The organism is Leisingera sp. ABM4_060, assembly GCF_056158765.1.
Genome location: NZ_JBSWTX010000001.1, coordinates 3,631,268 through 3,744,642, shown reverse-complemented (window position 1 = coordinate 3,744,642; position 113,375 = coordinate 3,631,268). Strand labels below are relative to the sequence as shown.

Genomic DNA, 113,375 nt, shown 5'->3' with positions numbered 1-113,375 from the left:
GGCCAAGGCGGGCCTGCACGCGCTGACCCAGCATCTGGCGATGGAGCTGGCAGACCACGGCATCCGGATAAACGCGGTGGCACCCGCGGTGGTGGTCACCCCGATCTACGGCGCCTTCATCGACCCGGAGCAGATCGAGGACACGCTGACCAGCGGTTTTGACGCCTTCCACCCGCTGGGCCGCGTCGGCCGTCCGGCGGATGTTGCCGCCACCGTGCTGCATCTGCTGTCGGATCAAGCCGCTTGGGTCACCGGCGCCATCTGGGATGTGGACGGCGGCGTCATGGCCGGGCGCAACTAACACTTTGCCTAGGGCCGGGGCTGGGCTAGTCATCGGTGCATGAACTTTGCCCAGCCCCTGATCCCCGCCACCCTGATCCGCCGCTACAAACGATTCCTCGCCGATTGCCGGCTGCAGGACGGGCAGGAGATCACCGCCCATTGCGCCAACCCCGGCAGCATGATGGGGCTGGCCGAACCGGGCATGAAGATCTGGCTGGAGCCCAACGACGACCCCAAGAAAAAGCTGAAATACGGCTGGCGGCTGGTGGAGCATGACGATGGCCATTTCACCGGCGTCGACACCTCGGTCCCGAACCGCGCCCTGCGCGCCGCCTTGGAAGCCGGAGAGATTGCGGAACTTGCCGCCTACAAAACCGTTCGTCCCGAAGTGAAATACGGCGAGAAAAGCCGCATCGACTTCCTCCTGCAGCAAGACGGCTTGCCCGACTGCTATGTCGAAGTCAAAAGCGTGACCCTGTCGCGCCAGCCCGGCCTCGCGGAGTTTCCCGACAGTGTCACTGCGCGGGGCACCAAGCACCTGGGAGAGCTTGCAAGCATGGTGGCCGAGGGCCACCGGGCCGTGATGCTCTACCTGGTCCAGCGCACCGACTGCAGCCGTTTCCAGCTGGCGGCTGACATCGACCCTGCCTATGCGGATGCCTTTGCCAGCGCCCAAGCTGCCGGCGTCGAGCGGCTGGTCTACACCACACACATCTCACCCGAAGAGATCACCCTGGGCCGGGCAATCGCGGCAGTTTGATAACTCGAAGCTGCCGGATCCGCTCCAACTGGGGCAACAGGCCCGGCTGCCGCTGCCCGCCCCCTCTGGCCCTTTCGGCCAAGACCCCTTAAATAGCTACGGGACAACTCGCGATGGAGCTTCGCCTGATGAGATCGAAAGACGGCCGCACAACCAAGGACGGCATCCGCATTCATGAAGCCGGCGATTATGCCGGCATGCACAAGGCGGGTGCGCTTGCCGCGCGCATTCTGGACGACATCGCCGCGCATGTGTTTCCGGGCCAGAGCACCGGCGAAATCGACCGCATCATCACGCAAATGGTCGAGGACTCGGGCGCAAAATCCGCCACCATCGGCTACAAGGGCTATCAGCACGCCAGCTGCATCTCTGTGAACCACGTGGTCTGCCACGGCATCCCCGGCGACAAGAAGCTGAAGGACGGCGACATCCTGAATATCGATGTGACGGTGATTGTCGACGGCTGGTTCGGCGATACTTCGCGCATGTTCGCGGCCGGCAAGCTGCCGCGCAAGGCGGAACGCCTGATCCAGGTTACCCATGATTCGCTGATGAAGGGGATCGAGGCGGTGAAGCCCGGCAATACCTTCGGCGACATCGGCCACGCGATCCAGGCTTATGCCGAAAGCCAGCGGATGAGCGTGGTGCGCGACTTCTGCGGCCATGGGCTGGGCACCGTGTTCCACGCGCCGCCCAACGTGCTGCACTACGGCCGCCCCGGCACCGGGCCGGTGCTGGAGGAAGGCATGTTCTTCACTATCGAGCCGATGATCAACCTGGGCCGCCCGGAAACCAAGATCCTGGCCGATGAATGGACCGCCGTCACCCGCGACAAGTCGCTGTCGGCGCAGTTTGAGCATTCGATCGGGGTAACTGCCGACGGCGCCGAGATTTTCACCCTGTCGCCTGCGGGGAAATTCCATCCGACCTACGGGTAAGACAGTCGGGCAGAAGCGGGGGCCGGCCCCGCACCCCCGGAGTATTTCTGACCAGAAAGAAGCAGCAGAGCGTTTCGGCGGCTAGCTGTCCCGCTCCTCTGTCTCCTGCAGCCGCCACAGGGCCAGCAGCATGGTGCCATCTGCCCATGGTGTCACCGCATCCTGAATGAACAGCGGCGCCCGCGCCGGTTTCGGCTTGGGCCGGGCCCGGGTTTCAGCGTTCTTTGCGGGCTGCAGGAACGGGGTGCGCAATGTCTGTTCCATGCCCGGATACTAGCACAGCCGCCTCAGATCGACAAAAGCGCGGGCACCTCGGCCATATCGCTGAACACTTCGGCCCCAAGCGCAGCCAGATTTTGACCGCCACCCCGCGGCGCAAAGCCTAGGCAGCGCATGCCGGCCCGCACCGCCGCGGTGACGCCGCTGCCGCTGTCCTCGATGACCAAACAGTCACGCGCCTGCACCCCGAAGTGGCTGGCGGCCGCGAGAAACAACCCCGGCTCCGGTTTGGCCACGCCCAGCGAATGAGCCGAGAACATGGCGTGCGGATGGAACCGCTCCCACAGCCCGTTCTGGCCCAGGGTGATGCGCATCTTGTCCTCGCTGCCGTTGGAGGCGACGCAGACCGGAATGCCATGCGCATCAAGCTTCACCAGCAATTCCGGTATCCCGGATGTCAGCGGCACGCCGTGCCGCAGCCGGGCATAGGTCTCGGTGTAGACCTCTGCGATCCAGTCTTCCGGCAGATCCGCCCCCAGGCTGCGGGCCTTCTCCATGACCCCCGCCATGGTGCCGCCGACGAAAAAGGCCATCGACTGTTCCAGGGTCAGTTCCAGCCCGTGGCGGGCGAGGTTATCAATCAGCGCCTGGTTCGAGGCGGGCTCGCTGTCCACCAGCACACCATCGCAATCGAAGATCACCAGTTTCGGGGTGGGGAATGTCTTGGGCATGCAAACACCTCATCGCACTATAGGCATTGCCCGCGCGTTGCGCAGGCTCAAATCCTGTTCCGTAGCAGTGCAGCCTGCCTGCCGCGGCAAACCAGCGCTGAGCAATCCCCTGCCTGGCCCGTTTCAGCCTGAAACATCCCGCCACATCAAGGAGATATGGGTATCACCGTATTTGCGGCTGTCCTGCAGCTCAAAGCCTTCGGGTGCGGCCATCGCAGTGCTTTCCTCCCAGACCACCAGTGCGTCATCCGCCACCCAGCCGCCATTGACGGCTGCGGCAAGCGCCTTTTCCCCAAGCCCCTTGCCATAGGGCGGATCCAGAAAGATCAGGTCAAACGGCGCATCCGGATTCTGCCCCGGTTTCAGCGCATCCCGGCGCGCCAGCGTGCAGCGGTCCTCGGCCCGGCAAATGCCAATGTTCTTCTTGATCAGCCCGCCGGAGACACGCCCGTCGTCGACAAACAGAACTTCGGCGGCACCGCGCGACAGCGCCTCCAGCCCCAATGCGCCGGTGCCGGCAAACAGGTCCAGCACCCGGGCGCCAGGGATGGCACCGGTGTGCATCAGCACATTGAACAGGCTTTCGCGCACCCGGTCGGTGGTGGGGCGCAGATGGGCGCCCGCATCCCCCTTGCCCACCGCGGCCAAGCTGCGGCCGCGGAAGTCTCCTGCGATGATCCTCACGCTTTCAGAAGCGGCTTCAGATCGGCGGCGGGGTCGGCAACCACACCCTTGTCGGCGCTCTTGCCCATGTCGATCAGCCGCTTGCCCACCATATAAGCCCGCGGATCGTTCATCGCATCGACCGCAACCAGCTGATCGCCGGCATAGTACCAGAACGACACCTGCAGGCCTTCGCCCTGGCGGGTGACGACGTTGTTATAGCCGGTGTTCAGGCCCGCGATCTGCAGCTTGACGTCATACTGGTCCGACCAGAACCAGGGCTGCGCCACATAATCCTTGTCCGCGCCCAGCATGTTCTGTGCCACCACCTCAGCCTGATCGATGGCGTTCGGCACGCTTTCCAAGCGGATGCGGCTGCCCTTGAACGGGAAGGAGGCGCAATCGCCCGCCGACCAGATCGAGGCATCCGAGGTGCGGCCCTTGGCGTCCACCTTGATGCCGTTCTCCAGCTCAAGGCCGGCCATTTCAGCCAGCTGCGACGAGGGCGTGATGCCGACGCCGACAACAACGAAATCCACATCCAGCGTTTCGCCGCCGCTCAGCACCGCGCGGGTGACCTTGCCATCCTCGCCTTCCAGCCGCTCCAGGCCAACGCCTTCACGGATGCCGACGCCGTGCGAGGCATGCAGGCTGCGGAAATAATCCGAGGTTTCAGGCGCTGCGACACGCTGCAGGATGCGGTCTGCCATCTCGACCAGGGTCACCTTGACGCCGCGCTTGGCGCAGACCGCTGCGGCCTCCAGCCCGATATAGCCGCCGCCGACGATCAGCGCGCGCTTTCCTTCGGTGACATTGGGGGCCATCGCATCCACGTCGGTCAGGCCGCGCACCACATAGACGCCGTCCAGATCACCGCCGATCGCCGCCGGCAGGCGGCGCGGGTCGGAGCCGGTGGTCAGTGCCAGCTGGTCGTAGGAGATCACCTCATCCCCCAGCGAAACGGTCTTGGCCGCCGGATCAATTGCAGTCACCCGCGCGCCCAGCTTCACGGTGATGTTGTTCTCTTCATAGAAACTCGCAGGCCGCAGGAACAAGCGCTCCAGTTCCATCTCGCCCAGCAGGTAGGCCTTGGACAAGGGCGGGCGCTGATACGGCAGCGCCTCCTCTGCGCCGATCAGGGTAATCTCCCCCTCAAACCCGTCCTTGCGCAGTTTCGCCACCAGCGAGGAGCCCGCCTGGCCCGCTCCAATAACGACGATGTGGGACATCTTCACTTGCCTCCCGCAATAGTTCCGTACACGCTTCCAGCGGACCCTATAGACACAGGGCCCCAAAACGCAATCATGAGAAAGAGGAACGTGCGATGATTTCTGTTGGAGACCAACTGCCAGACGCGACGCTGACACTCATTGGAGACAGCGGGCCCGAGCAGGTGCAGCTGTCAGACAAGCTGAAGGGGCGGAAAGTGGTGCTGTTTGCGGTTCCCGGCGCCTTTACCAGCACCTGCCATTCGGCCCATGTGCCCAGTTTCATCCGCACCAAGGACCAGTTTGCCGTCAAGGGCGTGGACGAGATCATCTGCCTCGCGGGCAACGACCCCTTTGTCATGTCGATCTGGGGCGACAACACCGGCGCGGCCGAGGCCGGGATCACCATGCTGTCGGATGCCGAATGCACCTTTACCGAAGCCATCGGCATGCGGCTGGACGCCCCTGCCGCCGGCCTGATCGGCCGGTCGCTGCGCTATGCGATGCTGGTGGAAGACGGCGAAGTGAAAGTCCTCAACAAGGAAGAAAACCCGGGACAGTGCGAACTTTCGGCGGGTGAAGGCCTGCTGGAGTCGATGGGCTAAGGTGATCAAGCCTACGGCCGCCACTGCGGCGGCCACTCCAACCCTTTAATATTTCGTAAAAAATAAGGTCAGCCGTTCTGCCGCAATGTTTCGCACGCGAAACATTTGGACAGAATTGCTGACCTTTTCTGGAAGGCCCCGGTACAGGGCCTCAGCCCTGCCCGAACAGCCCGTCCATCTTGCGCGCCAGCTTGGCATCCTGGGCGCTGATCCCGTCCACGTCATGGGTGGTCAGCACCACCGTCACCCGGTTGTAGACGTTGCTCCACTCGGGGTGGTGGTTCCATTTCTCGGCCCAGATCGCAGCCCGGGTCATCCAGCCGAAGGCATCGGCGAAATTGCCGAACTTGAAGGTCTTGGTGATGGCATCGCGGCCCTCGACCATTTCCCAGCCGGTGGCAAACAGCGGTTCCAGCAAGGGACCGCGGGTGGCGTCGGACAGTTTCTCCGTCATTCTTGCTCCTCCACGTGCGCTTTGCGGAACGGGCCGTAATCGGTGAGGATCTCGATCTCTTCCTCTACCGCCGCCCGTTCTGCCTCCAGGTAGCGGCCGACAGCCTTGGCGAACCCGGGATCGCCGATCCAGTGCAAACTATGGGTCTGGCTCGGCAGGTAGCCGCGCGCCAGCTTGTGCTCACCCTGCGCGCCTGCCTCGATCCGGTCAAGCTTCATGGCAATGGCCAGTTCGATGGCCTGATAGTAGCACAGCTCGAAATGCAGGCAGGGGTGGTGTTCGACGCAGCCCCAGTAGCGGCCGTAAAGCGTGTCCCGGCCAATGAAATTCAGCGCCCCGGCCACATACCGCCCGTTCCGCCAGGCGAGAATCAGCGCCATGTCGCCGGCCATGGTGTCCTGTGCGATGTCGAAGAACCGCCGCGTCAGGTAGGGCGAGCCCCATTTGCGCGCGCCGGTGTCCTGGTAGAACTCCCAGAAGGCGTCCCAATGCTCCAGCCGCAGGCTGCTGCCCTGGTAGACTTTGATTTCGCCGCCAAAACATTGCGCCTGCATCCGCTCCTTGCGGATGTTCTTGCGCTTGCGCGAAGACAGCGCCCGCATAAAGCCTTCGAAGTCCTCATAGTCCTGGTTCAGCCAGTGAAACTGCTGGGTGGCGCGGGGCATCAGCCCCATTTCCCCGCCCATCCGCGCTTCATCCCGGGTGCAGAAGGTCACATGCAGCGAAGAGAGATTGTTGTCCGCCGCCAGCTGCACCGCACCCTGCACCAGCGCCGAATGACCGATGCCATCGTAGCCGGGTTTCACCAGAAAACGCCGCCCGGTCACCGGGGTGAAGGGCACGGCCATCTGCAGTTTCGGGTAGTAATGCCCCCCTGCCCGTTCATAGGCATGCGCCCAATTATGGTCGAAGATATATTCGCCCTGGCTGTGGCCCTTGGCATAAAGCGGCGCGCAGGCGATCAGCCTGCTGTCCAGATAGGCAGTCAGATACTGCGGCTGCCAGCCTGTGCCGGGGCCGACCGAGCCGCTTTCTTCCAGTGCGCTCAGGAACCGGTGGGTGGTGAAGGGATCCAGCGGGCGGCCCCCGCCGGCAGCCTCGGGGCAGGCGCAGGCGTCCCAGTCCTCTGCCGCGATTTGCGACAGCGAGGCCAGCACCCGGATTTCGATTTGCGCCTGATCCATGCCTTTCCTCCGCACCGCTTCAAAGATGTGGGGTTTGCGCCTTCAGGATCAAGGCGCAAACGCGGCAAGGTACTGTTCAAAAGTCACATTATCGGCAAAGGCGCGGGCCGCGGCTTCCTGTTCTGCCGAGGTGACCGTCCAGCACAAAACCGGCACGCCGTCCTCGCGCATCTGCTGCACCAGGGGGCGGCTGAGGTCACAGGCCTCGTGGCTGATGAAACTGCATTGCGCGCGGTCATAATCCGGAATGGCGCGCAGATGATCGCAGACAGCTTCAGGCAGTTCCGGCCATTCCGCCGGGTCATAAGCGCTGGTGACGATGCCGCGCGGGATATCCGGCGCCAGATGTGCCAGAACGGCCACGGAATTTGGATTGAAGGACATGACGGCCACCGGCCCCTGGTAGCCTTGCAGGGCCTCCGCCGCGGCCTGCTCCAGCCGCCCGTCGGTCACTCCCATTTCGCCCTGCTGGTCCTTCAGCTCAATCAGCAGCGGCACCTGGCCCGCGACCATCTCCAGAACTTCCGGCAAGTCCGGAATGCCATCGCCGCCGCCGCCTTTCAGCGCAGTGGCGCGCAATTCGGCGCGGCTCTGCGCCTTGACCGGACCGGAGGCCTCCGCCAGCCGGTCCAGGCCATCGTCATGAAAGACCATCGCGCAGCCGTCGCTGGACAGCTGCAAGTCGATCTCGATCCCATATCCCGCCGCCAGCGCCGCACGGATGGCCGCGCGGCTGTTCTCGGGGCGTCGGTCCTTCACATCGTGCAACGCGCGATGGGCCAGAGGCACGCTCAGGAAGACGGCAGGCAGGGCGGGTCTCATTTGATCTGGAAGACCCCGTCGATTTCCACTGCAACACCCAGCGGCAGCGAGACAGACCCCACTGCAGAACGGGCATGGCGGCCGATGTCGCCAAGCGCCTCGACCAGGAAGTCGGAGGCGCCGTTCACCACCATCGGCTGACCAGTGAAATCCGGGGCGGAGTTCACGAAGGCACCCAGCTTGACGACGCGCACCAGACGGTCCAGATCGCCGCCGCAGGCCGCCTTGAGCTGCGCCAGCAGCGCGATGGCACAGCGCTTGGCTGCCGCCTGGCCTGCTTCGACATCCAGGTCCGCGCCCAGCTTGCCGGAGATCAGCCCGTTCTCATCGGCCGAAATCTGGCCCGAGATATAGACCATGTCGCCTGCGACGACATAAGGGACATAGTTCGCTGCCGGTGCCGGCGCGTCGGGCAGGGTCACGCCCAGTTCTTTCAGTTTTGCTTCGATGCTCATGGCCGAATTCCTCCGAGTTTTTGCTGGCCGGGACGCTACCCGCCGCGGCGGAAATCGGAAAGAGCAAATGCGAAGCGCCTCCGCGCCTTTCCGCCCCTTGAGGCGGGAAACCGTTTTCATACGATGAAAACGGCCATGAAAAATTGATTTTTCATGGCCGGAATCCGTGCCGGATTCCGGCTGCCGTCAGCTTTCGCGGAAGGCTTTGACAAAGTAATCGGACAGCGGCTTGACCAGATAGGCCAGCGGCGAGCGGTCGGCGGTGCGGATGTAGCTTTCCACCGGCATCCCCGGGATCAGAACGGTGCCCGCCGGCAGGCGGCCGCGCTCGCCGGGGTTCAGCTCGATCTCGGCCCGGTAGTAGGACAGCCCGCTGCCCTGGTCCTCGAACGCATCCGCCGAGACCTGGGTGACATGGCCGAACAGCTCCGGCGTTGAGCGCTGGTCCAGCGCCGAGAACCGCAAGGTCACCTCCTGGCCTGTGTAAAGCTGGTCAATGTCCGTGGGCGCCACCTGCGCCGCAATCACCAGCGGCCGGTCCTGCGGCACCAGATAAAGCACCGGATCGGCAGGCCGGATCACCGAGCGCGGGGTCTGCACCTGCAGCCCGTACACAATGCCCGACACCGGCGCAGTGATGTCCAGCCGTTCCAGCCGCCCCTGCAGCGAGCGGCGGGTCTCGGCCAGTTCCAGCTCCTGGTAGCGCAGGTCGCGCAGGCGGCTGATTGCCTCCTCGCGCTGGCCGGTGCCCAGTTTCAGGATCTCGATGTCGATCTCGGTGATGCGGCCTTCGGCCTGCGCTTCCGAGGCCACCAGTTCGCCCAGCTGCCCGTCCAGGCTGGCCTGGGTGCGGCGCAGGTTCAAAACCGTTGCCGCTTGCGCCAGGCCGCGGTCCAGCAGCGACTGCTGGTTGCCCAGTTCCTCGCCGATCAGCTCCAGCTGCACCTTCAGCGACTGCTGCTGCGCCTGGATGCCGCGGATCTGCTCCTCGATCTGCACCCGGCGCTTCTCCAGCTGGTCGATTTCGCGCGCGGTGCTGTCCTTGCGGGCCATGAACAGGCGGTTCTGTCCCTGCACCAGATCCATCACCTGCGGCTGCGCCTCTGCCACCTGCAACAGTTCCGGATCAAAGGTGATCGCCTCGCCGCCATCCCGCTCAGCCTCCAGCCGGCCGCGCCGCGCCATCAGCTCGAACAGCTGGCCTTCGGTGATCACCAGCTGCGAGGTGATCTCATTGGCGTCGAGCCGCAACAGCGTGGCGCCTTCGGCGACGGTGTCGCCCTCATCGACCAGAATCTCGGCAACGATGCCGCCATCCAGGTGCTGCACCACCTGACGGTTGCGGTCGACCTCGATCTTGCCAGTTGCCACCACGGCACCGGAAATCGTCGACAGCACCGACCAGGAGCCGAAGCCGCCGACCAGGATCACCAGGGCCAGCAGGCCAATAATCAGCGGCCGCCGCGCGGGCCAGTTGCTTTCGACGCTCATTGCACACCTCCTGTGCCGGTGGCCTGACGGATATTCTGGTGGTTGGCGACCATTTCCTGCAGCACCTTGTCCTTGGGACCAAACGCAGTCTGGGTGCCCTTGTCGATCACCAGAAGCATATCACATTCCTGGATCGCCGCCGGCCGGTGCGCCATGATCAGCACCGAGCGCCCCTCGGCCTTGATCTGCTTGATCGCCTGGTTGAGAGCAATCGAACCCTCATTGTCGAGGTTCGAGTTCGGCTCATCCAGGATCACGATCACCGGATCATCATAAAGCGCGCGCGCCAGACCGACCCGCTGCATCTGCCCGCCCGACAGGCGGCCGCCGGTGGCATTGACCCGCGTGTCATAGCCATCGGGCAGCTTCAGGATCATCTCATGCGCGGCGGCCTTCCTGGCGGCTTCCACCACCTTTTCGGCATCCGGCTGCTGCTGCAGGCGGGCGATGTTTTGGGCAATGGTGCCGTCGAACACCTGCACCCGCTGCGGCAGGTAGCCGATGTGGCCGCCCAGCACGTCCGGCGCGTATTGATCCATCGCCGCCCCGTCCAGCCGTACGGATCCGGCTGCAGGGCGCCACACGCCCGTCAGCGCCCGCGCCAGCGTCGATTTGCCGGAACCCGACGGCCCGATCACCCCGATTGCCTGGCCCGGCTGCACCCGGAAATTCACATTGCGCAACAGCGGCGTGTTGCTGCCAGGCGGCACGATGGCCAGGCCCTGCACTTCCAGCAGCGCCTTGGGCTTCGGCAGCGCTGTGCGCTCAGCCTCTTCCGGCACCTTGTCCAGAAGCTCGGCCAGGCTGTGCCAGCCCTTCATCGCCCGCTGCACCATCGCCCATTGGCCCAGCCCCAGCTCGATCGGCGCCAGCGCCCGGCCCATCAGGATGGAGCCTGCAATCATCGCGCCCGGCGTCACCTCGTTCTGCAGCACCAGATAGGCGCCAAGGCCCAGCATCGCCGATTGCAGGAACAGCCGCAGGGTCTTGGTCAGCGTGGTGAAGCCGCCACCGGTGTCATTGGCTGTCACACTGTCGGTCAGCGCCGCATCCCGGGCCAGCTTCCAGCGCTCGAAGGAGGCGCCGCGCATGCCCATCGACTGGATCATCTCCGCCTCGTTGCGGATCTCTTCGGACATCAGGCTGGCCTTGTGGCCGGTCATATTGGCCTTCTGCATCGGGGCCCGGGTGAAAACCTGGTTGAAGATGGCAATCACCACCAGCACCGCGCCGCCTGCCAGCGCCAGAAGGCCCAGCCAGGGGTGGAACAGGGCAATGCCCGCCAGGAACACCGGCGTCCACGGCAGGTCGAAGGCCGCCGTCAGCACCGGCGAGGCAATCAGCCGCTGCACCGACTCCAGATCGCTGAGGCCGGTTTGCGCAGTCTGGTCCTGCGCCACCGCCGAACGGCGGATCATCGCATCGAACACCCGCTTGTCGAGCGCCGCCTGGAACCGCGCCCCGACCCGCGCCATGATGCGGCCGCGGGCATAGTCCAGAAGCCCCATCATGCCGTAGAGAAAGACAACCAGCAGCGACAGCGCCAGCAGCGTCGCCTCCGACCGGCTGCCCAGCACCCGGTCATAGACCTGCATCATGTACAAAGGCCCGGTCAGCATCAGCAGGTTCACGAAAAAACTGAAGATCCCGGTGAACCAGTATAGCCCCCGGCTCTGCTGCCGAACCCGGCGCAGTTCCTCATAGCCGTTCTTATAAATGCTTTTATTCATGGTCAGACTGCAATAGTGGTTCCTTGGCTCCTGGTCAGGACTGATTTTGTAACAGTTCCGACACAAGCAGGTAAAAAAATGTAATCGCACTGGAAATCCGCGGCAAAACTCTTATTTGCGCTCCGATCCGCCGGCCCCAGTATCAATTGGACACTTACCCGAATGCCCTTCATGTTGCGACCGCTTAAATTTGTATCTGCGCTGATTTTGGCCGCTTTTGCCGCGGGCTGCGCCACCCAGGACCCGGTTGCGCGCGCCTCGGGCGAAGTGTTCGACCCCTACGAGCGGACCAACCGTTCGGTGCATGCCTTCAACCGCGGCGTCGACCGGCTGGCGTTCCGTCCCGCCTCCAAAGGGTATGTGGCGGTTGTGCCCGCGCCGATGGTCACCAGCTTCTCGCATTTTGCCGAGAACCTGTCGATGCCAGGGCAGATGGTGAACGCGCTCCTGCAGGGCGATCTGAAGCTGGCCGGCAATGCGCTGTCGCGGTTCCTGATCAACTCGACCGTGGGCTTTGCGGGCCTGGCTGATCCCGCCACCGAACTGCATGTGCCCGAGGTCGACACCGATTTCGGCGAGACCCTGCACGCCTGGGGCGTTGGCGAAGGCGCCTATGTTGAATTGCCGTTCTTCGGCCCCTCCACCACCCGGGACGCGGTTGGCATCGGCGTCGATTTCTTTACCAACCCGCTGGGCTACGTCGAGCAGAATACTGCCGACAACATCAGCATCTACGCCGAGATCGTGCGCCGCATGGGCGATCGTGGCAACTATTCCGACACGATCGATTCGATTCTCTACGAGAGCGCCGACAGCTATGCGCAATCGCGCCTGATTTATCTGCAGAACCGCCGGTTCCAGCTGGGCGACGGCGAAGAGATCCAGGAAGTCGACCCGTTCGACCTGAACACTGAAGGATTTTGAATGATGCAACGCCGCAATTTCCTGATTGGCCTGGGCACCGCACTGGCCGCAGCCCCGCAGGCGCTTTGGGCGCTGACTGAAAATGGCGCCAGCCAGCTGATCAATGCCCTGGTTACCGACATCAACAAGGTAATCGCCTCCGGCAAGGGCGAAACCGCGATGTTCCGCGAATTCGAGCGGATCTTCCAGCGCTACGGCGACACCTCTGCAATCGCGGCCTATGCGCTGGGTGTTGACGGGCGGCGCGCCACCACCGCGCAGAAGAAAGCCTTCTCGACGGCTTTCCAGGGCTATATTTCGCGCAAATACGGCAAACGGTTCCGAGAGTTCATCGGCGGCAAGCTGGAAGTGACCGGCGTGCGCAAGGTGAAGAAGTGGTACGAGGTGAGCACCATTGCCCACCTGCGCGGCCAGTCGCCGTTCGAGGTGACCTTCCTGGTGTCGGACCGCTCGGGCAAGGAGCTGTTCTTCAACATGTTCATCGAAGGCGTGAACCTGCTCTTGACCGAGCGCACCGAAATCGGGGCGATTCTGGACAGCAAGAAGGGCGACATTGACGCGCTGATTGCCGAGCTGAAGCGGCTGAGCTGAACAGCCCCATCCCGATGAATTTGCGAGAAGGCTCCGGTAAACGGGGCCTTTTTCTTTGCCTGCGGAAGCTGCGCCCTGATCAGGCCGGGCTCTCCCGCCCGTCGCCGCTGCATCAAAGATGCCGCGCTCCCGTTGGGCCTGGCGCCCTGCCCCCGGGGGCAGGGCGCGCGCCGCACCGCCAGGTGCGGCGCCGGACCCAACTGGCTTAAGGCGCCCCGCCGGGGGCCTCAAGCCAGGCGGGAGCCCCCTGGTCTGCGGAACAGGTCAGTTGCCGAGAATGTCGCGCAGGATGTTGTCCACCGCGCGGCCCAGTTCCTGGCCCAGCTTGGGGCCTTGACGGCGGCGGCGCTCGCGCCGGGTTTCCTGCGGCGGCGGGGCAATCGGGGCGGGCTCCAGCATCGGCAGCGGCTTGGGCGTCAGACCGTCATGCACGCGGACCATGGTTTCCTTCCAGATCTCGGCAGGCAAGCCGCCGCCGGTCACGCCTTTCAGCGGCGTGTTGTCATCATAGCCCATCCAGACGCCTGCCACGTAATCCGCGGTAAAGCCGATGAACCAGGCGTCCTTGGCGGCCGAGGTGGTGCCCGACTTGCCCGCCGCCTGCCAGCCGGGGATCTGCGCCCGCTGGCCGGTGCCGCCGGCGATCACCTTCTCCATCATCCAGACCAGCTGCTGTGCCGCCTCCGGCCGGATCACCCGTTCGCCAATACCGCCGCTGGCGCCCATCAGCGCCGCGTTGTCCTCGACCAGCTTCAGCTCCGTCACCCCGTAGGGCGTCACTGACGAGCCGCCGTTCAGGATGCCCGCATAGGCGCCGCTCATCTCCAAGAGCGTGCTTTCCGAGGCTCCCAGGGCCAAAGCGGGCCCCGCCGCCAGGTCGCTGTCGATGCCGAAATCCTTGGCCACGATGCTCACCTTGTCGCGGCCCACTGCCTCCGAAACTTTCACCGCCGGCACGTTCAGCGAGTCCCGCAAGGCCCGGGTCAGGCTCACCTCGCCGTAAAACTTGCGGGTGTAGTTCTCCGGGCACCATTGGCCGGAGCCGCTGATGTTCAGGCAGTATTTCGCATCCAGCACCCGGTCATAGGGCGAATAGCCCAGCTCCAGCGCCGTGGCATAGACAAAGGGCTTGAACGCCGACCCGGTCTGCCGCTTGGCTTGCGTTGCGCGGTTGAACACGCCGGAGACCCGGGTCTTGCGCCCGCCCACCATGGCGCGCACCGCGCCGTCGGCGCTCATCACCACAATCGCGGCCTGCGCCTTGGAGCTTTTGCTGACCTTGGTGTCAAAGATGTGCTTCAGCGCTTCCTCGGCCGCCGCTTGCAGCCGCTGGTCCAGGGTGGTGCGGATCACCACGTCCTCGGTGGTCTGATCACCCAGGAAATCCGGGATGGTGTCCATCACCCAATCGGCGAAGTACCCCCCAGCCCGCGCCGCAGCCGCCTCGCTCAGCACCGCCGGGTTGTCCTGGTTCTGCTTCATTTCGGCGGTGGTCAGATAGCCCTGCTCCTGCATCAGCCGCAGCACGGTGGCAGCCCGGTCCTGCGAGCGCTGCAGGTTGTTGGTCGGCGCCAGGGTCGAAGGCGCCGTCAGCAGCCCTGCCAGCATCGCGCCTTGCGCCGGGTTCAGCTGGTTCGCCGATTTGCCAAAGTAGCGCTGCGCCGCCGCTTCGGCACCATAGGCACCGCCGCCCATATAGGCGCGGTTCATGTAGATCGAGAGGATCTCGTCCTTGCTGTATTTGGCTTCCATCGCCAGGGCAAAGATCGCCTCGGTGCCCTTGCGCCACAAGGAGCCCTTGCGGCAGTCGGCCTCATAAGCGCTTTCGCTCTTCCACTCGGCAGGGTCATAGACCCGCCCCAGGCACAAGAGTTTCGCCGCCTGCTGGGTGATGGTCGAGCCGCCATGGCCCGACAGCGGCCCGCGTCCTTCGCGCAGGTTGATGCGCACCGCGCTGGCGATGCCGCGCGGCGACAGACCGAAATGGCGGTAGAAGCGTTTGTCTTCGGTGGCGACGATGGCGTTCTTCAAATGCGGTGAAACGGTATCCGCCGTCACCACCCCGCCGAACTGGTCGCCGCGCCAGGCAAAGACTTCGCCGCTGCGGTCCAGAAGGGTGACCGAACCGCGGGCGCGGCCGTCCAGATAGGCTGAAACCTCCGGCAGCTTGGCATATTGAAACGCCACCGCCATCCCGACCAGCAGGCAGACCACCATTCCGACGCGCCAGGTAAAGCCCCAGGCCAGCCGGAAGGCAAAGGTGAAGGGCGCCAGCAGCAGGCCGATCAGCCCGCGTTTCTTGCGTAGGGGCTTGGCGCGGGTCTTCTTGCGGGAAAACAGCCGCGCCAGCAGCCCGGGCTTCTTCGTCTTGCGTGCGGGTTTCTTGCGCGCAGGCTTCTTGGCAGCCGGCTTGCCCTTGCCGCCCGAAGAATAGCGTTTCTCTGCCACCAAAGGCTTGCGCCCGGATCCTTGTGCCATCGTCTGTTCCTGCCCGGTTTGCCCGTTTGCCGCGACAATACTCTGCCTGCCGCGGTTTGTAGAGGGGGCAGAATCCGGACCTTTCCCCTTTGCCAGATGGCCGGTTTTTAAGCGAAGCCGCCTTAGGGCGCAAAATTATTGTGCGCGCGCAGAAAGACGCGCGGATTCCTGCTGCCTTGGCGTTTGCACGACTCAAGGGAGCGGTTTTGCTGCAGGTGCACAATGCGTCGGCGCGGGGCCGGAGCAGCGCGAAACCAGAAGGTGCACATATGAAAATGATCATAGCTGCCATCAAACCCTTCAAGCTGGACGAGGTCCGCCAGGCGCTGACCTCTCTGGGCGTGAGCGGGCTGATGGTCACCGAAATCAAGGGCTTTGGCGCCCAGGCAGGCCACACCGAGATCTACCGCGGCGCCGAATACGAAGTGAATTTCGTCCCCAAGCTGAAGCTGGAGCTGGTGGTGCCTGCCGACCTCGCCGAACAGGCCGTCAGCGTCATCTCTGAAACCGCCCGCACCGGCAAGATCGGCGACGGCAAGATTTTTGTTCTGGATGTGGACCAGGCGGTGCGGGTGCGCACCGGCGAAACCAATCTCGAGGCGCTGTGACGGCGCCCGGCATGGAGGAAAGACCTATGAAGACCCTGAAACTCCCCCTCTTGGCGCTGGCCCTGGCCGCGCTGCCGGGCCTGGCGCTGGCCCAGGACGGCCCGGCCCCCGGTGTAAACCCCTCAACCGACACCGTGTTCATCCTGAACTCCTTGCTGTTCCTGGTGGGCGGCTTCCTGGTGTTCTGGATGGCGGCCGGATTCGCTATGCTGGAGGCGGGCCTGGTGCGCTCCAAGAACGTGACCATGCAGCTCACCAAAAACATGGCGCTGTTCTCGCTGGCGGCCGTGTTTTACTGGCTGATCGGCTATAACCTGATGTATCCGCTGGGCAATTGGTCGATGGACGGTATCCTGTCCGGCGTATTTGGCCCCGGCGTGCTGGAGGCTGTTGGGATCAGTGCGGAAGGCGCGGATGACTATTCCTACGCTTCCACCGGCTCGGATTTCTTCTTTCAGCTGATGTTCTGCGCCGCCACTGCCTCGATTGTTTCGGGCACTTTGGCCGAGCGCATCAAGCTGTGGCCCTTCCTGATTTTCACCATCGTCCTGACCTCGGTGATCTACCCGATCCAAGCCAGCTGGAAATGGGGCGGCGGCTTCCTGGAGGAGATGGGTTTCCTGGATTTCGCAGGCTCCACCGTGGTGCATTCGGTGGGCGGCTGGGCGGCCTTGACCGGCGCACTGATCCTGGGCCCCCGCATCGGCAAGTACAAGGACGGCAAAACCATTCCGATGCCCGGCTCCAACCTGGCCCTGGCAACGCTGGGCACCTTCATCCTGTGGATGGGCTGGTTCGGCTTCAACGGCGGCTCGCAGCTGGCGATGGGCTCGGTGGGGGATGTGGCCGATATCTCGCGCATCTTTGCCAATACCAATGCAGCCGCGGCCGGCGGCGCGGTCGCGGCTCTGATCCTGACCCAGCTTCTGTTCAAGAAACCGGATCTCACCATGATCCTGAACGGTGCGTTGGCCGGCCTGGTCGCGATCACTGCCGAACCGCTGACCCCTGGTCTGGGCCTGGCCACCTTGATCGGTGCCATCGGCGGCGTGATCGTGGTTTTTGCCGTGCCGTTCCTCGACAAGCTGCAGATCGACGATGTGGTCGGCGCCATTCCGGTGCATCTCCTTTGCGGCATCTGGGGCACTGTTGCTGTGGTGCTGTCGAACCCGGACGCCACCCTGCTGAAGCAGCTGACCGGCATCGCCGTGGTGGGCGTCTTCGCCGTCACCGCCTCCGCCGTGGTCTGGATTGCGCTGCGCGCCGCCACCGGCATCCGGGTGGAAGAAGAGGATGAGGTCAACGGCCTCGACATGGCGGAGCTGGGCATGGAGGCTTACCCGGAGTTCTCGCCGAGCTAAGTCTGTCCCGGCAAAAACAAGCGCGGCGCCTGCTTCAGGCGCCGCGATTTTGTTTCGGCGGGGCTCCCGCCAGCTCCGGGATCATTTCAAATGATCCCTCCCTGTTGGGCCGGGCGCCGCTGGCGCGGCGCGGGCTGCGGCCTTAGCCCTGGGGGACGACAATCACCTTGGGCGCTTTCTGGTCGCGGTAATCGCGGCGGTCCTCGGCGCGGTCCAGATGGTCCTCCACCACATCCCAGACGCCGGTATCGACGGCTTCGTCCCGGCGGTTCTCGCGGCGGTCGGCGCGGTTTTCCACCCGGTCAATCACCTCGCCGTTTGCAGCAAAGGCGGGGGCGGCCAGCGGCAGGGCAACGGCGGCGGACAGGATCAGGGCAAGAGCGGATTTTGCGAGGGTCATTTCAGGTCTCCTAGGCTGTGTTACTCGTGACTTCCGCAAGCACAAACGCGGGTTCCCGGCTCTTCCGTCGCCGGATTCCAGGTGACCAAACGTCAAGCAGGAGATTTTCTTTCCCGCGGTTCAGGGGCAACTCAACTGCCATCTGCACCGCGGCAGCGGTGCCACGCCCAAGCCTGCAAGGGTCTTGGCGCAGCCAAGGCACGCAGCCAGGCGCGGGAGCCCTGCCCCCGCAGAATCGCAGATCACTGGATCTTGCGCGCAAAAGTTTTCTGAAAACTTTTGCCTAAGACTTTTCAGAAAAGTCTTAGGCGCCACGTCAAGAAAAACGCGCCCGCAATGGTGCGCGTTCCTCACTTTCAAACTGCCTGAAAGGCTCAGACGCCGGCGTCGACAATCGCCTTGGCCAGCACCGGCACGGTCTGCGCATTCAGGCCCGCAATGTTCAGGCGGCTGTCGCCGACCATGTAGATGCCGTTGTCCGCGCGCATCTTCTCGACCAGCTCCGGCGTGGTGCCCAGAAGCGAGAACATGCCGCGGTGCTGGGCGATGAAACCGAAGCGGTCGGAGCCGGTCAGCCGCTGCAGTTCGTCCGCCAGCTGCTGACGCAGGCCCAGCATGCCCAGGCGGGTGTCTTCCAGCTCAGCGGCCCAATCGGCGCGCAGGGCCTCGTCGTTCAGGATCATGGTCACCAGACGCGCGCCGTGATCGGGCGGGAAGGAGTAGTTCTGGCGGTTCAGGAATGCCAGGGTGCCCTGGTTCAAACCTTGCGCACCTGCGTCGTTGGACACCGCCATCAAGAGGCCGGTGCGCTCGCGGTAGATGCCGAAGTTCTTGGAGCAGCTGGCGGCAATCAGCGTCTCGGGGCAGCTGGAGGCGACCAGACGCACGCCAAGCGCATCTTCTTCCAGACCATCGCCAAAGCCCTGATAGGCAATGTCGATCATCGGGATCAGGCCGCGCTCGTTCAACAGCGCAATGACTTCCTTCCACTGCACTTCGCTCAGATTGGCGCCGGTCGGGTTGTGGCAGCAGCCGTGCAGGAGAACCACGTCGCCTTTGTTCGCACCCTTCAGGTCTTCCATCATCGCGTCGAAGTTCACACCGCGGGTCTCGCGGTCGAAGTAGCGGTAGACCACGGTCTCGATGCCGACGTATTTCAGGATCGACACGTGGTTCGGCCAGGTCGGGTCCGATACGAAGACACGTGCGGAAGGGTTGGCCATCTTGATCAGCTCAAACGCCTGGCGCACGGCGCCGGTGCCGCCGGGAGTGGCCGCAGCGGCGATATTGCCACGGGCAACCGCATCGCCCAGGATCAGCTTGATCATTGCATCGCCATAGGCCGGATCGCCTGCCAGGCCGACATAGGCCTTGCTGGTCTGCTCTTCCCACAGCTTGTGCTCAGCCGCCTTGATGGCGCGCATCACCGGAGTGACGCCCTCGGCGTTCTTGTAGACGCCGACACCAAGGTCGATCTTGTCCGCGCGCGGGTCGTCGCGGAACATCTGCATCAGCGCCAGAATCTTGTCGGCGGGCTGGGGTTTCAGGGTCTCGAACATCAGTTCTCTCCGGTAGCAACGGGAAGGGTCGGGAAGGCACCCCATTCCACCCAGGACCCGTCATAAAGCGCATGGTCGGTCTTGCCGGCCCGCTCCATGGCGAGGCTGAGGATGGCGGCGGTGACGCCCGAACCGCAGGAAGTAATCGCAGGTTTGTTCAGATCAACGCCGGCGGCCTCAAAGGCGGCGCGGATGCCGGCAGCGTCCTTCATGGTGCCGTCCGCGTTCAGCACCTGGCCAAAGGGCACGTTCTTGGAGCCGGGGATGTGGCCTGCGCGCAGGCCCTCGCGCGGTTCCGGCGCATCGCCGCGGAAACGCTCTGCAGAACGGGCATCAATGATTTCGTGATCGCCCAGCTTGGCCGCGGAAGAGACCTGGGTCACGTCGCGCACCATGTGGTTCTGCACCCGCACAGTCATGTGGCGGTCGCGGATCACCGGCGGCAGGTCCTCGACCGGTTGGCCTTCGGCCTGCCATTTCGGGAAGCCGCCGTCCAGCACCGCGATGTTGGTCTGCCCCATCAGCCGGAACAGCCACCACACACGGGCCGCCGAGAACAGGCCAGCGCCGTCATAGACCACCACCTGGTGGCCGTCGCCCACGCCCATCGCCCGCAGGCGGGACATGAACTTCTCAACCGGCGGCACCATATGCGGCAGGTCCGAGCGGTGGTCGGAAATCTCGTCGATGTCAAAGAAGCGCGCGCCGGGGATATGGGCGGCCTCATATTCTGCCTTGGCGTCCCGGCCTTGCTGCGGCAGATACCATGACGCGTCCAGCACCCGAAGATCCGGGTCCTTCAGATGGGCGGCCAGCCAGTCTGTGGAAACGAGTGTCTTCGGATCGTCCTGCATCAAAGCTTCTCCCTCTCTGTGCATGCGCCATGGGTACATCCGGCAGCACAGCGGTGCAAGGCATCGCGGCCTTCTACCTGCGGTTACAAAAATCTTGCGGGCCTTTTGCGGAGCGGTAATAACAAGGGTCACCATTTCAGCACGTTCCCGCAAAGGTATATTGCATGCCCGGTCTCCGTCTCTTCCTTGCAGCCCTTCTGACCGCCAGCGGGCTGATGGCACCGCAAGCGGCACTGGCAGATTGCGTGAAAATCGGAGAAACATGCATTGATAACAATGATTTAAAGGCAAAGGTCCGGATTGGGGAACATACCCCGGACTTGCAGGAGTTAACGCAGTTCCGCCAACTCACCGACCTCACGCTGCTGGCTGATTTGCGCTATGGGGAACCGCTGGACCTCACTCCGCTTGCCGCCCTGCCCAATCTGGAAAGACTGGCACTGGTGAGCATTAACGCCCCGGATCTGGCACCGCTCACCCGGTTGCCGGAGCTGAAGCGGCTGAGCCTTGATTCTGTCAGCGCCCCGGATTTTTCGCCGCTGGCCAGCCTGACCGGGCTTGAGCACCTGTCGGTTTGGGGCATCGAAGAAATCACCGATCTCGGCTTTCTGCGCGGCTTCACCCGGCTGCAGAGCCTCAATATCGCCAACTCGGGGGTCACCGACCTCAGCCCGCTGGACGGCCTGGAGGATCTGGAAATCTTCCTGGCCTTCAACACGCAGGTGTCCGACCTGAGCCCGCTGGCGGCTGCCAACCTGCGCGTGGCCTGGATTTCCAACTGCCCGGTCGAAAGCGTCGCCGCGCTGGCGGCCTCGGACCGGCTGGAGATGCTGCGCGCCGACGGAACCCGGCTGCAAAGCCTGGAAGGGCTGCAGGACAAGCCGGTGCTGCAAACCCTGATCCTCTCAGACACCGGCGTCACCGATCTGAGCCCGATTGCCGGCGCCATCAGCCTGACAGAGCTGGAGCTGGACGGCACCAGCGTGAGCGACATCGCCCCGCTGTCCGGTCTCGGCGCGCTGCGCAAGCTGAGCTTGAAAGGCACCGCCATCACCAGCCTCTCCCCGCTGGCAGGTAAGAACCTGCGGGAACTGTCGGTCAGCAATACCGCTGTTTCCAGCCTGGACCCCGTCAAGGACATGCAGGAGCTGTGGGATTTCAGCATTTCAGGAACGGCCATCACCGATCTGTCCCCGCTGAAAGACCTGCAGAAGCTCTCAATTCTGCGGGTGATCGGCCTGCCGGCAGAACTGCTCAACCCGCTGCTGGATGTCAAAAACCTGCGGATCGTCTTTGCCGGCCCGGATATGGACAACCACAAGCGCCTTCTGGGCAAGGAAAAAATCGCCGCCTACATCGCCGGAACCCGGTAGTGCCACAGGCGGGAAACAGCCGCCGCTGCCCAAGCTGGGCAGCAATGGCAATTGACCTCATCCTCCCCCAGGGGATATGCCGCCATTGGAACAACCGAACCGGGCAGGTAAAATGCGGGCAGGCATAAGCAGATGGCTGATGGCGCTGAACATCGCGCTGTGCCTTGCCATGGCCGTCTGGAGCCTGAAGGCGCCGCTGCGCCATGACCCGGGCCAGGCTCTGATCCAGCAAAGCATCGTCGAGCGGGCAGCCGAACACGGCCACGCCCATGGCGAGGCTGCGGATCTGATGTGGAGCCAGCACGGCCACAGCCACGACGCCGCCGACCACGATCACAACTCAGCCCTGACACCTGCCCCCGGCGGCCTTGCCCTGCACATCCCCGCGGCGGACCGTCATCAGGCGGCAGGCCCAGGCTTTGCTCCGCCGCCCATCTTCACAATCGAACACCCTCCGCGCGTCTGGATGTCCTGACCACACCTCAGAACACATCCAAACCAACGGAGCAATTTCATGAACTCTGCCCCTTTCGGCAGGCCCAAACGGCGCGCGCGCCGGGGTCCTGTCCTGCTGCCAGCCCTGGCGCTGATCTTCAGCGCCACGATGGCGGCCGCCCATAACGTCACCCCCGGCGATGCCGGCTATATCCAGGAGATATGGGGGGTGAAGCTGATCCCCTTCATGTATCTTGGCGCCAAACATATGGTCACCGGCTACGACCATATCCTGTTCCTCTTCGGCGTGGTCTTCTTCCTCTACAAGATGCACCACGTGGCCATCTATGTGAGCCTGTTTGCCCTTGGCCACTCCACCACGATGCTGCTGGGGGTCTGGTTCGGCTGGAACGTCAACGCCTATCTGATCGATGCCATTATCGGGCTGTCGGTGGTCTACAAGGCGCTCGACAACCTCGGCGCCTTCCAGCGCTGGTTCGGGGTGCAGCCCAATACCAAGGCCGCCACGCTGATCTTCGGCTTCTGCCACGGGCTGGGGCTGACGACCAAGATCCTCGACTACGACATCGCCCCCGACGGGCTCTTGGCCAACCTGCTGGCCTTCAACGTGGGCGTCGAGATCGGCCAGGTGCTGGCGCTCTCGGCCATCCTGATCGCGATGGGCTGGTGGCGCCGCTCGGACAGCTTCTGGCGCCATGCCTATACCGCAAACGTCGTGATGATGACGGCAGGATTTGTGCTGACGGGATATCAGCTGACCGGCCTCGCCCTCTCCCTCTCCCTCTGATCTTAGGAGATTCAAACATGTACAACGCAGACAAACCCAAGGCAGAGGATCTGCCGGCCCCGCAGCAACTGGTGAAATCTACTCTGATCGCCGCTGCCTCCGCCGCCGCGATCCTGGTCACCGTGGTGCTGCCTTCGGAATACGCCATCGACCCCACCGGCATCGGCCGCCTGCTGGGCCTCACCGAGATGGGAGAGATCAAGACCCAGCTGGCTGAGGAAGCCGAGGCCGACCAGCAGGCCGCCGTTTCCCCCGCCGGCGGTTTCCTGCACCTCTTCCTCTCCAGCGCCCAGGCGCAGGAGGCCCCGGCCTGGAAAGATGAGTTTTCCTTCACCCTCAGCCCCGGCCAGGGGGTTGAATGGAAACTGGTAATGGACAAGGACGCCGAGGCGGTCTTTGACTGGTCGGTCTCCGAAGGCGTGGTGAATTTCGACCTGCACGGCGACGGCGGCGGCAACTCCATTTCCTATGAAAAGGGCCGCGGCGTGCCGGGGGCAGCCGGCGTCCTGAAAGCAGCGTTCACCGGCAACCACGGCTGGTTCTGGCGCAACCGCACCAGCAATGACGTCACGGTCTCCGTCCGCCTGCGCGGCACCTACAGCAGCATCACGCAGACCTACTGAACCTGAAACACCGTGCCCGCGGCCCAAGCTGCGGGCACTTGCCCCAAAGCTATGCCACCACCCGCAACCGCGGCGCTTCTGCCCGCGCCGCCTGCCCGGCTGAAAACCGGCAGGCAAAGGCCAGCCCGGCCCGGATCACATGCGGATCCATCTGCCCGGCGGTCACATCCGCCACCGCCTCGCGCGCCTGCGGCGTCTGATCCCGGCGCATATGGTGCAGCATCCGCAACAGTGCCGCCTCATCCGCCGTGACCGAAGCCCGGCGCTCCAGATCAAAGGGATCGGCAAAGCAAAAGCGGCTTTCCCGGCTTTCCAGCACCGCGCGCACCAGCTTCATCAGCGCCTGCGCCGCCGGCAGGCCGACCGCCTCCCCCCAGCGCTCCGCAGCCACCGCGTAAGCCTGCTGCCAGGCTTGGCTGTGCGGCTGCTCATAACTCAGCAGAAACTGACGCAGCACCGGCAGAAGCCCGGTCTCGAAATCATCAAACCCATGCGCCGCCAGCGCGGTCCCGGACACTCGGGCACACATCCGCTTCCCCCTATCGCTTCCGGACAGCCGGCGGGCTGTCCTCTCCGGCCGGGCCTGATCCAGTGGCGAATCTGCTGGGCAGCGCTTATCTGACTCATTCAGTCAGATAATACAACAAGCCAAATCGAAACCATGGCCCGTCCCGGCAAGGCCCCGCGGCATACGCAGCCCCACAGCTTCTTTCTGGTCCAAAATACTCCGGGTGAATTGGCCGCAGGCCAAGAGGGCAGCGCCCTCCTCTGCTCAGCGCGCGTCTTTCAGCAGCCGCTGCTTCTGGCGGCCCCAGTCACGCTTGGCCTGGGTTTCACGCTTGTCATGCAGCTTCTTGCCCTTGGCGATGCCCAGCTTGATCTTGGCCCGGCCGCGGTGGTTGAAATAGATCACCAAGGGCACCAGGGTCATCCCCTTGCGCTGGGTGAGGTTCCACAGATCCGCCAGTTCCTTCCTGGACACCATCAGCTTGCGGCGGCGGCGCTCCTCATGCTTGAATACCTTGGCCTGCGCATAAGGCGGGATGTAGGAGTTCACCAGCCACAGCTCGCCCTCCTCCACCGCCGCATAGCTGTCGGCGATATTGGTGCCATTGCCGCGCAGCGCCTTGACCTCGGATCCCTCCAGCACGATGCCGCATTCGATATCGTCTTCGATCGCGTAGTCGAAACGCGCCCGCCGGTTCTCGGCGATCACCTTGTAATTGGGATCTGATGTCTGCTTCTTCTTGGCCATGGGCGGCAGATGTAAGGCGGCGCGGCGGCAGGCGCAAGACGGGGTTCACGCTTTCCGGCTGCGCAGCAGCGTGAAAACACCGCTGCCGACAATGACCGCGCTGCCGATCAGGGTCAGCGTATCGGGGCGCTCGCCAAAGACCAGAACCCCCAGCACCATGGCAAAAACCAGCCGCGTATACCGGAACGGCGCAATCACCGAAATCTCGCCCGCCCGCATCGCGCCCGACAGGGCGTTATAAGCAATGACTCCAATGACCGTGGCGGCGGTGATGTCCAGCCAGTTGCGCGGCGCAGGCCAAACCGCCCCGCCGCTCCAGCCCAGCGCAATCGCCCCGGCCGCCACCAGCATGGCAAAGCCGAGGAATCCCAGCTGATGGTTGCTCATGTCCTTGGGCGCGGCACGGGTGGCCAGATCGCGGCCGGCAAAGCCCAAGGTGCCCGCCACCGCAAACAGCGAGGCGGGTTCAAAACCGCTGAGGCCCGGGCGCAGGATCAAGAGCACCCCGGCAAAGCCCAGCCCGATAGCCAGCCAGCGCCGCCAGCCGACGATCTCGCCAAAAAACACCACCGCACCCGCGGCCACCACCAAAGGCGTCGCCTGCAGGATAGCCGAGGCCGAAGACAGCGGCGTCAGCGCAATCGCCAGGGTGAAACACAGCCGCCCAACCACCTCCGCCAGAGAACGCCACAGCATCGGGCGCGTGCCAAAGCCCGGGTGCCAAGGGGCGTGACCTTGCGCACGCGCCAGGCCTGCGAAAATGACCATTCCGCCGAGGCCGAACAGGATCAGGATCTGCCCGACCGGCAGCGCAAGGGCCGCGGATTTGATGAACATGTCTTCCAGCGCAAAGGCCGCCATGGCCAGCACCATCAGAAGGCTTCCGCGCAACGTGTCCATTCCGGTGCCCCTCAAATCCCCAAAACTCAATGACTTGCGCAAGTGGTAGGGGTGCGGGCTGAAATACACAAGTGAAGCACTTCAATCCCGCTGCGTCAGAAGGGCCTGCCGGTAGTGATGCATATTGAGGAAAGACGCACCGGTCTCCGCGCTGCGGTAGCCATGCGGCTGGTCGGCGGCAAACCGCAGCCCTTGGCCGGGCTCCAGCGCCACCCACTCACCATTCCGCAGCACCTCCATGGAGCCGTGCAGCACATAGACCTCCTCTGTAACCCCGGTGTCATGCGGCTGAGACTGATGGCTTTGGCCGGGCTGCAGCGTCACCTGAAAGGTCTCCGCCCCCAAAAGCGGATCGAAGGGAAAGACAATCTTCACCGCAATGCTGCCCGGGAACTGCACCGTCTCGTAAACACCGGTAGCGGCGCTCACCGGCCGCGCTGCCTCACCCAGCAAAGCTGTCAGCGGCAGGTGGAACCCCTTGGCGATCTTCCACAGCGTCGCAATCGTCGGACTTGATTCGCCGCGCTCGATCTGCCCCAGCATCGCCTTGCTGACCCCGGTGATCTCCGCCGCCTTGCTGAGGCTAAGCCCAGCCGCCGCACGGATTTCCCGCAGGTTCAGGGTGATGCCGTCATCGCTCATTCTATCCGCCCGTCAAAAAAGCCTTGTGCGTTATAACGCACAAACTGTAGTGTGCGCTATAACGCACGAAACCCCTAGCCGATCCGGCGCCAAAGGAAAACCCGCATGCTCAAGGATCTGAAGCTGTCGCATTTCGTCTCCGGTGCTGTTGCCGTGCTGGTCGGCTACACCGGCTCGGTCGCCATCATTTTCCAAGCCATCGAGGCCGTCGGCGCCACCCAGGCCCAGGCCAACAGCTGGATGCTGGTTCTGGGGCTTGGCATGGGGATCACCTGCCTGGTCCTGTCGCTGATCTACCGGATGCCGATCCTGACAGCCTGGTCGACCCCTGGTGCAGCCCTGCTGGCCGTCAGCCTCAATGGTGTGCCGCTGGCTGAGGCGGTGGGCGCCTTCCTGTTCTGTGCCCTTCTCTTAACCCTCACCGGTGTTACCGGCTGGTTTGCCACCCTGTCGCGCCTGATCCCTGACAGTCTCGCCAGCGCCATGCTGGCGGGCATCCTGTTCCAGTTCGGGCTGTCCGCATTCACCTCACTGCAAAGCGACACCGCGCTGGTCACCGTGATGGGCCTCACCTTCCTCGCAGGGCGCAAGCTGTTCCCCCGCTACACCATTCCCACGGTGCTGGCCGCAGGCGTGCCATGGTGCGCGAGCACCGGTGCCTTCGGCAGCCTGGAGGCGCTGGACCTGACCCTGGCAGCCCCCGAGTTCGTCACGCCCGCCTTCTCGCTGCCGGTGCTGATCGGCATCGGACTGCCGCTTTATATCGTCACCATGTCCTCGCAGAACATGCCCGGCGTGGTGGCTCTGAAAGCCTGCGGATATGAACCCCCGGTTTCCGCCAGCCTGACCGTCACCGGCCTGGCCTCGCTGATCCTTGCGCCCTTTGGCGGCTTTGCCTTCAACCTCGCTGCCATCACCGCAGCGATCTGTGCCGGGCCAGAGGCGGACGAGAACCCCGACACCCGCTATCTGGCAGGCGTGATGACCGGGCTGGTCTACATCCTGGTGGGGCTGGGCGGCGCCACTGTCATCAGCCTGTTCCTGATCGCCCCCAAGGCGCTGATCGCCACCGTCGCAGGCCTGGCGCTGCTCTCCACCATCGGCAACAGCCTGTCGGCCGCATTGTCAGATACCAAGGGACGGGAGGCCGCGCTGATCACCTTCATGACCACCGTCTCCGGCATCAGCTTCTATGGAATCGGCGCCCCCTTTTGGGCGCTGGTGCTGGGGATTGCGGTAAATCACTGGCTGAAAAGCCCGGAACCCGCCCCGGCCCGTGCCTGAGAGACCCTGCCAGAGACATTTCACCCCGCAAAAACCGGCGTATACTGCGCCAAAATTACCGAACCCCGCCCCGCCCGGTTGCCTTTATTGCGCAAATCGTGTCCCTGAGGGCAAAGATTAAGGGAACCAGCCTGATGCCAAAGTACCGATCCAGAACCTCCACCCATGGCCGCAACATGGCGGGCGCGCGCGGATTGTGGCGCGCCACCGGCATGAAGGACGATGATTTCGGCAAACCGATCATCGCCATCGTCAACTCCTTCACCCAGTTCGTGCCCGGCCACGTCCACCTCAAGGACCTGGGCCAGATGGTCGCCCGCGAAGTCGAGGCGGCCGGCGGCGTGGCGAAAGAGTTCAACACCATCGCGGTGGATGACGGCATCGCCATGGGCCACGACGGCATGCTCTACTCGCTGCCCTCGCGCGAAGTGATCGCTGACTCTGTCGAATATATGGTCAACGCGCACTGTGCGGACGCCATGGTCTGCATCTCCAACTGCGACAAGATCACTCCGGGGATGCTGATGGCCGCGATGCGCCTGAATATCCCGGCGATCTTTGTCTCCGGCGGCCCGATGGAAGCGGGCAAGATCGACATCGCCGATCTGGACATGAAAAAGATCGACCTGGTCGACGCCATGGTCGCCGCGGCGAATGACAAATTCACCGACGAGCAGGTCCAGCACATCGAGGAAAACGCCTGCCCCACCTGCGGCTCCTGCTCGGGCATGTTCACCGCCAACTCGATGAACTGCCTGGCCGAGGCCCTGGGCCTGGCGCTGCCCGGCAACGGCTCGACCCTGGCCACCCACGCCGACCGCAAGGGGCTGTTCCTGGAAGCCGGCCGCAAGATCGTCGAGATCACCAAGCGCCATTATGCGGACGAGGAAAAAGGCCTGCTGCCGCGCGAGATTGCGACCTTTGATGCGTTCGAGAACGCAATGAGCCTGGACATCGCCATGGGCGGCTCCACCAACACCGTTCTGCACCTGCTGGCCATCGCCAACGAAGGCGAGGTGGACTTCAACATGTCCCACATGGACGCGCTGAGCCGCAAGGTGCCTTGCCTCTGCAAGGTGGCGCCGAACACTGCGAACGTGCATATGGAAGACGTTCACCGGGCCGGCGGCATCTTCTCGATCCTGGGCGAGCTCAGCCGCGCAGGCCTCTTGCACAACCACTGCAGCACCGTGCATTCCTCGACCATGGGCGAAGCCATCGCAAAGTGGGACATCAAGGTCGCCAACAACCCCGAGGCCGAAGAGCTGTTCAAGGCGGCCCCCGGCGGCGTGCGCACCACCCAGGCATTCAGCCAATCCAACCGTTACAAAGAGCTGGACAACGACCGTGAAAACGGCGTGATCCGCTCGAAAGAGCACGCCTTCAGCCAGGACGGCGGCCTTGCGGTTCTGTCCGGCAATATCGCCCTGGACGGCTGCATCGTGAAAACCGCAGGTGTGGACGCCAGCAACCTGACCTTCACCGGCTCGGCTTATGTCTGCGAAAGCCAGGATCAAGCCGTGAACGACATCCTGACCGGCAAGGTCAAGGAAGGCGACGTGGTGGTGATCCGCTATGAGGGCCCGCGCGGCGGCCCGGGAATGCAGGAAATGCTCTACCCGACCTCTTATCTGAAGTCCAAAGGCCTGGGCAAAAAATGCGCCCTGCTGACTGATGGCCGCTTCTCCGGCGGCACTTCGGGCCTGTCGATCGGCCATGTTTCGCCCGAGGCAGCCGAGGGCGGCACCATCGGCCTGGTGCGCCAGGGAGACACCATCGAGATCGACATCCCCAACCGCTCAATCCATCTGGCGGTCTCCGACGAGGAACTGGCAGCACGCCGCGAAGAGCAGGACGCCAAGGGCTGGAAACCCGCCGAGCCGCGCAAGCGCAAGGTATCGAAGGCGTTGAAGGCCTATGCGATGCTGGCCACGTCGGCTGCCAAGGGTGCGGTACGCGCGCTGCCTGACGAGGATTGAGGCACAAAAGCCTGACTTCCATTTCAAACCCGCCGCCCCAACCGCGGCGGGTTTTCTTTTGGCACCCTCGCCTGAGGCCGGGTCAAGGGCCGCGCACGCGCGGCGGCGCAGCCGCTTGCCCTTGAGGCGGTCTCAGGCGCTTTACCATGGACAAGGCGCGTTCAGGGCAAACCTGCCCCTGAACCGCTTCTCAGCAAAAATTCCTGCAGCCGCCAAGCTCTCCCGCCCCCGCTGCTGCGCGCTGGCTGATGCCATCGCGCCTGGCGGCGTTGGGCGTGGCGCCGCGCAAACGCGCGGCGCGCCTCCGGCGGGGAGTATTTGCGACCAGAAAGAAGCCGAAAGACTGCCTATTGAATGCAACCGCGCCGCGCCAGCGGCGCCCGGCCCAAGGCTTGTGCTGCGGCATCTTCGATGCGGCGGCAAGGCGCGGGAGTGTCCCGCCCGCTCTGTCACTCACCCAGCTTGGCGTGCACCTCGTCCAGATCGATCGCGCCCACCGGCATCTTGCTGCCCGGGTTCTCGAAATCGTATTTGAACAGCTCGAAATCGCGCTTGTAGATCTCGTAGACCAGATGCATCGACAGATCGTCGAAGTAATCCTCCACCGGATGGGCGCGCTTGGGGCCGTGGCCTTCGCTTTCGTTGAAGCGCGGGATGGCGGCCAGGTCTACCGGGTGCGGGGTTTCGATGGCGTCCAGCACCCCCTGCATCCCGTCATTGAAGGCCTCGGTCCAGAAGATCTGGTTGTAGCGGCCGCCGTTCAGGATGAAGGTCGACACATGCCCCGACATTGCCGACCAGTGGATGTCCGGATCCATCGGGCGGCGCCAGCGGATGGTGTCGCGTGCGAACAGCAGAAACCGGCGGAAACTGGCAATCTGGTCGAATTCCTGCTTGCCGTCCTCGCCGCCCACCTCGATGCCGTATTCATAGGCCAGCTTGGGCACCAAGTTGCCGCGGTAGCGCTTGCCGTTGCGCTGGATGCCGCAGATCTTGTCGAAGAAAGACGACAGGATGCGGGTATAAGGGTTTCTTACACAGGTAAAGGCATAGGACCGGTGCCCCTGCACGTTGCGGGTGATCGGACCCTGGCTGTGGTCCAGCGCCCATTTGTGCAGCCCCTGCTTGGCGTCGTGGATGTCACCGTCAAAGAATTCGCCGTGGTCGGAGTAATACAGGATCTGCCCGATCGTCGAGCAGGCGCATTTCGGCACCACCCGGTAAACCACGCTTTCACTTTCCGTCATCCAGGTGCCGGGGAACCCCATCCGCTGCCCTCTTCTTTTTGATGCGCCGTTACCCGCAGTCATCGCATAAGTTTAGCGAAACGGGAACTATCTGGTTTATTCGCGCCCTCAGCCCGCTTATCAAGGGAAACAATCAGGCAAAACAAGGCAGTCCGTCCGCACTATGGCAAAAATTGCATATATTCTGCTCTGCCATAAAGACCCCGAGGCGATCATCCAGCAGGCCGAGCGGCTGACAGCTGCCGGCGACTACATGTCGATTCACTTCGATGCGCGCGCTGCCGCCGAAGACTTCCAGCTGATCCGCAGCGAACTGGCGGACAACCCCAATGTCGCCTTTGCCCGCAAACGGATCAAATGCGGCTGGGGCGAGTGGTCGCTGGTCGAGGCGACGCTCTATGCGCTGGAGACCGCGGCCGAGGAATTTCCCCGCGCCACCCATTTCTACATGCTGTCGGGCGATTGCATGGCGGTGAAGACGGCGGAATACGCGCACCGGTTTCTGGACGCGCATGACTGCGACTTCATCGAAAGTTTCGACTATTTCGAAAGCGACTGGATCAAGACCGGCTGGAAAGAGGAACGGCTGATCTACCGCCACTGGTTCAACGAGCGCACCCAGAAGAAGCGCTTCTATACCATGTTCGAAGCACAGAAACGCCTTGGCCTCACGCGTGAGATCCCGGCCGATATCCAGGTGCAGATCGGCAGCCAATGGTGGTGCCTGCGGCGGCGCACGGTGGAATGGATCCTGAGCTTCATCGCCAAGCGCAAAGATGTGGTGCGTTTCTTCCGCACCACCTGGATCCCGGATGAGACCTTCTTTCAGACCCTGGTGCGCCACCTGATCCCGGAGCAGGAGATCGAAACCCGCACCCTCACTTTCCTGATGTTCACCGACTACGGCATGCCTGTGAACTTCCACAACGACCACTTCGACCTGCTGCTGAGCCAGGACTTCCTGTTTGCCCGCAAGATCAGCCCGGAGGCGAAGGAGCTGAAATCGCGGCTGGGTCGCCTGTACGCGGCGCAGGGCGTGGATTTCCAGATCTCCAACGAGGGCCGCAGCCTCTACAAGTTCCTGATCCAGCGCGGCCGCATCGGGCGCCGATTTGCGCCGCGGTTCTGGGAAACCGAAAGCACGCTGGGCCGCGAGCGCGAATTGCTGATCGTGATCTGCAAAAAATGGCACGTGGCCAAACGGCTGCTGGAGCAGATCCGCCAGGTGACCAACATCCCGGCCATCGAATACCTGTTCAACGAGGAGGACACCCCGCTGCCCGACCTCGGCGGCATTCAGGCGGCATTGATGAAACGCACCCGCCACCGCCGGGCGCTGATGCGGATGCTATTCGAATACTACGAGTCGGACCAGCTGATCATCTGCCTGGATCCGGGCGCCATCGAGCTGATGAACGACTTCCATTCGGACCGCTCCTCGACCCGCTTCCTGCAGATCGAGTGCGACTTCACCGACGACTACCTGATCGGCCACGCCCACCGCGTCGGGCTGGCGGGTGAACGCACGCCGCAGCAGACGCTGGAGCGGCTGCTGCCGACGATCCGCAATGATATCGTGCATGAGGCCGACCGGATCCGCGATGCGGGCTTCAGCCAGCTGTTCCAGATGCGCGAGAGCGGCTCTCCCGAGGAAAACGCCGCCCAGCTCAGCGGCTTCCTGGGCCTGGCTGAGGACAAGGCGATGCAGATCGCCGAAACGCACTACCTGTTTGCCGACTGATCCTCTGGCCGGGGGCGCCGCTGTGTGAAAGGGTTCACTGACACAACCGGAAATCTGGTTATGTCTTACACCGGCGCCCGGAGCCTCCTCCCGGAGCTAAGAACCCGGAAGGAAGAAACAATGGCAAGTCAGCCGGAGAACAAAGCGGTCTTCCTGACCGGCAGCCTGATGGGCCATGTCACCCGCATGTCGCTGACCGCCAGCATCGGGCTGATGGCGATGTTTGCGGTCGACTTCGTTGACATGGCGTTCATTGCCATGCTGGGCAATGACGCGCTGGCCGCGGCTGTGGGCTATGCCGGCACGCTGCTGTTCTTCACCAATTCCATCAATATCGGACTGTCAATTGCCGCGGGTTCGCTGGTTGCCCGTTCGCTTGGCGCCGGACAACCGGACAAGGCCCGCCGCTATGCCTCCAGCGTGGCTGTGATCGGAGCGCTGACCGGGCTGCTGGTGCCAATACTGGTCCTGTCTTACCTCAATCCGATCCTGGCGCTATTGGGCGCCGAGGGCGAGGTGCTGCGGCTGGCGGCCCGCTATGTCTCCATCATCCTGCCGACCATGTGGGTGATGGCGCTGGGGATGAGTGCCATGGCGGTGCTGCGCGCCCATGGCGATGCCCGCCGGGCGATGCTGGCCACGCTTTACGGCGGCGGGCTGAATGCGGTATTGGACCCGATCCTGATCTTCGGCGTCGGGCTGGGGCTGGATGGCGCCGCGATTGCCTCGGTGCTGGCCCGGGTCTGCATGCTGATTGCCGCACTCTGGCCCGCAATCCGCGTGCACCAGGGCTTCATGCGCCCGTCGCTGCGGCAGATCGCCGGCGATATCCGGGCCATCCGGGCCATTGCGCTGCCCGCGGTGCTGACCAATGTGGCAACACCGGTGGGCAGCGCCATCGTGATCCGCGAGATCGCTCAGTTCGGCACCGACGCGGTTGCGGGCATGGCGGTGATCGGGCGCCTGATGCCGGTGGCGTTCTCGGTGATCTTTGCCCTTTCCGGTGCGATCGGCCCCATTGTCGGCCAGAACTTCGGCGCCCGGCTGTTTGTGCGCGTGCGGCAGGCCTTTCTGGCCGGCATCGCCTTTACCGCGGTCTACACCCTGCTGGCGGCCGCGGTGCTGTATGCCCTGCGCGCGCCAATCGCCGATCTGTTCACCGCCACCGGGGAAACCCGCAGCCTGCTCTACCTGTTCTGCGGCCCGCTGGCGCTTATGCTGTTCTTCAACGGAGTGATCTTTGTCGAAAACGCCTGTTTCAACAACCTCGGCCACCCGGTCTATTCCACCTGGATCAATTGGGGCCGCCATACGCTTGGCACCTGGCCGCCGGCCGTTCTGGGCGGCTACCTGGCAGGCGCGCCGGGGGTACTGCTGGGGCAGGCTCTCGGCGGTATGATCTTTGCCGGATTGGGCTGGTTGCTGGTGAACCGCGTGCTCGCCAGCCTGTCGCGCCCTGAACCGGTCGACTCCTTTGCCCCCCAGAACCGGCTGCACGCGCTGCTGGGCCGCCGCAGCTGGTAACCCCTCCGCTTGCGCCTGCCCGCAGCCGCCGGTTTCCCCTTGATGCATCGACCCTCAATGCATATACAGCCCGCATGAGCACCAAGACCAAATCCCCGGACCTGCTGGACCCCGCCTATTGGAACGGCACAATCCGGATGAGCCTGTCCAAGTTCTTCATCCTCTGCGTCCTGCACGAGAAGGAGCTGCACGGCTATGACATCGCCAAGGAGGTCGTGCGCCGCACCAAGGGCTGCTGCGCGCCGCAGGAGGGCACGATCTACCCGGTGCTCAAGCAATTCACCGAAGGCGGCTATGTCACCTATGAGACCGAAACCGTCTCGGGCCGCGAGCGCAAGATCTACACCATCACGGACAAGGGCCGCGAAGCGTTCCGGACCGGCCTGAATGAATGGATGAAAATCACCCGCGCGCTGGAGGCCTGCACGCCAATGGTGGAATAGCCCGGTAAAAAATTTGCCCACACACATCGATCATCGATGCATTGATACCCATAATCAGGAGACCCCAATGACCAGCCTGTTCGACACCGCCCCCGCCAAGACCGGCGACACTTTCGTCCGCCATAATCCGGACTTTCTGAACATGGTGTTCGGCACCGCAGAGGTGACCCCCCTGTGGGTTGCGGACATGGATTTCGCCATCGCCGAACCGATCAAGCAGGAAATGCTCCGGGTCGCGAACCGCGGCCAGTTCTGCTATGAATTCAACGCCAAGGGGGTGTTTGCCGCGATCTCGGACTGGTACGCCCGCCGCCACGGGCTGACCCTGAACCCCGGCAACTTCGAGCAGGTCACCGGTGTTCTCACCGCGGTGTCGCTGCTGGTCCGGCAGCTGACCGCCGAAGGCGGCAGCGTGCTGATACAGGTCCCCGCCTACCACCAGTTCGTCAAGGTCATCACCGGCGCCGGCCGCAAGGCCGTGACCAACCCGCTGCGAAACATGGATGGCGCCTACGGGATGGATTTCGACGACCTCGAGGCCAAGCTCAGCGCCCCGGAAGTCACCGCCATGATCCTCTGCAACCCGCACAACCCGGCCGGCCGCGTCTGGCGCCGGGACGAGCTGGAGCAGCTTGCCGCCCTGGCCGCCCGCCATGGCGTCACCCTGATCAGCGACGAAATCCATTCCGACATCATCTATACCGGCCACCGTTTCACCAGCCTGATGGCGGTGGACCCGGAGAACCACGTCTCGGTGATCGGCTCCCCGGCCAAGACCTTTGGGCTGCAAAGCATCTCCAACGGCTACGTCTACACCGGCAACGATGCGCTCCTGAAGCAGTTCAAACAGACCGCGGACAGCATGTATCTGACCCATGGCAACGCCTTCACCCTGGCCGCCACCATCGCGGCCTACGCACATGGCGAACCCTGGCTCGATGCGCTGCTGGCCTACCTCGAGGGCACGGTTGAATGGATCGCCGCCTTCCTCAAGGATGAGCTGCCCGGCATCACGATGTCCCCGGTTGAGGGCACTTACCAGGTCTGGCTGGATTGCTCTGCAACCGGGCTGGAAGGCGACAGCCTGAAGGCCAAGCTCGCCGAGTCCGGTTTCGGCGCCACCCCGGGCACCTGGTTCGATGCAGAGGCCACCCAATTCATCCGCGTGAACATCGCCGCGCCGCGGGCAGAAATCCAGGCCGCGTTCAAACGCTTCAAGGCGGCGCTGTAATCCAGCCCGCCCGGCGCCTCAGGCGGCGTCTTCGCCGCTCTTCAGGTCCACGCCTTCGCAGCACTCCGAGGTCAGGAAGCCGATGACATTCTGCATCTGCCGATAGTCGGCGCGGTTCAAGACCTCGCGCCCCTGCCGCTCCTGCACCACAAGGCCTGCATCCACCAACGTTGACAGGTGATGCGCCAGGGTCGAGGGCGCAATGCCCAGATGGGCGCCGATACCGCTGACCCGCAGGCCCTCCTCCCCGGCTTTCACAAGCAAGCGGAAGATCGCCAGCCGGGCATCGTGGCCAAGGGCGGCAAGGGCGCGGGCATGGGGGCTGGTAGCAGTCATGGCGGCAAGATACCGCGGCCACCGGCCGCGTCAACAGGCGCCCGCACCGGCGGCCCTGCCTGTTACTGCAGCACCGGCACTGGTGAATGCGCGGCGATCCAGTCAAACACCAGGCTGGGGCCGCGCAGCTGGCTGGAATAGTCGCGGGACATGATGTAGCCCGCATCACTGTCGACCACATCGCCGGTGACCTGCACCAGCGAGCCAGCCTGCAGCGCCCTGTCGATCAGACCCAGCCAGCCCAGCGCAATCCCGTCCCCCGAAACCGCCGACTGCACCACCATGTCATAATTGTTGAAACTGATGTAATTGCGCGACCGCTCGCCGGAAATACCAAGCGCATCAAACCAGCCCTGCCAGGTCTGCCATTCCGCCGAGGCCGGTTTTGACAGACTAAGGAGCTGTGCATCCAGCAGCTGGGCCGAGGCGGTAATCCCGCCATGCGCCGCCAGGTAGGACGGGCTGCAGACCGCCGCCACCCGCTCCTGCAGCAGCATGACGTCCCCCTTCACCATGCTGTTGCGCGGCGCCACGTGGATCTTGATGTCGCAATCCTCGCCGTAATCCTCCGGCGGCACCTGCGCCGCCAGGATCTGGATCTCGATCTCATCCCCCAATTCGGCCCGCAAATGCGACAACTGCGGCAGCAGCCAGAAGCTGCAAAAGGCAAAATCCGCAGAAATCCGCACCCTTGGCCGTGATTTTCGCTCCATCAGCGCAGAGACCGAGTTGCCCATTTGCGTCATCGCCGGACGCACCACATTGAGCAGCCGCACCCCTTCGTTGGTCAGCGACACGCCCCGGTGCTCACGCCGGAACAAGGCAATGCCCAATTCCGTCTCCAACCCTTTGATTTTCTGGGAAACTGCCGACTGCGTCAGCCCCAGCGCCTCAGCCGCGCCGGTAAAGTTGCCATGCCGGGCCACCAGGTCGAAGGCATGCAGCGCGACCAGGTTGTAGCTCAGCTTCCTATTAAGGCTGCTAATGTCATTCATAAATTATTGCCTACTGCAAAAGGCAGAAATTTTATAACAAAAAATGCCCTGCGTAAGCTCTGCTAAGACCGCAGCCCCGGCGGTTCAACCCGGCAGAGCAGGGAAAACAGGGATACTCTATGTCAATCAAACCACCTTTAACGGATCTGCCGATCGGCACATCCGACAGCGGATTTTACCGGGGCTTCAGCCAGATCGTCACCATTTCCTCCAAGCTGATGATCGGCGGGCTGGTAATCTGGGCCATTGCCTTCCCCGAGCAGTCCGGCGCCATCCTCAACTCGATCAACGGCTTCATCCTCGCCTCCTTCGGCGCCTGGTACATCTGGACCGTGGCGCTGTTTGTGCTGTGCTGCGCAGCACTTGCGATGTGGCCCACCGCGGGCCGGCTGAAACTGGGCCAGGATGGCGATAAGCCGGAGTTCTCCAATTTCTCCTGGTTCTCGATGATGTTCGGGGCCGGCATCGGCGTCGGCATGCTGACCTGGGCGGTGGCCGAGCCGATCTATCACTGGAACAACAATCCGGAAGTGATCCAGGGCCTGACCAACAGCGGCACCGCGGACAACATCCGCATGGCCTACAAGTGGTCCTTCCTGCACTGGGGCCTGGGCGCCTGGGCCTGCTATGCGATTGCCGGGCTGGCGCTGGGGTTCTTCAGCTACCGCCGCGGATTGCCGCTCACGATGCGCTCGTCGCTGACGCCGCTGTTCGGCGCCCGCCTGTCGGGCTCCATCGGCCATGTGGTCGACATTGTCGCCGTAGTTGCCACCATCCTGGGTGTCGCCCAGACTTTGGGTTTCGGGGTTGAGCAATTTGTCTCCGGCCTCACCCGGATCGGCATCACCGGCCTGACCAACGAGGCAGGCACCGCCAACACATCCGGCGTCATCGTCGCCATCCTGGTGATCATGCTGGCCTCCACCGCCTCGGCGCTTTCGGGCGTCGGCAAAGGCATCAAGTGGCTCTCCAACATCAACATGGTTCTCAGCATCGCACTGCTGGGCTTCTTCCTGCTGTTCGGCTCCACCTTCTTTGGCATGCAGGCACTGCTGGTCGGCCTCTGGGACTATCTGATCGCCATGCCCGACATGATGTTCCGCGTCTGGACCGGTGACGGCAACCCCGACAGCGTCGCCTCCAAGCTGGAAGGCTGGCAGGGCGGCTGGTCGGTGTTCTACTGGGCCTGGTGGATCGCCTTTGCGCCCTTCGTCGGCCTGTTCCTGGCCCGCATCTCCAAGGGCCGCACCATCCGCGAATTCGTGCTGGGCGCGATGATCGTCCCGTCGCTGATGTGCTTTGTCTGGTTCACCTGGGCCGGCGGCACCGCCATCGACCTGGAGCTGAACGGCAATGCCGGCGGCCTGATCTCGGGCGCACCCGATGGCGACAAGATCTTTGCCATGGTGCAATACATGCTGTCGCCCTGGCTGGGCTGGGCGATGTCGGTGATGATCGTGGTCCTCTTGATGACCTATCTGGTGACCACCGCCGACAGCGCCGTTCTGATCGTCAACACCATCAACGCGGCCGGTGACGAAGGCCCCAAGGCCCGCCCGCATATCATCTTCTGGGGCGTCGCCCTCGGCTCGGTGGTGACAGCGCTCTTGCTGGTTGGCGGCCTCAAAGCGATCCAGACCGCGATGGTGATCGGCGCCCTGCCGTTCTCGCTGGTGATGGTGCTGCAATGCGCCGCCCTGGTGAAAGCGATCTACAACGACGGCCGCCGCGAACAGGCAGGCGTCGCCACCACCGTGACACAGGAGCCCGCTGAATAAGGCATCTCCCCGGGAGCGGCGGCCAGCGGGCAGGGCCGCCGTTCCAACCTCCATACCTGCTGCCCGCACCCTTTCCGGCGCTGAGCACAGCAACAAAGGAAGCAAAATGACCCAATTCTACAACAGGGAAACCCTCCACCCCGCGGTCCGCATGCATGCGGAGGAAGCCGCCCAGGGCAAACTGGACCGGCGCGAGTTCTTGAGCCGCGCAACCGCGCTTGGTGTGACTGCCTCTGCCGCCTATGGGCTTATCGGCCTCAGCCAGCCGGTGCAGGCCGCGGCCAACCCGCAAGCCGGCGGCACCATCCGCATCCAGCAGGTTGTGCGCGCCCTCCTCGACCCGCCGCTGTTCAACTGGCCGCAGCTCGGCAACCTGGTGCGCGGCTACCTGGAGTACCTGGTGCAATACAACGCCGACGGCACCTTCGAGCCGCGCCTCTTGGAAAGCTGGGAGGTCAACGAGGACGCCACCGAATACCTGCTGCACATCCGCCCCGGTGTGAACTGGAACGACGGCCGCGGCACCCTGACGGCACAGGACGTCGCCTATAACTTCGCCCGCTGGTGCGACGGCAAGTGGGAAGGCAACTCGATGGCGGCCCGCATGGGCTCGCTGCAAAACGAGGCCGGCGACGGCCCCGCCGAGGGCGCTCTGGAGGTGGTCGACGACCTCACACTCAAGCTGAAATTGACCCGGCCAGACATCACCATCATCCCGGCGGTGACCGAATACCCCGCTGCCATCGTGCCGGACGGCTGGTCCGGCGATCCGGGCGCCGATCCGGTCGGCACCGGCCCCTACAAGCTGGTGGAATACGAAGTCGGCGTGAAGGTCGCACTGGAAAAGAACACCGATCACGAATGGTGGGGCGAAGGCGCCTATCTCGACCGGATCGAGTTCATCGACTTCGGCACCGACGCCTCGACCCATCTGTCGGCTGCCGAGGCCGAGGAAATCGACATGACCTACGAGACCGTGGGCGAATATGTCGACATCTTCACCTCCATCGGTTGGAACGTCAGCGAGTCCGTCTCGGCCAACACCCTGGTGCTGCGCACCAACCGCGACTCCCTGGTGGACGGCGCCGCGCCTTATGCCGACGCCCGGGTGCGCCGCGCCCTGGCGCTGGCCTGCGATAACGCGGTGCTATTGGAGCTGGGTTACGACGGCCGCGGCACCCTGGCCGAGAACCACCATGTCTGCCCGATCCACCCGGAATATGCCGACATCGGCGCCCCGGTGCGGGATGCGGAGGCCGCCCGCCAGCTGATGGAAGAGGCCGGCATGCTCGATTTCGAGCATGAGCTGATCTCGATCGACGACGACTGGCGCCGCAACACAACGGATGCGCTGGCGGCGCAGATGCGCGATGCGGGGCTCAAGGTGAAACGCACGGTGCTGCCCGGCAACACCTTCTGGAACGACTGGGACAAATACCCGTTCAGCTCCACCGACTGGGGCCACCGCCCGCTGGGGGTGCAGGTGCTGACACTGGCCTATAAAACCGGGGTTGCCTGGAATGAAACAGGCCTCGCCAGCGCCGAGTTCGACAGCATGCTTGAGGCTGCCTCGGCCATTGCCGATGCCGATACCCGCCGTGGCCATATGGAGAAGATCGAGCAGTTCATGCGCGACGACGGCACCGTGATCCAGCCCTATTGGCGCTCGCTCTACCGCCACGCCCGCCCCGGCATCATCGGCGCCGAAAGCCACCCGATCAACGAAATCCACGTGCACAAGCTGGCACTGGAAGCCTGATCAGGTCACGTAAATGAACGGGCGTGCGCCGGATCCGGCGCACGCCCTGTTTCTTTAGATGTCCACTTCAACCCGGCCAATCGGGTTGGAGCAGCAGGCCAGGATGTACCCTGCCTCCACGTCCTCTTCCGAGATGCCGCCATTGTGGACCATATGCACCTCGCCCGCGGTCTTCTTGACCTTGCAGGTGCCGCAGATGCCAAAGGTGCAGCCCGACGGGATGTTGAGGCCCGAGGCCTTGGCCACCGCCAGCACCGTGTCGGTCTCGGTGCAGGTCGCCATCACCCCCGACGCGGCAAAGCTGATCTCGGCAGTTGCGCTTTCTTCCGGAACCACATCGTCCAGCTCCGGCGCATCAGCCTCGGTCTCGACCGGCGCGCCAAAGCTTTCCTGGTTGTAGTTCTCCATGTCAAAGCCCAGGCCAATGAGCATGTCGCGCACCGCCTGCATGAACGGCTCAGGCCCGCAGCAATAGACCTCACGCTCCAGATAGTCGCCGGCAATCAGGCCCAGCATGATCTGGTTCAGTTGCCCGCGGTAGCCGGTCCAGACCTGATAGGGGTCGTCCTCCTCGACCACAAAGTTCAGCTTCAGCCCCGGCACCCGCGACGCCATGCTTTCCAGCTGCTGGCGCGCGATGATCTCGCTGGGCCGCTTGGCGCAGTTGATGAAGCAGATGTCGGGCGACTGGCCACGGTCGAACAGATACTGCGTCATCGACAGGCTGGGCGTGATGCCGGAGCCTGCCGAGATGAACAGGAATTTACCATTCGGGCGCTTGGGCAGGGTGAACACGCCCGCGGGGCCCGAGGCCTTGAGGAACATCCCCGGCTTCAGGTGGTCCAGCATCCAGCGGGTGCCGATGCTGTCGGCCTGCGCCTTCACCGTGACCGAGATCGACAGCGGCCGCGAGGGCGAGGAACTGATCGTGTAGGTCCGCCAGACAGTCTCCCCCGGCACCGGCAGCTCCAGCGTCAGGAACTGACCCGGCTGGTACTTGAACCACGCGCCAGACGGCGCGCGGAAGCTGAAGGAGGCGGTGTTCGGTGCTTCCGGCACGACCGAGACGCATTCCAGCATCTCGTCGTCCGTCCACGCCAGGGTTTCATCCAGCGTCTCGAAATTGGCCTGCAGTCCCATACGCTTACTCCGCCGCGATCAGGTGGCGGCCGGTCAGCGCGCGGGTCAGGTGATCGGCATACCAGTTGGAGAACTGGATGACGCCGCTCTCCTGCACTTCCGAATAGGGACCGGGCTCATAAGCGGGCGAGTTGATGCCGCGCTGGTTGTCCTCGACCACGATGCGGTCCTCGTCATTGGTATCGATCCAGACCTCGGTCAAGCGTTTCAGATCATAGTCCTGCCCCTCAACCGCATCCTTGTGCACCAGCCATTTGGTGGTGACTTCGGTTTCGGTGGGACTGATCGGGGTCACCCGGAACACGATGGAATGATCCGGCAGGAAGTGGTTCCAGGTGGTCGGGTAGTGGAATTTCAGCAATGTGCCCGCATCGGCGAACGGCACCCGGCCCAGCTTCTTCGTTACCGCCGCCTTGCCGTCCAGGGTATAGCTCTCGGCGCCCTCGTTCAGCGGCATCCGCGCCAGCCGGTGCTGACCGCGTTCGTCGATGGTAAAGGCGGACGGGACGCCCGCCGCCTCGATCCGGTCGAAATGCGTTTGCAAGTGCGCCGGTGTCTCGCCGCCTTCGATGCCGGTCACCGACGGGTCTTCCGGGAAGGTGCGGCACAGCGACGGGTGGTTGCCGCCGCAGTGATAGCACTCGCGGTTGTTCTCCCAGACCAGCTTCCAGTTGCCGTTCTCGATGATCGAGCTTTCATAGGCCACCTTGGCGTTACCCAGGTCATGCGGTTCCAGATACGGACGCGCCACAGCGGCAAAAGCATCGAAATCCGGCGCCTCATCGGCCAGACAGATATAGATCAGCCCCGCCAGATCACGGCAGTGCACCGGTTTCAGGCCATGCTTGGAGGCATCGAAGTCCGGCCCCATGTCACGCGCCCACAACAGCGAGCCGTCCAGCTCATAGGTCCACTGGTGGTAGGGGCAAACCAGCTTGGGCGAATTGCCTTTCTTGGCCTTGCACACAACCGAGCCGCGGTGGCGGCAGGCATTGTGGAAGGCGCGCACTTCGCCATCGGTGCCGCGCACGATGATGACATTGTAGGACCCCACCTGATGGGTCACGTAATTGCCCGCCTTCGGGATCTCGCAGGCCGGAATGGCAAACAGCCACTCGCGGTAGAAGATCTGGCGCATGTCCAGATCCAGAACCCCCGGATCGGTATAGAACGCCTGTTCCAGGGAATAGTTTTTCTGCCGGCCCATCAGCTTGGCCAGAATTTCGCTGTCCTGAAGCATCTGCTTCTCTCCTTTGCCGCATCCCCGCGGCGTCTTGGCTGGGTGCAGGCATGGGAAGAGAGATTGCAGGCCACGCGCCCGCAACCGCCCGACCGCCGCCCGCGGTTGACGTGTTTTCATGGCAAGGCTGGTTTCCGGACTGTCCCGGGGCCGCGTGGCGGCGGAGCCTGGCACCTTCCCGAGGCATGCGCCTCAGTGGTCTTTGCCAGGCCTGACCCGGGGTCACCGTTGCGGGGGCAGTGCCGGAGTTTCACCAGCTTCCCAATTCTCCGCCCCGAAAGGCGGCACCTTGCTGAGATGGAAAATGCCCGATCACGGGCCGGTCGGCGAAAACAAATCCGACCCGCCGAAACCGGAAAAAGACATGCATGTTTGCCGCTCTAAACCGCACAGGGTTGTCCAGAATCTCAAACCGGCACTCGCCAGCCTGTTTGCGGCAAGCGCTTATCTTTCATGCGTTTACCCGTTGCCCGCTGCCGCGAATTGATTCGCGGACACCCGAAAATGCGCCGGTCACTTGGAACTGGAACCACGATTAACTATATATCGTATAATTAATTGCGACTCAGGAGAACCAGATGACCACCGGCCACGTTTTCATCGCCACCAGCCTCGACGGCTTTGTGGCCCGCCAGGACCACTCGCTGGATTGGCTTTACAAACAGCCTGTTGCCGACGATGACGATGGCGGTTTTGCGGCCTTCATGGACAGCGTCGACGGGCTGGTCATGGGAACAGGATCATTCCGCACCCTGCTGGGGTTTGATGCATGGCCCTACGCCAAACCGGTTGTGGTGCTCAGCAGCAGCCTGACCGAACAGGACATTCCCGAGGAACTGAAGGACAAGGTACGCCTCAGCACCGCTGCACCCGCAGACCTTATGCAGGAACTGCAGGAAGAGGGCTGGAAACGCGCCTATATCGACGGCGGCCGGATGGTGCAGTCCTTCCTGCGGCAAGGGCTGATCGCGGATCTGACCATCACAACGGTCCCGATCCTGATCGGCAGCGGCATCCCGCTGTTCGGCAGCCTCGACCGTGACATCGACCTCCAGGTGGCAAGCTCCCGCACACTGCCCACCGGCATGGTCCAGACCACGTTCCGGGCGGCCTGACCCATGCCCCCGCGCAAAGGGCGCCCGCCCAGAGGCAGCCGGACCCTCAGCAAGGATGATGTGCTGAACCAGGCCCTGCAACTGCTCGACGAAGGCGGCAGCAAAGCTCTCACCTTCAAGGCACTGGCGGCGGCGCTTGGCGTCACCCCGATGGCCGTTGCCCATCACGCCGGCACCAGGGACGAGATGATTGCATCTCTCGTCGCCATTGCGTTCGAAGGTGCTGATGCACCGTCAGAAGCGGCAACGCCAAAACTGCGCCTGCGCGGTCTGATGACCCGCTACTGCACGCAGGTGACCCGGCACCCGGAGCTGGCGAAATGCATCCTGGAAAATCCGTCCTTAATCGGCCCCTCACTGACAAGGCTGACGCAGCTCATCGAGGCAGAGATTGCAGCCGCAGGCGTGACCGGCCCAGAAGCCCGCACCCTTCTGTGCCTGCTCGTGGACTACACACACGGGTTTGCCTTCGCCGCCGCTGCGGCACCTCGCGGGGCGCTTGCAGCTGGCGACTTCACCCCTGCTCTGGACTGGGTGCTCGACCGCATTGACTAAAAAACGCGGGCCATTCAAGCCCGCGCATCCGCTTGTGCCTTCCGGAACCGCCCAACCGGCGGCCTCTCATCACTTCGATTTCCAGCTGTCCAGCCAGCGCCGGAACCGTCCTTTGCGCTCGGCAATTGCATCCCCCGCCGCATACAGGCTGTCCTCGGCGCTTTCGATCATCGGGTCGATCCGGGCCTGCCGGAACCGGCGCCAGCGCACGTAGATGGCCCACATCACCCCCGCCAGCAGTACCAGGAAGATGATCGCGAACCAGTTGGTCGGCTTGTCCTCCGGCCCCGCCACCGGCTTGATTGTCACCGCGTTGGGGAAGATCGACAGGAACTGGTTGCGCCAGCCGTAATGCATGACAGAGACCCACTCCGGCGCATCCTTGGTCGAAACCGCGTCATTGGCGTCGGTGTACAGATTTGCAGTGTCGAACTTGAAATAGGGCGGCCAGTTCCAGCCGGTGTCCTCGTTGCGGTAAACAATAGGATCACCGTTCGGGCGCACACCCTGGATGAACTGCACATCGCGGTTCAAGAGCTCCGCTGACTGATCATCCGGCTTGGACCAGAAGATCCGCGTCCAGTCGTTCAGCTCCTGCCGCTCCTCGTAGGTATTGACGATCCGCACCACGTCGTACTGCGGCAGCGTGTAATGCAGGAAAGCGCCGAACAGCACCCAGAAGGTAATCAGGAAAGCCCATTTGATGAAACGCATGGGGTGGACCTCACATGAAGTTAATGACGTAGATCAGGAGCGCCAGCGCCCCCAGCGGGATGATATAGACCAGCAGGATCAGCTTGCGCCGGAACGAATTGTCGTACTGCTTCAGCCCCCGCTGGATGAAGGCCGCGCGGTCGCCGGTCAACCCCTTCTCTTTCCAGCGCCGCTTCAGCTTCAGCCGCCGCATCTCGCGCGAGTAGAGCGACACTGCGGCATAGACCATGGTCAGCACCACCAGGAGGATCAGGATCAGGCGGATAAATCCGAACATCTCAGCGCCCCCTCACCCGGTTCACAGCCCCCCAGGGGCCGACCCGGTCAAGCATCCCCTTGCGCTGGACCCGCGGCAGCCTGGGCATGCGCCCCTCCATATCCGGCTCATGCCCGAACAGCGCCTCCCGCGCGCCGGCCTTGTCTACCGCATATTCCCGCGCCAGGAACTCCGCCGAATAGGCCTTCTTGGTTTCCGGCCAGCCGCGGTACTGGCGGTAAAACTCTTCCTTGTGGCAAATGAACATCTGGCGGAAATCATGCGGGCACAGCTCCGCCAGCAGCATATTGACCAGATCCCGGTCGGCCGTATCCGCCGCCCGCAGGGAATAGAAATAAGCCGGATGGTCCGAGCGGATCTTCGGCCACTTGCCGCCACCTTCGGCCCAGCGCACCAGCGCGGACAGCCCCTCGAACTCCTCCGGCAGCTCATCGGCATGGCGCGCCGCCAGCCGCCGCAGATCCGCACGCGACAGCCCCGACAGGTCCCGCCCCTTCTCCGTCAGCACCGAGACCGCCAGGAACCCCATCTTCTGCCGCAGGATCGCCGCGCCATCGACACCGCGCGCCCGGATCACCGGCTCTGCCAAGCCATTCAAATCCAGAAACTTGGCAATCGCATTGCGCTGCCCCAGATCGAAAACCCGGTCCAGAGGAACCCCCTCCGGCTTCTCCCCGCTGGCAATCACCGCCGGATGCTCGACGCCCTGAAACACATACATGCCGCCGAAATGCGCGGTCCAAAAGTTCGACTGCGCAAACACCTCATGCTCCAGATGCACCGGATTGCGGGTCACATCGCCGGTCTTCTCCGCCGTCCGGATCATCTCCGCAATCAGCGCATCATCAAACCAGGCATCCTCGCCCGTCTTGAACCGCTCCACCAGCGCCGCCAGACGATCCGCATGGCGCAGCGTGCCCTTGGTGGTATCCGCCTCGATCCGCACCTGCTGGATGTCGAACAGCTTGGCAGGGGTGGACACCTCGAACACCGAATTCACCAGCTCGCCCGCCACGGCATCGGTCGCGGTCAGCGCAAACAACTGGCGCTCATTGACCTCGATAAACCGCCGCAGAATGTCCCGGCTGGTGGAGAATTTCACATTGAGCAGCGGGCAGCGCTTCTGCTCGGTGCTGAGGAGAATGAACTGCCGGTTCACGCCCGCATGGTTCAGATAGTGATCATCCCCCAGCTCATCCCCGATCTCCGGCGAAAAACCCGAGATATCGACGTGGAAATCCGTGAGCGCGGTGGTTTTGCCGGTCAGATGCTTCAGCGCGCGGTTATAGCGCTCCACCAGCGCGGGCGAGGCCACATGGAAGAGATTGCCGAACATCAGGCCATGCTGGATGAGGCGTTTCATGCAGGTACCTCTCTGGAGACACTTTGCTTCCATTCAGGGCGGGCCAGAATTTCTTTGATGTTCTGCTCAATGCGTCCCAAACCCATTTGCTCATGCAAAGCGGCAGTTGCTTGATCAAGCTTCACGCGAAGACCATTCAGGCGCCCTAGTATTCTTATTAAGTCAAGGTAAGCAAACTCCTCACCTACGCCGAACCCAGAGAACAATTCATCCTCACACATTTGAAGATTGTACAGGTGTTTGCCACTCGACAAGGTTAGCTCGCGAAAAAATCTGTATCCGTCTGACAGGCCAGACACTTGATGATAAAAACCGCCCATCAGTAGCTGCCCATCGGCGCATAATGCCTGTTGTTCTCTGCAAACTTCGACGAATAACTTCAAATCGGCTTCAAACTGGTCTTTGGCCTCTTTTTCTTTCCTCTGTCGCTGCTCATCTTCAAAAATTGCCGCTTGAGCTGCCATGGCCCGAGCCATGTCCTGCGTAGCCTCGCGCTGTTCTCGCAACTCTTCCCTTTGCGCTGCCAACTCTTGTCCCTGCAACCAAACGGTCGCAATCAGCCAAACAAAGGCCAACGCCCCGGCAAAACCTGCAAGTGTATCCCCAACTTCATTGGGGGAAGCTTCCAGAAAAGCGCTCCACTTACTTCCGCCACAGTTTTGATTGCCCCAGAAATCCGTTTGGCAAACGGACTGGTTCGCCGCCCAAACGCCAAAGACAATCACTGCCGCAGTCGCAAGCACGCCCCACATGATCGGATTGCTCAACCGCCAGAACGGGTCGCGGGATTTCTCAGCCATTCAAACCTCCCCGCCCGAGGCGCTTGCGGCTCGGGCAGCGCCCGTCCGCCCCCCTGGGCGGGCGCTTCGCTTCCGCCCGCGGACAGGCTCTGCCCTCATGTCGCGCGAAACAGTCACCCCCGCCCCTCCAGATACCGCCGCTTGGCCTCTTCCTGGCGGCCGAAGTCGCGCACCATGTTCTCAATCGCCACCTCATCCGACTTGTCGGCATAGCGGAACTCGCTGTCGGCGTAGCGGTTGATCTCCTGCACCACCATGTCGACCGTGATGGGCACCCGCAGCTCCGCAATCATTGCGGATTTGGTGTCGTAGTCCTTGAACAGGAACAGCTCCGGGTTCTCCATCCATTCATCCGGCAGCTCAAAATCCATCGCGCGGACCTTGACCGCATCGGTGATGTTCTTGATGGCGCGGCCGGTGAAGCGTTCATCCGCCTGCTGGATGGCCTTCAAATAGGTGCCCAGCTTTGCCAGATCGTCCAGTTCGCCGATCTGGTCATGCACCCGGCCAAACACCTCTGCCAGCCCCGGTTCCTGCGGGCGGTTATGCGCCTCGAAGGAACGCGCGACCGCCTTCTTGATCTCCTGCGCGCCATACAGATCATGGTCGCCTTGCGGGATTGCATGGTTCTTGCCCATCAGCAGGGTCAGGATGTCGATGTAATCCTCCCGTGTCTGCGGCCCGTCCACCAGGAACCGCGCGCCCGCCCGCTGGCGCAGGGCGTCGTCCACATTCTCCGGGTAGTTGGAGAACATGCCGAATGTGCAGTTGCCGCGCACCACGGTATTGGCGCCGGCAAAGGCCTCCATGAACACCGCCGTCACCTCCTGCTGGCCCGCGCTGGACTGCCGGTCGCCGCGTTTACCGGCGATCTGGTCGATGTCGTCGATGGTGCCAAAGCCGATCACGCCCGGGTCGATCACATTCTGGATGAACGATTTGGCGTTCTGCCCCGACTTGCCCTGGTAGCTGTCGATATTGTCGATGCCGAAGTTCTGATAGCGGAAGGCATAGCCCGCATTCTGGCAATAGTCGTGGATCAGCCCCGCCATCATCTGAATGAGCGTGGTCTTGCCGGTCCCCGGCTTGCCGTCGCCCATGAAGGTAAAGATAAACCCGCCCATTTCGGCAAAGGGGTTCAGGCGGCGGTCGAAATCATAGGCCATCAGCATCTTGGAGAGCCGCAGCGCCTGGTATTTGGCGATATGGTTGCCCACCACCTCATGCGGTTTCTTGAACGCCATCGTCAGGGTGGTGGACTTCGCCTTGGCCGCCGCGTCAAAGCCGCTGATGGTCAGATCATCCGCCTCCACCCGCCAGGCGGCAGCGGTGAACGCCTCCAGCCTTGGAGCATTCTGCGCCCGCAAGGCCGCCTTTTCCATCAGCTGCTCGGCATAGGCGGCGGTGGCCGCAATCAGATGCGCATCATCGGGGGCATGCAGCGCCAGCTTCTGGTCCAGCTCCCACAGCGCCCCGTGCAGCGCCAAAGGCGCGTTGTCGGTCAGAAGCTCCTCCGCCTCGCCCACCTCGGCCTGCGCCTCGCTCCCGTGCGGCGCCAGCAGATAGGCGGCGGCATTGGCAAACACATGCGCCGCAATCAGCGCCTCCGCCGCCAGCAGTTCGGTGAACTCGCCCTTGCGCGCCGCGTCCAGCGAACCGGCCAGATTGGCCCGCTTCAAATCGCCCAGGCCAGAGACATCCGCATAAGCCTCCCCCATCGCCAATGACACCGCCAGCGCCCGGCGCAAGCAATGCTGCAAGGTCGCCTGCAAGGGCGAGGTCAGCGGGTCATCCTCATCCGCCGCCTCGATGCGGGCAATCAGATGCACCCCCTCAGGCCGCGCAGTGGAACGCGTCACCAGCCCCGGCGTGGTCGAGCGGAAGCGGCGGGTGCGGGCAATCCCCGGCGAACGCTCCGGCGCCTTGCCTTCAACAGCAGGCTTGGCAATGCGCGGGGTGTGGTCAAACCCCTCCAGCATCGCCGCCGCAGCCGCGTAATGCTTGCGGATATCCTCTTCCCGCAGCTCCATCTGATTGCCTGAAATGCTCATCTCACCCTCTCAATCTCAACGCTGCAAACCAAAACCGATCCGCTCTTCATCTGGCTAAAAATATCCCCGCCGGAGGCTCCTGCGGTCTCGGCAGGCTCGCCACTCAATACCGCAGCACCTGCCCCGCCTCGCTCACCACGAACTTCTGCACGTCGGCAAAACCCGGCGGATCCAGCTCTGCCAGCACCTGGAACGGACGCTGCGGCAGGATGATCGCGCGCTGGGTCCGGGTCGCTCCGGTATCCGCGCCGCGCCCGCCAAAGGGGTCGAGCGCAAATACTTCCCGCTCCACAGTGCCGAACCAGCCAGAGCGCTCCTCGCGCACGTCCTCGCTTTCCAGCTCCTCCAGCGTCCAGGCCAGGGCCCAGTCCTGGCCTGCGGGCGCCTCCGCCTCCTCCAGCACCCGGCGCAGCGGCCCTGACTGCTCGGTATAGGCCGAGGAATACATCGGCCCGACGTGATAACGCCGCAGCTGCTTGGGGTGGAGGTCGCCGAAATCCTCGTCGAACCCCTTCGCAATTGTCACCAGCTTCAGCCCCGCCAAGGCCTGCGCCATCAGATGCGCCTGCACCTCCGGCCAGCGGCGCTCGTCCTTGGGCAGGGCCACCTTGCCGCTGTCCTCCAGCTCCATCAGGTAGATCACCGGCAGGTTCACCTGGCTGTCATAGGCAGCCCAATGCAGCAGGAAGCGCCGGCGGCGCGGGCCCAGGTTTTCCAGCCATTCGCACTCCGGGTCATTCTGCGTCCAGAACAGCTCACCCTTCAGCAGCTCCTGATAATAGAGCCGCTGCGACAGCGCGAACTGCAGTTTCGAAGGCACAACCCGGTCCGAGATGATGGTGCGCACCATATCGTCCTTCAGCACCTCCTCGCTGGCCATATTGGCCAGATGCCGCTCTGCCTGCTGGGCGTCATTGGCCATGGTCATCAGCTCAGCGGCAACAGGAAAGCCGCTGTCGCGCTTGTCCATCGCCAGGCTGCCGAAGAACCGGCCGGTATCGCGCCCGGTCATCAGGTATTTCATCGAGAGCGCGCGGAAGGTGAAGTTCAGCCGCATGAGGTAAGCCGTCAGCACCTTCACATCGGATTTCGAAAGCCGCCCCTCCGCCTGCATCGCCGCCGCCACCCGTGTGAGATGCCGGATGATGGTGTCGAACTTCTTGAAATACCGGCGCGAGGCGAAGGTATCGGCAAGGGCTGCGTGGTCGGTTTTCATATCAACTCCTGGCAATCCAGCACCTCCACCAGCGACGGCCATCCTCGTGCAAACTCTCCCAACGGCTGTTGACCGCAGCCAAAGTTTCCTGAGGTGTGAGCCTAGAAACTCTTTGAAGGAAGAACCCGGACAACCCCATTAGATCCAAATATGCCGGGAAGAAAAACTTGAACGCTGGAACAGTCCAAAACGGAAGAGCCGCCAGACCAACGATCGAAATCGCGACAGCAAAACCCACGTCGCCCCAATAGTATTGCGAAAGCAGAACCGGAAACTGCCCGATCGCAGCTAATGGCAACATGACTGTCATCATGCGAAACACTAACCACCCCTGACCGGCCAGAACTGCGCACAATCCCAACAACAAAGGGTTCCAGCAGCGATTTTCTACTTCGGCTTTAGTCACAGCTCCACCTTCCGGACGTGCCGCTTGCGGCACGGACAGCGCCCGACCGCCCCCATGGGCGGGCGCTTCGCTTCCGCCCGCGGCCTGGCGCCGTCCTCTGTTGCGCATTGGGGAGGTTGGGCGCCCAGACCCTCACCCCCCATAGAGGTTCTTGTCGTGCTTCTCGACAATCGCCGCGAACCGGCGGGCAAAGCGTTCGTCGGCCTTGGCCTTCTTCTCCAGCACGTCGCGGGCAAACACCATGTTGCCCTCATGGGCTTCCAGCATGTCGGCCATCTTCTGGTTGGTCGCGGTGCCGATCGCCGCCATCGCGGTCTGGGCCTCCTTGTCGGTCGCCACGCCGATCTCGTTGATCCGGTGGGCAATATCCTGCTGCTGCGCGGTTTTCAGCGATTTGGTCAGCGCATCATACAGCACCACCCGCTGCTGCGTATCTGTCTGCAGCTTATTGATCAGCACCATCTGCGTCGCCGCCTGGTTCTGCAGAGAGTCGACCCAGGTCTTGCCTTTCTCGATATAACGCTCCAGCGTCTGGGATTTCGCCAGCTTCACCTGCTCGTCCTGCACCAGCGCGTTGTATTTGGCATTCAGCTCCGCCAGTTCGGTCTCCAGCTTGGTGCGCGCCGCGGCGTCCTGCTCGACCGAGATCTTGTTCTCCAGCTCGATGATCTGCGGGTCCAGCGCGACAATCTCAGCCCGAACCGCCTCCAGCTCCTGCACGGTGAATTCGCGGTCATCCAGCGTCGCGGTCAGATTCTCCTGGACCTTCTCGCGCTGTTCTTCCAGCGTCGCCAGCTGGCCTTCCAGCAGCTTCACGATCACATCCGACTTGGCGATCAGGTCCTGCAGCTTGTCATCGATATTGGCGGTGCGCATCCGCTCCTCGCGCATCGAGTCCGATTTGCCCTTGCTGAAAAAGCCGACAAAGCTCTCCCAGCCGGTCTTCGAGCGCATCTCGTCGAAATCCTTGGAGAACGCCGCCGTCACATCATCGAGCCCCATGATCAGCTCGGCAATATTCGCGTTCATCACTTCGGTATGTGCATGCACATCGTCCAGCGTTGCGTTCTCGATGTCGATGCTGGCATCCTCGCCCGCCTCGATCTTGCTGCGCGCGCTTTCGATCCGGCTGGTCAAAGCTTCGATCTTGGCCTGCAACTCCCGGACCTTGTCCTGGCTTTCGGCGACCATTTTCTCGAACTGGGAAACACTCATCGTATCTGTTCCTCCCCTTGAAATAACTGATCCATAGATGGGGATGTAAAATGAATTTACATCCCCGGAGCGGTCAAATTCCGCCCGGTTCCTAAGTACTGTTGCAGAGAGGCCGCACAATGAAAAGCCCCGGAAAACCTGCCCGGAGCCTTCCTGTTTCCGCAGCCGCCTTCCGCGGCTCCCTGCATTTCTTCTTTGTTCAAATACTCTGGGGGTCTGGGGGTGAAACCCCCAGCCTGCCCGGCCAAAGCGTCACATGGTCTGCTGCTTGCCCAGCACCAGAAAGGTCATCATGCCGAACGGCGGGATGCTCTCCTGCTGCTCGACCTGCAGCCGGTCCTCCTGCAGCACCGTCTCCAGCGCGAAATCCGAATGCCAGCCGATCACATTGGCCAGGGGCGCCGAGATCTTCTCAAGCGACGCCCGCACCCCTTTGCCGCTCTTGAAGTGGTTGGTGATCACCAGCTTGCCGCCGGGCTTCAGGACGCGCGCGATCTCGCGCATCACCTGTTCCGGCTCCGGCACCACCGACAGCACATGCATCGCCGCCACGGTATCGAACGAGTTGTCCGGAAACGCCAGCTGCCGCGCATCCATCTGCCGCAGCGCCTCGACCTGGGCCAGCTGCATCTCCTGCACCTTGGCCTCTGCCTTCTCCAGCATGTCATGGCTGAAATCGATGCCGGTCACCTGCAGGTGCGGCGCGTAATGCTGCAACGACAGGCCGGTGCCGACGCCAACCTCCAGCACCTTGCCCTGGCGCGAATTGATATAGCGGGTTGCCCGCCGCCGCCCCGAGCGCGTCACCGCGCCAAAGGTCTTGTCATACACCGGCGCCCAGCGCGCATAAGAGTCTTCAACTGCCTTGATATCCAATTCGTCCCTCCCCTGGACGTCCCGGGCTAGCCCCGCGGCTTGGACACCAGCCCCCATATCACCATCGCAACGTAGCCAAGGCTTAGCACAACCAGCACCGTCCATGCATAGGTCAACAGTGCCGCAGCCATGAAGGCAAAGCCCACCAGAAGATATTTAACATGCTCGCGGGAGATTTTCATCGCTTTCGGCGACCAGGTCTGAATGTGGCTGATCATTGCCAGTCCCACCAGCACCATGTTGAGGCAGATCAGCAGCTCCGGCAGCACTGTCCCGCTGCTGCCATAGGCAAAGGCGGCAAACATCGGCAGCAGGGCCAGCAAGGCGCCGGCAGGCGAGGGGATGCCCTCGAAATACCCCTTGCGGATCTTCGGCGCCTCTTCTTCCGACTTGGCGGAAACATTGAACCGCGCCAGCCGCACCACGCAGCAGACCGAGAACACCAGCACCGAGATCCAGCCCAGGCCGCGCATGTCCTGCAAGGCCCAAAGATAGATCACCAGCGGTGTCGCCACCCCGAAGTTCAGGAAATCCGCCAGCGAATCCAGCTCGGCGCCCATCTTGGAGACACTGCGCAGGGCGCGGGCCAGCCGCCCGTCCAGCCCGTCCAGCACCGCCGCCAGGATGATCATCATCACCGCCAGTTTGAAATTGCCGTAGACCGCAAAGCGGATCGCCGTCAGCCCCGCGCAGATGGCGCCGATGGTCATCATGTTCGGCATCAGCTGGATCAGCGCGAATTCCGACTTCTTCTTTTCCGGGGAGTCATACATGGCGGCGGCTCTTTCTTCCTCGCTGGCGGCACTCATGGGCGCGCGGACCCGCGCCGCGGTCTTGGGCACCAGGAGGCAAATTTCGGGGCTGGGCGCACATATGCCCCAAGACCCGCCCCGGCGCAACGCCTGCCCCCGCGCGCAGGCAGCCCGGCGGCCAGGGGTAAGCATCCCCGGCACAGGCCGACCTTGCGGTTTACGATATCTTAGCGGGGGGCACAGAATATGCAGGTCAATCGCATTTGCTTCAATTGAGGAAGAATTCCAGTTGCCTGACAGACAATCGCCCAAGCCCGCTCAAGACCGGCACGACAAAGACCCGCAAACCGCAGACCAGCTCGTCCAGCAGGCCAAGTCGGAACCTCTGGGGGACGGCGGCCTGCGCACTTCGCAGATTCTCTCCGAGGCTCTCGCCCTGGACCCCGGCCACCACGAGGCGCAGGTGCTGCGGGAACGGCTTTACCAGACTTTTGTCCCCCGCTGGCATTTCCCGATGCTGGCGGACACCGCGCGCAACCGCGCCTATGCGGAAGCGATCGCCGCCAAGGTCCGGCCGGGCGACATTGTCCTGGACATCGGCTGCGGCGCCGGGCTGACGGCGATGCTGGCGGCGCGGGCCGGGGCAAAACACGTCTACACCTGCGAACAGCAGCCGCTGATCGCTGAGGCCGCAACCCGCGTGATCGCGGAAAACGGGCTCAGCGGCCGGATCACGGTGATCCCGAAATGGTCGCATGAGATCATCGTGGGCGAGGACATCCCGGAGCAAGCGGACGTGGTGGTCTCGGAAATCGTCGATACCGTGCTGCTCGGCGAAGGCGCGCTGGCAACGCTCACCCATGCCATGTCCGCGCTTGCCAAGCCAGGCGCGCGCGCCATTCCCGAGCGCGGCAGGCTGATGGCCCGGCTGGCAGAAAGCCCCAGGCTCCTGGACCTCTGGCGCCCGCAGCAGGCTGAGGGGTTCGACCTCAGCGCCTTTCACCGCTTTGCCACCGTTGCCCAGATCACGCCCAACGACCTGGCAGCCTGCGGGCTGCGGCCGCTGGGCCCGGCAGAGCCCCTGTTCAGCTTCGACTTCACCCGCCCGGACATCAGCCCGGCGCGCGCGGCCCGGGATCTTGCCTGCACTGCCTCCGGCACCGCCCATGCGGTCTTTGTCAGCTTCGAGATGGAGCTGGCGCCCGGCATTCTGGTCTCCAACGGGCCTGGGGACGGCGGCCATTGGGGGCGCACAGCCTTCCTGCTGGACACACCGGAAACCGTCTCCGCCGGGGACCGCCTGGCCGTGACCGCGCAGCATGACGCATCGCAGCTCAGCCTGGCCGTGCACGATTGGACGTTCGGCGCGGCAGAGGCGGACCAGGCCGCGCTCTGGATGACCGGGGCCTGGAACGCAGGCCGGCTGCAGCGCGGCAGTGGCAGCACCGCCGCCCCCGCGGACCCGGCCTGGACCCCGGCCGAGGCTGGCAGCGGCGAAAGCCCAAGCCACGCGCATCACTAGTCTTAGCTGGCGGCCGCTGCTCACGCCGGGCAGCGGCCGCCAGGCTGTTATTCCCCCTCGAAACCCGCGACGAAAATCCCTGTCGATCAGCGCTTCAATTCGCGGTATCACACGGCCTGCGAACAGATTGTACAACCTGCCGCCTTTCCGGGCGGCAGCGGATATTGGAAGGACGACAGGATGCCAATCACCTCTACCGAAATCGACGCAGCCCTCACCGCCTGGGGGAATGGCAAGGTAGCGATCTCAAAAGCCTTCGAAGATGGCGGCATTGACGCGGCTCGCCAGGTCGCCAGCGCCCATCTCGATTCGAATTATGGCTACGGCCTGGGACCCGTCTTGTTCAAACCCACTATGGCCAGTGGCGAGCAAACTTTCCGCCCGACCAAAGAGGGCGCCTTGGCCTATTTTTGCGGACACTCGGAAGAATACCCGCTGGACGGCGGATTTGCAATTCAGGGCTGGCGGTCGATGGAAAGCGTCACCTGTGCTGAGTTCATTGAGGGCGATGTGGCCATGTGGATGGGCTGGGTCATTCTGACCAACAAAGACGGCCAGGCCACCAAGGTCGACAAGAGCTTTGGCTATAAAAAGGATGCCGAGGGCGTACTGCGCATCGTGCTGCACCACTCGTCCCTGCCCTATCAGCCGTAAGCGGCAGAAGTGACCGGATGCCCCCGCCGGTGCACAGGGGGTGTACAGGGGGTGCACGCGCGGCACCCCCTGTTTTGTTATGCCCTGACCGGTTCAGCCAACGACGTTGAACTCAGGCCCGTAGGGGTACTTGGTGATGTTCTCGTTGCCATCCTCGTGGATGATCAGGATGTCATGTTCCCGGTAGCCGCCGGCCCCCGGCTGGCCATCGGCAATGGTCAGCATCGGCTCCATCGAGATCACCATGCCCGGCTCCAGCACCGTGTCGATGTCCTCGCGCAGCTCCAGCCCCGCCTCGCGGCCATAGTAATGCGACAGCACCCCGAAAGAGTGGCCATAGCCGAAGGTGCGGTACTGCAGCAGATCCTGTTCTTCAAAGAAGGCGTTGATCTTATGGGTGATTTCCGCACAGCTTGCGCCCGGTTTCAGCAGCGAGATACCCAGCTCATGGGCCGCCACATTGGCCTCCCAGATCCGCAGGGACTCGGCGTCCACTTCCTTGACGAACATGGTCCGTTCCAAAGCCGTGTAATAGCCTGAAATCATGGGGAAAGTATTCAAGGACAGGATATCGCCGCGCTCCAAGCGGCGGCCGGTGACCGGGTTGTGGGCACCGTCGGTGTTGATGCCGGACTGGAACCAGACCCAGGTGTCGCGGTACTCCGCATCCGGGAACCGCTTGGCAATCTCCAGCTCCATCGCATCGCGGCCGGCCATCGCCACGTCGATCTCGCGCGCACCTTCCTTGACCGCATCGCGGATGGCAAAGCCGCCCACGTCGGCCACAGCAGCACCGGCGCGGATCATGTCCAGCTCAGCCGCGGATTTGCCCATCCGCTGGCGCATGGTCGGCTCGTAAAGGTCAACCAGCTTGGACGGTGCCAGGAAGCCTTCAAGCTTGGCCTTCTGCAGCAGGGTCAGGTGGTCGCTCTCATAGCCGACAACCGCGCCCTCGCCGCTAACCGACTTGATCGCACGCCAGAAATTGTCGCGCTGCCAGTCGGTGTAGGTGATGTTGTCGCAGAACGAACGGCGCCAAGGCTGGCCCGCATCGATACCGGCCGAGATGGTCACGGCTTCGGTTGCGGTCACCACCAGGCCATAGGGGCGGCCAAAGGCACAATAGGTGAAGCCCGAGTAGTAGGAAATGTTGTGCATCGAGGTGAAAACCGCGGCGCTCACCCCTTTGTCGGCCATGATCTTGCGCAAGCCAGCGATCCGCGCCTCATACTCAGAGACGGCAAATTGCAGCGGCGCTTTCTCACCATTGTGAAAACGGTACATTTCAGGACGTGAAGTCATATCAGACCCTTCCTTCTTACAAGAAAGGTCCCGGCGTTCAGGACGGTTTTGGATTTTGAGGGCGGCATGTGATCCATGCGGCGACGCCATCGCCTGGCCCTTGGCCGAAAGATGGGGCGGAATCGGGCTTCTGGCAAGAAGTTTTTGCAGCAGCCCCGCAGGGCGGGCGGTTCCGCCCGCCGCTCCACGCTCAATTCACGATCAGCGCCACCAGATCGCTGTCCGGATCCGCCAAGGGATCGATCACATTGAAATGGTGCTTGCCAAAGGCGATGACGTGATCCGTCTCCCAGGCCTCCACCAGCCAGATCGCCTGATCCAGGAACGCCGGCCGTTCCTCGCCGCCGACCCAGACCGTGACCTCTGCCGAGTAGCGGTCCGTCATATCCACCGGGCTTTCGGCAATAGCAGCCGCCGAATCCATCTTGAACTTCTGGTTCATCGAGGTGCGCAGCAACGGCCGCAGGTCCGCCAGCGGCGAGATCGGAATCACCGTCTTGATCCGCGCGCCCACCTCAGCAGGCAGCAGCGCCCTATCCAGCATCCGCGCCACCAGATGGCCGCCCGCGGAATGGCCAGCCAGGGCAATCGGCCCCGCCACCTCATCGGCAATACGGGTCACCGCCGCGGTGATCTGCCGGGTGATACCGGCAATCCGCACCCCGGGGCACAGGTCATAGGACGGCATCGCCACCGCCCAGCCATGGGCAATCGCGCCGCGCGCCAGATGCGACCAGGAGCTTTTGTCGAAGGCCAGCCAATAGCCGCCATGCACAAAGACAAAAACACCCTTGGGCGTACCCTCCGGCAGGAACAGGTCAAACCTCTGCCGCTCCCCCGCGCCATAGGGAATGTCCAGCCGGGCACGCTCACGCAGGCTGTTGCGGAAATCCTCCGCCGAAGCGGCCCAGCGCGGCGGGTAGCTTTCTGCGTTTTCGATATAGGCCCCGTTGGCATAGGCATCATCCAATTCCATGCCCAATCTCCCCTGTTGTTTCTTATTTTCGGCTACCTGACAGTCTGCCACAGCGCATGTCAAATTGCCCGGCAGAAATGCAGCGCCCGCATAGGCAAACGGAAAATTTGATCAAATTCTGGACTCATCAATCCTTCTGGACTTATTTAGGCACAACTGCTTTGCATTCCAGCGACAGAACACCCGGGAGGCCCGCAATGCTCGACGCAACCACAGATCTGAAATCCCTGCTCAAAGACCCCAGCCTGCTGGAGACCCGCGGCTATATCGGCGGCCAGTTTGTTGACGGCGAAAGCACCTTTGACGTCTCCAACCCGGCCCGCGGCGATGTGATTGCCCAAATGGCCGACATCAGCCGCGCCCAGGTGGCGGGCGCCATCGTCCAGGCGGAAGCCGCGCAAAAGGAATGGGCCAAATGGACCGGCAAGGAGCGCGCCGCAGTGCTGCGCAGGTGGTTCGACCTGATGATGGCAAACCAGGAAGATCTCGCCGTGATCCTGACCGCCGAAATGGGCAAGCCGCTGGCGGAATCGCGCGGTGAGATCGCCTATGGCGCCTCCTTCATCGAATTCTTCGCGGAAGAGGCCAAGCGCATCTACGGCGAGACCATCCCCGGCCACCAGCGTGACAAGCGCATCACCGTTCTGAAACAGCCGATCGGCGTTGCTGCCTCGATCACACCGTGGAACTTCCCCAACGCGATGATCACCCGCAAGGCAGGCCCGGCGCTGGCCGCAGGCTGCGCCTTTGTCGCCCGCCCGGCGGCTGAGACCCCGCTGTCGGCCACCGTGCTGGCAGTGCTGGCCGAGCGCGCAGGCATCCCCGCAGGCGTCTTCAACGTGGTGCCCTCGTCGCGCGCGTCTGAAATTGGCAAGGAATTCTGCGAGAACGACGCGGTGCGCAAGCTGACCTTCACCGGCTCCACCGAGGTCGGCCGCATCCTGATGCGCCAGGCCGCCGACACGGTGATGAAATGCTCGATGGAACTGGGCGGCAACGCGCCTTTCATCGTGTTTGACGACGCCGACCTGGACGCCGCCGTCGAAGGCGCCATCATGTGCAAGTTCCGCAACAACGGCCAGACCTGCGTCTGCGCCAACCGGATCTACGTGCAGGCCGGCGTTTACGATGTTTTTGCGGAGAAGCTGAAAGCGGCGGTCGAGGCGATGAACGTGGGCGACGGCCTCAAGGACGGCATCCACTTCGGCCCGCTGATCAACATGGAAGCGGTCGAAAAGGTGCAGGAGCATATCGCCGATGCGACCTCCAAAGGCGGCGAAGTGATCCTGGGCGGCAACCCGTCGGAACTGGGCGGCAGCTTCTTCCAGCCGACCATCGTCAAGGGCGCAACCCAGGAGATGGCCTTTGCCACCGACGAGACCTTCGGCCCGCTGGCGCCGCTGTTCAAGTTCGAGGATGAGGACGAGGTTATCGCCATGGCCAATGACACCATCTTTGGCCTCGCGTCCTATTTCTACGCCAAGGACCTCAGCCGCGTGTACAAGGTCGCCGAGGCGCTGGAATACGGGATTGTCGGCGTCAACACCGGCATCATCTCCACCGAGGTGGCACCCTTCGGCGGCGTCAAGCAGTCGGGCCTGGGCCGCGAAGGCAGCCACCACGGCATCGAGGATTATCTGGAGATGAAATACATCTGCATGTCGGTCTGATCCGGCCCTTGCCAGACTTCAGTGCCGTGTCATCGTGCCTGCCACCAGGCTGATGGCACGGCCCCAGGCGGCTTCGGTCTCAGGGTCCAGATCCGCCCCCAGAACATCGCGCAAAGCGGCAATCAAGGACCGCTTTGCCGCCTCGGTCTCCCGCACGCCAAGATCCAGATGCGCATGCACCCTGAGCAATTGCGCCCCCAGATCCTCCAGCGTGCGGCGGTTATCCAGGTTTTTGACGCAGGCTGCCACCATCGCGGTCAGCATCGCTTTCTGCTTGACGAAATCATTCCTGAACAGGCGGCGCGCTTCCGGCAGGCGGGTATAGAGGTGCACATAGAACCGCTCGGCAAGGTCTGCCTTGCGGGCAAAAACACCCGCGAAGCTTTGCTGAACAGAATGAATTTCCTGAGGTCCCATAACCGTGCCTCTGCTACTCATCCACCGCGCCGGACACCGCCTGATTGCGTTCACGCAACGCAGTACCGGAGCGGGAAAACCTGTTCCCAGAGTGCTCCTGAAAGCCTAAGATTTCCTTTCCACCGCAACCAAAGCCTGCACCTGTCCCCGCGGGGACACCCCGGCAAAACGAAAAAGCCCCCCGGCAGAACCAGGGGGCACGAGCACTCAAACCTTGCCGGAAGGGATCAGTTGACCGCTTTGGCCTCGATCTCGGCCCGGTTCGAGCGGGAGGAGGAGATTTCGATCCGGCGCGGTTTCAGCGCCTCGGGCACCTCGCGGTGCAGATCGATATGCAGCATGCCGTTTTCATGGCTGGCGCCGGTCACACGGACATGGTCGGCCAGGGTAAAACGGCGTTCAAAGGCGCGGGTGGCGATACCGCGGTGCAGGAAGGATCGGTCCTCGCCGTCTTCTGCCTTCTTGGCGGCCACCACCAGCGCGTTTTCCTTCACTTCGACGCTGAGGTCGTCCTCGGCAAAGCCGGCAACAGCGATCGAGATGCGGTAGCTGTCAGCGTCGGTCTTTTCGATGTTGTAGGGCGGGTAGCTTGGCTGCGCGGCATCGGCGCTCAGCGCGCGGTCCATCAGGCTGGCGATCTGGTCGAATCCGATGGTGGCCCGGTGCAGCGGTGCAAAGTCAAACGTACGCATTTTCAATCCTCATTCATGAGCGATTTCAGGATACCTTCCCCGCGGGGACAGGCTGTTTTTTACCGGGCCCCAATCAGCGGCTGCCCGGATACACTCGAGATAGGAAAGGAAAATGTGCCTTCAAGAGGGGGATCACTCCCCCACGCGGACAAATTTCGCACCGCCCGCAGAAGCGCCGCCGCCGACCCGGACCCGCTTGATCCGGCGGTCCGGCGCCGCCACCGGATTGCGGCGCAGCTGGGCCTTCAGTTCGGCCACGCGCTGCGGCAGTTTCATGCCAAAGGCCACCTGCCGGCCCTGATACGCGCCGCCGCCGGAAACCAGCGCCAGGATCCGCCCGCGCCCGCCCACCTGCGACAGCACCGGCGCGCCCGAAGAGCCGAAAGTGACGTTGCAGTCGATCATCAGCACATCCTGATGCTCGCCCATCAGATTGCACTGGCGCTGGCGCGACAGGGCCTCGGCCCGGCCCATGCCATAGGAGGTGACCGAGATGTCGCTGCCGTAGTCCCGGCCCGAGTGCAGCGCAAAGGCATCCGCCTCGCCGCTCAGGATCGGTTCCGCCAGCCGGATCAGCGCCACATCATGGCGGATGTTTTCCAGGTTGAGCCGTCCCCCCGGGGTGAAGCCCGGATGCGCGGCGATCTGCAGCGCCTGGCGCTCGGCAATGGCGACGCCGTCGCGCAGGCCGGCGCGGAAGGTGATCTGCTCTGCCGGGCGCAGGCTGTTGCTGCGGTCGTAAACGCAATGGGCCGCAGTCAGCACCAGGTCCGGCGCGATCAGCGTGCCGGTGCAGAAGCCCTGGCGGTTCAGCTCCAGCCTTCCGACCGCCTCCCAGCCGAACAGGTCATCGCGGTCGGTCAGGCGCCGGAGGCCGGTGTTCTGGGCCGTTGCGCTGCCTGCGTACGCCAGGGTGGCAACGGCCAGTATCAATGCGCGGAACATCATTGCCGGATGAACTTCGCACCGGAGGAGCTGCGCCCCTCGCCCACCTTCACCCGGCCCACGCCCGGCGGCAGCCGGCCGCCGGTGGCAACGCCGGTCAGCTGCGCCTGCAGCAGCGTCAGCTCTTCAGCCAGGGCGGAGCCAAGCGAGACCCGCTCGCCGCTCACCTCGGCCTTGGCGGAAACCACCGAGACAATCCGCGGCTCGCCGCCCTCAAAGGAAAACACCGGCGCGCCGGAGGAGCCGAAGTCCACATCGCAGGACATCACCAGCACGCCTTGCTGGCGCGCCATCACTGCGCAAACTTCCTGCAAGGACGGCGCCTCGGAGCGGTCATGGGCATAAGAGACCACACCGATGCTGGCGCCTTTGCGCGGGCGCGCGTCGGTCTCAAAGGGCTTTACGGTGGTGTTACGGATCGGGCGCTGCAACTGCAGCAGGGCGATGTCGTTGCGCACCCGGTCGGTCGACAGCTCGCCGTCATAGACATAAGAAGGATGCTCGACCGCGCGGCGAACCGAGCGGTAGGCGGAGGCGCGGCCGTTGCGCCAGCCGGCCAGGAATTCGATGGTGGCGGGGTCGATCCGCTCCTTGGTGCGGCTGTCATAAAGGCAATGGGCGGCGGTCAGCACCAGGTCGGGGGCAATCAGCGCTCCGGTGCAGAAGCCTTCGCCGTTCACATCCAGCCGCCCGACGGCCTCCCACTGGCGGCCCGCATCCAGCGAATCCATCCGCTGCAACCGGCTGTCCTGCGCTGCGGCCGCAACCGGCAGCAATGCCGCCAGCCCTGCCAGAATCCACTGCCTCACATGCGTCTCCTCTTATCCACCGGGTGGGAGGTTATTCGTTTGTTCAGGCAAAATTAGGGCAAGCGCGCGGTTTATGCAGCCCGATTCTTTCAAGGCCGCTCCTGGACCGTATCAGCGCAGGATGGGCACCTCCGGCGCCCGCTTGCCGGGTGCAGTCAGCGCAGGCGGCTGCGGCCCCCCGGCGGCCCAGTCCAGCAGCTCCACCGTGTGCACAATGGGCACTTCGGTGCCGGAGCCGATCTGCATCATGCAGCCGATATTGCCCGCAGCGATCAGGTCGGGCGCCTTGGCCTCCAGGGTCCTCACCTTGCGGTCCTTGAGCTGGGCCGAGATTTCCGGCTGCATCAGGTTGTAAGTGCCGGCCGAGCCGCAGCAGAGATGGCTGTCGGCGGGCTCCACCACCTTGAAGCCCGCGCGTTTCAGCAGGGTCTTGGGGTGGGTCTTGATCTGCTGGCCGTGCTGCAGGGAACAGGCGGCGTGGTAGGCCACGGTCAGCCCCTTGTCCGCGCCTTCGGGCAGGTCCAGCTGCATCAGCAGTTCGGAGATGTCCATTGTAATGGCGGACACCCGCGCGGCGTCTGCCGCCAGGGGTTCATTGCGGAACATATACCCGTAGTCCTTGACCGTGGTGCCGCAGCCGGAGGTGTTGATGACAATCGCATCCAGCCCCTGCCCGTCCATCTCTGCCGCCCAGGCGCGGATGTTCCTGGCCGCGGTGGCGTGACTTTCCTCCTCGCGTCCCATGTGATGAGTGAGCGCGCCGCAGCAGCCTGCGCCCCTGGCCACAACCACCTCGCAGCCCAGCCGGGTCAGCAGACGGATGGTGGCGTCATTGATATCGGTGTTCAGCGCCTTCTGCGCGCAGCCTGTCATCAGCGCCACGCGTTTTCGTTGCGGTGCGGCAGGCGCAAAGCTTTGCGGATCGTCGTTGCGGCTGACTGGCGGGATTGCTTTCGGCGCCATATCCAGCATCGCCCTGAGCCGCGCATCCGGCATCAGCCCCTTGAAAGGCCGCGCCAGCCTTGCCCCCATCAGCGCCAGCCGGAACCTTGCTGGATAGGGCAGGATCCGCGCCAGGAGCCAGCGCAGGGCGCGGTCGCTCCAGGGCCGGTCATAGTGTTTCTCGATATAGGCGCGGGCATGGTCCACCAGATGCATGTAATGCACGCCTGAGGGGCAGGTGGTCATGCAGGCCAGGCAGCTGAGGCAGCGGTCAATGTGCTTGACGGTTTTCTCGTCCGGCACACGGCTGTTCTCAAGCATATCCTTGATCAGGTAGATCCGGCCCCGGGGGCTGTCGAGCTCGTCTCCCAGCACCTGATAGGTGGGGCACGTGGCGGTGCAAAAGCCGCAATGCACGCAAGAGCGCAGGATCTCGTTGGCGCGTTTGGTACCCGGGTCTTGCAGCTGTTCATCTGTGAAAGCGGTCTGCATGTCTTACCCCATCAGTCCCGGATTGAGGATGCCCTTCGGGTCGAACCGGCGGCGCAACCCCTCGGAAATGGCGGCCAGCGGGGCGGGCTGCGGCTGGAAGACACCCAGGCTGGCGCGGGTCCCGGCGCTGGCGCGCACCAGCGTGGCATGGCCTGGAACATTGATCCGGGCGCGCAGGTCGGTGCCTTCAGGCACCAGCGCCCAGATCAGGCCGCCGCCCCAATCGAATTGCAGCGCGTCCGCCTGCAGCTGCGGTGCCAGCGCCACTGAATCGGAGGGTTTCACGGAGATCCCCCAGACATCCCCGTCCTTCCCATGGAAAGCAGCGACATCGCGGATACCCTGCCACAGCGGGCCGCTGCCCTCTGCGATACCCGCAGGTCCGTAACTGGCAAGCTCCGCGGCCAGTTTGCCGCTGCGGTAGGCCACCGAGTCTGCAAAGCCTTCCACCCGGACATAGGCGGTCTGCCTGTCCGGGTCATAGGCCGCGCCGGTCACGTCATAAGGCGATCCCAAGGCCGCCGACATCGCCGCCACTGCCTGGCTCAAGCCCAGGCCCTCCACTGCAACCGTGGCCATTGCTTCGGCCCGCGGCAGCACTTTCAGAGACACCTCGGTCAGCACCCCCAGCGTGCCATGAGCGCCGCACATCAGCTTCACCAGGTCATAGCCAGTGACGTTCTTCATCACCCGGCCGCCGTTCTTCACCGCCTGTCCGGAGCCATCCACAAAACGCACCCCCAGCAGGTGGTCGCGCGCAGCACCTGCCTGGATGCGCCGGGGGCCGGAGATTCCCGCGGCAATCACTCCGCCAATGGTCGGCTTGCCGTCAATCCCCAGCAGCCCGCGGTGGTCCATCGGCTCGAACGCCAGCTGCTGGTTCTCCGTGGCCAGCAGCGCCTCCACTTCGGCAACGGGTGTGCCCGCCTTGACCACCAGCGTCAGCGCGCCGGGTTCATACAGCTCCACACCGGTCAGGCCAGCCGTGCTCAAGACTTCGCCATCCACTGCCAGGCCGCGGCTGCCGCCGCCCTGAAGGCACAGCGGCCCGCTTGCGCCTGCGATGATTTCGGCCAATTCGGCCTCGCTCTGAGGTGTCATCATTTTCATCTTGCCAAAAATACTCTGGGGGTTTGGGGGCAAGCCCCCAAAGGTCACTCAGCCGCCAGCGCCACGGCGCGGCGGCTCTCTGTCACAGACAGCGGAAACACCTTGGCCGGGTTCAAAAGCCACTTGGGGTCGAACACATCCTTGACCTTCAGCTGCGCCTCCAGGTCCGCCTCGCCGTACTGATGCAGCATCAGATCGCGCTTCTCGATCCCCACCCCGTGCTCACCGGTCAGGCAGCCGCCCGCCTCGACGCAAAGCTTCAGGATCTCGGCGCCAAAAGCCTCGCAGGTTTCCAGATCGCCGGGCTTGTTGGCGTCAAATAGGATCAGCGGATGCATATTGCCGTCGCCCGCGTGAAACACATTGGCCACGTCCAGCCCGAACTCTTTGCTCATCTCGCCGATCCGGCGCAGCACAAACGGCAATGAGGATACTGGAATGGTGCCGTCCAGGCACATGTAATCGTTGATCTGCCCCATAGCACCAAAGGCCGATTTGCGTCCCAGCCAGATGCGGGCGGCCTCGTCGGCATCGCCCGCCTCGCGCAGTTCCACCGGGTTGTGCGACTTGGCGATGTCTATGATCAGATCCAGCTGGTGCGCGATTTCCGCCTCGCTGCCCTCGACCTCGATGATCAAGAGCGCCTCGCACATCGGGTAGCCCGCCTTGGCAAAAGCCTCGCAGGCCTCGATGCAAGGGCGGTCCATGAACTCGATTGCCACCGGCAGCACGCCCGCCTTGATGATGTCCGACACACAGGCGCCGGCCACTTCGTTGCTGTCATAGCCGATCAGAACCGGGCGTGCACCCTCGGGCTTGCGCAGGATGCGCAGGGTGGCCTCGGTCACTACCCCCAGCTGCCCCTCGCTGCCGCAAATGACGCCCAAGAGATCCAAGCCCCCGGCGTCCAGATGCGCACCGCCGATCTCCACCACGGTGCCGTCCATCATCACCATGGTGACGCCCAGCAGGTTGTTGGTGGTGACCCCGTATTTCAGGCAATGCGCCCCGCCGGAGTTCATCGCGATGTTGCCGGCAATGGCGCAGGCGAGCTGCGAAGAGGGGTCGGGCGCATAGAAGAACTCTTCCTCTTCCACCGCTCCGGAGACGCTGAGGTTGGTGCGCCCGGTCTGCACCCGGATGATGCGGTTTTCGTAATCCGTCTCCAGCACCCCGTTCATCCGCGCCACACCCAGGATCACGCAATCCGCGGTCGGCAGCGCGCCGCCTGCCAGCGAAGTCCCCGCACCGCGCGGCACCACCGGCACGCCCTCCTCATGGCAGATGCGCAGGATGTCCGAGACCTCCTGCGTGGTTCGCGGCAGCACCGCCAGCAGCGGCGGGCATTTATACGCAGTCAGTGCATCGCATTCATAAGCCCGGGTTTCCATCTCGTCCTGAATGACCGCATCCGGCGGCAGCACTGTCAGCAGCCGCGCCGCAAGCGACGCTTTGCGGGCCAGAATGGCGGGGTTCGGGGATGGCATCTGCATCGGACTCTCCTCTTTGGTAAAATAATATTACCAATTTATCCCACCTGGCAAGAGGCGGATTGCCGCGCTAGGGTCGGGCCATGATTTGGCTCGACCGTTTGACCCAGTTTTCCCTCTTTGACCTTGCTGCCCTTGCCCTGCTGATTGCTGCCTGGCTGTGGATCGGCTGGCGCATCGAGAATCCGCCTGCAGGCAAACCATCAGTATCCTGGCTGATGGCGGATTTCCGGCGCGACTGGATGAAGCAGATGGTGGAACGCGACCCACGGATCTTTGATGCGCAACTCATTGGCAACTTGCGTCAGGGCACGGCGTTTTTCGCCTCCGCCTCGATGATCGCCATCGGCGGCGGGCTAGCGCTGATCGGCAATACAGAGCAGCTGGCAGGCGTGGCCCAGGACCTGATCCAAGACAGCGCCCCGGCCTTTGTCTGGGAGGTGAAAATTCTGGTGGTGCTGCTGTTCCTGTCCAATGCGTTCCTGAAATACGTCTGGGCGCACCGGCTGTTCGGCTATTGCTCGGTGCTGATGGCGGCGGTGCCGAATGATCCCGGCGACGCGCTGGCCTTTCCGCGCGCGGCGCAGGCCGCTGAGATCAGCATCACCGCTGCGCGCAGTTTCAACCGTGGCATGCGGGCAACCTATTTCGCGCTGGCTGCGGTGGCCTGGCTGGCGGGTGCCGCAGCCCTGGCCGGGGCCGTGCTGATCACCTTTGCAGTACTCTACCGGCGCGAGTTCGCCTCGCACTCCCGCACCATCCTGCTGCGCATCCCGCCAGACAGCCAGGGGGACACGGTTTCGTGACTGTGCCTGCGGTCTTGCACGGATATGGTGGCGGCATGAAACAGCTTCTCCTGCCTCTTGCGATCGCCATGGCTGCCCCCGCTTTTGCCGAGGAACCGGTGATCGAGAACGCCACCGCCCGCCAGTCCGGCAGCAGCTGGACTTTCAGCGTCACGCTTTCGCACCCCGATACCGGCTGGGAGCATTACGCCGACGGCTGGCGGGTGCTGGACATGGACGGCAAGGAACTGGGCCTGCGCGTGCTGGCGCATCCGCATGAGCACGAACAGCCCTTCACCCGCTCGCTCAGCGGCGTGCAGATCCCGGAGGGCACCGCAAGCGTGCAAATCCAGGCGCGGTGCCTGGTCGACGGCTGGAGCGAGGCACTCTACACCCTCACCCTGCCCTGATTTCATCTTTCTAGAAATACTCGCGCCGCAGGCGCATTTACACCCTGTGATACGGGCTCCCGGCCAGAATGGTGGCGGCGCGGTAAATCTGCTCGGCCAGCATCACCCGCACCAGCATATGCGGCCAGACCATCTTGCCGAAGGAGATCGAGAAATCGGCCTCGGCCCGCAAGCCGGGGTCAATCCCGTCGGCGCCGCCGATGATCAGCGCCAGGTCCTGGCGGCCGCTGTCGCGCCAGCCAGCCAGCTTGTCCGCAAAATCCGGGGAGGAGATCACCTTGCCGCGCTCATCCAGGGTGCAGATCACCGCGCCCTTGGGCAGCGCCTTGCGCAGCAATGCAGCCTCGGCGGCCATGCCGCCGTTTTTCTTGTCCTCGATCTCCACCACCCGTGCAGGCCCCAGCCCCAGCGCCCGGCCGGTGCGGTCAAAGCGGGTGAGGTAGTCGTCGATGAGAGATTTTTCCGGACCAGAGCGCAGGCGCCCGGCCGCACAGATATGCAGACGCATGAAATTTCCGAAGCAATCCGGCCTGTTGTATTCAGGCCTGAAGCAATCCGGCCCGCACCCAGGCGCGGGCCTGCATCAAATCAGTCCCAGCTCAGGCTGGTCTCAGCCTTCGGCAGCGGTGGAGCCTGCAGGCATCCACATTTTCTCGAGCTGATAGAACTCGCGCACTTCCGGGCGGAACAGGTGGACGATCACATCGCCGCTGTCGATCAGCACCCAGTCGCCGGCGCCTTTGCCCTCGGTCTTGCAGATGAGGCCGTAATCCTGTTTCAGGCGGTCCATCAGCTTTTCCGACATGGCGGCGACCTGACGGGTCGAACGGCCGGAGGCGATCACCATGTAATCGCCGATCTCGGTCTTGCCGCGCAGGTCGATCTGCACGACATCTTCCGCTTTGTCATCGCTGAGTGAGGAGAGAATCCGCTCCAGCAGCTGTTCGCTGGTGGGCTGGGACTGGGAAGCCATCACGGCTGCCCCATTAACAGCGGCATCTGCCGCTTGAGGTACGGGTGACAGGACATAGTCCTCCTTACAACGCGCCGCCAAGCCCCGGCGCCGGGCCTGTTAATAATGTAGCAACCAAGGGGTAAATTTTCAATGAAACCCCGCCTTGGCGAATCCAAGCCTGTGCTTTATCCGCCATTGCCGGCAGGTGCAACCCTGACCGGCAGCGGGTCGTTGAGCATCCGCACTTCGCGCTGCGGGAAGGGGATCGAAATGCCTTCGGCCTGGAACGCATCCCAGAGTGCCAGGAAGACGGCGCCGCGGATATTGGTGAGGCCGCCGGTGGGGTCGTCGATCCAGATCCGCAGCACGTAATCGACGCTGCTGTCGCCGAAGCCGGTGACGTGGCAGACCGGTTTCTTGCCCGCAGAGCTGAGCACCCGGTCGACGGCGGCGGCGGCCTCGATGGCGATCCTGCGCACCTTGTGAGGATCGTCGCCGTAGCCGGTGCCGAACCGCAGGTCGAGGCGCACGTATTTGTCGGAATGCGACCAGTTCACCACCTGCGAGGTGATAAGATCCTCGTTTGGAATCAGATACTCGCGCCCGTCGCGGGTGACCACCGAGACATAGCGGGCGCCCAGCGCGTTGATCCAGCCGAAGGTGTCGCCGAGCGAGATCACGTCGCCGGGCTTGATCGACTTGTCCAACAGGATGATGAGGCCGGAGACCAGGTTGGACACCACCTTTTGCAGGCCGAAGCCGAGGCCGACGCCGATTGCGCCGGAGAGCACCGCCAGGCCGGTGAGGTCGATGCCGATCGCCTTGAGCCCGATAAAGAAGGCAGCGCTGTAGAACAGGATCTGCGCCAGCTTGGCCCCCAGCACCTGCATCGAGGGGGATATTTCGGGGTTGTTGCGGATCCGGTTGGCGGCGGCGGCGGAGACCAGCCGCGCCAGCGTCAGCATCAGCCCCAGGATCACAATCGCCTGCAGCACCAGAAGCAGCGAGATCCGCAGGTCGCCGAAGTCAATTGCGACGCTGTTCAGCAGGTCTTCTGCCTCGGCGGTGATGCCGAGGATGCGCAGGGTGATCCAGGTCCAGGCGCCGTATTTCACCAGGTTGCGCAGCAGCGCGTTGCTGACAAGGCGGGTGGCAAAGGCGACGATCAGCCAGGCCAGCGACAGGTTGGCGATCACCATCAGGACGCGGGAGCGGCTGGGCCAGGTGGCCTCCTGCATGATCAGCACTACGGCCCAGATCAGCACCACGAACAGGATGGCGCGGATCCGCTTGTGCAGCACCAGCGCCACCCGCATCCGCCAGCGCGGCCAGCCGCTGCGGCTGCGCAGCCAGTCGTGGTAGGCCCGCCCCAGCGGCCGGGCAAGGAGGGTTGCCAGTACGAAGACGGCAAAGGCGATGCCGACCTGATAGGCGTTCCAGGGCCGCATCAGCATCTCGCCGCCCTGGGCTGCCAGCTCCCAGATCCGCTGGCCGAATTCCAGCGCCTCGGCGGTGCTTTCCGCCAGCGCGTCTGTCTGTTGGGTCTCTTCCTGCTCCATCACGCCCCCTTTTCAAAGCAGTCTGCCGCCCAGCCGCGTTTCGATCAAGCCGCGCCGGAAAGATCGTCAGGCAGCCAGGACTTTGCTAAGCTGCGGAAAACGGAGGGGCCGATGGCAGAAACTGTCAAACAACCGCTGTGGATGCGCATCCTGATGTTTCTGGTGCCGGGGATTTTCATCCTGTTCGGCATAATCGCCTTTCTCGACAGCTGGCGGTTCGTGCGGCACGCGCAACCTGCTGAGGCTGAAATTCTGTCGGTCCGCTATGTCCACGGGACCCGCACCGATACTGTCACCAAACGCACGGTCGATGACGGCGACTATTATCCAACTGTCCGTTATCAGGATGCTGCCGGCGACTGGTGGCAGGCAGAGGTTTTTCTGCCGGTGCGCTTCACGCCTGAAGCGGGCCAGACATTCGGGATCCTGTATCACGAGGAAAACCGCGGCTGGGTGCAGGAGCGGCACGGTTTCTTCTCCACCTGGATGATGCCGCTGGTCATGGCCGGGCTGGGCATAACCGGCGCCTTTGGCATGCGGTTTGCCCTGCGGTCGATGTCGCGTGCCGATGCCAGGCGGCAGGCAGAGACAGACCCCGGCCCCTGACTGCGGCCGGCACGAGGGGCACCGGGGGCACGGCTTCTCATTTGAATGGCCGCCTGCCCTCTTGCATCCTTCAGACACTAGCGCCCGGCCTTAGAACGAATCTCTGATTGCCGGCCCGCCGGGATGTATCTGACAGCCATGACCTATGTCTTGGCCCAGAAGATCGAACTGCAAGACCGCGCACGCCTGCGCGAGCGGTTCTTTGGCGCCGCCCGCACGGTCCTGGCGCGCCTATAAGGTGCCTGCCCAGCCCAAAGCCAGCATTTCTACAAGATACGGGAGAGGACTCATGTCCCCCAAAACACTCTATGACAAGATCTGGGATGCGCATGTTGCGCATGAAGCAGAGGACGGCACCTGCCTGCTCTATATCGACCGCCACCTGGTCCACGAAGTGACCAGCCCGCAGGCGTTTGAAGGCCTGCGTATGGCCGGCCGCAAGGTGCATGCTCCGGACAAGACCATCGCAGTGCCGGACCACAACGTGCCGACCACCCTGGACCGCGCCGACCCGGCCACCATGACCGAGGAAAGCCGCATCCAGGTTGAGGCGCTCGACAAGAACGCCAAGGAATTTGGCGTGCACTATTATCCGGTCTCGGACATCCGCCAGGGCATCGTGCATATCGTCGGCCCGGAAAACGGCTGGACCCTGCCCGGCATGACCGTGGTCTGCGGTGACTCGCATACTGCAACGCACGGCGCATTCGGCGCTCTGGCGCACGGCATCGGCACCTCGGAAGTGGAGCACGTGCTGGCCACCCAGACGCTGATCCAGAAGAAATCCAAAAACATGAAGGTCGAAGTGACCGGTAAGCTGCGCCCCGGCGTCACCCCCAAGGACGTGACCCTGGCGATCATCGGCGAGACCGGCACCGGCGGCGGCACCGGCTATGTCATCGAATATTGCGGCGAGGTGTTCCGCGACATGTCGATGGAAGGCCGCATGACCGTCTGCAACATGGCGATCGAAGGCGGCGCGCGCGCAGGCCTGGTGGCCCCGGATGAGACTACCTTTGAATACGTGAACGGCCGCACCCATGCGCCCAAAGGCGCCCAGTGGGAAGCTGCGCTGAACTGGTGGAAGACCCTCTACACCGACGAAGGCGCGCATTTCGACAAGGTTGTCACCATCCGCGGCGAAGACATCGAACCGGTCGTGACCTGGGGCACCTCGCCCGAGGACGTGCTGCCCATCACCGGTGTGGTTCCGGCCCCTGAGGATTTCGAAGGCGGCAAGGTCGAAGCGGCCCGCCGCTCGCTCGAGTACATGGGCCTGACCCCGGGCCAGAAGCTGACCGACATCGAGATTGACACCGTGTTCATCGGCTCCTGCACCAACGGCCGCATCGAAGACATGCGTGCCGTGGCCGAAGTGGTGAAGGGCAAGAAGATCAAGGACGGCATGCGCGCCATGATCGTGCCGGGCTCGGGCCTGGTGCGGGCGCAGGCAGAGGAAGAAGGCCTGGCCGCGATCTTTGAGGAAGCCGGTTTCGAATGGCGCCTTGCGGGCTGCTCCATGTGCCTGGCGATGAACCCCGACCAGCTGTCCGAGCATGAGCGCTGCGCTGCAACCTCGAACCGGAACTTCGAGGGGCGTCAGGGCTACAAGGGCCGCACCCACCTGGTGAGCCCGGCGATGGCGGCGGCTGCCGCTCTGACCGGCAAGCTGACGGATGTGCGCGAGCTGATCTGAGCCTTTAGGGGGCACCAATGGCGTCCAGCACTTCCCTTCCAGCGGTAGCGAGCCTGTGGGTCGGCGACAGCCTCAACTGGCTGCACGAACTGTCCTTGGCCAGTTTCGTGCAGCGCGGCCATGAGGTTGTGCTGTTTTACACCGGCAAGACCGCGCCGCAGGTTCCGGCAGGTGTCCTCACCTGCCCCGCCGCGGAGATCTGGGACCCTGCCGCGGCAGGGCATGGGGACGCGCCTGCTTCGATGCTGTCGGATCTGTTCCGCCTGTACCTCTTGAAACAGACGGAGATGATCTGGATCGACACCGATATGCTCTGCTACCGGCCGTTGCCGGATGTGGACTATCACGTGGGCTATGAACCGACGCGGTCGATCAACGGCGCGGTGCTGCGGCTTCCTAAGGACTCGGCAACCCTGAACCATCTGCTGGACTGGTTCGAGGATCCCGGGTTCGTGCCCCCCTGGCTCAACCGCAAGATCCGGAAAGAGGTGGAAGCCGCCCCGCCCGGCAAACGGCTGCTGACAGCGTTTGAGCTGCAGCGCCCCTCGCTGGGCCCAAGGGCGCTGGACTACACGCTGAACGAAACCGGCGAAGTAAAGCATGTGCGCGAGCCGGATGTGTTCTATCCGATCCGCGGCGTTCTGACCGACGTTCTGTTCAGCGGCAACTGCCAGGAAGACGGCTGGCTCACCGACGATACGCTGGCCATCCACCTCTATGCTTCAATGGTGCGCCGTTACCACAAGGCGCACCGGCCCGAAAAACACAGCTTCATCGCCCGCCTGGCGGAAGAGATCGGCTTTGATCTCAGCGGATTGAAGCACCAGAAACAAGGAAACGAGTAATGGAAAAGTTCGAGAAACTGCAGGGTATCGCAGCCCCGATGCCGCTGGTGAATATCGACACCGACATGATCATCCCGAAGGTGTTCCTGAAGTCCATCCAGCGCACCGGCTTCGGCAAGAACCTGTTCGACGAGATGCGCTATAACCGCGATGGCACCGAGATCGAGGATTTCGTGCTGAACAAACCGCAGTACCGCAACGCCGAGATCCTGGTGGCGGGCGACAACTTCGGCTGCGGCTCCTCGCGCGAGCACGCGCCTTGGGCGATTGCCGACTTCGGCATCAAATGCATCATCTCCACCTCCTTTGCCGACATCTTCTTCAACAACAGCTTCAAGAACGGCATCCTGCCGATCGTGCTGCCGCAGGAGCAGGTCGATGTGCTGATGGCGGACGCGGAGAAGGGCGAAAACGCCCGCATGACCGTGGACCTGGAAGCGCAGGAAATCACCACCTCGGACGGCGAAGTGATCAAGTTCGAAGTGGATGCGTTCAAGAAGCACTGCCTGCTGAACGGGCTGGACGATATCGGCCTGACCTTGGAGAAACAGGACTCGATCAAGACCTTCGAGGAAAAAGCCGCGCAGGCGCGCCCCTGGGTCTGACCCGGAACCTTCCTTAGCTGAAGTTTCAGAGCCGCCCCTTCCGGGCGGCTCTGCTTTTGGCGGCACCGCCAGATTCGCGCCGCATTTCCGCCGCAATTCCACCAGGGTGGCCGCCTTGTGCATCCATTGGCTGCAGCCACAGCATGTGGTAGAAAGCCTGCCAACCCCCTCAAATTCCATCACTTCGCTGATGCAATCCCGCACCAGTCGGCCTGCGAAAGCACCCCCTCGCCTGCCGCTGCCTCTTGAGCGGAAAGCCGCCAACCGGCAACATTGGGGCAAAATTGAGGCAGAGCGCCCTGACCGCATCAGGGGGCTTCAAAGCTGGAACCAGGGAGAAAAAACGCCCGGTCCGGTTTCGAAGGGAAACATAGACGTGTTTGCACGCATCACAGGCGCGGCGTTCCGCGGCATATTGGTGGCCATGCTGTTTGCAATGCCGTCGCTGATTCTGCCGGCATCCGCCACCGGCACGCCCGAGATCATCCTGTTCATTGCGCTTCTGGGCGCGGCGCTTGCCTTTGCCGAGTATTACTCTCACTTCCCCAGCTTCGTCGAATTCCGCAGTGCGCCGCCGATCAACCGGATGCGCTTTGCCGCCGCAGCCGCTGCTGTCGGCGCATTGAGCCTGCTGGCGGCGCATCCGCTGGCGCCAACCGGGCTGACGGCACTGGTGCAGCAGCTGGGCGGCTGGCTGGGCGGGCAGCTCAGCTTTGCCTATTCGCCGGTTCAGCTGACCGTGCTGATGATGCCCGCTCAAGCATCCGAGACTACCGTGCTGATGGTGCGCGACGCAGCAGCACTGGCCTGTGCAGTATCGGGCATGGCGATTGCCCTGTTTGCGCTGGTGATCCGGGTCGGCCATTGGCCGGTGGGAAGCGGCGCCTTCAATGTCTGGATCAACCTGCCGCTGTTCGATCCCACCACCGGCGGCGATGTGGTGCAGCGGCTGCAGCGGGACGCGCGGATCAACATCATCTGCGGCGTGCTGCTGCCCTTTGCACTGCCCGCCGCAGTCAAACTGGGTTCCGGGCTGGTCGATCCAGGTATGCTTGCAGCCCCGCATATGCTGGTCTGGGCGGTCAGCGGCTGGGCGCTGGTGCCCGCTTCGATGATCATGCGCGGCATGGCAATGCTGCGTATCGCCGGGCTGATTGCACAGAAGCGCCGCGCCGCCTGCAGCGCCGCCGATGAGGCGATGCAGACCGCATGAGGCAGCTGGCGGCAGGTCTTCTCCTGGTTCTGGCCGCCGCTGCGGCCCAAGCGGACACGCTGCGCATCGCCACCTTCAACACCGAACTGTCCCGCGACGGCCCCGGGCTGCTGCTGCGCGATATCGAGCGGGGCAAAGATCCGCAGATCGACGCGGCCGCCGATGTGATCGCAGCGATGCAGCCCGATGTGCTGGCGCTGCAGGGGATCGACTGGGACTATGAAAACCGCGCCCTCGCCGCCCTGGCGGAGCGGCTGGCGGAGGCAGGCGCTCCCTATCCGCATCTGGTGTCGCTGCAGCCCAACGCAGGCCTGCCGCCGCCGGAGCCGCTGGACCTGGATGGCGATGGGCGGACCGGAGGACCGCGCGACAATCAGGGCTACGGGCGGTTCCGCGGCGAGGGCGGCATCGCTCTGTTGTCCCGGCTGCCAGTGGACCGGGAGGGTATCCGCGATTTTTCGGGGCTGTTGTGGCGGGACCTGCCCGGCGCGCGGCTGCCGCAGCATCCGGACGGCAGCCCCTACCCCTCCCCTGAGGCGCAAGCGGTGCAACGTCTGTCTTCCACCGCGCATTGGCTGGTGCCGGTGATGCTGGCCGGCGGCGGATGGCTGAACGTGATGACCTTCCATGCCAGCCCGCCGGTGTTTGACGGGCCCGAGGACCGCAACGGGCGGCGCAACCGGGATGAAATCCGCCTGTGGCAGCTGCTGCTGGACGGGCAGCTAGGGCCTGTGCCCCACGGCCCCTTTGTCATTGCGGGCGATGCCAACCTCGACCCCGCACAGGGAGAAGGCATCAAGCCTGCGATCCGCAGCCTGCTGGCAGATCCCCGCCTGCAGGACCCTGTTCCGGAAAGCGGGAGCAGCGGGACTGCGACAGTGGATTGGCCCGGAATCGGGCAGATGCGGGTGGACTATGTTCTGCCCTCTGCCGGGCTGCGCGTCACCGGCAGCGGTATTGCCTGGCCCGAGGGCCCGGACGCGCCTGCCGCCGTGGCCAGCCGCCACCGGCTGGTCTGGGTGGATATTGCGCTGGACTGACCCGTTCCGGTCCCCGGCAAATCCCCCTCAATCCCCTTTATTTCCTAGGGCTGTTATTGACCCTGCTCCGCTGTCCCGCTACGCCCGTGCCAGCTGTTTTTAGGAGGATCCCCATGCCCAACCCATCGATTTTGATTCTGCCCGGCGACGGGATCGGCCCCGAAGTCATGACCGAGGTGCGCAAGGTCATCTCTTGGTTCGGAGACAAGCGCGGCCTGCAGTTCGATGTGAGCGAGGATCTGGTCGGCGGCGCGGCCTATGACAAGCACGGCAAGCCGCTGGCGGATGAGACCATGGCCAAGGCGCAAGAGGTCGACGCAGTGCTGCTGGGCGCGGTTGGCGGCCCGGCCTATGACGATCTGGATTTCTCGGTAAAGCCCGAGCGCGGCCTCTTGCGCCTGCGCAAGGAGATGGACCTTTATTCCAACCTGCGCCCGGCCCAGTGCTTTGATGCGCTGGCGGATTTCTCCTCGCTGAAGAAGGACATCGTTGCCGGTCTGGACATCATGATCGTGCGCGAGCTGACCTCCGGCGTCTACTTCGGCGAGCCGCGCGGCATCTTCGAGGAAGGCAACGAGCGCGTCGGCATCAACACCCAGCGCTATACTGAGAGCGAGATCGAGCGTGCCGCCCGGTCCGCCTTTGAGCTGGCGATGCGCCGGAACAAGAAGGTCTGCTCGATGGAGAAGGCCAACGTGATGGAGAGCGGCATCCTGTGGCGCGAGGTGGTGACCCGCGTTGCGGCGGATTACCCCGAGGTTGAGCTGTCGCACATGTACGCTGATAACGGTGCGATGCAGCTGGTGCGCGCGCCCAAGCAGTTCGACGTCATCCTGACCGACAACCTGTTCGGCGACATCCTGTCCGACTGCGCCGCGATGCTGACCGGCTCGCTGGGCATGCTGCCTTCCGCGTCACTTGGTGCGCCGATGGAAAACGGCCGTCCCAAGGCGCTGTACGAACCCGTCCACGGCTCCGCCCCCGACATCGCGGGCCAGGGAAAGGCCAACCCGATCGCCTGCATCCTGAGCTTTGCCATGGCGCTGCGCTACAGCTTCGACCAGGGCGAAGAAGCCGCCCGCCTGGAAACTGCAATCGAGAAGGTTCTGGCCGATGGCGTGCGCACCGCGGACCTGCTGGCCAGCGAAGGCGTGGAGCCGGTCTCCACCAGCCAGATGGGTGACGCAGTGATTGCAGCGCTGGAGGCAAGCCTCTGATTTAGAGGCGTTTCCCGAGAGATTTCAAAGCCCCGCCCGGCCGCCGGCGCGGGGCTTTTTCGTGGCGGTTTCCCGCCGTCCGGCCGCTGGAAAAAGAATCCTCAAAATCCGCATCTTTCTGTGAAATCGCCCTTGTCAAACACCGCGCCCTGAGCTATTTCGCCCTCCACGGTCGGAGTGTAGCTCAGCCTGGTAGAGCACTGTCTTCGGGAGGCAGGGGTCGGAGGTTCGAATCCTCTCACTCCGACCAATAAAACAAGGCGCCTCAGGGCGCCTTTGTTGTTTTCAGCGAAGTGGCCGCAACGATATTCGCAACGTTTCATGCGGTGGATGTGCGCATTCGTTGCCAGGGCGCGTCAAATTTTCCAGTCCATGATCCCGGCGGCCTTCTTCAGCGCATCCGGACTGTAGGATCGGTAGACGTTCTCCAAGGTCTCGCGCGAGGTGGCAAAGTAGGCTGTCGCGTCTTCCAGGGTCATGCCCCTTTTGAACGCCCAGGTTACTGCCGTATGCTTGAGGGTGTGGGGCGTTACGTCCTTCAGTTCGGCGCGCTTGACAGCGGCTCGGAAGGCCTTATCGATCCGGTGTATCGGGGTGTTCTTGAAGGACACCACGTGGCTTCCCTCCTGTGCCCAAGTTTTCATTTCCTCGTGGAGCGTGGCCGGCATCCTGACCAAGCCTTTGCGCTTCTTGGTTTCAGCCTCGGCCTTGCCGAGAAAATGGATCACACCAGTGTCAAGGTCGACCCAACCACTATTCAGGGAAGGCATCCACTTCAGTCGCGTGATCGCCGTCTTGCGGCGCCCAGTATAGAGCGCAATCTTGATGAACCTCTGGACGTGCGGTGCGGAAGCGCCCAACAGACGCTGCACTTCTTCCTCAGTCAGCCAGCGGTCATTCGCAACCCCCTTTTCCGGCAAGGTCACAATCGGAGCATAACTGATCCTGCGCGTCGCCAAGGCGTATTTAACCGCGGCATTCAGCGTCGTCATCTCGCGCCGAACGGTCCAAGCTGCACATTTTCTCCAGGCCGTGTAACCACAACACCTATCGATGTCGATTTCCGACACTTTCAGGTCACCCCAGTAAGGCGACAGAGCCTGAATTGTGTATAGTAAACGATCCTTGTCGCGCACCGTCTTCATCTTGGCTTCACCGTAGTGCACCAGGACTTCGCCGACGGTGATCTCACCCGGCTCGTAAACATGATCATCCTGTCGTCTCTTCCGTGCGATGTAATCACTCAGGACTTCTTCTGCTTCCTTATGAAATCCGTCACCAAAACCTGTCCGGATCTGCTGTCCTCCGTCGAGGATGACCCAAGCGCCATCGTCTTTGCGCTGGAAGAGTCGGGCCGGTTTGCGTTTGCGTGGCATGTAGAAACGAACCTCTCCAGTTCTTCACGTGTCATGTAAAAACGCTGCCCAATCTTGGTCGCGTTAATTTGTCCATGGTGGATCATCGTCCTAACCGTTCTGGACGAAATGGTGCGGTGCAAAGCTGCTGCAAAATCTTCAACAGTCAAAAACGCTTCGTCAGCGCTCATGCCGGCCTCCCTGGGTCGGCATGAACATCGGCGGGGCGTTGCAGAACATGCGGATAGTAATGGATCGTTTCTTGCGGGCCTCATGCTGGATGCTTTTGCTCATTGCGAGAACAACTCCTGTTTTCATGTTAACAGAATACTCTATAGCAACTGCGACTTCGGATGCGCATCAAGCCTAAAAGAAAATATTAAATATATGATTTCAATGAATAAATTTAGAATCCAGGTGTTCCACGAATTGTTTCAGAAGCTGGAAAATCTTAACGGCTATGTGCTTCCGAAACACGGTCGATGAAATCAACAATAGGTTGCGCAAACCACTATCCGCACTTAGAAATTTCCCACGCAGTCAATTTTGGCTTCGCCAAGACAGAACTATCAAGAACGGACTTTCCATGAACCCCACCGAGATCTTCGAAGCCCTGGAACAGATCTCCGGCAAACCGTTCGACGCTGACGAATTCCCTTTCGAATTTGCCCAGGCTACCGATGTCGCCCAGGCGGCGATTGCCAAGCTGCGCAATGGCACAACCAATAAGTCGGATCAGCCCGGCGGCGTCCTGGTCAACAAGAAGTTCCACTTTGCGCCTGCCATGTCCGGAATGGCCGATGTCACCCTGGAGGCCCTGCGAAACTCCAAGAAAACCGCCACCGCCAAACCGGCGATCCTGATCGCCACCGATGGCGAGATGGTGGCAGCCCAGCAGCGGGTCAGCGGAGAGACCCTGCATTGCCGTTTTGACGAGATCGGGGACAAATTCGGCTTCTTCCTGCCTGCCGCGGGCAAGGAACGCTATGAGGCGGCCGAAGAAAACCCGATCGACGTCAAGGTCACCGCCAAGCTGGCCAAGCTATATGACGCACTGGTGCGCAAGAACCCGGATTGGGCCAGTGACGCGCGTCGGCATGAGATGAACCAGCTGATGATGCGGCTGATCTTCTGCATGTTCGCCGAGGATGTCGGCATCTTCCCCGACAACCAATTCAGCCAGATCCTGTTCAACCATGCTGGCAACAAGGGCGAGGAAGCGCGCGAGGTGATTATCGCTGCCTTCAACGCCATGAACCGCCCCAAGGACAAGCGAAGCGATCTTCCTGCCTGGGCGGGAGACCTGGAATATGTGAACGGCGGGCTCTTTGCGGGATCTATCGACGCGCCCGTCTTTGACGTGACCGCCTATCGCTATCTGCGCGACGCTTGCGGCGAGGATTGGCGCGAGATCAATCCGGACATCTTTGGCTCTATGATCCAGTCGGTGGCTGATCCCAAACAGCGCAGCGAGCTGGGGATGCACTATACCTCGGTGCCCAACATCATGAAGGTGATCGGGCCGCTGTTCCTGGATGACCTCGATGGTGAGATCGACAAGGCCTGGGAAAGGCCCAATGGCTTGCGCAAGGCGCTCACGCGGATCGAGGGGATCCGGGTGTTCGACCCCGCCTGTGGATCAGGCAACTTCCTGGTCGTCTCATATCGGCAGCTGCGCGAACGCGAGATGCGGATCCTGGAACGGCTCGAGGAACTGACGGGCGAGAGCACGAAGGAAATGTTTTCGGCCGTGAAGATCGCCAATTTCCATGGGATCGAGCTTACCGATTTTGCTGCCGAGACTGCCAAGCTGGCGCTGTTCATCGCCGAGTATCAGGCCAATGCAGTGTTCAAGGAAGTTTTTGGCCAGGGTCCGGCCAGCCTGCCGCTGCGCGAGAGCGCCCATATCGTCTGCGACAACGCCCTGCGGGTGGAATGGGAAGAGGTCTGCCCACCTCCTGGGGAAGGGCAAGAGGTGTTCATTGCGGGCAATCCGCCGTTCTTGGGAAAAGCCCAACAGGACAAGGATCAAAAGGCCGACATGGACCATGTGTTCAAGGGGCATGTCAAAAACTACCGAGCGTTCGACCTTGTCGCGGCCTGGTATTTCAAAGCCGGCAACTACATTCGTGGACGCTTAGCGCAGTCCGCCTTGGTATCTACAAACTCAATTTGCCAGGGCGCATCGGCTTCCAATCTTTGGCCTGAAGTTCTTCAGGATGGTGTTGAGATCGGTTTTGGACATCGGTCGTTCAAGTGGCGCAACAATGCGTCCGCAAATGCGGCTGTGGTCTGTGTGATTGTTGGGTTGAGGAATAGTTCATCTGCCACGAAACGCCTGTTTGACGATGGTATCGAAGCAGTCGCAAACAACATCAATCCGTATTTGATTAACGGAGAAAGAAAAATAGTCAAAGCTGCAACCCGAAGCGTATTTGATCTTCCATTCATGACTTTCGGAGAAATGCCCAGGGACGGCGGCCACCTTGTTCTAACGCCAAGTGAAAGAGTTGAACTGCTTTCCTCCTTCCCTGAGGCTGATATCTTTGTTCGCAGTTTTCTGGGATCAGAAGAGGTCGTAAGAGGGCTTTCACGTTATTGCTTATGGATTGACGAACGACAGGTTCCTGACGCGACTTCTGTTTGCGCGGCAATCCCCTTCATCTCTGAACGGTTAGAGCGTGTAGCGACGATGAGGTCAGAAAGCCGAAACCCCTCAACCCGAGACTTCGCAAGTCAACCACATCGTTTTGTTGAGCGTAGAAGCCCCTCCACCTATTCGCATACTATCTTGGTTCCCTGCGTCACGTCGGAACGCCGTCCTTATCTGCCAGTGGATCGGGCGGGTGCAGATGTGATTTCATCCAACCTCAATCAGGTCCTTTACGACGCCCCCGATTGGTGCATCGCACTGATTGCATCGCGTATACACCTCGCTTGGATCGCTGCTGTATGCGGCAGGCTTGAGAGCCGATTTCGATATTCCAACACTTTGGGCTGGAACACCTTCCCAGTTCCGAAGTTCTCAGACGATCAGCTCGAGGCGCTCAATACCTCGGCCCGTAAAATCTTGAAGTGCCGCTATTCCCATTACCCAGCCACCATCGCTGAACTCTACGATCCCGACAAAATGCCTGACGATCTGCGCGCTGTGCATCGAGAAAACGATGAGTTGCTGGAGACCATGTATATCGGGCGGCCCTTCCGGAATGACACCGAACGGCTGGAGCATCTATTCAAGCTCTATGCCGCCAAGATCAAACATATTGAAAAACAGGCTGCGAAATCCAAGCGCGGCAAAAGGAGCAAATAGATGGCTCAGATGCTCAATGTGACCTACGGGCGCTCGAAATCCTCGACCAACGCCATGGGCATGCGCGAAATGCAGGCGCGGGCCTATGCGGCACGGGCGGCGCAATTTCTGCTGCTGAAAGCGCCCCCTGCGGCGGGGAAAAGCCGGGCGCTGATGTTCATCGCACTCGACAAGATGCGCCATCAGGCCCGCGCCAAGACCATCGTCTGCGTGCCCGAAACCTCGATCGGCGGGTCGTTCCGCTCGACGGATCTGGCCAGCTATGGGTTCGAGGCGGACTGGGAGGTTGAGGACAAGTGGAATCTTTGCCTGACCGGGGATGACGCACAGGACCGGAAGGTGAAAGCTTTTGTGGATTTCATGGCCTCGGACGCAGAGGTGCTGGTCTGCACCCATGCCACCTTTCGCTTTGCCTATGACAAGGTGGTAGAGGATCAGGGGATTGAGGCGTTTGACGATTGCTTCATCGCAGTGGATGAATTCCATCACGTCTCAGCCTCGGACAACAACCGGCTGGGTGTGATCCTGCGGGCCATTGTGGCGCGAGAGGAATGCCACCTGATGGCGATGACTGGAAGCTATTTCCGTGGCGACGCCGACCCCGTGCTGCGCCCTGAGGATGAGGCCAAGTTCACCACGATCACCTACAGCTACTACGAACAGTTGGAAGGCTATGAGCACCTCAAGGCGCTGGGGGTGAATTACCAGTTCTACAAGGGCAATTATACCAACGGACTCGAGGGGGTGCTGGACCCGGCGCAGAAGACCATCATCCACATTCCACACCGTGGCTCGTCCGAGGCGTTCGACGACAAGAACAACGAGGTCGGGAAGATCATGGATTTCCTGGGCCGCCATGTCGGGCGGGATCCGGAAACCGGGTTCGATCTGATCGAGCTGCCCGAGGGACGGGTTCTGAAGGTTGCCGACCTCGTTGATGACGGTCCCGGGCGCGGTATCGTCAAGACGGCCCTGTCGCGTGAGGTCAAGGGCGCGGATGGGAAACGGGATGATGCGGCAGATCGCTCCAAGGTGGACATTATCATCGCGCTCGGCATGGCAAAGGAAGGGTTTGACTGGGTCTGGTGCGAGCATGCGCTGACCATCGGGTATCGGTCTTCGCTGACCGAGATCGTGCAGATCATCGGTCGCGCCACACGCGACGCTCCGGACAAGCCGCGCGCGGTCTTCACTAATCTGGTGGCCGAGCCGGGGGTGGAAACCGATGTGGTCTCAGATGCGGTCAACGACATGCTCAAGGCGATCTCGGGCTCCTTGCTGATGGAGCAGGTGCTGGCCCCGAACTTCAAGTTCTACCGCCGCGAAGATGGGGACGTGCGTGAGCCCGTGCATAGCGATGGCCAGGGCAACGTCATGATCGGCATCAAGGGCTTGATCGAGCCGCCCACTGAGCGCGCTAAGGAGATCTGCGAGCAAGACATGCACGATTTGCTGGCCGCAGCCTGTCAGGCAATGGACAAGCGGGTTCTGGCGCCTGACACGGCTCCTGAAGTCGCCACCCAGATGGTTCTGACCGACATCATCGAAACGCGCTATCCGGACCTCAATGACGAAGAGACCGAAAGCGCGCGTCAGCATCTTGCAGCCCATATGAACATTCTGACCCTTGCCCGGCAGGAAGAGCAGCGTGGGATGGCGGAGGCTGCTGCGGTTTTTGAAGGCAAGCCAACTGATGTTGACGACAACGGTGAGGAAGAACCGGAGGGTGCCCCGAACACACTTCTGCAAATGGTGAAGAAATTCATCAACGTGCGCGAAATCGACGTCGACCTGATCGACAGTGTGAACGCCTTCCAGGAACGGTTCGAAGTCGCCTCCAAGTCGCTCGACGCTCAGTTGCTGCAGCACGTCCAGTCCGCCATGGTCGCTATCCGTGTCGCAATGACCGAGGAAGAAGCGCGCGCACTTTGGCCACGGATCAAGGCGTTTCGGGCTTCCGAGGGGCGTGAACCCAATCTGAACGCAGCTGATGCATTGGAGAAGCGGATGGCCGAGGCCTTGGCCTGGCTCAAAACCCAGAAAGCCAAACGAATGCGTGAAGGGGCGCTCTGATGCCAAGACCCACACTTGATGACATCTTCGCCGAGCCAGACGAGTTTGGGCTTCTTCAAGTCGCCCCTCAGAAGCAGGTTGCGTCGAAATCTGACGGCGGAACAGCTGTCCTCAGCGACGTTACGCGGTTTTTCGAGCAGCACGGTCGTCTGCCGGATCCGGACGCGGAAGACCACGAAGAGATGCGCCTGGGAACCATTTGGGACAAGTTGAGGCAAGCCCCGACCCAAGACATGTTGGAGGCGGATAGGCTGGGCCTCTTGGCTGCCGCAGAACCTGAACACGCGAACTGGCGCGACGAGCCAACAGAAGATGTTATCCCAGACAGTCTGGACGAAATATTTGCTGATGATGATCTGGAGGTGCCAACAGAATTCTCGGACCTCCGTCATGTTACGCCGTCTGCGGAGAGGCATCAGCCGGAACACCGTGCAGAGTTTTTCCCTTGCCAGGAATTCGACCAATTCGAAGCCAAGTTCTCGCAGATTCAGGCCGCTCTGGAAGCAGGTGAGCGGAAAACCAGGATCGTCGAGAAATGGGCGATTATCGAACCTGTCGCCGGGGATGTTTTCATCCGAAATGGGCTTCTGTGCCTCGTAGTCGAGCGGATGCGTAAATCTTCAGGCGGGTTGTCTCAGGAAGACCGGCTGCGCATAGTGCTGTCCAACGGCACGGAAAGTGACCCCATGGTCGCTTCATTCCGCAAAGCGTTGAACGATGACAAAACCGCCCGTTCCGTTCAGAAGGTTGGGTTGGGGCCACTCGATCCGGAATGGGAGGCGGACCAGCTGGCCGTCACCGGGACAATCTATGTCGCAAAATCCATGTCCGATGATCCCAACATCCGGCCACACCGCGACATTCTTCACAAGATCGGTGTGACCAGCCAGGACGTGAAACGTCGTGTGGCAGATGCCAAGAATGACCCAACCTTTCTGCTGGCCCCTGTTGAGATCGTCGCAACATACCGTTTGGGAAACCTACCCAGGGAAAGGGTCGAGAACCTTCTTCATCGGTTCTTCGAAGCAGCGCGTCCTGCAAAACTCACTGTCCCAGATCGTTTTGGCAATAAGGTGCACCACCCCAAGGAATGGTTCTTTGTTTTGCCAGAGCATGTGAGTCATGCCACAGCGTTGATCCGAGAAGGGCGGCTGCATGAGTTCTGGTATGATCCGACCAGCCAGAAAATTTCACCCAAAACCAAGGCATCGTAACCCGTCGAACTATAAGGCTGGTTAAAATTATTAGGAAAAACAAATGGAAGCACGAAACCGCACAATTGAGGATTGGTTTGCTTGGATCCGCGATGGTCATGTCGTGCTTCCCAGGTTTCAGCGGTTTGAGGCATGGGGGTGGTGGCAGGTTCAAGGCATCCTGGAAAACATCCTACGCAAACCGGCACTGCCTGTTGGAGCTCTGTTGACCCTTGAAGTTGGAGAGACACCGCCGTTCCATGCGCGCCCGATTTCCGGCGCTCCACAACCCCAAGGTCGACCTGGCTATCATCTATTAGACGGTCAGCAGCGTGTTACAGCTCTCTGGCGCAGTCTGAATGGTCTATACCCGGACTTTACCTACATGGTGAACGTTGACAGCAATGAGGAGCCCGAAATCGACGCCATTCGACGGTATGACAATAAGGGGCAAAGGTATCCTCGTTGGTGCAATAGCCCTGTAGAAACCTGGAAACGGCGTCGCATACCTGTCGAAATGCTCGCCCCGGATGAAGCAGGCCGTGGTCGCTTGAAAGTCTGGAGCAAAGAAGCTGCCGCTGGTGATATGGATTTCTATAGTGAAATCAATGAAATCGCAAACGAGCTTCGAGGACGCATTGCCAAATATTCACTACCATTTCTTTCACTTCCCTTGGGCACTTCAAGGGATGCAGCGCTTGACGTTTTCATCAAGATGAATACTCAAAATACCGCGCTGTCCGCGTTCGACATCGTAGTGGCACAGGTTGAAGCGGAGATGGACGCATCACTCCACGAAAAGGTTGAGGCACTAAAAGCGGCTGTGCCAGGCGCCTCAAGATTTGGTGATCCTGGTGAAATAGCAATGCAGGTGGGAGCCATTCTTTTGGGTCGACCACCAAATCGCGCGACTTACCTATCCAAGGATTTTGGGGCATCCCTCGCAAAGAATTGGGCTGATGTTGAGCGAGGCTTATTAAGGGCCATCGGCTTCCTTGCCGAAGAAAAAATATTTAATGCCAAGCTTCTACCTTCGGATCCTATCCTCTCGGTGCTGGCAGCTTTTTGGGCTACCGCGGCAGAAGGGAAGGATGCCGAAGGAGCTGCTCGACGTCTGGCTCGAAAAGCGCTCTGGAGCGGTGCTTTCTCGGAACGCTACCAAAAGACAAGCGCGACCAGAGCAGCCCTCGATGTTCGACAACTGATTGCTTTTCGCGATGAGAATGGGCCTCTACCTGAACTCCTGGACCGTCAACGCACTCCACTGCCGACAGTTGGGGAGCTCAAGACCGGTGGTTGGCCGAAGACGAAAGATCGTCTTGGGCGCGCCATCCTGACTGCTTCGCTACGCATCGGCGGGTATGACTTTGCCGATGAAACACCCTTTGGCCAAGAAAGTTTCGAAAAACGCGAATACCACCACTTGTTTCCTAAAGCTCTACTTGAGAAGAATTTCGAGAAACGTGACATATTTTGCGCATTGAATTGCGCACTAATTAGCTGGCGAACCAATCGCTCGATTGGAGCAAAACCGCCGGCAACCTATATCGCCGAACGTGCTAAAGAAATCGATATAGACGAAGCCGAAGTAAGTCGCCGCCTCAGCTCACATGCCATTCCTGTGCAAAAGCTGACAACTGGTGACTTCAATGAATTCCTTGAGGCACGAGCCAAAATGATAGAAGGCGTGATGTTGAAACTTTGCGATGGTGAAAGCGTAGGATTGCACGACGTATTTTAACCACGCAAAGCAGGAGCAGCCGTGTCTTTGTAGCTGGTCAGAGCGCCGTGCAGATACAGGCCAGAGGCTCTGCATCTCCTCCGGTTCGTTGTGACCATCGATATTGCACGCGTCGAAACATCATTCTCATGACGATCCCAGCAGGGACGCACAGCCAACTCCGTGGTGAAGGCTGGCAGTGCACCCCTAGTGACTAGACTAGCTCATTCCAGGCTCAGTTGATCTCGAGGACCCGGACTTCCTTGATTTGAACCCCGACCTGGTATTCGACCTCGTCACCAACTTGGGCATCAATCAGGGCTTGGCCGAGAGGTGTGTGAACCCCGACCTGGCCATTCTCGAGATCATTGCCCTCTTTGACGAGAGTGAAGGCAAGCTTACGCCCCTCCTCCGAAAGGTTCTCAATCCTGACGTGGCTGCCGAGACCGATCATGGCGACGACGGATTCGGGTGCCATGCGGGTCGCAGCAGAAATCTCTGGGTCTTTGCCGACTGAGCTTGCTACTGCGTCCCCCTCGGTGTCACCCTGCATATGGTTGAAGAGTTCATCCTGGAAGAGATTCTCCTGAACGGCCTTTCTCCGTGAGGTTAGCGAGTTAGCGGCGCTTTCGGGTTCCTCAGCGATCTGGGTCAGAAGGGCAACCGGATTATCTTTCTCAACCCGACTTCTAGGGAAGTCGGATGCCTTGGCGCGCTCAAGCGCGACATTGATTGCCTCGCGCAGGCGCTCGACTTGGGTGCGGGTGTCATTGAACCAGTCCGTCGACCAAATCCGGTGGAAATGCCATCCAAGATCTTCGAGAACTTCCTGGCGAAGCCGGTCGCGATCACGGCTCGACTTTGAGGAATGGTAGCTCGCTCCATCGCATTCGACGCCAAGTATGTAGCCGTAAGGCCAGTCCGGGTGCCGCACACCGATGTCTATCCGGTAACCAGCGGCGCCGACCTGAGGCACCGCCTCACAGCCCATTGCTTCGATCTGCTTAGCCACGTAGTCCTCGAAGGGGCTTTCAGTCTCGCCGCCGCTCCGCGCGCGGTCCGGCACCCGCCCAGAGCCACAATACTCGAGCCAAGCCCGGAACATATGCACGCCGCGGTTCTTACCTTCGTCAACGAGGATGTCGGTGGGCTTGAGCGAGGTGAAGGTCACGATCTTTCGTTTGGCCCGGGTAAAGAGCACGTTGAGGCGGCGATGGCCGTGGCTCGAGTTGATCGGGCCGAAGCGTTGGTGCGGGCGTCCGCCTGCTTTCTCAGGTCCGTAGAGTGTCGAGATGAACATGACATCGCGCTCGTCGCCCTGGATCGTCTCAAGATTTTTAACGAAGAACTCCTCAAGCGCGTCGTTACGCTCCTCCCAGTTTCGGACATAATCTTCGACATGTGGGTTGCGTTCGCGCTCCCGCTCGAACTCCTCGAGAATGAGCTCTTTCTGGTCGGTGTTCATGGTGCAGACACCGAGTGAGAGCTTGGGATATTCCCGCATGTGGCGGAGCACGGCGGCAACCACCGCGCGCGCCTCCGTCTCATTTGTCTTGCCACGATAAGTCCCGCTGGTCTCGACGAGGTGGACACCAAACTCAGAATCGTTCTCCCTGGCGGAAGGGAAGATCGTGAGTTTGCCGTCATACATCCACTCGTTCGAGAATGTGATCAGCGCTGAGTGTCGGGAGCGGTAATGCCAGCGCAGCTGACGCACCGGGCGAAAGGTCATGTTCGCCATGTCGAGGATGCTCTCGCTGTCCTCGCGCAGGTCCTCGTCTGTATCAAACTCGTCAAGCATTTTCTTGAAGAAGCTGGTCGGCGGAAGCTGCTTGGTGTCGCCCACGACAACCGCCTGATGGCCACGGCTGAGCGCACCGACGGCGTTCTCGGGCGTCATCTGGGAGGCTTCGTCGATAACTACGAGATCGAAGGTCAGCCCGTCATGGAGATACTGCGCCACCGCGAGCGGTGACATCATCCAACAGGGCTTGAGCTCGAGAAGTGCCAGGCCGGCACGACGGGTGAGGTCGCGCACACCGATACGATTCCGCTTCTTTCCCATCTCATTGCGGATGAGGCTCATATTGCTGAACTGCGACTTCGGGCCGACGTTGATGCCGGCAGGTGGCCGGGCGTCAGCGATAAGTTGGTTGCGCACGACCTCGCGCGACATTGCGATGAGCTCGCGATCCTTTTCCGCAATCTCCGCCCGGATGCGGTCGAAATCCTCACCATCGTAGCCTTGCAGGTAGTCAGCATAGATCTCAAATGCGCGATCAGCCATCGCCTTAGCGATGATGGCTCGCGAGATCGGCCCCAGGCGCTTGGAGTCAAACGCGGCACCCTCTTGGAGGACCCAATCGACGAGCGTGCCGAAACCGTGTTCGCGAAGGGTTGCTTCGCTGCGACGTAGGCGAGCGCGCTCCATTAGCGAGGATGGGTCGCCCGCCGCGTGCCGAAGATCGTCCGCACGCACTGCGAGCGCGGCAGCCCCCCTCGCATCCTCGGGCAGATCGAGACGCTCGCAGAAGGCAGCGGCCTCGATCGAGATCGCGTCGTGCTGCTCTCTAAGCTCAGATAGTGAATCGAGAAGAACCGAAGCCCGCCCGGACTTAAGAATTGAGATCGCAAGGCCTGGATCGGGTGCCGCGACAAGCGTCTCGGCGAGACTACATTCCAACGTGAGCGTGTCGGTCTGTGTGCTCACTCCCCGGAATCGGTCACCAATGATCGCCGATGCAGGCGAGACCTCGATTGCTTCGGTCAGCTCGGTCTCGCGGCGCTTAAGCAAGAGCGTCTCGTTGATCTCGTCGAGCGAGACGGTCTCTCGCTTGCTGAAGAGAGTAATATGACCCTCAGCTTCATGGAGCCGCGTCTTCTCAAGGTCGAACTCTTCCCGCAAGGCCGCCTCCTCGCGCACAAGCTCCTCGAGAGATTGTTCAGGCACGTGAACAAGTGCCGCGAGGTGTTCAAGATCTGCTATGTCACCGCCCTCGAGCGAGGCACGCAGCGCTTCGTCTTCCCCGGCAATTTCCGTGCAAGTGGCATAGAAGCTCCCAATCTCTGAAATCATCGCAGGTGTTGTGGCCAAGCCGCGGAAATGTTCGCCGAATACCGCCGTAAATGTCTCATCGGATTCGAACGCGCGACGTTCCTCGAGCCAGTCGGCGTAAGCTCTCAGCCGACCGGCCATGGCTTCCCGAGTTTCGCCCACCTTTCCGCCTAGCGTATCGACGTAGACACTGCGGGCGATCTTGTAGGCGCTCGACATGAATCGGAACACACCAGCATCGGCGATCGTGCGCCCCGCCTGCCTCACGATAGCGGGATCGTGTTGGTCGGCATGGGGCAGAGCTTGGCGGATACGGCCGAGTGACGCCGATAGCTTGGCATGCCGTATCTGAAACTGCGCCACCGCGGTTCCGACTTGACGCATGGGGTCCTTTTTGCGCAGTTCCAAGACGGAGCCGGAAGTATCGAGGATACGTGCCACATCCTCCTTAAGTTCGGAGAGAGGTTTCCGTGTGCTCTTGGCCCAGGCCGCCGGAAGAGCACGTGCGGCATCGAGCACTCTCGCCGTCCAGCATAGTCTGTCTTCGGTCTGAGCGATGCGCTCGCGATGGGCGGCCGGGTCGAGGACGGCGCTGTTCCGGGCGGCGAACTCCTTCGCCTCATGGAGGCGGCTGTAAAGATTCCAGCCCTCAGGGTCAGGCAGCGCGCGCGATAACCGGGCAACAACGGTCTGACGCTCCTGAACTTGGCCGCAGAGGTCGCGCACCGAGCGTCGGCGAACAGGGTCAGAGAGGGTTTCTACAAGGGCGGGATCGAGAGAATCGCCATATTCTGTCATCGCGGTGAGCAGAGCCTCGAGGCTGGTGAGATCTACCTCGAAGACAGAGGCGCCGAGAAGCGGCGCAAGCTCCGAACCGCGTGCATCTCGATCAAAAGTATCTAGACCGTCAGCGAGGCGTCCCGCGAGTTCGCAAGTGTCCTCTGCGTCGTCGCGATTGAGGATAGCAGCCCGGGCATCAAGCCAGAGCCTAGGCATGCGGTTGATCTTGCGTAGCCGTTCGGCAAAAGCTTCCGCATCAGCAACCAAGGCGTCGATCCGCGCCGAGTTGAAGGCTTCCGGTGAGGCGAGCCGAATGCGGCGCACTTCGCGCGGGATCTGCTCGCGGATCTCGCTCGTGGCGATGCCGTGTCCGATAATATCATAGACAGAATACCCTGAGGTGCCGAAATCGGCACCGAGGGCATTGAGGTAATCTTGCAGAGACTGACGGCGACGCTCAAGCGCATCCTGGCGGCTGGCGAAGTTACAGCGAACGCGGTCGTCGGGTCGCTCGACCCCAAGCCGCTCCTCAAGACTCTGGTATACCTTGTCGCGTGTGCCGCGCCCCGCCTGGAGGGGCAAGATGAACTCACCGAGCTCGACGGCCTCAAGGCGATTTCGCACGACATCGAGCGCGGTGAGCTTCTCAGCGACGAAGAGGACCTTCTTTCCGCCAGCCAGCGCCGCGGCTATCAGGTTCACAATGGTCTGGCTCTTGCCCGACCCCGGCGGCCCTTCAATGCTGAGATGATCGCCATTGGCCACGTCGACGAGGGCCGAGAACTGGGACGCGTCAGCGTCCATAACCAAGTGCGGCACCTTGCGGGCGACCTCCGGGGTGTCGGTGCCGTAGACATCTGCATAGGCACTCTCGCCGGAGCCCGTGGTGACGAGGAGCGACTTCACGACCGGGTTCTCGGCTAGTGGCCGCCTCGTTGGGTCAAGGTCGTGATACATGGCGATCTTCGAGGACGGGAAAATGCCGAAGGCGACTTCGCGACGAACTTTCCAGTCCCAGCCCTTGGGCGCGGCCTTGGAAACTTCAGCGAAATACTCCTCAATCGAGCCGGACTCGTAACCTGGCAGCTCGAGACGGTGCTCGGCGGCAAGTTTCTGCTTTAGCGTGGTGTTGACGAGAACTCGGCCTTCGCCACAGATCTTGAATTGTGCGCCCTGCGGCGATTTCTTCCGCTCGATCCGAATTTCGAGAAGGAGGAGTGGGCTAACGTATTTCTCCCGCTCGCCAGGGTTTTTCCATTCGAGGAAACCGAAGGCTGCGTGGAGCACATTGACGCCGGTTTCCCGCTCAAAACCGCGCCCTTTTTCGAGCAACCCTTTCGCAACGCGGCTGAGCTTGTCGGGAAGCATCAGCGTCTGGATGTCGGTGTCGTTGTGCCGCCCGTCTTCGTGCTCGTCCTCAGGATAGGGGAGCGCGAAACCCGGTGAAATGCCGTGGGCCCGCGCGTGCTCAGCGAGCGAAGGGCTTTCTTTCGTCTGCCGCTCGGGCAGGCCGAGAGCCGCGCGCACCCGATCTTTGAGGGCACGCTCGATTTTCAGCTCTTCCTCCGCATAGGACTTCGATCCGGGGTCGAGCGCTTCGAGTTCATCCAAGTAGGTCTGGTCCTCGTTGCGAGCGAGGTGCAGAGCGTCAAGGAAGTCGTCGGTTTGCTCGTCAGGCAGCTCCTCCTCGAGTGCCGGCAACGAGACTAGGCGCATCGCCGTGCCATTGGTAAGGCTATAGCGAAGGATGTCGGGCAACTCATCAACAACGCGGAGGACATTCGTCGAATTCGGCTTGAACCTGATGTTGATAAGCGGGTTACTGCGGGAGGAATTTAGCAGACGCTTTCGAAGTTCTTCCAGGCGATCCGCAGCGAGTTGGATGATCTCAGGACTGGAAAGCGGATCATCAGAAGTTTCGGTATACGTAGTGTTTGGCATGTATCCTCCGTATGACTGGCCGGTCGATCCGAGCTCCGCCAATTTCGATCAACCTATGGCGGAAAATTTGCGACGACAATGCTTTAGAGATACCGAACCCTGGAAACGCGATAACGAAAGCCAATCTCGAAAACGGAACAGCTATTTTCCTAAACTTTGAAGTTTCCGTTGAATACGCAAAACCCGGTTCCGTGCGCGTGGAAAAAGCCGAGACCGCTGTTTTCGAACCAAGCCTGAGCGCCGGTGATTTAGTTACCTGCGGCTGTAATTTCTGCTCGACCGCTAAGCCTGGAAGCTGAACCGGAAGAAGCCCTATCGGATCGGCATCAAGCTTGGCAGCGACGGTCTCCTATACTCCGGCCGCCCCCAACAGCCATTGTTGTTCGTGCTGTTTTTTGCAGCAATTGCGCTATGCCATCACCTAGGCGACCAGAATCGCAGTCGTAGCGAACGTCAGATCAGTTCCGAGTATTTGCGATCCGTGAGGCTTGGCGACTTAAAGGCGGCGGCAAAAAGACCTACTTTCTCGTTCTTGAAATTGAGGTTCGTCATAAGAAGAGCTTTGTGATGGCGCCCGTCACCCCCATCAAACACGCTGCTATGAGAAAAGGCACCAGAAACGTGCCCACGTCGATCCGATACCGCTTAGACTGAATTCTAGCGATTTCAGCACGCATCTTTTCGTCAGCGAGCTTCAGATCAGTGGAGCATGTTTCTGTCATGATCTCGATATCTCCTCATGTTCATTTTGACCATTGCCATCGCAAACACCAAACATCATTGCTCGTAGCAACCTCTGCACGCCGGCCTCACCCTAACAGCGATCTTCTCCCTCGTTCGGCCTAAGGCCTCTCTCAGTCCGATGAGCACCTCCCTTTGGTCGGCGCTCAACCAAGTCGTGTGCCTTGTTATCAAGCGTTGATCGCCTACACATTGTGCTCCAGTTCGAAACCATAGAACACCATTACGGCCCAAAAGTAGGCCGAATAAGAAGTCGTCTGTAAAGGAAATTGCCGGTCACCTGTAGCGTTGCAGACAGGCCCCTGGCGGTCACCTAGATGTTCATGAACTCTCGGAAGACAACGAACTTATTGAAATGTGTCTCCTCGGCACTCATTTTCGTAATATATTGGATAACCCCAGCAGATTCAACGCCCTGGCAGTCAAAAGATCCCTGACGCACTAGGCTCAGCCAGTGCATGTGCCCTATCTCCGGCAAGCGCTCAGTGCGTTCAGCTCGTGCGGAAGAAACGATATCCGGATCCACCTGCACAATCATGTGCCAATGGGGGTTCACATCCAACTTTTCAGGGAAAGCAAACCAGACCAGCCGCTCGTCCGGACGCTTACCCCACTTTGGTCCGTTGATCTCGCGGTTCACGCGTGCATCCCATTCTTTCAGCAACTCGCGCATGCGCGGATACCCTAAAGGCTGGTGGTTCGATGCTAGCGTGATGAAATGGGTGAAATCATAGTCGAGCAACTTGGCGCGCAGTTCCTGGCGCATACGCCGGTGCAGGGAGTGGCACCTTCCACGAAAGTTTGCTGCTCTGCCTGCCCAGTCTTCCATATATTCGGTTCCTTAGATGATGTTGTTCCAGAAGTTGTTATAGCAAGCTCATTCTCGGGATGCGGAATCTCGGAGGAAAAATCTCGTCCTCATGAGGCACCTGAACTGTCCTGGTAACCTGAAAGCTCACTGGGCTTGCTGGGGCGCTTTCTGACGAGCGCAATGAATGTCAACAACGTCGCGCAGCACAAAACTCAATATTCCAGCCATGGAGCCATTGAGCAGTTCTGTCGATCAACGAGTTGGGCATAGGAGCTTCCGAGACCAGGTTGTTGGCGGCGCCAGAATGCATCCCCATCGTCTCGGTCGGAAAAACCTAGGACTACATCTTTCCGAGGATGGCACCAACCGCGGTTACTGACATTTCGCGCCTTTCCCCAACATTAAGTCACGCTGCACGGCGCTATGATAACCTTGGTATGCGATTTCCATAACCACACCGGCAATATTCAACCTGAGGAGCTTTCTAACCTTAGGAAACGGACTGGATGTCGTTGCAGTGGCGCGCCCAAAACCTCCTATGGACGATCTGCCGCGCCAAGCCGCCAGTTAATCCTTGCCAGTGTGATGAACACTCCTTCAAACCACGTCTGCGCTCTAGACCAGATTTGCTCGGGCCGGAGCGTGGTAGAGACACTGATTTCGTTCGTTCTCAGGCGCATTGTGCATATTTCAGAATGTGCCCCTTGCTCAGACGTGCATTACATCTCTGGCCCACTTCTAACTACCTGAGTGCATTTCCACCGCCTTGATCTCAGTGCGTTGGTCCATAAAGCCTTTGCTTTCAGGGGCTATTCGTAACGGTAGGTTTACATTCTCCGCAAAAAACGCGCATTTGAGTTCGGATTTGTCAACTTCATGTAAACTTTGGGTAAACCTCCGGCCTGAGATCGGGATGATTTTGATGCCATAGGGTTTACATGGACCCAAGTTGAGGCTGCCATCTGTCAACCTATGTAAACCCCATGACAACCCGACCGGGCACCATTCCAGGTCTTTCCGGGACTCGTCGAAACTCGGCACTCCGGCCATTCCTCACCGCCATCCCACTTGATGTATCCCTTACGCTCTCTGGGAAGCACAAAGGCGCCGCAAGAGCTGGACACGCCGCAGGGTGGGCCTGGGGTCGCTGTCGGAACTCACCTCGCGTAGAAAGCGCAGCCAGGCTCGCTCGTTGGGTGTGACGTCCTCTTCCTGGTCACACATGGTGCCTACCTCCCGAAAATCGCCATAATCGCCGCCTGCGACCTGCTAGTCAGCCGCGGATCGGAATTGTTGGAAGCTTCACGGATCGCCTGCAGCCAGCCAACTTCGTTCGCGGTGACTGGCTCGCCGAACACCTCCACAACTGCCTCCGCTGCCGTCCGCCCAATCGCCTGCTCTAGAGCCAGTTGCATCACGAAAGCAGGATCTGCGTCCAACGCAACAGCCAGTGCCGGAACTCGATCCAGTGCGACCTTGGAGCGGCCCTGCTTAATCATTGTGATCATGTTCTGGTTAATGTAACCGGCCTTCGCTGCGATCTCAGCCTGGCTCTTTGTCGGTTTCAGTTCGAGCACCCTACGCTCGACATACTTTGCCATCCGGGTGTCTACATGTGGTTTCTTGGTCATCGCTACCCTCAAAAAGTGACGCAGCGCTCGCTGCATGTCTTTGATATAGCGATGGCGAGAATGGGGATGCGCGGCAGGATTTCCACGCAATGAAACCGCAACGTTATTCTGGCTTTTACTGCCACCGAAGCACAACGAGCGACGCAAAAAGACCCTATTTCGTTGACTTTTGCCCTGGGAACTCGCCTTCGGGAGGCAGGGGTCGGAGGTTCGAATCCTCTCACTCCGACCAAAAAAATCGGCGCCTTTGGGCGCCTTTTTTGTTTCAATGCCAGAAACCCGCGCCTAATATCCAAGCAGCATCTTCCCTCACCTCGCGAGATGCGGCATCAACTTGGCCATATGCGTACTGAGAGTGAACATTTTTTCCACAAGTGAAAAAATGTCTTTGTAAAGCACATTAAATTCCCCATCATTCCTCTGAGCCGGGCCTGCTTGTCCTCTTGACCCTGCCTGGCGCACTTCGGCCCGGTGCGGCGCGCTTTCAAGCGCAACCCGCCGGCCAAACCAAGCCGATGGAACAAAAAAATCGGCGCGATGACAAACGAACCGGGAGGAAATTGGTAATGTCATTGGACGTGAGCACTATATATGCTCAGCAGGTCACCCTGAATTCACTGGTGCAGAATATTCTGTACGCTTCGGGCGTTGTCGGGGCCCTTTTGGTGGTTGTCGGGCTCTTGCTGATCGACGCGGGCACCGCACGGCGCAGGAACCTCTTCAATTCCACTATCGAGAAGACGCTTGGGTTTTTCCTGGGCTTTGCGACCTACTATATCATCGGTTTCGGCCTGTGGGCTGGTCAGTATTACATCATGGCGGACGCAACCATGATGGATTCGATCAAGGACTGGTGGCTGGGCGGCGCCATGACCAATTCGGTGGCGCACCATGTTGATCCGGCGATCTTTCCGGGGCTGAACACCTTCCAGATCTTTGTCTTCTTCCTGGCGGTGTTTGCGGGCATCATCAACATCCTGCTGCACTTTGCGGTGTCCGAGCGGATGAAGGCCTCGGCCTATTTCATCACCTGCATCGTCGCAGCCGTGGTGTCCTCGGCGCTGAGCTGGGCCACCTGGGGCTCGGTCGGCCCGCTGACCAATGCAGGTTTCCACGACTTCTTTGGCGTGGGCTTCGTCTACCTGTTCCCGGCCGGCATGGCGCTGGTGTTCACCCCCAAGCTGGGTGCCCGCCCGGGCATGATGACACCGCATCCGCGGGTGTCGAAGTATCTGGCTCCGAGCATCGGCCTGTGCGCGCCGGGCTTGCTGCTGATCTTTGCCGGCCTGCCGATGGTGATCCTGTCCTGCCTGTTCTTCTTTGATCCGGAAGCGCTGGCGGTCAGTGTGACCATGGCTGATACCAGTGTTGGCATTGCCATCAACAACTATGCCCTGGTCTGGGCTGGCGGCGCGGTGACCGGCCTGGTGATTGCCTATGCCTCCGGCAACTATGCCTATACCCTGCTGGGTCCGCTTGCGGGCTACGTTGCGGGTGCGTCGGGCTTTGACGTCTACCTGCCCTGGCAGGCCTTCACCGTCGGCCTGGTGGCGCCGTTTGCTGCCTTCATCGTCTACGAGTTCACCCTGAAGCGCGGCATCGACGAGCATAAGCTGTTCCCGCTGTTCCTGGGCTGCGGAACCCTGGGCATGGTGATGCTGGGCCTGTTCAAGGCCGGCACCCCGCGCGGCGGTTTCTTTGGCATCGAGGAAGGCGCCTATGCGTTCCAGCACGGCGAGATCTCGCTGGTGATGCAGCTGGCCGGCACTGCAACTTGCATCGGCACCGGTGTGGTCACCGCGCTGGTCCTGAGCTTCATCCTGGAGCGGACCGTGGGCCTGCGGGTCTCTGAGGACGACCAGATTGACGGCCTGGACGGCAAGATCTGGGATCTGGAGCCAGACGTCATCACCCATGCGGACAGCGCCCAGAACGCCTGATCCGGCGGATAGACCAAGAGAGGCCCCGGCATTCGCTGGGGCCTTTTGCCTTTCTGCTAGGGCTGACTGCCAGCCAGCAGCCTATGGAAAATCAGGACAGGTCAGCCAATTCCTTTGCCGCCTTGTGAAGGGACGGCAGGAAACCGATCAGGTCCTGCAAGCTGCGGCGCTGCACCGGGGCGTGGATCGACAGGGTGGCCAGCAACCGGCCGCGGGCATCCCGGACCGGAACTGCAACCGCCACCATGCCGGCAATGAATTCCTCGTCATCGGTGGAATAGCCGCGGCTGCGAATCTCGTCCAGATCGCCGATCAGCGCATCCGGGTCGGTTTCGGTTTTCTGCGTCATCGAAGCCAGCGGGCGCGAGCGCAGCACGGCTCCCAGCGAACTGGACTTCAAAGTGGAGAGATACATCTTGCCGCTGGCGGTGCAGTGGAACGGCACCTCAGTACCGATCGGCAGCTGAATGCGCAGCGGCCATTTGGTTTCGACCCGGTCGAGATAGATCATCCCCTCGCGGTCCGGGGTCGCAAGGTTGCAGGTCTCACCGAAATCCTCGGCCACGCTCTTGAGGATACTGAGGCGGGCGGTGCGCAGGTGCTCGGACGACATGGTGTTCAAGGCCAGCTTACGCAGCCGCGGGCCGGGCCCGTAGGCCCGCCCATCCAGATCGCGCTGCAAAAACCCTTCGGCCTCGGCGGTTTGCATCAGGCGGTGGACGGTCGGCTTGGGCAGCCCCATGGCCTCGATCATCTCGGCCGGCTTCACCGCCACCCCGCGCCGGGCGACCTCCTCCAACAGCACCAGCAGGCGCAGGTTGGTGGGGATCTGCCCCTCTTTCTTTTCCGGCGTATCCGCTGCCATCGCCGCCTCATCGCTACTTGTTGGGTAGCAGCACCAGGGCGAAGTCAGGCACCAGCGAAACCAGTACCCAGACCCCGATCAGGGCTGCAAGGTAAGGGACGGTATAGCGAAGCAGACGGAAATACGGAACACCGGTGACGCCGGATGCGACGTAGAGGTTCAGCCCGTAAGGCGGGGTGATGAAGCCGATGGAGGCGCCAACCAGGAAGATCACCGAGAAGTGGATCGGATCGACCCCAACGGAGGCCGCAATCGGGGCCAGGATCGGCGCCAGGATGATGGTGACCGGCAGGCTTTCCAGCACCATGCCGGAGAAGAAGACAATCACCATCGAGGTGAACAGCACCGCGTGGTAGCCGCCCATGGAGGTGACGAAGCCGCCAATGGCTTGCTGTGCGCCCAGCAGGGACAGGATCTGCTGCATCACCACGGAAATCGCGATCAGCGGCGCCAGGATGCCGGTGATCTGTGCCGAACGCACGACGATGCCGGGGATCTGCGGGATGGTGAAGCCTTCGACCACCAGCATCTCGGCAAAGGATTTCTCCTCCCAGGTCTTGTCCTTGCTGGCACCGGTGAGTTTCGTCACCACCCAGGACAAGACACCTGCGATGACACAAAAGCCGACGGTGACGCCTGCGGCTTCGGTCGGGGAGAACTTGCCGGTGTAGATGCCCCAGAGCACCAGCCCGATGGCAAAGAAGCCAAGCCAGGCGCCGAAGGCGGTTTTCAGGACCCGGTTCAGCTGCAAGGGGATCAGGAAGCCCCAGCCGTTGCGGGTGCAGATGATCCAGCAGGCGGCTTGCATGCCGATGACCATCATTGCGCCGGGCAGGATGCCGGCCACAAACAGGTCCGAAATCGGCAGGTTCATCAGGAAGCCGTAGACGATGAAGATAATCGACGGCGGAATGATGATGCCCACGGTGCCGCCCGCGGCGGCGGTGGCAGCCGAGAAACGCTCATCATAGCCGCCCTTGACCATTTCCGGGTGCAGCATCGAGCCGATGGTGGCAGTGGTGGCCGAATTGGAGCCGGAGATCGCAGCAAACAGCCCGCAGGCGCCCAGCGAGGCCATCGCCAGCCCGCCGCGCATCCAGCCGAGGCAGGCATAGGCAAAGTCGGACAGGCGCCGGGCGATGCCCGACTGGTTGATCAGGTCGCCGGTCAGGATGAACAGCGGCATCGCCAAAAGAGCAAAGCCCTTGTTGAAGACATTCAGCAGCTCCGCCCCCATGTTGTCGAGCGTCAGTCCCAGCACGAAAGAGCAGCCGATGACCCAATAGCCGATGACCAGCAGCACCGGCACACCCAGCATGAACAGGAAGGTGACCCCAAGCGAGATCAGCGTGACCCAGGTTCCGGTATCCATTACACGTCTCCTCCGATCACGGCCTGTTTGATCAGCGGCGCGCCACTGCGGTAATTGCGGATGTCGTCGGCGAGGTTTTCAAACACCCGGGCGATCATCAGCACAAAGGACAGGGGCGCGGTGATCAGGAACCACCACTGCAGCACACTATCGGTGCCCAGAACGATCTGAAAATTGGAGGCCGACAGCGCCGTCAGCCGGGTGGTGGTGACAAAGACGATGACGGCAAAGCCGAACCACAGCACCGCGTCCAAGCCGAGGCAGCCCATTTGCGCCCAGCGGGGCATGATGGTGCGGAATTCAGAGAAGCTCAGGTGGGTGCGCAGCCGCACGTTGAAGGCCGCACCGAACCAGGCCATCACCATGAATAGCAGCGGTGGAATGGTGGTGGACCAGGGCTGCTGGTTCTTGAACACGAAGCGGTCAATCACACCCCAGAAAATGATGAAGGCAATGGCCAGGTAGCTCCACACCATAATGGTGCGTTCCAGATGCCGGTCCAAGAGCGGCACCAGCCGGTAGACCAGCATCACCAAAAGGCCGCCGAGCGCGGCGGCGGCGGTGCCCAGCACCCAGGCGGCATTGCTTTCCAGGGCATTGCGGATTTCCCAGCTGTCCTGGGACGCGAAAGCGCTGAAAATGGCGGCGATATCCGGCCAAAGCTGCATGTGTTCCTCCCCTCATTGCCCCTGTCATTGCCCCTGTGATCCTGCCGGATCCTGCCGGGCAAACAAGGCCGGCGCAGTCTGGCGCCGGCCCTCTGCTCGCTACTCAGGCCTTTGTCAGCCTTTCCACCAGCGGCGGGGCTCCACGTTTTCGGGCTTCATGTCTTTTTCGACTTCGCGCGCGATGGTGTAGATTTCCTGATAGGTGTCGATGCCGCCGGCCCATTTGTTCAGACGGTCGCGCCACTGTTCCCACAGCTGAGGCTGGAACTCGGGCGAGCACATTTCCTCGGCCATGCGGATCTCGCTGTCCGGCAGGAAGGCGGGGCGCACGTCGTGTTCAACGAACATAGTGCCCGGCAGCTGCGGGTCTGAGAAGCCAACGGTTTTGACCAGCGCCGCCTCGTTTGCCGCCTGCACATGGGCCTGGGCCCAATAGGCGCTCTCCATCACCGCGTCCTGCAGGTAGCCCTCGAGCCCGTCAAACACCTTGGCCGACATCGAGGTGTGCTCGGTGCCGCAGAAGAACCTGAGGTCGACGGACTGGCTGACCACCGGCGACATGTTGGCATAGGCCACGGCCGAGGCCCAGGTTTCGGCGCCGTCGATCAGGCCCTGTTTCAACCCGTCCAGTGTCTCCTCCCAGGCCACCGGCACCGGGTTCAGGTTCAGTGCCTTCATGGCAATGCGGCCCAGCTGGGTGCCGGTCACGCGGTTCTTGGTACCGAAAAGCTGCTCCAGCTTGGTGATGGTCGGCTGGTCCTTGTATTTCAGGCCCAGCTGGATGCCGCGCAGTTCGCAGTGGCTGAACAGGAATTTCAGCCCGTGGCGCTTCTCCAGCGGGTCGCGCAGGATTTCCTGGCTCTTGGGGTGATATAGGAAGTGGTACTGAGACGCGCGGCCGGGGAACATGAAGGCATAGTCCAGCACGTTCAGATAAGGCGCGCCGCCGGCCGAGTTCTGGGTCGAAGCCGCGTAGATGTCGACAATCCCCTGCTGGGTTTTCTCGACACAGCTCAACTGGCCGCAGATCTGATTGTCGCCGATGAATTCTATGCGGATCTCGCCATCGGTGCGCGCCTCCAAATCGCGGGCGAACTCCAAGGCGCCGGCCCGTTCGATCAGAAGATTGCGCGCGTTAAAGCCCGAGGCGCCGAATTTCAGCGTGTGCTTGGCGGGCTTGGAAAAGCGCCGCTCGTAGGTCGATTCCGCCGCCGAGGCGAGATTCGCCAGGCTCATCGCGCCACCGAAACTGCCGGCCGCCAGCAAGGTCGAGCTCATCCCGTAAGTGCCTGCAACACGGAATAGATCCCGCCGCGAAATGCGGCCCAATTTGTCAGTAAGCCCCATAATTCTCCTCCCTAAGATCAATTATTGAGACGTTTCGTATCAAAAATAGCTAGCTTATTTCCCGCGATCTGTATAGAAGTTTTTTCCACACAAGCCGGAGAGAAGGTCGTGGAAGCAGATTTCATTGTTATAGGAGCGGGGTCATCGGGGTGCGTCATCGCCAACCGGCTGAGCGCCAACCCAAGCAATAAGGTGGTGCTGCTGGAGGCAGGCGGGCGGGACATCAACCCGTGGATCCACATCCCCGTCGGCTACTTCAAGACAATCCACAACCCCTCGGTCGACTGGTGCTACAAGACCGAACCTGACCCGGGCCTGAATGGCCGCTCGATTGAATGGCCGCGCGGCAAGGTGCTGGGCGGCTCCTCCTCGCTGAACGGATTGTTGTACGTTCGCGGCCAGCCACAAGACTATGACCGCTGGCGCCAGATGGGCAACGCGGGCTGGGGCTGGGAAGATGTTCTGCCGCTGTTCAAGCGCTCGGAAAACAACGAGCGCGGTGCCGATGCGTTTCACGGCAGCGGCGGGCCGCTGTCGGTCTCCAACATGCGCATTCAGCGCCCGATTACCGACGCTTGGGTCGCCGCGGCACAGGCTGCGGGCTATCCGTTCAATCCGGATTACAACGGTGCCAGCCAGGAAGGCGTCGGCTTCTTCCAGCTGACTGCCCGGAACGGCCGCCGCTGCAGCGCGGCGGTGGCTTTTCTGAACCCGGTGAAGAAGCGTGAGAACCTGCAAATCATCACCCGGGCCATGGTGCAAAAGGTCGATATCCAGGAAGGCCGCGCTGTGGCGGTTATCTACAAAGACCGCGCAGGGCATATCCAGCGCATAACCGCGCGGCGCGAAATCGTGCTGTCGGGCGGCGCCATCAACTCGCCCCAGATCCTGATGATGTCGGGCATCGGCGAGGGCGCGCAGCTTGCCGCACAGGGCATCGAAGTGAAGAAAAACCTCTATGGTGTCGGCAAGAACATGCAGGATCACCTGCAGGCGCGGCTGGTCTACAAATGCAACGAGCCGACCCTGAACGATGAGGTCCGCACCCTGTTCGGCCAGGCCAAGATCGGCCTGAAATACGCGCTGTTCCGGGCCGGGCCGATGACCATGGCGGCAAGCCTTGCCACCGGGTTCATGAAGACCCGTGATGATCTGGAGACCCCGGACATCCAATTCCACGTGCAGCCGCTGTCGGCAGAGAACCCAGGAAAAGGCGCTGATCCCTTCTCGGCCTTCACCATGTCGGTGTGCCAGCTGCGCCCCGAAAGCAAGGGCGAGATCCGGATCGTGTCCCCGGATCCGAATACCTACCCCAAGATCATCCCGAACTACCTGTCGGCCGAAACCGACTGCCGCACCGTGGTGGCCGGGGTGAACATCGCCCGCAAGATCGCCCGGCACGCGCCGCTGACCTCGAAGATCTCAGAAGAATTCCGCCCCAGCGCGGAACTTCCAATGGACGACTACGAGGCAACGCTGGACTGGGCGCGCAGCAACACCGCCTCGATCTACCACCCCACTGGCACGTGCAAAATGGGCCAGGGCGAGGATGCAGTGGTGGACGCGGAACTGCGCGTGCACGGCATTCGCGGGCTGCGGGTGGCGGATTGCTCGATCATGCCGGAGATCGTTTCGGGCAACACCAATGCGCCCGCGATCATGATCGGCGAAAAGGCCAGCGATATGATTGCCGCCTCCGGATAAAATAACGGTTGAAAGTCAAGATCTTGACCATCGCGCACCATCAACCAGGCGGCCAGATCAGGGGTTAGGCGGTTTCCAGGGCGGAGCGCTTCAGCTGTTTCCACAGCACATCCAGCGTCGGCTTGGTGCTGCGCGGGTCTCGGTAGAGGCGGATTTCCAAATCGGTTGCCAGCCGCTCATCCACCACCGCAAAGCGCCCCTGGCCGATCTCTTCGCGGCACAGGCTCAGCGGCAGCCAGCCCATGCCGAACCCTTCCTGGATCATTGCCTTGACGCTGTTGGCCAGCGCGTTCTGATTGACCACAAAAACCTTCTGCCCCGGCAGCAGCTGCGCCAGCGCAAACTCCTGCACCGAGCGCAGCGCCGAGACAGCTCCATAGGACAGCAGAGGCACCGCCTCCTTGCCCCCGTTGGGGAAGGAAAACTCTGCCGCCCCGTCCGGAGTGGTACGGGAGACCGGCACATAGCGGTCGGTGGACAGGGTCAGATGCTCGAAATTGGCGACTTCCAGCGGGCCGAGAAAATCCATCGACGGATGCCAATAGGTCAGGATCACGTCGCAATAGCCCTGCTGCAGCGCGCTGACGAACTGGTCGGCGGCCCAGGAGGTGGAGTTGAGGTCGGTGTCCAGCCCCCCTTCGCTGGCCAAAGGCGCGATCAGGCTTTTGTAGTGGGTCATATAGAGAGACTGCGAGGCGGCAAAACGGATCACGTTTTCGCCCGCCGCGTCGATGGTCTGGCAGCGCTCGATGGTTTCCTCGTAGGTGCGCAGCATGATGCGCGACTGCGACAGGAACACCTCCCCTGCCGGGGTCAGTGTCAGCGGCAGGGTTTCGCGGTTGATCAGCCGCACGCCGATTTCATTCTCCAGCGCCCGGATGCGGCGGGAGAAGGCCGGCTGGCTGACATTGCGTTCCTCGGCCGCGCGCGAGAAATTCTTGCACGCGACCAAAGCCTCGAAATCTTTGAGCCAGATGATGTCCAACTGGGCGTCCCGTCTTAACCGGCGGCCACCTCATCCAGCCTGTCTTCTTCAACGGCATGGCACGCAACCGTGCTGCCATCGGGCTGGTGAATGGCTTTGGGCTTTTCACTCTTGCAACGTGCGTCCGCAAAGGCGCAGCGGCTTTGGAAGGGGCAGCCTTGCGGCAGATTGATCGGCGTCGGGATCTCGCCCTTGAGGCGGATATGGTTCGGCCGGTCGTCCTTGAGCTGCGGCACCGCGGACAGCAAGGCCCGAGTATAGGGGTGTTTGGGGTTGGAGAACAATGTCGCCGTGTCCGCAACCTCGCAAACCGACCCGAGGTAAAGCACCGCGACGCGGGTGCCGAAGTGTTCAACTACACTCAGGTCGTGGGTGATGAACAGATAGGTGAGGCCGCGGCTTTCCTTGGCTTCCAGCATCAGGTTCAGCACCTGCGCCTGGATCGACACATCCAGCGCGCTGATCGGTTCATCAGCGATGATGAATTCAGGGTCCACCGTCAGGGCGCGGGCGATGGCGATCCGCTGGCGCTGGCCGCCGGAAAACTCATGCGGATAGCGCTTGGCCCAGCTGGGATCGACGCCGACCGACAGCATGACCTCTGTCACCTTGTCGCGCACTTCTGCTGCCGAGGCACTGGGGTAATGGTGGCGCACCGGCTCCTCCAGCGCCTGACGGATGGTCATGCGCGGGTTAAGCGAGGCATAGGGGTTCTGGAAGATCATCTGGATCTTCTTGCGCAAGGGCTGCATGTCGCCGCGCGACAGGTTGTCGATGCGCTGGCCGCCATAATGGATCTCCCCCGCGCTGGGGGTCAACAGGCCGGCCACCAGCCGTGCAACGGTGGATTTACCGCAGCCCGACTCGCCCACCACGCACAGCGCTTCGCCCTTGCGGGCTTCCAGCGAGATGTTGTTCACCGCATGGACAGAGCGGGTCTCGCGCACAATGCGGCCCTGCTTGAATTTGAGCGTTTCCAGAAAGCCCTGGTCCAAGTCGAACCGTTTTTCCAGATTCTTGATTTCCAGCAGCGCGCGGTCAGTTGTTGCGTCGCTCATGCCCGTGCCTCCTGACGGTCTTCATCGCTGTGCAGGCGCTGCACCTCGTGGCAGGCCACCTCAACCTCGCCGTAATGCACGGTGTCCGGCACCCGGCTGCGGCAAAGGTCGGTTGCGTATTTGCAGCGCGGATTGAAGGCGCAGCCCTGGGGGATGCTGGCCAGGCCCGGCATGTTGCCGGGGATCTGCTTCAGCCGCTGGCCCGGCAGGGTCTGCTGCGGCAGCGCGTTGATCAGCCCTTGGGTATAGGGGTGCTGCGGGTCGTTGATGATCTCGCGGGTGCGCCCAGATTCGATGATGCGGCCCGCGTACATGACCAGCGTGCGTTCGGTCATCTGACTGACCACGCCGAGGTCATGGGTGATCAGGATCAGCCCGACCTGGTTGGACTGGCACAGTTCCAGCATCAGCTCCATGATGTCGGCCTGGATGGTCACATCCAGCGCCGTGGTCGGCTCATCGGCGATGATCAGCTGCGGGTCCAAGAGCAGCGCAATCGCAATGATGATCCGCTGGCGCATGCCGCCCGACAGCTCGTGCGGGTATTGCTCCAGCCGTTCCTCCGGCGAGGGGATGTAGACTTCGCGCAGCTTGACGATGGCAATCTGACGGGCCTCTTCACGGCTGAGCTTGCGGTGCGCCATCAGGGTTTCGATCATCTGCTGGCCGATGGTCAGCACCGGGTTCAGCGTCACCATCGGGTCCTGGAAGATCATCGCCATCCGGTTGCCGCGCAGATTGCGCAGGCGCTTGTCGTTCATCTGAACGACGTCTTCGCCCTCGAACAGGATCTTGCCGGTGTCGATATAGCCCGGGCGGCTCAGCAGGTTCATCAGCGAAAAGCCGGTGATCGACTTGCCGGCGCCGCTTTCGCCGACGATGCCCAGACGCTCGCCCTTGGCAAGGTCGAAGGAGATGCCGTTGAGGGCGGTGACCGTCTCGTCGCGCATGGCGAATTTGACGGTGAGGTCGCGAACGGAAAGAAGGCTCATCGCGTTACCCCTTGTAAAGTTTCGGGTTCAGGACGTCGCGCATCCAGTCGCCCAGCAGGTTGATGACAAGAACCAGCACCACCAGCACCACGCCGGGGATGGCAGTGATCCACCAGCTGCCCGAGAAGATGTAGTCAAAGCCGGAAGAAATCAGCGAGCCCAGCGACGGCTGGCTTGGCGGCATGCCCAGACCCAGGAAGCTGAGCGAGGCTTCGGAAATGATCGCATTGGCGACCTGCACGGTGGAGATCACAAAGATCGGCGACAGCGAGTTCGGCAGAATATGCCGCACCATGATCCGCATCGGGCCAAAGCCCAGCACCCGGGCGCTGTCGACATATTCCTTCTTCTTCTCGGCCAGCACGGTGGCACGCACGGTGCGGGCGTATTGCGGCCATTCCGCCACCCCGATCACCGCGATCAGGAACACCACGGCATAACGGTTGAAAGTATCCGAGCCGAACATCGCCTGGGTCACGGCCAGGAAGATGATCGCCACCATCAGGGTCGAAAAGGACAGCTGGATATCCGCCAGACGCATCAGCAGGCTGTCCAGGCGGCCGCCGATATAGCCGGCGATGAGGCCGATGGAGATGCCCAGGAAGGCCTGCAGCGCCACCGCGCAGATGCCGATCAGCAGTGACAGCCGGGTGCCATAGAGGATCGTCGACAACAGGTCCCTGCCCTGGTCGTCAGTGCCCAGCATGAACTCAGGCAGCGAGTCGTTGATCCAGATGGGCGGATACTCGGAATTCATGATGTCGATCTGCGCCGGATCATAGGGGTCATAAGGCGCAATCAGCGGAGCCAGGAAGGAGGCCGCTGCGATCAGCAGGAAGACCACCATGCTCACCACTGCCACCGGGTTGCGGCGGAAGCTGTAACCCATGTTGGAGTTCCAGGCCTTGGACCAGCGCGAGGGTTGCGGTTTCGGGTTCAGCATTTCAGTGCTCATGCGCCCATCCTCGCGATATTCACCGTCGGGTTCACCAGGCCGTAGATCAGGTCGACGATGGTATTGGTGACCACAAAGATAAAACCGACGACAATCAGGTAAGCGACGATCAGCGGGGTATCGACACGGTTCACCGCCTCAAGGAACATGAAACCCATGCCCGGCCACTGGAACACCGTCTCGGTCAGGATTGTGTAGGCCACCATGGTGCCGATCTGCACACCGCCCACGGTGATCACCGGCAGCAGGGTGTTTTTCAGCGCGTGCACAAAGTAGATCCGCCACGGGTTGATGCCCTTGGCCTTGGCATATTTGACGTATTCCGACTGCAGCACTTCCATCATCTCGGCGCGGATCAGGCGGACAAACAACGGCAGCATGATCGAGGCCAGTGCAAAACTGGGCAGGATGATGTGCAGCCAGCCGTCGGAGGTTGCGAAGTTGGTGTCCCAATACCCCCAGACATGCACGGTGTCGCCGCGCCCGTAGGAGGGCAGCCAGCCGTATTCCACCGAGAACACAAAGATCATCAGGATCGCAGTCAGGAAAACCGGGATCGAGATGCCGATGATCGACAGCCCCATGATGATGCGGCTGAGGATGCTATCGGGCTTGATCGCGGTATAGACGCCCAGCGGCACCGAAAAACCGACGATGATCAGCGTCGCGCCGAACACCAGCTCCAGCGTCGCGGGCAGTTTCTTCAGGATCACGTCCAGCGCCGGTTCCTTGAAGAAATAAGAGGTGCCCAGATCACCCTGCAACGCATTGCCGGCAAACCGCAGGTATTGGGTCACGAAGCTGTCGTTCAGCCCCAGCTCATCGCGCAGCTGCTGGCGCACTTCTTCCGAGACTGACTGCCCGACCAGCTCGCGCAGCGGGTCGCCCAGGTTGCCCTGGATGGCAAAGGCAATCAGCGAGATGACGAACATCACCGCAACCGCCTGAATCACTCGCTTCGCGAGATAGGCAAACATCGTCCTGACCTTTGTAGAGTTTGTTGATAGCGCAGGTGGCAGTTTCCCGTGGAACGGCACATCCTGCAAGCACGGCCTTGGCAGCCGTTTGTTATAGGGGTGTCCCGGGCAGGCCGGGGGAGACCGGCCCGGGTCGTCTCAGTGGCTTAGCTGCCGGTTTCGACAACCAGGTCACCGAAATAAGGGAAGTTCAGCGCGTTCACGATGTCGGCGGAGTTCATGCCGGACTTGGCGCCCCAGGCCAGGTTCTGCCAATGCAGCGGGATAAAGGCGGCCTCGTCGTACAGGATGCCTTCCAGCTTCTGCAGCAGCTCGGCGCGCTTGGCCGGGTCGGTTTCCGCGTTCGCCTGGTTCATCAGCGAGTCGGCCTCGGCGTTGCAGTAGTTGCCGGAGTTGTACTGGCCGTTGCCGGTGGCTTCATCCGGGCAGGCGGTCAGGAACTGGTGGAAGTTGGCCGAGTCCTCGGTATCCGCGTGCCAGCCGATCATCATCATGTCCGCGGCGCGCTCGTCGAAGGTCGGCCAGTACTGCGCCTTGGGCATGGTCTGCAGGTCAACGGTGATGTTGATCTTGGACAGCATCGAGGCCACCGCCTGGGCGATTTTGTCGTCGTTCACATAGCGGTTGTTCGGCGCCATCATGGTGATCGAGAAACCGTCGGCATAGCCCGCCTCGGCCATCAGCGCCTTGGCTTTCTCCAAGTCATAGCGCGGGGCGAAGTCTTCGCTGTAGCCCAGGTAGCCGGCCGGGCTGGCTTGTGCGCCGACTGTGCCGAAGCCGCGCATGATGCGGTCGACGATGCCTGCGTTATTCACGGCGTAGTCAATCGCCTTGCGGACGCGGGCGTCCTTGAACGCCTCAACCCGGTTCTGATTCATCTGGAAAGTGATGATGCGGGTGCCGGGCATGGTGATCAGGTCAACACCTTCCGCATCGGCCACACGCTTGAGGTCGGTCGGCGGAACCGGTGCGATGAAGTCCACGTCGCCGGAAAGCAGGGCCGCCACGCGGGTCGGGTCTTCCTTGATCGGGGTCAGCACGATCTTGTCAACGTTGCCGCCGCTTTCACTGTCCCAGTAATCTGCGTAACGGTCGAAGACCACGCGCACGCCCTGCTCGCGTTCGGAGACGATGAAGGGGCCGGTGCCCGAGACGTTGCGCGAAGCAAAGCTGTCGCCGTGCTTGACGATCTCAGCCTTGTCTTTGCCATCCGCGGTGGTGCCGCTGTAATAGGCGCTGTCCATCGGGAAGATGTAGGTCGCGGTGTGCAGGACCAGCGGATAAGGCTCCGAGGTCTTGAGGTCGAAGGTCATGTCGTCGACAACTTCGACGTCGGTGAAGGGGGCGAAGATGCCTTTGAAATCGTCGCTTTGCTTCAGACGGTCAAAGGTCCAGTCGACATCCTTGGCGGTCAGCGGGTTGCCGCTGTGGAAGGTCACGCCGCTGCGCAGCTTGAAGCGCATGGTGGTGCCGTCGATCTGCTCCCAGCTTTCGGCCAGGCGCGGCTCGAACTGCAGGTCCTGGGTCCAGCGCACCAGCGGATCAAAGACCATGTGCGACAGCTGCAGCGTGCCGCCGGACAGCTGCTCATGCGGGTCCAGCGAGACCGGGTCGGCGTCATAGGCAACGCGCACGGTGGTTTCGGCATAGGCCATCGGTGCCATTGCCGCCACGACGGCTGCCGCCGCCAGGCTTCTGACAAATTTCGTCATTAGGCATACTCCCCTGTGATTATGGCCGAAACGCTATCCTGTGCAGCGCGCACTGTGAAATGCCGATATCGCATAGGGTATGCAGGAGGCACATTACAGCTATGCGGTTTTTGAAAAACATCATAGAAACAGATCCTTACAGATGGCGCAGGAAGCTCGGACGGCGCTATCAAGCGCCTTGCCCGCATCAAGAAGGCTGCTGGTTTCCCGGGATACATTGCCAGTTTGACGCTGCAGACCCGCTGCCAAAGCGTGCTTTCCTTGCCGCTTTGCCGCCAAGACACACCGCAGCCGACCGGATGAGAGTGCTTGCTGCGCACAAAATAATATATTATATAGCATCAATCAAAACTCACTCAGGACACTCCCATGGCCCAGAATTGCGCGCCCTTTATCCGCGGCGCATGGCTTTCCGAAACGAACCGGGACATCCGGGACAACCTGTCGCCAGCCACCGGCACCCCGGCCGGCACAATAGTCTGCGCCACCGCAGAAGACGCGCAGGCTGCAGCGGATGCAGCCGCCAATGCCTTCCCCGCCTGGTCGGCCCTGCTGCCGGCACAAAGGGCACGGATGCTGGGTGCCATTGCCCAGCGGGTTCAAGACGCGCATGAGGAGCTCGCGCGGCTGATTACCACCGAACAAGGCAAGCCGCTGGCGGAAGCGCGGATGGAGATGGACGGGGTGGTCGAGATGTTCGAGCATTTCGCATCACTCGCCGAGACCATGCCGTTCCGTTATGAGCGCCCCGACAAGGGCACCAACCGTACCATCGACATGATCCCCGCCGGACCGGTGATCATCATCACCACCTGGAACTTCCCGGTCGAAACCGCGGCGGTGCATCTGGCCCCGGCGCTGGCGGCAGGCTGCACCGCAGTGGTGATTGCCAACAACTCCACCCCGGCCTCGGTTGCGCGGTTGATCGGTATCATGCATGAAGCCGGCCTGCCCGAGGGCGCGGTGAACCTCTTGATGGGGTCGTCGGCGATGCTGTCGGAGGCGCTGATCAAGCACCCGGCGACCCGGCACCTGTCTTATACCGGCTCGGTGCGGGTGGGCCGCCAGCTGGCAGCGCAATGCGGTGCCGAGATCATGCGCTGCACCTTGGAACTGGGCGGCAACGCACCCGCCATCGTGCTGCCTGGCGCGGATGCGGAGGCCGCCGCAAAGGCGCTGATTTCCAAACGCTTCTGGAACGCGGGTCAGGTTTGTACCGCACCCAACCGGATCTTTGTGAACCGGGTCCAGCATGACGCCTTTGCCGAAGCCGCAGGCGCCTATGTCCGGGACCTGGTGCTGGGCGACGGGTTGGAGGATGGCACCACCATGGGGCCGCTCGCGACGACTGAGCGCGTCGCCTCGATGCAGCGCATCGCCGAGGATGCCATTGCCAAGGGCGCCAACGCCGTGGTGAACGAACCCGCTTCGCAGGAGGGGGGCAATTGGGTCACGCCCAAGGTCTTTGCCAATGTGCCCTGGGACGCCCTGGGCCTGCGCGAAGAGATCTTTGGCCCGATTGCCTGCATCACCCCCTATGACGACCTGGAAGCAGTAATTGCCGAGGCCAACAATTGCGCGCTGGCGCTGTCCGGCTATGTCTATGGCCCTGACCAGGGCGAGGCCGAAGCCGTAGCTGCCCGGCTGCAGGTTGGCAGCGTCGCTGTCAATCAGCTGACGACTGCCTATATCGACGTGCCCTTTGGCGGCATCAAGCAAAGCGGTTTGGGCTGCGTCGGCGGCGAGGCGGCGGTGCAGGAGTACCTCTTCCCCCGGCTGACAGCGGCGGCGCAATAGGCCGGAAACTTCCCCGACTGGAAAGGGCGCCCAACCGGGCGCCCTCTT

At 62.1% G+C, this 113,375-nt stretch carries 101 protein-coding genes, 1 tRNA gene, 1 pseudogene and 1 riboswitch (1 of these 104 cut by a window edge); of the genes and pseudogenes, 43 read left to right on the top strand and 60 right to left on the bottom strand.

Annotated features, from left to right (window positions below; translation table 11 throughout):
• The 3 genes from ACXAEH_RS18050 to map form a co-directional block, all read left to right on the top strand.
• Positions 1–301: the end of an SDR family NAD(P)-dependent oxidoreductase gene (locus ACXAEH_RS18050; protein ID WP_475034728.1), read on the top strand. The gene continues 455 nt to the left of window position 1, outside the view; only the last 301 of its 756 coding nucleotides appear in the window; its start codon lies beyond the left edge, outside the window; it ends in the stop codon at positions 299–301.
• 39 nt (positions 302–340) lie between these two features.
• Positions 341–1,042, top strand: coding sequence for a DNA/RNA nuclease SfsA (sfsA, locus tag ACXAEH_RS18045; RefSeq protein WP_475034727.1), 702 nt, complete (start codon positions 341–343; stop codon positions 1,040–1,042).
• Between the two features lie 128 nt (positions 1,043–1,170).
• Positions 1,171–1,980 (top strand): type I methionyl aminopeptidase, encoded by an 810-nt coding sequence (gene map, locus ACXAEH_RS18040; RefSeq protein WP_475034725.1) that lies wholly within the window; start codon positions 1,171–1,173, stop codon positions 1,978–1,980.
• An 81-nt stretch (positions 1,981–2,061) separates the two neighbouring features.
• Here map and ACXAEH_RS18035 read toward each other — a convergent pair whose 3' ends face one another.
• The 4 genes from ACXAEH_RS18035 to ACXAEH_RS18020 all read right to left on the bottom strand — a co-directional run bounded on the left by ACXAEH_RS18035 (position 2,062) and on the right by ACXAEH_RS18020 (position 4,822).
• A complete protein-coding gene (locus ACXAEH_RS18035; protein WP_475034723.1) occupies positions 2,062–2,244 on the bottom strand; it encodes a hypothetical protein in 183 nt (60 codons plus the stop codon).
• Positions 2,245–2,267: 23 nt separating this feature from the next.
• Positions 2,268–2,930, bottom strand: a complete 663-nt coding sequence (locus ACXAEH_RS18030; RefSeq protein WP_475034721.1) for an HAD family hydrolase — start codon at positions 2,928–2,930, stop codon at positions 2,268–2,270.
• A gap of 123 nt (positions 2,931–3,053) precedes the next feature.
• The gene (gene rsmD, locus ACXAEH_RS18025; RefSeq protein WP_475034719.1) at positions 3,054–3,614 is read right to left on the bottom strand and encodes a 16S rRNA (guanine(966)-N(2))-methyltransferase RsmD; all 561 of its coding nucleotides are present in this window, start codon (positions 3,612–3,614) and stop codon (positions 3,054–3,056) included.
• Positions 3,611–4,822, bottom strand: coding sequence for an NAD(P)/FAD-dependent oxidoreductase (locus ACXAEH_RS18020; protein WP_475034718.1), 1,212 nt, complete (start codon positions 4,820–4,822; stop codon positions 3,611–3,613). Before ACXAEH_RS18020 ends, rsmD begins: the two co-directional genes overlap by 4 nt.
• Before the next feature lie 95 nt (positions 4,823–4,917).
• On the opposite strand from ACXAEH_RS18020, the gene ACXAEH_RS18015 reads away from it, so the two are divergent.
• Complete coding sequence (locus ACXAEH_RS18015; protein WP_475034716.1) at positions 4,918–5,406, top strand: redoxin family protein; 489 nt, start codon at positions 4,918–4,920, stop codon at positions 5,404–5,406.
• A gap of 151 nt (positions 5,407–5,557) precedes the next feature.
• Here ACXAEH_RS18015 and ACXAEH_RS18010 read toward each other — a convergent pair whose 3' ends face one another.
• The 6 genes from ACXAEH_RS18010 to ACXAEH_RS17985 all read right to left on the bottom strand — a co-directional run bounded on the left by ACXAEH_RS18010 (position 5,558) and on the right by ACXAEH_RS17985 (position 11,542).
• Entirely contained in the window at positions 5,558–5,860 is a 303-nt protein-coding gene (locus ACXAEH_RS18010; RefSeq protein WP_475034715.1) for a 4a-hydroxytetrahydrobiopterin dehydratase, read from the bottom strand.
• Positions 5,857–7,044: a GNAT family N-acetyltransferase gene (locus ACXAEH_RS18005; protein ID WP_475034713.1), complete on the bottom strand. Its 1,188-nt coding sequence runs from the start codon at positions 7,042–7,044 to the stop codon at positions 5,857–5,859. Before ACXAEH_RS18005 ends, ACXAEH_RS18010 begins: the two co-directional genes overlap by 4 nt.
• A 48-nt stretch (positions 7,045–7,092) precedes the next feature.
• Entirely contained in the window at positions 7,093–7,866 is a 774-nt protein-coding gene (locus ACXAEH_RS18000) for a glycerophosphodiester phosphodiesterase family protein (RefSeq protein ID WP_475034711.1), read from the bottom strand.
• Entirely contained in the window at positions 7,863–8,321 is a 459-nt protein-coding gene (locus ACXAEH_RS17995; protein WP_475034709.1) for a RidA family protein, read from the bottom strand. The genes ACXAEH_RS18000 and ACXAEH_RS17995 overlap by 4 nt, the downstream gene beginning before the upstream one ends.
• 186 nt (positions 8,322–8,507) lie before the next feature.
• Positions 8,508–9,812: an HlyD family type I secretion periplasmic adaptor subunit gene (locus ACXAEH_RS17990; RefSeq protein WP_475034708.1), complete on the bottom strand. Its 1,305-nt coding sequence runs from the start codon at positions 9,810–9,812 to the stop codon at positions 8,508–8,510.
• Positions 9,809–11,542 (bottom strand): type I secretion system permease/ATPase, encoded by a 1,734-nt coding sequence (locus ACXAEH_RS17985; protein WP_475034706.1) that lies wholly within the window; start codon positions 11,540–11,542, stop codon positions 9,809–9,811. The genes ACXAEH_RS17990 and ACXAEH_RS17985 overlap by 4 nt, the downstream gene beginning before the upstream one ends.
• A 162-nt stretch (positions 11,543–11,704) precedes the next feature.
• Here ACXAEH_RS17985 and ACXAEH_RS17980 point away from each other — a divergent pair, with 162 nt between their 5' ends.
• Together ACXAEH_RS17980 and ACXAEH_RS17975 are read left to right on the top strand one after the other, a co-directional pair.
• Positions 11,705–12,466, top strand: coding sequence for an MlaA family lipoprotein (locus tag ACXAEH_RS17980; protein WP_475034705.1), 762 nt, complete (start codon positions 11,705–11,707; stop codon positions 12,464–12,466).
• Positions 12,467–12,469: 3 nt separating this feature from the next.
• Entirely contained in the window at positions 12,470–13,057 is a 588-nt protein-coding gene (locus tag ACXAEH_RS17975; RefSeq protein ID WP_475034704.1) for an MlaC/ttg2D family ABC transporter substrate-binding protein, read from the top strand.
• 264 nt (positions 13,058–13,321) lie between these two features.
• Here ACXAEH_RS17975 and ACXAEH_RS17970 read toward each other — a convergent pair whose 3' ends face one another.
• Positions 13,322–15,535 carry a transglycosylase domain-containing protein gene (locus ACXAEH_RS17970; RefSeq protein WP_475034702.1) on the bottom strand — a complete coding sequence of 738 codons (2,214 nt, stop codon included), beginning with the start codon at positions 15,533–15,535 and terminating at the stop codon, positions 13,322–13,324.
• Between the two features lie 269 nt (positions 15,536–15,804).
• On the opposite strand from ACXAEH_RS17970, the gene ACXAEH_RS17965 reads away from it, so the two are divergent.
• Complete coding sequence (locus ACXAEH_RS17965; protein ID WP_475034701.1) at positions 15,805–16,143, top strand: P-II family nitrogen regulator; 339 nt, start codon at positions 15,805–15,807, stop codon at positions 16,141–16,143.
• Positions 16,144–16,169: 26 nt separating this feature from the next.
• Positions 16,170–17,504 (top strand): ammonium transporter, encoded by a 1,335-nt coding sequence (locus tag ACXAEH_RS17960; RefSeq protein ID WP_475034700.1) that lies wholly within the window; start codon positions 16,170–16,172, stop codon positions 17,502–17,504.
• A 142-nt stretch (positions 17,505–17,646) separates the two neighbouring features.
• Here the strand turns inward: ACXAEH_RS17960 and ACXAEH_RS17955 are convergent, their stop codons facing one another.
• From ACXAEH_RS17955 to sseA, 3 genes are all read right to left on the bottom strand, one after another.
• Complete coding sequence (locus ACXAEH_RS17955) at positions 17,647–17,904, bottom strand: hypothetical protein (protein WP_039129664.1); 258 nt, start codon at positions 17,902–17,904, stop codon at positions 17,647–17,649.
• A gap of 374 nt (positions 17,905–18,278) precedes the next feature.
• A complete protein-coding gene (locus ACXAEH_RS17950) occupies positions 18,279–19,463 on the bottom strand; it encodes an amino acid aminotransferase (RefSeq protein WP_475034698.1) in 1,185 nt (394 codons plus the stop codon).
• Complete coding sequence (gene sseA / locus ACXAEH_RS17945; RefSeq protein WP_475034696.1) at positions 19,463–20,317, bottom strand: 3-mercaptopyruvate sulfurtransferase; 855 nt, start codon at positions 20,315–20,317, stop codon at positions 19,463–19,465. Before sseA ends, ACXAEH_RS17950 begins: the two co-directional genes overlap by 1 nt.
• Before the next feature lie 320 nt (positions 20,318–20,637).
• Between sseA and ACXAEH_RS17940 the strand changes: the two genes are divergently transcribed.
• From ACXAEH_RS17940 to ACXAEH_RS17925, 4 genes are all read left to right on the top strand, one after another.
• The gene (locus ACXAEH_RS17940) at positions 20,638–21,690 is read left to right on the top strand and encodes a leucine-rich repeat domain-containing protein (RefSeq protein WP_475034694.1); all 1,053 of its coding nucleotides are present in this window, start codon (positions 20,638–20,640) and stop codon (positions 21,688–21,690) included.
• A gap of 139 nt (positions 21,691–21,829) precedes the next feature.
• A complete protein-coding gene (locus tag ACXAEH_RS17935) occupies positions 21,830–22,165 on the top strand; it encodes a hypothetical protein (RefSeq protein WP_475034692.1) in 336 nt (111 codons plus the stop codon).
• Between the two features lie 39 nt (positions 22,166–22,204).
• Entirely contained in the window at positions 22,205–22,933 is a 729-nt protein-coding gene (locus tag ACXAEH_RS17930; RefSeq protein WP_475034690.1) for a HupE/UreJ family protein, read from the top strand.
• A gap of 17 nt (positions 22,934–22,950) precedes the next feature.
• Positions 22,951–23,556 (top strand): transmembrane anchor protein, encoded by a 606-nt coding sequence (locus ACXAEH_RS17925; protein WP_475034688.1) that lies wholly within the window; start codon positions 22,951–22,953, stop codon positions 23,554–23,556.
• A gap of 49 nt (positions 23,557–23,605) precedes the next feature.
• On the opposite strand, the gene ACXAEH_RS17920 is transcribed toward ACXAEH_RS17925, so the two are convergent.
• The 4 genes from ACXAEH_RS17920 to ACXAEH_RS17905 form a co-directional block, all read right to left on the bottom strand.
• Entirely contained in the window at positions 23,606–24,073 is a 468-nt protein-coding gene (locus tag ACXAEH_RS17920) for a hypothetical protein (RefSeq protein ID WP_475034686.1), read from the bottom strand.
• A gap of 255 nt (positions 24,074–24,328) precedes the next feature.
• Positions 24,329–24,811, bottom strand: a complete 483-nt coding sequence (smpB, locus tag ACXAEH_RS17915; RefSeq protein WP_475034684.1) for an SsrA-binding protein SmpB — start codon at positions 24,809–24,811, stop codon at positions 24,329–24,331.
• A gap of 45 nt (positions 24,812–24,856) precedes the next feature.
• The gene (locus ACXAEH_RS17910; RefSeq protein ID WP_475034682.1) at positions 24,857–25,711 is read right to left on the bottom strand and encodes a DMT family transporter; all 855 of its coding nucleotides are present in this window, start codon (positions 25,709–25,711) and stop codon (positions 24,857–24,859) included.
• Between the two features lie 81 nt (positions 25,712–25,792).
• Positions 25,793–26,353, bottom strand: coding sequence for a helix-turn-helix domain-containing protein (locus ACXAEH_RS17905; protein WP_475034680.1), 561 nt, complete (start codon positions 26,351–26,353; stop codon positions 25,793–25,795).
• A gap of 105 nt (positions 26,354–26,458) precedes the next feature.
• Between ACXAEH_RS17905 and ACXAEH_RS17900 the strand changes: the two genes are divergently transcribed.
• On the top strand, positions 26,459–27,637 hold the full coding sequence (locus tag ACXAEH_RS17900) for a benzoate/H(+) symporter BenE family transporter (RefSeq protein ID WP_475034679.1): 1,179 nt from the start codon (positions 26,459–26,461) through the stop codon (positions 27,635–27,637).
• Positions 27,638–27,771: 134 nt separating this feature from the next.
• The gene (ilvD, locus tag ACXAEH_RS17895) at positions 27,772–29,616 is read left to right on the top strand and encodes a dihydroxy-acid dehydratase (protein WP_475034677.1); all 1,845 of its coding nucleotides are present in this window, start codon (positions 27,772–27,774) and stop codon (positions 29,614–29,616) included.
• A 449-nt stretch (positions 29,617–30,065) separates the two neighbouring features.
• Here ilvD and ACXAEH_RS17890 read toward each other — a convergent pair whose 3' ends face one another.
• On the bottom strand, positions 30,066–30,884 hold the full coding sequence (locus tag ACXAEH_RS17890; protein WP_475034676.1) for a sulfotransferase family protein: 819 nt from the start codon (positions 30,882–30,884) through the stop codon (positions 30,066–30,068).
• A gap of 142 nt (positions 30,885–31,026) precedes the next feature.
• Here ACXAEH_RS17890 and ACXAEH_RS17885 point away from each other — a divergent pair, with 142 nt between their 5' ends.
• From ACXAEH_RS17885 to ACXAEH_RS17870, 4 genes are all read left to right on the top strand, one after another.
• On the top strand, positions 31,027–32,604 hold the full coding sequence (locus tag ACXAEH_RS17885; RefSeq protein ID WP_475034674.1) for a DUF5928 domain-containing protein: 1,578 nt from the start codon (positions 31,027–31,029) through the stop codon (positions 32,602–32,604).
• Positions 32,605–32,724: 120 nt separating this feature from the next.
• Complete coding sequence (locus ACXAEH_RS17880) at positions 32,725–34,128, top strand: MATE family efflux transporter (RefSeq protein WP_475034672.1); 1,404 nt, start codon at positions 32,725–32,727, stop codon at positions 34,126–34,128.
• A 74-nt stretch (positions 34,129–34,202) separates the two neighbouring features.
• Positions 34,203–34,571, top strand: coding sequence for a PadR family transcriptional regulator (locus ACXAEH_RS17875; RefSeq protein ID WP_475034670.1), 369 nt, complete (start codon positions 34,203–34,205; stop codon positions 34,569–34,571).
• Positions 34,572–34,638: 67 nt separating this feature from the next.
• The gene (locus ACXAEH_RS17870; protein ID WP_475034668.1) at positions 34,639–35,802 is read left to right on the top strand and encodes a MalY/PatB family protein; all 1,164 of its coding nucleotides are present in this window, start codon (positions 34,639–34,641) and stop codon (positions 35,800–35,802) included.
• A gap of 18 nt (positions 35,803–35,820) precedes the next feature.
• On the opposite strand, the gene ACXAEH_RS17865 is transcribed toward ACXAEH_RS17870, so the two are convergent.
• Positions 35,821–36,138: an ArsR/SmtB family transcription factor gene (locus tag ACXAEH_RS17865; RefSeq protein WP_475034666.1), complete on the bottom strand. Its 318-nt coding sequence runs from the start codon at positions 36,136–36,138 to the stop codon at positions 35,821–35,823.
• 62 nt (positions 36,139–36,200) lie between these two features.
• Positions 36,201–37,133 (bottom strand): LysR family transcriptional regulator, encoded by a 933-nt coding sequence (locus tag ACXAEH_RS17860; protein WP_475034664.1) that lies wholly within the window; start codon positions 37,131–37,133, stop codon positions 36,201–36,203.
• Between the two features lie 119 nt (positions 37,134–37,252).
• Here ACXAEH_RS17860 and ACXAEH_RS17855 point away from each other — a divergent pair, with 119 nt between their 5' ends.
• Complete coding sequence (locus ACXAEH_RS17855; RefSeq protein WP_475034663.1) at positions 37,253–38,911, top strand: BCCT family transporter; 1,659 nt, start codon at positions 37,253–37,255, stop codon at positions 38,909–38,911.
• A gap of 106 nt (positions 38,912–39,017) precedes the next feature.
• Positions 39,018–40,670, top strand: a complete 1,653-nt coding sequence (locus tag ACXAEH_RS17850) for an ABC transporter substrate-binding protein (RefSeq protein ID WP_475034661.1) — start codon at positions 39,018–39,020, stop codon at positions 40,668–40,670.
• Between the two features lie 54 nt (positions 40,671–40,724).
• On the opposite strand, the gene ACXAEH_RS17845 is transcribed toward ACXAEH_RS17850, so the two are convergent.
• Both ACXAEH_RS17845 and ACXAEH_RS17840 read right to left on the bottom strand, forming a co-directional pair.
• Positions 40,725–41,810: an FAD-binding oxidoreductase gene (locus tag ACXAEH_RS17845; RefSeq protein ID WP_475034659.1), complete on the bottom strand. Its 1,086-nt coding sequence runs from the start codon at positions 41,808–41,810 to the stop codon at positions 40,725–40,727.
• Between the two features lie 4 nt (positions 41,811–41,814).
• On the bottom strand, positions 41,815–43,050 hold the full coding sequence (locus ACXAEH_RS17840; RefSeq protein WP_475034658.1) for an aromatic ring-hydroxylating oxygenase subunit alpha: 1,236 nt from the start codon (positions 43,048–43,050) through the stop codon (positions 41,815–41,817).
• 108 nt (positions 43,051–43,158) lie between these two features.
• A riboswitch (cobalamin riboswitch) is annotated at positions 43,159–43,357 on the bottom strand.
• A 271-nt stretch (positions 43,358–43,628) separates the two neighbouring features.
• Here ACXAEH_RS17840 and ACXAEH_RS17835 point away from each other — a divergent pair.
• Both ACXAEH_RS17835 and ACXAEH_RS17830 read left to right on the top strand, forming a co-directional pair.
• Entirely contained in the window at positions 43,629–44,165 is a 537-nt protein-coding gene (locus tag ACXAEH_RS17835; protein ID WP_475034657.1) for a dihydrofolate reductase family protein, read from the top strand.
• A 3-nt stretch (positions 44,166–44,168) separates the two neighbouring features.
• Complete coding sequence (locus ACXAEH_RS17830) at positions 44,169–44,720, top strand: TetR/AcrR family transcriptional regulator (RefSeq protein ID WP_475034655.1); 552 nt, start codon at positions 44,169–44,171, stop codon at positions 44,718–44,720.
• A gap of 69 nt (positions 44,721–44,789) precedes the next feature.
• Here ACXAEH_RS17830 and ACXAEH_RS17825 read toward each other — a convergent pair whose 3' ends face one another.
• The 10 genes from ACXAEH_RS17825 to ACXAEH_RS17780 form a co-directional block, all read right to left on the bottom strand.
• Positions 44,790–45,434: a DUF1523 family protein gene (locus ACXAEH_RS17825; protein ID WP_475034654.1), complete on the bottom strand. Its 645-nt coding sequence runs from the start codon at positions 45,432–45,434 to the stop codon at positions 44,790–44,792.
• 10 nt (positions 45,435–45,444) lie between these two features.
• Positions 45,445–45,711 carry a hypothetical protein gene (locus ACXAEH_RS17820; RefSeq protein WP_475034653.1) on the bottom strand — a complete coding sequence of 89 codons (267 nt, stop codon included), beginning with the start codon at positions 45,709–45,711 and terminating at the stop codon, positions 45,445–45,447.
• 1 nt (position 45,712) lies between these two features.
• On the bottom strand, positions 45,713–47,074 hold the full coding sequence (locus tag ACXAEH_RS17815) for a DUF6638 family protein (protein ID WP_475034652.1): 1,362 nt from the start codon (positions 47,072–47,074) through the stop codon (positions 45,713–45,715).
• A complete protein-coding gene (locus tag ACXAEH_RS17810; RefSeq protein ID WP_475034650.1) occupies positions 47,071–47,874 on the bottom strand; it encodes a hypothetical protein in 804 nt (267 codons plus the stop codon). The genes ACXAEH_RS17815 and ACXAEH_RS17810 overlap by 4 nt, the downstream gene beginning before the upstream one ends.
• Before the next feature lie 113 nt (positions 47,875–47,987).
• Positions 47,988–49,925, bottom strand: coding sequence for an AAA family ATPase (locus tag ACXAEH_RS17805; RefSeq protein ID WP_475034649.1), 1,938 nt, complete (start codon positions 49,923–49,925; stop codon positions 47,988–47,990).
• Positions 49,926–50,028: 103 nt separating this feature from the next.
• Positions 50,029–51,141 carry a hypothetical protein gene (locus ACXAEH_RS17800; RefSeq protein ID WP_475034648.1) on the bottom strand — a complete coding sequence of 371 codons (1,113 nt, stop codon included), beginning with the start codon at positions 51,139–51,141 and terminating at the stop codon, positions 50,029–50,031.
• 1 nt (position 51,142) lies between these two features.
• Positions 51,143–51,547, bottom strand: a complete 405-nt coding sequence (locus ACXAEH_RS17795) for a hypothetical protein (protein ID WP_475034646.1) — start codon at positions 51,545–51,547, stop codon at positions 51,143–51,145.
• Between the two features lie 132 nt (positions 51,548–51,679).
• Positions 51,680–52,762 (bottom strand): hypothetical protein, encoded by a 1,083-nt coding sequence (locus ACXAEH_RS17790; RefSeq protein WP_475034645.1) that lies wholly within the window; start codon positions 52,760–52,762, stop codon positions 51,680–51,682.
• A 252-nt stretch (positions 52,763–53,014) separates the two neighbouring features.
• Positions 53,015–53,638, bottom strand: a complete 624-nt coding sequence (locus ACXAEH_RS17785) for a class I SAM-dependent methyltransferase (RefSeq protein WP_475034644.1) — start codon at positions 53,636–53,638, stop codon at positions 53,015–53,017.
• 26 nt (positions 53,639–53,664) lie between these two features.
• Positions 53,665–54,411 carry a CDP-alcohol phosphatidyltransferase family protein gene (locus ACXAEH_RS17780; RefSeq protein ID WP_475035620.1) on the bottom strand — a complete coding sequence of 249 codons (747 nt, stop codon included), beginning with the start codon at positions 54,409–54,411 and terminating at the stop codon, positions 53,665–53,667.
• Between the two features lie 268 nt (positions 54,412–54,679).
• Here ACXAEH_RS17780 and ACXAEH_RS17775 point away from each other — a divergent pair, with 268 nt between their 5' ends.
• Together ACXAEH_RS17775 and ACXAEH_RS17770 are read left to right on the top strand one after the other, a co-directional pair.
• Positions 54,680–55,912 (top strand): class I SAM-dependent methyltransferase, encoded by a 1,233-nt coding sequence (locus ACXAEH_RS17775; protein ID WP_475034642.1) that lies wholly within the window; start codon positions 54,680–54,682, stop codon positions 55,910–55,912.
• Positions 55,913–56,092: 180 nt separating this feature from the next.
• On the top strand, positions 56,093–56,566 hold the full coding sequence (locus tag ACXAEH_RS17770) for a phosphoribosyl-AMP cyclohydrolase (protein WP_475034641.1): 474 nt from the start codon (positions 56,093–56,095) through the stop codon (positions 56,564–56,566).
• Positions 56,567–56,659: 93 nt separating this feature from the next.
• On the opposite strand, the gene ACXAEH_RS17765 is transcribed toward ACXAEH_RS17770, so the two are convergent.
• Positions 56,660–57,868 (bottom strand): aminopeptidase P family protein, encoded by a 1,209-nt coding sequence (locus ACXAEH_RS17765; RefSeq protein WP_475034640.1) that lies wholly within the window; start codon positions 57,866–57,868, stop codon positions 56,660–56,662.
• Positions 57,869–58,058: 190 nt separating this feature from the next.
• Positions 58,059–58,844 (bottom strand): alpha/beta hydrolase, encoded by a 786-nt coding sequence (locus ACXAEH_RS17760; protein ID WP_475034638.1) that lies wholly within the window; start codon positions 58,842–58,844, stop codon positions 58,059–58,061.
• Positions 58,845–59,041: 197 nt separating this feature from the next.
• Between ACXAEH_RS17760 and ACXAEH_RS17755 the strand changes: the two genes are divergently transcribed.
• Positions 59,042–60,514 carry an NAD-dependent succinate-semialdehyde dehydrogenase gene (locus ACXAEH_RS17755; protein ID WP_475034637.1) on the top strand — a complete coding sequence of 491 codons (1,473 nt, stop codon included), beginning with the start codon at positions 59,042–59,044 and terminating at the stop codon, positions 60,512–60,514.
• 18 nt (positions 60,515–60,532) lie between these two features.
• On the opposite strand, the gene ACXAEH_RS17750 is transcribed toward ACXAEH_RS17755, so the two are convergent.
• From ACXAEH_RS17750 to ACXAEH_RS17720, 7 genes are all read right to left on the bottom strand, one after another.
• Positions 60,533–60,931, bottom strand: a complete 399-nt coding sequence (locus ACXAEH_RS17750; RefSeq protein WP_475034635.1) for a globin domain-containing protein — start codon at positions 60,929–60,931, stop codon at positions 60,533–60,535.
• A gap of 227 nt (positions 60,932–61,158) precedes the next feature.
• On the bottom strand, positions 61,159–61,623 hold the full coding sequence (locus tag ACXAEH_RS17745; RefSeq protein WP_475034634.1) for an Hsp20 family protein: 465 nt from the start codon (positions 61,621–61,623) through the stop codon (positions 61,159–61,161).
• 132 nt (positions 61,624–61,755) lie between these two features.
• Positions 61,756–62,571, bottom strand: a complete 816-nt coding sequence (locus tag ACXAEH_RS17740) for a trypsin-like serine peptidase (protein WP_475034633.1) — start codon at positions 62,569–62,571, stop codon at positions 61,756–61,758.
• Positions 62,568–63,377: a trypsin-like serine peptidase gene (locus ACXAEH_RS17735; protein ID WP_475034632.1), complete on the bottom strand. Its 810-nt coding sequence runs from the start codon at positions 63,375–63,377 to the stop codon at positions 62,568–62,570. Before ACXAEH_RS17735 ends, ACXAEH_RS17740 begins: the two co-directional genes overlap by 4 nt.
• Positions 63,378–63,488: 111 nt before the next feature.
• On the bottom strand, positions 63,489–64,811 hold the full coding sequence (gene glcF / locus ACXAEH_RS17730; protein ID WP_475034630.1) for a glycolate oxidase subunit GlcF: 1,323 nt from the start codon (positions 64,809–64,811) through the stop codon (positions 63,489–63,491).
• Positions 64,812–64,814: 3 nt separating this feature from the next.
• A complete protein-coding gene (locus ACXAEH_RS17725) occupies positions 64,815–65,912 on the bottom strand; it encodes an FAD-binding protein (RefSeq protein WP_475034629.1) in 1,098 nt (365 codons plus the stop codon).
• Between the two features lie 53 nt (positions 65,913–65,965).
• Positions 65,966–67,414, bottom strand: coding sequence for an FAD-linked oxidase C-terminal domain-containing protein (locus tag ACXAEH_RS17720; protein WP_475034628.1), 1,449 nt, complete (start codon positions 67,412–67,414; stop codon positions 65,966–65,968).
• Positions 67,415–67,494: 80 nt separating this feature from the next.
• Here ACXAEH_RS17720 and ACXAEH_RS17715 point away from each other — a divergent pair, with 80 nt between their 5' ends.
• Complete coding sequence (locus tag ACXAEH_RS17715) at positions 67,495–68,217, top strand: DUF599 domain-containing protein (RefSeq protein WP_475034626.1); 723 nt, start codon at positions 67,495–67,497, stop codon at positions 68,215–68,217.
• Positions 68,218–68,252: 35 nt separating this feature from the next.
• Positions 68,253–68,606 carry a hypothetical protein gene (locus ACXAEH_RS17710; protein WP_475034625.1) on the top strand — a complete coding sequence of 118 codons (354 nt, stop codon included), beginning with the start codon at positions 68,253–68,255 and terminating at the stop codon, positions 68,604–68,606.
• Between the two features lie 37 nt (positions 68,607–68,643).
• Here the strand turns inward: ACXAEH_RS17710 and rlmH are convergent, their stop codons facing one another.
• The 3 genes from rlmH to ACXAEH_RS17695 form a co-directional block, all read right to left on the bottom strand.
• Positions 68,644–69,114, bottom strand: coding sequence for a 23S rRNA (pseudouridine(1915)-N(3))-methyltransferase RlmH (rlmH, locus tag ACXAEH_RS17705; protein ID WP_475034624.1), 471 nt, complete (start codon positions 69,112–69,114; stop codon positions 68,644–68,646).
• A gap of 102 nt (positions 69,115–69,216) precedes the next feature.
• Positions 69,217–69,579, bottom strand: a complete 363-nt coding sequence (rsfS, locus tag ACXAEH_RS17700) for a ribosome silencing factor (RefSeq protein WP_475034623.1) — start codon at positions 69,577–69,579, stop codon at positions 69,217–69,219.
• Positions 69,580–69,746: 167 nt separating this feature from the next.
• Positions 69,747–71,120, bottom strand: a complete 1,374-nt coding sequence (locus tag ACXAEH_RS17695) for a mechanosensitive ion channel family protein (RefSeq protein ID WP_475034621.1) — start codon at positions 71,118–71,120, stop codon at positions 69,747–69,749.
• 111 nt (positions 71,121–71,231) lie between these two features.
• Here ACXAEH_RS17695 and ACXAEH_RS17690 point away from each other — a divergent pair, with 111 nt between their 5' ends.
• From ACXAEH_RS17690 to ACXAEH_RS17650, 9 genes are all read left to right on the top strand, one after another.
• Positions 71,232–71,726 carry a DUF3592 domain-containing protein gene (locus tag ACXAEH_RS17690; protein WP_475034620.1) on the top strand — a complete coding sequence of 165 codons (495 nt, stop codon included), beginning with the start codon at positions 71,232–71,234 and terminating at the stop codon, positions 71,724–71,726.
• A gap of 123 nt (positions 71,727–71,849) precedes the next feature.
• On the top strand, positions 71,850–71,963 hold the full coding sequence (locus ACXAEH_RS17685) for a hypothetical protein (protein WP_039128958.1): 114 nt from the start codon (positions 71,850–71,852) through the stop codon (positions 71,961–71,963).
• Positions 71,964–72,015: 52 nt separating this feature from the next.
• The gene (gene leuC, locus ACXAEH_RS17680) at positions 72,016–73,422 is read left to right on the top strand and encodes a 3-isopropylmalate dehydratase large subunit (protein WP_475034619.1); all 1,407 of its coding nucleotides are present in this window, start codon (positions 72,016–72,018) and stop codon (positions 73,420–73,422) included.
• Between the two features lie 17 nt (positions 73,423–73,439).
• Entirely contained in the window at positions 73,440–74,267 is an 828-nt protein-coding gene (locus ACXAEH_RS17675) for a hypothetical protein (protein WP_475034617.1), read from the top strand.
• Positions 74,267–74,872, top strand: a complete 606-nt coding sequence (gene leuD, locus ACXAEH_RS17670) for a 3-isopropylmalate dehydratase small subunit (RefSeq protein WP_475034616.1) — start codon at positions 74,267–74,269, stop codon at positions 74,870–74,872. Before ACXAEH_RS17675 ends, leuD begins: the two co-directional genes overlap by 1 nt.
• Positions 74,873–75,248: 376 nt before the next feature.
• Positions 75,249–76,085, top strand: coding sequence for a hypothetical protein (locus ACXAEH_RS17665; RefSeq protein WP_475034614.1), 837 nt, complete (start codon positions 75,249–75,251; stop codon positions 76,083–76,085).
• The gene (locus ACXAEH_RS17660) at positions 76,082–77,125 is read left to right on the top strand and encodes an endonuclease/exonuclease/phosphatase family protein (RefSeq protein ID WP_475034612.1); all 1,044 of its coding nucleotides are present in this window, start codon (positions 76,082–76,084) and stop codon (positions 77,123–77,125) included. The genes ACXAEH_RS17665 and ACXAEH_RS17660 overlap by 4 nt, the downstream gene beginning before the upstream one ends.
• A gap of 113 nt (positions 77,126–77,238) precedes the next feature.
• The gene (leuB, locus tag ACXAEH_RS17655; RefSeq protein WP_475034611.1) at positions 77,239–78,342 is read left to right on the top strand and encodes a 3-isopropylmalate dehydrogenase; all 1,104 of its coding nucleotides are present in this window, start codon (positions 77,239–77,241) and stop codon (positions 78,340–78,342) included.
• A 173-nt stretch (positions 78,343–78,515) separates the two neighbouring features.
• A tRNA-Pro gene (locus ACXAEH_RS17650) sits at positions 78,516–78,592 on the top strand.
• 106 nt (positions 78,593–78,698) lie between these two features.
• Here the strand turns inward: ACXAEH_RS17650 and ACXAEH_RS17645 are convergent.
• Entirely contained in the window at positions 78,699–79,718 is a 1,020-nt protein-coding gene (locus ACXAEH_RS17645) for a tyrosine-type recombinase/integrase (RefSeq protein WP_475034610.1), read from the bottom strand.
• A 59-nt stretch (positions 79,719–79,777) separates the two neighbouring features.
• Positions 79,778–79,888: pseudogene (locus ACXAEH_RS17640) on the bottom strand (hypothetical protein); the annotation flags it as partial.
• Between the two features lie 395 nt (positions 79,889–80,283).
• Here ACXAEH_RS17640 and ACXAEH_RS17635 point away from each other — a divergent pair.
• The 4 genes from ACXAEH_RS17635 to ACXAEH_RS17620 are packed head-to-tail and all read left to right on the top strand — an operon-like array spanning position 80,284 to position 88,017.
• Positions 80,284–83,010 (top strand): class I SAM-dependent DNA methyltransferase, encoded by a 2,727-nt coding sequence (locus ACXAEH_RS17635; RefSeq protein ID WP_475034609.1) that lies wholly within the window; start codon positions 80,284–80,286, stop codon positions 83,008–83,010.
• Positions 83,011–85,083, top strand: coding sequence for a DEAD/DEAH box helicase (locus tag ACXAEH_RS17630; RefSeq protein WP_475034607.1), 2,073 nt, complete (start codon positions 83,011–83,013; stop codon positions 85,081–85,083).
• Positions 85,083–86,297, top strand: coding sequence for a GIY-YIG nuclease family protein (locus ACXAEH_RS17625; protein ID WP_475034605.1), 1,215 nt, complete (start codon positions 85,083–85,085; stop codon positions 86,295–86,297). The genes ACXAEH_RS17630 and ACXAEH_RS17625 overlap by 1 nt, the downstream gene beginning before the upstream one ends.
• A 43-nt stretch (positions 86,298–86,340) precedes the next feature.
• Complete coding sequence (locus ACXAEH_RS17620; RefSeq protein ID WP_475034603.1) at positions 86,341–88,017, top strand: GmrSD restriction endonuclease domain-containing protein; 1,677 nt, start codon at positions 86,341–86,343, stop codon at positions 88,015–88,017.
• 214 nt (positions 88,018–88,231) lie between these two features.
• Here the strand turns inward: ACXAEH_RS17620 and ACXAEH_RS17615 are convergent, their stop codons facing one another.
• The 3 genes from ACXAEH_RS17615 to ACXAEH_RS17605 all read right to left on the bottom strand — a co-directional run bounded on the left by ACXAEH_RS17615 (position 88,232) and on the right by ACXAEH_RS17605 (position 96,955).
• Positions 88,232–93,772 (bottom strand): DUF4011 domain-containing protein, encoded by a 5,541-nt coding sequence (locus tag ACXAEH_RS17615; RefSeq protein WP_475034601.1) that lies wholly within the window; start codon positions 93,770–93,772, stop codon positions 88,232–88,234.
• 1,054 nt (positions 93,773–94,826) lie between these two features.
• Positions 94,827–95,279 carry a hypothetical protein gene (locus ACXAEH_RS17610; protein ID WP_039128920.1) on the bottom strand — a complete coding sequence of 151 codons (453 nt, stop codon included), beginning with the start codon at positions 95,277–95,279 and terminating at the stop codon, positions 94,827–94,829.
• 1,274 nt (positions 95,280–96,553) lie between these two features.
• A complete protein-coding gene (locus ACXAEH_RS17605; protein WP_039129035.1) occupies positions 96,554–96,955 on the bottom strand; it encodes a helix-turn-helix domain-containing protein in 402 nt (133 codons plus the stop codon).
• 566 nt (positions 96,956–97,521) lie between these two features.
• On the opposite strand from ACXAEH_RS17605, the gene ACXAEH_RS17600 reads away from it, so the two are divergent.
• The gene (locus tag ACXAEH_RS17600; protein WP_475034599.1) at positions 97,522–98,895 is read left to right on the top strand and encodes an ammonium transporter family protein; all 1,374 of its coding nucleotides are present in this window, start codon (positions 97,522–97,524) and stop codon (positions 98,893–98,895) included.
• 91 nt (positions 98,896–98,986) lie between these two features.
• Here the strand turns inward: ACXAEH_RS17600 and ACXAEH_RS17595 are convergent, their stop codons facing one another.
• The 4 genes from ACXAEH_RS17595 to ACXAEH_RS17580 all read right to left on the bottom strand — a co-directional run bounded on the left by ACXAEH_RS17595 (position 98,987) and on the right by ACXAEH_RS17580 (position 103,147).
• Entirely contained in the window at positions 98,987–99,760 is a 774-nt protein-coding gene (locus ACXAEH_RS17595) for an IclR family transcriptional regulator (RefSeq protein WP_475034598.1), read from the bottom strand.
• Positions 99,761–99,773: 13 nt separating this feature from the next.
• On the bottom strand, positions 99,774–101,132 hold the full coding sequence (locus ACXAEH_RS17590; protein WP_475034597.1) for a TRAP transporter large permease: 1,359 nt from the start codon (positions 101,130–101,132) through the stop codon (positions 99,774–99,776).
• A complete protein-coding gene (locus ACXAEH_RS17585) occupies positions 101,132–101,800 on the bottom strand; it encodes a TRAP transporter small permease (protein ID WP_475034595.1) in 669 nt (222 codons plus the stop codon). The genes ACXAEH_RS17590 and ACXAEH_RS17585 overlap by 1 nt, the downstream gene beginning before the upstream one ends.
• A gap of 114 nt (positions 101,801–101,914) precedes the next feature.
• Entirely contained in the window at positions 101,915–103,147 is a 1,233-nt protein-coding gene (locus ACXAEH_RS17580) for a TRAP transporter substrate-binding protein (protein ID WP_475034594.1), read from the bottom strand.
• Positions 103,148–103,255: 108 nt separating this feature from the next.
• Between ACXAEH_RS17580 and ACXAEH_RS17575 the strand changes: the two genes are divergently transcribed.
• A complete protein-coding gene (locus ACXAEH_RS17575; RefSeq protein WP_475034592.1) occupies positions 103,256–104,851 on the top strand; it encodes a GMC family oxidoreductase in 1,596 nt (531 codons plus the stop codon).
• A gap of 64 nt (positions 104,852–104,915) precedes the next feature.
• Here the strand turns inward: ACXAEH_RS17575 and ACXAEH_RS17570 are convergent, their stop codons facing one another.
• The 6 genes from ACXAEH_RS17570 to ACXAEH_RS17545 all read right to left on the bottom strand — a co-directional run bounded on the left by ACXAEH_RS17570 (position 104,916) and on the right by ACXAEH_RS17545 (position 111,530).
• The gene (locus ACXAEH_RS17570; protein ID WP_475034591.1) at positions 104,916–105,836 is read right to left on the bottom strand and encodes a LysR family transcriptional regulator; all 921 of its coding nucleotides are present in this window, start codon (positions 105,834–105,836) and stop codon (positions 104,916–104,918) included.
• A gap of 14 nt (positions 105,837–105,850) precedes the next feature.
• Positions 105,851–106,894 (bottom strand): ABC transporter ATP-binding protein, encoded by a 1,044-nt coding sequence (locus tag ACXAEH_RS17565; RefSeq protein WP_475034589.1) that lies wholly within the window; start codon positions 106,892–106,894, stop codon positions 105,851–105,853.
• A complete protein-coding gene (locus ACXAEH_RS17560) occupies positions 106,891–107,886 on the bottom strand; it encodes an ABC transporter ATP-binding protein (protein ID WP_475034588.1) in 996 nt (331 codons plus the stop codon). The genes ACXAEH_RS17565 and ACXAEH_RS17560 overlap by 4 nt, the downstream gene beginning before the upstream one ends.
• Positions 107,887–107,890: 4 nt before the next feature.
• Positions 107,891–108,841, bottom strand: a complete 951-nt coding sequence (locus tag ACXAEH_RS17555; protein ID WP_475034586.1) for an ABC transporter permease — start codon at positions 108,839–108,841, stop codon at positions 107,891–107,893.
• A complete protein-coding gene (locus tag ACXAEH_RS17550; protein WP_475034585.1) occupies positions 108,838–109,818 on the bottom strand; it encodes an ABC transporter permease in 981 nt (326 codons plus the stop codon). Before ACXAEH_RS17550 ends, ACXAEH_RS17555 begins: the two co-directional genes overlap by 4 nt.
• 146 nt (positions 109,819–109,964) lie before the next feature.
• Complete coding sequence (locus ACXAEH_RS17545) at positions 109,965–111,530, bottom strand: ABC transporter substrate-binding protein (protein WP_475034584.1); 1,566 nt, start codon at positions 111,528–111,530, stop codon at positions 109,965–109,967.
• A 369-nt stretch (positions 111,531–111,899) separates the two neighbouring features.
• On the opposite strand from ACXAEH_RS17545, the gene ACXAEH_RS17540 reads away from it, so the two are divergent.
• Entirely contained in the window at positions 111,900–113,327 is a 1,428-nt protein-coding gene (locus tag ACXAEH_RS17540; protein ID WP_475034582.1) for an aldehyde dehydrogenase family protein, read from the top strand.
• The last annotated feature ends 48 nt before the right edge of the window (positions 113,328–113,375 follow it).

Bases quoted from the DNA above. Each gene is read 5' to 3' on its own strand.
- ACXAEH_RS17750 (WP_475034635.1), bottom strand. From the start codon at position 60,931: ATGGGACCTCAGGAAATTCATTCTGTTCAGCAAAGCTTCGCGGGTGTT.
- leuD (WP_475034616.1), top strand. From the start codon at position 74,267: ATGGAAAAGTTCGAGAAACTGCAGGGTATCGCAGCCCCGATGCCGCTG.
- ACXAEH_RS17845 (WP_475034659.1), bottom strand. From the start codon at position 41,810: ATGGGACTGCAGGCCAATTTCGAGACGCTGGATGAAACCCTGGCGTGG.
- ACXAEH_RS18020 (WP_475034718.1), bottom strand. From the start codon at position 4,822: ATGTCCCACATCGTCGTTATTGGAGCGGGCCAGGCGGGCTCCTCGCTG.
- ACXAEH_RS17960 (WP_475034700.1), top strand. From the start codon at position 16,170: ATGAAGACCCTGAAACTCCCCCTCTTGGCGCTGGCCCTGGCCGCGCTG.
- ACXAEH_RS17810 (WP_475034650.1), bottom strand. From the start codon at position 47,874: ATGGCTGAGAAATCCCGCGACCCGTTCTGGCGGTTGAGCAATCCGATC.
- ACXAEH_RS17935 (WP_475034692.1), top strand. From the start codon at position 21,830: ATGGCGCTGAACATCGCGCTGTGCCTTGCCATGGCCGTCTGGAGCCTG.
- ACXAEH_RS17615 (WP_475034601.1), bottom strand. From the start codon at position 93,772: ATGCCAAACACTACGTATACCGAAACTTCTGATGATCCGCTTTCCAGT.
- ACXAEH_RS17600 (WP_475034599.1), top strand. From the start codon at position 97,522: ATGTCATTGGACGTGAGCACTATATATGCTCAGCAGGTCACCCTGAAT.
- ACXAEH_RS17870 (WP_475034668.1), top strand. From the start codon at position 34,639: ATGACCAGCCTGTTCGACACCGCCCCCGCCAAGACCGGCGACACTTTC.
- ACXAEH_RS17890 (WP_475034676.1), bottom strand. From the start codon at position 30,884: ATGGGGTTCCCCGGCACCTGGATGACGGAAAGTGAAAGCGTGGTTTAC.
- ACXAEH_RS17975 (WP_475034704.1), top strand. From the start codon at position 12,470: ATGCAACGCCGCAATTTCCTGATTGGCCTGGGCACCGCACTGGCCGCA.
- ACXAEH_RS17620 (WP_475034603.1), top strand. From the start codon at position 86,341: ATGGAAGCACGAAACCGCACAATTGAGGATTGGTTTGCTTGGATCCGC.
- ACXAEH_RS17865 (WP_475034666.1), bottom strand. From the start codon at position 36,138: ATGACTGCTACCAGCCCCCATGCCCGCGCCCTTGCCGCCCTTGGCCAC.
- ACXAEH_RS17910 (WP_475034682.1), bottom strand. From the start codon at position 25,711: ATGGACACGTTGCGCGGAAGCCTTCTGATGGTGCTGGCCATGGCGGCC.
- ACXAEH_RS17565 (WP_475034589.1), bottom strand. From the start codon at position 106,894: ATGAGCGACGCAACAACTGACCGCGCGCTGCTGGAAATCAAGAATCTG.
- ACXAEH_RS17805 (WP_475034649.1), bottom strand. From the start codon at position 49,925: ATGAGCATTTCAGGCAATCAGATGGAGCTGCGGGAAGAGGATATCCGC.
- ACXAEH_RS17660 (WP_475034612.1), top strand. From the start codon at position 76,082: ATGAGGCAGCTGGCGGCAGGTCTTCTCCTGGTTCTGGCCGCCGCTGCG.
- ACXAEH_RS17675 (WP_475034617.1), top strand. From the start codon at position 73,440: ATGGCGTCCAGCACTTCCCTTCCAGCGGTAGCGAGCCTGTGGGTCGGC.
- ACXAEH_RS17595 (WP_475034598.1), bottom strand. From the start codon at position 99,760: ATGGCAGCGGATACGCCGGAAAAGAAAGAGGGGCAGATCCCCACCAAC.
- ACXAEH_RS17780 (WP_475035620.1), bottom strand. From the start codon at position 54,411: ATGTATGACTCCCCGGAAAAGAAGAAGTCGGAATTCGCGCTGATCCAG.
- ACXAEH_RS17710 (WP_475034625.1), top strand. From the start codon at position 68,253: ATGAAACAGCTTCTCCTGCCTCTTGCGATCGCCATGGCTGCCCCCGCT.
- ACXAEH_RS17625 (WP_475034605.1), top strand. From the start codon at position 85,083: ATGCCAAGACCCACACTTGATGACATCTTCGCCGAGCCAGACGAGTTT.
- ACXAEH_RS17930 (WP_475034690.1), top strand. From the start codon at position 22,205: ATGAACTCTGCCCCTTTCGGCAGGCCCAAACGGCGCGCGCGCCGGGGT.
- ACXAEH_RS17985 (WP_475034706.1), bottom strand. From the start codon at position 11,542: ATGAATAAAAGCATTTATAAGAACGGCTATGAGGAACTGCGCCGGGTT.
- ACXAEH_RS17590 (WP_475034597.1), bottom strand. From the start codon at position 101,132: ATGGATACCGGAACCTGGGTCACGCTGATCTCGCTTGGGGTCACCTTC.
- glcF (WP_475034630.1), bottom strand. From the start codon at position 64,811: ATGCAGACCGCTTTCACAGATGAACAGCTGCAAGACCCGGGTACCAAA.
- ACXAEH_RS17905 (WP_475034680.1), bottom strand. From the start codon at position 26,353: ATGAGCGATGACGGCATCACCCTGAACCTGCGGGAAATCCGTGCGGCG.
- ACXAEH_RS18000 (WP_475034711.1), bottom strand. From the start codon at position 7,866: ATGAGACCCGCCCTGCCTGCCGTCTTCCTGAGCGTGCCTCTGGCCCAT.
- ACXAEH_RS17645 (WP_475034610.1), bottom strand. From the start codon at position 79,718: ATGCCACGCAAACGCAAACCGGCCCGACTCTTCCAGCGCAAAGACGAT.
- ACXAEH_RS17630 (WP_475034607.1), top strand. From the start codon at position 83,011: ATGGCTCAGATGCTCAATGTGACCTACGGGCGCTCGAAATCCTCGACC.
- ACXAEH_RS17965 (WP_475034701.1), top strand. From the start codon at position 15,805: ATGAAAATGATCATAGCTGCCATCAAACCCTTCAAGCTGGACGAGGTC.
- ACXAEH_RS17800 (WP_475034648.1), bottom strand. From the start codon at position 51,141: ATGAAAACCGACCACGCAGCCCTTGCCGATACCTTCGCCTCGCGCCGG.
- ACXAEH_RS17900 (WP_475034679.1), top strand. From the start codon at position 26,459: ATGCTCAAGGATCTGAAGCTGTCGCATTTCGTCTCCGGTGCTGTTGCC.
- ACXAEH_RS17955 (WP_039129664.1), bottom strand. From the start codon at position 17,904: ATGACCCTCGCAAAATCCGCTCTTGCCCTGATCCTGTCCGCCGCCGTT.
- ACXAEH_RS17635 (WP_475034609.1), top strand. From the start codon at position 80,284: ATGAACCCCACCGAGATCTTCGAAGCCCTGGAACAGATCTCCGGCAAA.
- ACXAEH_RS17825 (WP_475034654.1), bottom strand. From the start codon at position 45,434: ATGCGTTTCATCAAATGGGCTTTCCTGATTACCTTCTGGGTGCTGTTC.
- ACXAEH_RS17540 (WP_475034582.1), top strand. From the start codon at position 111,900: ATGGCCCAGAATTGCGCGCCCTTTATCCGCGGCGCATGGCTTTCCGAA.
- ACXAEH_RS18035 (WP_475034723.1), bottom strand. From the start codon at position 2,244: ATGGAACAGACATTGCGCACCCCGTTCCTGCAGCCCGCAAAGAACGCT.
- ACXAEH_RS17880 (WP_475034672.1), top strand. From the start codon at position 32,725: ATGGCAAGTCAGCCGGAGAACAAAGCGGTCTTCCTGACCGGCAGCCTG.
- ACXAEH_RS18030 (WP_475034721.1), bottom strand. From the start codon at position 2,930: ATGCCCAAGACATTCCCCACCCCGAAACTGGTGATCTTCGATTGCGAT.
- ACXAEH_RS17850 (WP_475034661.1), top strand. From the start codon at position 39,018: ATGACCCAATTCTACAACAGGGAAACCCTCCACCCCGCGGTCCGCATG.
- ACXAEH_RS18010 (WP_475034715.1), bottom strand. From the start codon at position 5,860: ATGACGGAGAAACTGTCCGACGCCACCCGCGGTCCCTTGCTGGAACCG.
- sseA (WP_475034696.1), bottom strand. From the start codon at position 20,317: ATGCAGGACGATCCGAAGACACTCGTTTCCACAGACTGGCTGGCCGCC.
- ACXAEH_RS17560 (WP_475034588.1), bottom strand. From the start codon at position 107,886: ATGAGCCTTCTTTCCGTTCGCGACCTCACCGTCAAATTCGCCATGCGC.
- ACXAEH_RS17555 (WP_475034586.1), bottom strand. From the start codon at position 108,841: ATGAGCACTGAAATGCTGAACCCGAAACCGCAACCCTCGCGCTGGTCC.
- ACXAEH_RS17545 (WP_475034584.1), bottom strand. From the start codon at position 111,530: ATGACGAAATTTGTCAGAAGCCTGGCGGCGGCAGCCGTCGTGGCGGCA.
- ACXAEH_RS17830 (WP_475034655.1), top strand. From the start codon at position 44,169: ATGCCCCCGCGCAAAGGGCGCCCGCCCAGAGGCAGCCGGACCCTCAGC.
- sfsA (WP_475034727.1), top strand. From the start codon at position 341: ATGAACTTTGCCCAGCCCCTGATCCCCGCCACCCTGATCCGCCGCTAC.
- ACXAEH_RS17690 (WP_475034620.1), top strand. From the start codon at position 71,232: ATGGCAGAAACTGTCAAACAACCGCTGTGGATGCGCATCCTGATGTTT.
- ACXAEH_RS17765 (WP_475034640.1), bottom strand. From the start codon at position 57,868: ATGACTTCACGTCCTGAAATGTACCGTTTTCACAATGGTGAGAAAGCG.
- ACXAEH_RS17550 (WP_475034585.1), bottom strand. From the start codon at position 109,818: ATGTTTGCCTATCTCGCGAAGCGAGTGATTCAGGCGGTTGCGGTGATG.
- ACXAEH_RS17605 (WP_039129035.1), bottom strand. From the start codon at position 96,955: ATGACCAAGAAACCACATGTAGACACCCGGATGGCAAAGTATGTCGAG.
- ACXAEH_RS18005 (WP_475034713.1), bottom strand. From the start codon at position 7,044: ATGGATCAGGCGCAAATCGAAATCCGGGTGCTGGCCTCGCTGTCGCAA.
- ACXAEH_RS17585 (WP_475034595.1), bottom strand. From the start codon at position 101,800: ATGCAGCTTTGGCCGGATATCGCCGCCATTTTCAGCGCTTTCGCGTCC.
- ACXAEH_RS17740 (WP_475034633.1), bottom strand. From the start codon at position 62,571: ATGATGTTCCGCGCATTGATACTGGCCGTTGCCACCCTGGCGTACGCA.
- ACXAEH_RS17990 (WP_475034708.1), bottom strand. From the start codon at position 9,812: ATGAGCGTCGAAAGCAACTGGCCCGCGCGGCGGCCGCTGATTATTGGC.
- ACXAEH_RS17610 (WP_039128920.1), bottom strand. From the start codon at position 95,279: ATGCGCCAGGAACTGCGCGCCAAGTTGCTCGACTATGATTTCACCCAT.
- ACXAEH_RS17755 (WP_475034637.1), top strand. From the start codon at position 59,042: ATGCTCGACGCAACCACAGATCTGAAATCCCTGCTCAAAGACCCCAGC.
- ACXAEH_RS17820 (WP_475034653.1), bottom strand. From the start codon at position 45,711: ATGTTCGGATTTATCCGCCTGATCCTGATCCTCCTGGTGGTGCTGACC.
- ACXAEH_RS18015 (WP_475034716.1), top strand. From the start codon at position 4,918: ATGATTTCTGTTGGAGACCAACTGCCAGACGCGACGCTGACACTCATT.
- map (WP_475034725.1), top strand. From the start codon at position 1,171: ATGAGATCGAAAGACGGCCGCACAACCAAGGACGGCATCCGCATTCAT.
- ACXAEH_RS17815 (WP_475034652.1), bottom strand. From the start codon at position 47,074: ATGAAACGCCTCATCCAGCATGGCCTGATGTTCGGCAATCTCTTCCAT.
- ACXAEH_RS17790 (WP_475034645.1), bottom strand. From the start codon at position 52,762: ATGAGTGTTTCCCAGTTCGAGAAAATGGTCGCCGAAAGCCAGGACAAG.
- ACXAEH_RS17760 (WP_475034638.1), bottom strand. From the start codon at position 58,844: ATGGAATTGGATGATGCCTATGCCAACGGGGCCTATATCGAAAACGCA.
- ACXAEH_RS17580 (WP_475034594.1), bottom strand. From the start codon at position 103,147: ATGGGGCTTACTGACAAATTGGGCCGCATTTCGCGGCGGGATCTATTC.
- ACXAEH_RS17840 (WP_475034658.1), bottom strand. From the start codon at position 43,050: ATGCTTCAGGACAGCGAAATTCTGGCCAAGCTGATGGGCCGGCAGAAA.
- ACXAEH_RS17695 (WP_475034621.1), bottom strand. From the start codon at position 71,120: ATGGAGCAGGAAGAGACCCAACAGACAGACGCGCTGGCGGAAAGCACC.
- ACXAEH_RS17860 (WP_475034664.1), bottom strand. From the start codon at position 37,133: ATGAATGACATTAGCAGCCTTAATAGGAAGCTGAGCTACAACCTGGTC.
- ACXAEH_RS17970 (WP_475034702.1), bottom strand. From the start codon at position 15,535: ATGGCACAAGGATCCGGGCGCAAGCCTTTGGTGGCAGAGAAACGCTAT.
- ilvD (WP_475034677.1), top strand. From the start codon at position 27,772: ATGCCAAAGTACCGATCCAGAACCTCCACCCATGGCCGCAACATGGCG.
- ACXAEH_RS17925 (WP_475034688.1), top strand. From the start codon at position 22,951: ATGTACAACGCAGACAAACCCAAGGCAGAGGATCTGCCGGCCCCGCAG.
- ACXAEH_RS17720 (WP_475034628.1), bottom strand. From the start codon at position 67,414: ATGCAGATGCCATCCCCGAACCCCGCCATTCTGGCCCGCAAAGCGTCG.
- smpB (WP_475034684.1), bottom strand. From the start codon at position 24,811: ATGGCCAAGAAGAAGCAGACATCAGATCCCAATTACAAGGTGATCGCC.
- ACXAEH_RS17835 (WP_475034657.1), top strand. From the start codon at position 43,629: ATGACCACCGGCCACGTTTTCATCGCCACCAGCCTCGACGGCTTTGTG.
- rlmH (WP_475034624.1), bottom strand. From the start codon at position 69,114: ATGCGTCTGCATATCTGTGCGGCCGGGCGCCTGCGCTCTGGTCCGGAA.
- ACXAEH_RS17745 (WP_475034634.1), bottom strand. From the start codon at position 61,623: ATGCGTACGTTTGACTTTGCACCGCTGCACCGGGCCACCATCGGATTC.
- rsfS (WP_475034623.1), bottom strand. From the start codon at position 69,579: ATGGCTTCCCAGTCCCAGCCCACCAGCGAACAGCTGCTGGAGCGGATT.
- ACXAEH_RS17855 (WP_475034663.1), top strand. From the start codon at position 37,253: ATGTCAATCAAACCACCTTTAACGGATCTGCCGATCGGCACATCCGAC.
- ACXAEH_RS17770 (WP_475034641.1), top strand. From the start codon at position 56,093: ATGCCAATCACCTCTACCGAAATCGACGCAGCCCTCACCGCCTGGGGG.
- ACXAEH_RS17685 (WP_039128958.1), top strand. From the start codon at position 71,850: ATGTATCTGACAGCCATGACCTATGTCTTGGCCCAGAAGATCGAACTG.
- ACXAEH_RS17715 (WP_475034626.1), top strand. From the start codon at position 67,495: ATGATTTGGCTCGACCGTTTGACCCAGTTTTCCCTCTTTGACCTTGCT.
- leuC (WP_475034619.1), top strand. From the start codon at position 72,016: ATGTCCCCCAAAACACTCTATGACAAGATCTGGGATGCGCATGTTGCG.
- leuB (WP_475034611.1), top strand. From the start codon at position 77,239: ATGCCCAACCCATCGATTTTGATTCTGCCCGGCGACGGGATCGGCCCC.
- ACXAEH_RS17885 (WP_475034674.1), top strand. From the start codon at position 31,027: ATGGCAAAAATTGCATATATTCTGCTCTGCCATAAAGACCCCGAGGCG.
- ACXAEH_RS17725 (WP_475034629.1), bottom strand. From the start codon at position 65,912: ATGACACCTCAGAGCGAGGCCGAATTGGCCGAAATCATCGCAGGCGCA.
- ACXAEH_RS17980 (WP_475034705.1), top strand. From the start codon at position 11,705: ATGCCCTTCATGTTGCGACCGCTTAAATTTGTATCTGCGCTGATTTTG.
- ACXAEH_RS17950 (WP_475034698.1), bottom strand. From the start codon at position 19,463: ATGTTCGAGACCCTGAAACCCCAGCCCGCCGACAAGATTCTGGCGCTG.
- ACXAEH_RS17875 (WP_475034670.1), top strand. From the start codon at position 34,203: ATGAGCACCAAGACCAAATCCCCGGACCTGCTGGACCCCGCCTATTGG.
- ACXAEH_RS17995 (WP_475034709.1), bottom strand. From the start codon at position 8,321: ATGAGCATCGAAGCAAAACTGAAAGAACTGGGCGTGACCCTGCCCGAC.